The sequence below is a fragment of the Micromonospora sp. NBC_01638 genome (assembly GCF_045209745.1).
Lineage (GTDB): Bacteria > Actinomycetota > Actinomycetes > Mycobacteriales > Micromonosporaceae > Micromonospora.
The window spans coordinates 634,387-747,087 of record NZ_CP109273.1 but is presented as its reverse complement, the minus strand read 5'-3'; the positions used below and the strand labels follow the sequence as shown (position 1 = coordinate 747,087).

Genomic DNA, 112,701 nt, shown 5'->3' with positions numbered 1-112,701 from the left:
CCAGTCATGCCGACTCTCCCTTCGTGCTGACCAGCTCGACGTCAGCCGGCGCCGGCTGATCAGCCGGCTCCTCCGTCGCGGACACCTCGTCCGTCGCGGACACCTCGTTCGTCGCGGACACCTCGTCCGGGGTGGCGCTGGCCAGGGCGCTGAGCAGGGTGATCCGGGGGATCACCCCGACCAGCCGGCCCCGGTCGTCCAGGACGGCCAGCGGGTGCTGGCTCTCCGCGCAGTCGGCGAACAGGTCGGCCACCGCCGTGTCGGCGGTGACCGTGCGGACCCGCTCGGTCGAGACGTACCCGTCGAGGCTCGGCCGGCCCTCGCGCAGCGCTCGCAGCACCTCGTCCTCGGTGACCGTGCCGAGGAACTGCTTCATCGGCCCGGTCACGTAGACCACCGAGGTCTGGCTCTCGCGCAGGGCGCGGGCGGCCACCCGGGGGCCGGCGTTGACGTCCAACACGTGATGCGGCTTCTCCATCACCGACGAGGCGGTCAGGATCCGGGTCCGGTCGACGTCGGCGACGAACTGCGCCACGTAGTCGTTGGCAGGGTCGGTGAGGATCTCCTCGGCGGTGCCGATCTGGACGATCCGGCCGTCCCGCATCACCGCGATCCGGTCGCCGAGCCGCATGGCCTCGTTCAGGTCGTGGGTGATGAAGATGATGGTCTTGCCCAGCTCGCCCTGAAGTTCCAGGAGCTGGTCCTGGATCTCCCGGCGGATGAGTGGGTCCAGCGCCGAGAAGGCCTCGTCCATCAGCACGATGTCGGTGTCGGCCGCGAGGGCGCGGGCCAGCCCGACCCGCTGTCGCATGCCGCCGGAGAGCTCGTGGGGGAGCTTGTCCGACCACTCCTCCAGGCCCACCATGCGCAGGGCGTCGAGGGCACGCGCGCGCCGCTCGGCCTTGGGCAGGCCGGCGACCTCGAGGGCGTACCCGGCGTTATCCAGCACGGTCCGGTGTGGCATGAGCGCGAAGTGCTGGAAGACCATGCTGATCTTGTCCCGCCGCAGCTTGCGCAGCGCGGCGGGCTTGAGCGTGGTGAGTTCCACCCCGTCGACCTGCACGCTGCCCCGGGTGGGGCGCACCAGGCCGTTGAGCATCCGGATGAGGGTGGACTTGCCGGAGCCGGAGAGGCCCATCACGACGAAGACCTCGCCGGAGCGTACCTCGAAGTTCGCGTCGATCACGGCGGCCGTGGCCGGCAGGCCCGCCATTGCCTCGGCTCGCGAGGCGCCGCTGGCGAGGCGCCTCATCGCCTCGTCGGCTCGGTTGCCGAATATCTTGTAGAGCGACTTCACCGTGAGTGCGGGCACGGTCCCCTCTCCGATGACAACCGCTGGCGGATCGCGCCATCGGTGGCAATCTTCGTGTCTCGTCCGTGGATATCGGTCATTTTCAGCTGGCCACAGGGGCCAGGCCGAAAACCTACCGACGTCAACAGGGAAAAGCCAGTCAGGGCTGCGGGGACTGTGGATATGCCCACAAGACGGCGCGCTTCGCAGGGGCCAAATCCGGTCGTCCGTACGGACTGCGGACGTGCCTGTACCCAGGTGACGATCCGCTGGTTCGACCTCTTCTGGGGCTTTTGTTCGCTCCGACGCGGGTGCCGGCGGCGCTCGTGTCCGCTGCCGCCGTTCGTCCCGAATTTGATGACAGTGATAGGGGACTGTCATGTGTTTGTGAATGTACTGTCATCTGACTGTCAAATTACGGCCGCTCTTCCGGCCCGTCGGTGGCGCGGTTCCGCAATCGTTCCCGGACGTCGCCCTGCAGCACATCGCTGAAGTGTTCTCAACACGATTCGGTGAGGTATCGGTATTCGAGGGGCGGTGCTGTGGCGCGGGGGCCAGCGGGTCAGCGGCGGGGGCTTTCGCTGGCGATGGTCGCCGCGCGGGGCAGTGCCGCAGCCCGCAGCGCCCAGTCCAGCGCGTAGTCGGCGATCTCCTCCCAGCCGTGCTGCCCGACGGTGAAGTGCGACCGTCCCGGGAACTCCTTGTACGCGGTGAGCGCCCGGGACTTCTGGTAGAGCCCGGCGTTGGAGCGGACCACCGTCGGCGGCACCACGTGGTCGAGTTCGCCGGCCATCAGCAGCAGCGGCGCACGGTCGTCGCGCCCGACGTCGACGCGGGCGGGTGAGCGCGGGTCCAGGTTGGCGAACGAGCCCTCGAAGAGCACCCGTCCGGCGCCCGGAACGGCGTAGCGCTGCCAGGCCCGGTCGGAGTCGGCCCGGCTCATCGTGTTGCCGAAGGCGTAGTGGAATTCATCCGGGGTGAACGGGACAGCCCTGTGCCGGTTGGCGGGGCTGCGCAGGATCGAGAAGGCGGAGCGTAGCTGGCTCAGCGGCAGCTTGAGCACTCCCTTCACCGCCGCGGGGTGCACCCCCACCGCCGCCGCGCCGAGGCCCCGGTCGACCAGGATCTGGGTGATCAGCCCACCGAAGGAGTGCCCCATGATGATCGGCGGGCTGGACAGCGCCCGGATGAGTCCGTCATAGTGCTCGACGATCCCGGCGATGCTCTGCTCGGCGATCGGGGTGGGGTCGTCGCGCAACCGCTCGACCTCCCGCTCCATTCCGGGCCAAGCGGGCGTGAGCACCCGCAGGCCCCGGGCGCCGTACCGCTGCGCCCACCCCTCCCAGCTGCGCGAGGTCATCCAGAGCCCGTGGATCAGCACGACCGTGTCGATCCGGCCCGGTGGCGTGGCATCCATCGCGTCCCCCCGTGTCGCGGCGTCTGGCCCGGCGGTTACCCACTGCCGTGCGCGGAAATCCTCCGCTGTCGCCCGGCGGCGGACATGCCGGTGAGCGTGATGACTCAGCGGCATAGTTATGCCTCTGAGTCATCACGCTCGTCGCGGCGCCCGCTCGCGCGGACGTCACGCTCCGTATCGTCCCGGCCGTGCTGCCGGGACGGCCCTCAGGCGGTGGGCGGCGGGGTGGGCAGTTGGTCGACCACCAGCACGCTGCTGCCGGGGCGGACCTCGGCGAGCAGTTCCCGCTGACCGGTGCGGGTCAGCCGGATACAGCCGTTGGTGGTGTTCTCGCCCAGCTCATCGTCGTTGTGCCAGGTGTGCACCCCGATGTGTGCATCGCGCAGCCCGGCCGGCACCGACTCCGGGTCGTCGGGGATCGACCCGAGGGCATAGATGTCCACCCCGCCGTAGACCGTCTCCGGCGGTGGGGTGCGGCCCAGGATGAAGGTCCGCCCGAGCGGAGTGTCCTGCCCCGACTGGCCGAGGCTGACCTCCCAGGAGCGCACCGCCTTGCCGGCCCGGTACCAGGTGAGCCGGTGGACCTTGCGTTCCACCACGATCTGGTCGCGCAGTGGCACGGTGTCGAATCCACCGGGGGGCAACCAGGCGAGCCGCCGGTTGGCCGAGGGCAGCAGGACGGCCGTCCAGCCGACGCGCCGGTCGGCGATCGGCATGGTCAGCTCGACACCGCGGATCGTCGGTTCGAAAAAGGCTCGCGGACGACCACCGGGTGCGTCGTACGCCGCGATCCGCCTGGTCGGGTGTGCGCCCTCGGTCAGCGCCGTGGTGTCCATGGTGGCCGGATCGGCGGGGAACCCTCCGGGCGCGGGCTCGTAGTCCACCACCGGCAGCCCGGCGGGGGCGGGCGCGGCCGAGGGGACCGGCTCCTCGGGGTTCTGCTCGACACTGCTCGGGGTCGGGTCGGTCGCCACGACCCGGTCGTCGGGGGCCGTCGAGTTCGGGGTGAGGGCCTGGCCGACCAGCAGCGCGGTCACCAGCAGCGCGGATACGGCGAGGGCGGCGGCCACCCAGATGCCGCGGCGGCGGTACGGAGACTTTCGGTCAAACGACACCAAACCACTCTATGGTGGCGGATCGTTCGGGGCCCCCGGTTCGGTGATACCGCCGACCGGAGGCCCCGACCGATTCAGACCCGTGCGCCGATGTGGATGGCCACGGCGTCGTGTGCCGGCACGTTGGCCGCGAACCAGCCGCTACCGTCCACCGTGATCACCGGCCCGCTGCACGTGCCGCCCGCGTACGTGCCGTGGATGACGTCGCAGTACCGACCGGCGGGCAGCCCCGTGTAGTAGGAGCGGCCGTTCACCGCGGCATCCTCGTCGTTGACGGTGATGAAGCCCTTGCCGCTGCGGCTGAACGCGATGTGGTTGTTGCCGTTGTCGTACCAGTTGGCGACGCTGGCGCCCTCGGTGGCGTTGCGGAAGCCGACCATGTTGGCGATCACCGGCCAGCGGTGTTCGCACTCCCAGCCGGAGTAGCAGGTGGTGTTGAGCGTCTTGTTGGCGCCGTCCGACGGTGGGCCGGCGTCCCGGTTGCTGAAGGTGTAGCTGGACATGACGGTCGGGGAGCCGTACGGCCAGGCCAGCATGAAGGCGTTCGCCAGCGCGTAGATGCCCCGATCCCGGTAGGTCAGCACCCCGCCGGAGTCGCGCTGGGTGTCGTGGTTGTCGACGAAAACCGAGGCTGGGCCGGTGGCCAGGTGCCCCCAGCCCTCACCGAAGTTGCGCAGGTACGCCAACCGCTCGGAGCGGAACACCCGGGCCAGGTCCTTGCCGTAGCGGAACTCGTGCACGTCGCCGTTGCCGGTGTACTCGGTCGGCTGGACCGGCTCGCCGGCGCCGTAGATGACCTCCTGCACGATGTACGCGGAGCGGGACAGCTTGCCCCTGATCGCGGCGATGTCGGCGGCCGGCATGTGCTTGCTGGCGTCCATCCGGAAGCCGTCGACGCCGAGCGAGAGCAGGTCGTTGAGGTATGCGGCGATCTTCGTACGGACGTAGTCCGACTCGGTCTTCAGGTCCGAGAGGTTGACCAGCTCGCAGTTCTGCACCTCGTACCGGTCGTTGTAGTTGGCGATGTCGTCGCCGCCGTTGCGCCCGCAGTGGTGGAAGTCCTGGGTCTGGTAGATGCTCGGGTAGTCGTAGTGCGAGTAGGACGAGCCGGCCCAGCCGGTGCCGCCGTTGTCCTGACCGGACATGTGGTTGATCACCGCGTCGACGATCACCTTGACCCCGGCCGCGTGGCAGGTGTTCACCATCGACTGGAACTGGGCCCGGGTGCCCTTGCGGGACTCGATCCGATAGCTGACCGGCTGGTACGCCAGCCACCACTGGTTGCCCCGCACGTGCTCCTGCGGGGGCGAGACCTGCACGTAGCCGTAACCCTTCGGGCCGAGGGTGCTCTGGCACTCGCTGGCCACCGAGGGCCAGTTCCACTCGAAGAGTTGGACGATGACCTTCTTGCCGCCGGCCGGGGCGGCGACGGCCGGGGGTGCCGTCACGGTGGTGGGGACGAGCAGGCTGACGACCAGGCCGAGGGCGAGGAGCGCCGAGCCGCGTCGACGTCGGTGCATGGGGACTCCTGACGGGAGCGGGGGTGGTGGTGCGGTGGGGGAGTGCCGGGTTGCCGGAATCTTGCAACCGAGGCTGAAATTTGCTGAAAGGTTACAAGCGTGTTGCAGGGACTGTCAATGCATGGACATTCGTCACTGTCCGGACCGGCGAGCGGGAGTGGATACAACGCACGCTTGCGCCCCTCGGTTCGATTTCGGCCCAGAAATTTCCTCCGGCGGGTGATCCGCGCGCCCCGCCGGTCCGTACTGGATGGGGGAGCAGGGGTCGGCCGGTGGTACGCCGCCGCGAGACGATCGAGGAGCAGATGGCCCGGGCACAGCAGGACAAGAAGGCGGCGACCGTCCGGACCAGCGCCAGCAGTCGGGGGGTGCGCACCCCGTCCCGGTCGGCGAGCGCCCTGCTGATCGCGTCGGTGCTCGCCGCGCTCTGGGCGGCGATCATGCTGACCGGCGTCGGCCAGACGGCGTACGCGTACGGCTTCTTCTTCACCGAGTTCTTCGCCGGGGTGGTCTCCCTGGTGGCGTTGAGCCTCACCGTGATGCTCGGCCTGCTCGCCACCGACCGGCTGGTGCTGCGCATCTCGCACCGGGTGCTGATGCAGTCGGCGCACCGGGCCACCGGCGTGCTGGGCGTGGCCGGGCTCGGCTTCCACGTCCTCACCAAGATCGCCACGGGGCGGGCGGCGGCGACCGACGCGCTGGTGCCGTTCGTCGGCGGCCGAGGGCTCTACGTCGGGCTCGGCACGGTGGCCGCCCTGCTGACGGTCAGCGTGATCTGGACCGGCATCATCCGGGCCCGCTTCGCTGGCGTCGGTCCGAAGTGGCTGTGGCGCACACTGCACTCCACCGCGTACCTGGCCTGGCCGTTCGCCGTGCTGCACGGCCTCAACGCCGGCCGGGCCGCGAGCTCCTGGGTGGTGCTCAGCTACCTCGGCTGCATCCTGCTGGTGGTGCTGGCCCTGCTGGTCCGGTTCTCGGTCACCATCGGTCGGCGCAGCCGCGAGCAGCACCAGGCCGCGGTGCGCAACGCGGCGCTGGCCGGGCGGGCCAGCGAGACGAACAGTGGGCGATCGCTGCTGGCCGGGCTGAGCCGACGCAAGAACGCCGACGCGGACAAGCGTCCCGCCTGGGCGGAGACCACCACCGCCACATGGGCCGCGCCGGCCGGGCGGCGTGACCCCGAACGGTTCACCGTCCCGGTGGTGCCCGAGCCCGGTTCCCTCGTCGAGCCGACCCGTCCGAGCCGACGTCGACGGGAGGAGGAGCCGGCGGCCCGCCGCGACACCGAACGGTCCCCGCGCAGCCGGCGTGCCGAGGAGCCCACGACCAGCCGATCGGCCCGCCGCAGCGTGGCTGAGACCGGCACCCGTCGACGCGACGAGGAGGAGCGGGAGCCGCGGCGGCGCGGCTCCCGCCCCCGGGACGAGGCTGTTCCGTCCGGGCGGCGAGGCGCCGAGGAGCCGGTCGCCGAACGGTCCGGCCGCCGGTCCCGCAGCGAGGACGACGGCAGCCGCTACTCGGCGCTGCCGCAGCCGACGGTCCAGCCCGAGGAGCCGTGGGACAGCCCGCGCCGGTGGCAGGCCGCGGAACCGATCTCGGCCGGCCCGGTCTCCGCCGAGCCGATCTCCAGCAGCCCGATCTCCGCGACGCCGCGCAGTGGCAGCGGCCGGCACAGCGTCGAGGACGACCTGCCGGAGGAGCCGGACTACTGGCGCCCGCCGGCCCGGTACGTGCTGGACGAGGTGCCACCGCCCGTCGACGACACCCCGACCCTGGTCGACCTGGCGTCTCGCCGTGCCAAGCGGGCCGCCGGCGAGGGCCGGTCCGCCAAGCGCCGCAAGGCCAGCGCGGACGCGGTGGACGGGGCGTACTGGGCTGGGCTGCGGGGTGAGGCGAAGTGATGCGGACCGCCGTGCCGCCGGTCGCCTGCGTGGGCGAGCCTCGGCTCACCGCCGGTTTCGCCGAGTACGGCCGGCTCGACCTGGCCGCGCACGAGGAGGTGCACGGCCCGATCGGCCCGATGGAGCCGGCGCAACTGCTCCGGCTCGCCGAGGGCATGCAGCTCAAGGGCAAGGGCGGGGCGGGTTTCCCGTTCGCCCGCAAACTGCGCGCCGTGCTGGAGTCCTGCGAACGGCAGGACCTCGCCGCCGTGGTGGTGGTCAACGCCACCGAGGGCGAGCCGGCCAGCTGGAAGGACAAGGTGCTGCTCACCCGCGCCCCGCACCTGATCCTGGACGGGGCCGCGCTGGCCGCGTACGCGCTGGACGCCGACGAGATCGTGATCGGCGTGGCGGACGACGGGGTCGGCCGGGACTCGCTGATGGAGGCACTTGAGGAACGCCGGATGCCGGTGCAGACCACCATCGTCACTGTGCCGCACCGGTTCATCTCCGGCGAGGGCGGCGCACTGGTCAACGGGATCAACGGGCTGCCGCACATCCCGCCGGGCACCAAGAAGCGCTCCAGCGACTCCGGGGTCAGCGGCCTGCCCACCCTGCTCTCCAACGCCGAGACGTACGCCCAACTCGCCGTCGGCGCCCGACTGGGCCCGTACGAGTACGCGGCGCTCGGCACCGACGACGAGCCGGGCACCGTGCTGCTCACCGTGACCGGCGCGGCGGGCCGACCGGCCGTGGTGGAGTGCACCGCCGGCATGCCGCTGCGCGACGTCCTCGACCTGTGCGAGGTGCCGGACGTCCAGGGCATCCTGATGGGCGGCTACCACGGCAAGTGGATCACCCCGGAGGCGGCGGAGAAGGCCGAGGTGTCCCGCAAGGGCCTGGCCGCGGTCGGCGGCACCCTCGGCGCGGGCATCATCGTCCCGCTCGGTGTCGACACCTGCCCGCTCGGTGAGGCCGCCCAGGTGGTGCGCTACCTGGCCGGCGAGTCCGCCGGCCAGTGCGGACCGTGCAAGATGGGCCTACCGGACCTGGCCCGCGCGGTGGACCTGGCCGTGGCCGGCAGCCAACCGGCCGAGGTGGTGCGGGCCGCCGCTGGCGAGGTGAAGGGCCGGGGTGCGTGCAGCCACCCGGACGGCACCGCCCGGTTCGCCCTCTCCGCGATCGAGGTCTTCGCCGACGACCTGCGGCTGCACAGCACCGGCGATGGCTGTGGCCGACGGGTCAAAGGCGTGATGGGGCTGCCGGGCGCACCCGATGCGAACCCGCAGAAGCTCACCCTCGACTGGTCGCGCTGTGACGGGCACGGCCTCTGCGCGCACGTCGTACCGGACTTCATCCGGCTCGACGCGAACGGATATCCCGCCTTCCCGGCCACCCCCGTGCCGACCTGGTTGCGGGAGGGCGCGCTGAAGGCGGTCAAGGTGTGCCCGGAGCTGGCTCTCCGACTCGCCAAGGCCGAGTAGCGAAGCCTCACGTCCAGCAAGGGTCCCTTCCGGACCGGAAACGGAGAAGCGGATGCGGATCGGCATGGTGTGGACAGGGGCCGGGCAACTGCGCCGTGCCGCCACCGCCGGGGCGCTCGTCGTGGCCCTGTTCGGGACTGCTGCCTGTACCGGCACCGCGCCGGGTGGGCCCACCGCCGCCGGATCGGCCCCGGCCTCGACCGGTGCCCCGCCCACGCCGAGCGGTGCGCCGACCGACGCGGCGACCGGCGGACCACCCGCCGCCCCAGCCCAGGTCCCGGACGTGCTGCGCTTCACCGGGACCACCCTCGGCGGGGCCGCGTTCGACGCGGCGCAGTTCGCCGGCCGGCCCGTGGTGCTGTGGTTCTGGGCGCCGTGGTGCGCCACCTGCGCCAGTCAGGCGTGGACGGTGGCCGAGATCGCGCCCCAGTATCGGGACACCGTGCCGATCGTCGGCGTCGCCGGGCTGGGCGAGCGGAAGGCCATGAAGGAGTTCGTCGCCGAGTTCGACCTCGGCGGCACGCCGCAGATCGAGGACAGCAAGGGCGCGCTCTGGAAGCGGTTCAAGGTGACCGAACAGAGCATCTTCGTGATCATCGATCGGGGCGGCAAGGTGGTCCACCAGGGCTTCCTGGACGGCGAGGCGCTCACCGCCCGGGTCGCCGCCCTGGCCGGGGCGTGACCGCCGCCCTGCTGCTCGCGCTGACCGCCGGCATGCTCGGCGCGGTCAACCCGTGCGGCTTCGCGTTGCTGCCCGCGTACCTCTCGCTGTTGGTCGCCGGGGCGTCCGACGTCCGCGGCGCGGTCGGCCGCGCGCTCACCGCGGCGGCCGGGCTGACCCTGGGGTACGTGGTGGTCTTCGGCGCGTTCGGCCTGGCGCTCGCGCCGCTGGCCGGCTGGCTGCGGCCCCGGCTGCCGTGGCTGACCGTGGCGCTCGGCGTGCTGCTGGTGGTGGCCGGCTGCTGGCTGCTCGCCGGCCGGCGGCTGCCCGCCCCCGGCTGGTCCGCCCGGGCGCCCCGGCTCACGCGTTCCTGGCCGTCGATGGCGCTGTTCGGCGCGGCGTACGCGCTGGCGTCGCTCGGTTGCGCCATCGCACCGTTCCTGGCCATCGTGGTGACCAGCCTCCAGGCCGGCTCGACCGGTCAGGGGTTGGCGCTGTTCGGCGCGTACGCCCTCGGGATGGGTCTGGTGGTCGCGGTCGCCGCGCTCGGCGTGGCGCTGCTGCGCGACGGGCTGGTGGCCCGGCTGCGCGTCGCCGGCGCGCTGGTGCCCCGCCTCAGTGGCCTGGTGTTGCTGCTCGCCGGCGGTTACGTCGCCTGGTACGGCTGGTACGAGCTACGGCTCGCAGCAGGCCGCCGCGACGCCCTGAGCGACCCGGTCATCCAGGCGGCGTCCCGGCTGCAACACACCCTCGCCGACACCCTCGACGCGATCGGCCCCACGCCGCTGCTGGCCGCCCTGGCAACCCTCCTACTAGCAGCACCCCTAACCCGCCCCCGCCCCCGCCCCCGCCCCCGCCCCCGCGATCTTGCAGTCGCTGTCCCGGTAAAAGCCGCGGAGCACTCCATATCGGAGACCGAAACTGCAAGATCGGCGAGAGGTGTGGGGGGTTAGCGCGGGGTGGGGGTCAGGCGGTCGGTGCCTAGACGGTCTTGGAGGACCTTGGGGATCAGGACACTGCCGTCTGACTGCTGGTATTGCTCCAGGATGGCCGGGAAGAGCCGGCTGGTGGCCAGCGCCGAGCCGTTGAGGGTGTGCACGAAGCGCGTCTGCTTGCCGCCCGGCTCGCGGTAGCGGATGGCCGCCCGACGGGCCTGGTAGTCGCCGGCCCAGGAGACCGACGACACCTCCTTGTACTTGCCGGTGCTCGGCATCCACACCTCGATGTCGAGGGTCTTCTTCATCGAGGCGCTGGCGTCACCGGCCGAGAGCAGGGTGCGCTGGTAGTGCAGGCCCAGCCCTTCGACCAGGCTCTCGGCGTGGGCGAGCATCTCGTCCAGTGCCGCGTCGGCCTGCTCCGGCAGAGTGAACTGGAAGATCTCCACCTTGTTGAACTGGTGCCCCCGCACCGTGCCGCGCTCGTCCGAGTGCGACCCGGCCGACTCCCGCCGGTAGCACGGGGTGTACGCGAAAGCCTTCAGCGGCAGCTTCGGGGTCTCCAGGATCTCGTCCTGGTACGCGCCGAGGATCGCCGTCTCCGACGTGGGAAGCAGGAACTGCCCGCGCGGGGCGGACTCCCGGTCCAGGTGGTAGACGTCGTCGTAGAACTTGGGGAACTGACCGGCGGCGAAGCCGGCCGAGTCGAGCAGCAGGTGTGGCGGGAGCAAAAACTCGTACCCGGCCTTGATGTGCTGGTCGATGAAGTAGTTGAGCAGCGCCCACTCGAGCCGGGCACCGACGCCCGTGTAGATCCAGAAACCGGACCCACCGAGCTTGACCCCGCGCTCGTAGTCGACCAGGCCCAGCGCGCGGCTCAGCTCCACGTGATCGCGGACCTTCTCAATCACCGGAGGCTCGCCGAAGGTCTTCACCACCCGGTTGGCTTCCTTGCCGCCGGCCACGACGTCGTCGGCAGGCAGGTTGGGCAGCTCACTCATCGCCGTGCGCAGCCGCGCCTGCACCTCGTCCGACTGGGACTCCAGCTCGGCGAGCTGCTTACGCTCGGCCTCCGGTGCGGCGACCTGCGGCTCCTCGCCGGCGCGCTTCGCCTGCGCGTACGCCCGAGCCTCCGCCTTGCGGCGCTGCCGCTCGGCGTCGATCTCCGTAATCAGGGTGCGGCGTTCCTGGTCGAGCCGCTGGATCTCGTCCAGGGCCCGGGTGACCTCGGCGGGATCCAGACGCTTCGCCAGCGCGGTCGCCACCGCCTCGCGATCTTTCCGGATCAACTCCATGTCGAGCATGCTGCTCCGTACGCCTCCGTCCGGGGTCAGGTGGACCATCAGATGCTACCGTCGCGGCCTTGTTGGCCCGGGACGGGGAGCGGCGGCCCCGGTTCAGAGCCGGATCGGCATCAGCACGGAGTAGGTGTCGGCGTCGTCCGTGCGGCGTACGGCCAGCGGGGCGATCGGCCCGTCCAGCTCCAGCACCAGCTGAGGCGCGCCGGCCGCGTTCAGCGCGTCCAGCAGGTAGCCGCCGTCCACCCCGACCCGCAGCGCGTCGGTGGTCAGGTCGGCGGCGGGGAGCAGGCACAGGCCGCCCTGGTCGTCGAGGCCGAGCACGGTGACCGCCAGCGGCTTGCCGCCGTGGTCGCGGGACACCGTGGGGGCCGCCGGGTCGGCCAGCGCGGCGCTCAGCGCGGCCACGTCCACCGGGATCCGGCGAGCTGTCGGCCGGTCACCGACGGCCTCGCGCAGCAGCCGGCGGTAGTCCGGGAAGTCGGACGGCAGGGCGGTGCCGGTCAGCGTCCGGCCGGCCACCAGCACCCGCAGGTCCGCGCCCGCGACGGTCAGCCGCACCGGCCGGGTGTCGGCGGCGTCGAGCAGTGTCCGGAGCTGGTCGATGAGGGCCACGGGAACGAACACCCGCACCGGCGGACCGTCGACGTCCGCCCCGGCCCGAGCCAGCGCGAGTCGGTGCCGGTCGGTGGCGACGAGCCGGACGCCGTCCGGTTCCACGTCCAGCAGCACACCGGAGAGCATCGGCAGCTCCGGGTCGGCGCCGACGGCGAAGCGCACCGCGTCGAGCGCGGCGGCCAGGCCGGCGGGGGAGAGCAGCAGCGTGGTGGTGGCGGGCTGGGCCGGGTCCACCAGGGCCCGGAGCCGGGCGACCTCGCGGCGGGCGTCGGTGAGCCCGTCGGCCAGCCGGCGCAGGTGCGTGTCGAGCAGCAGGTGCACCGCGGCCGGCTCGGCGCGTACCGCAGCGGCGATCTCCGGCACCGGCATGCCGATCCGGCGCAGCCCGGCCACCAACCGGGCCGGGGTGATCTGCTCCTCGGTGTACCAGCGGTAACCGGTCACCGGGTCGACCAGGGCGGGCTCCAGCACCCCCGCCGAGTCGTAGAAGCGCAGTGCGCTGACGGTCAGGCCGCTGGCCCGGGCCAGCTCGCCGATGCTGTGCAGGTCACTCACGTCGGGCATCCTGCCCCCTCGACCCGGTCGAGGGTCAAGCCGAGTGCTCCAGCACCCGGAAGGTGAGGCCGGCCCGGACGAGCCGGTCGAGCAGCGCGTCACCCATCGCGGCGACCGGCGTGAGCTGGCCGGCGGTCGGCGGCAGATCGTCGAGCGCCAGGCAGAGCGCCGACTCGGCGAGCATCTTCGCCGTCTCGTCGTAGCCGGGGTCGCCTCCGGCGACCTCGGTGACCACCCGCCGCCCGCCGCCGGTGCCGACGAACCGGACCCGGAACCAGGACGCCGCCCGCTGCTGCGCGGTGGGCCCCTGCCCGGAGGCGAGCCGGCCGAGCAGCCAGCGTCGGCTCGGCGGCAGCTTCACCAGCCCGATCAGCACGCCGAGCCCGGCCGCGCCGGCCAGCACGGTGGACAGCCGCTTCACCGCGGCGAAGTGCCGGTAGCGGAAGTCCGGGCCGTACTCCGGACGGGCCGCCGCCGAGCGGCGGACCACCTGCGGGTCGATGGTCGGCAGCGGCACGGCCCAGCTGCCCAGCTCGGCCGAGTGGGCCAGCCGGCCGGGCACCGCCCGGACCCGCCGGTCGGTGGGGCGCGGCTCGACCGCCCGGCGGTCCCGGGCGGCCTGGCTGGCCTGCCCGGTCCGGGAGAACGCGGTGAGCGCGGAATGGTAGGTGCCGGCGGAGAACCGGCCACCGGCGCGCACATAACCGTCCACGGTGATCGGAACGTCGGCGGGCAGCTGCTTGACGGTGAACCAGGCGCCCAGGTCGTGCGGGATGGCGTCGAACCCGCAGGCGTGCACCAACCGAGCGCCGGTGCGGGTCGCCTCGGCGTGGTGGCGCACGTACATCAGGTCGACGAACTCCGACTCGCCGGTGATGTCCAGGTAGTCGGTGCCGGCCCGGGCGCAGGCCGCGACCAGTGGTTCCCCGTGGTGGACGTACGGCCCGACCGTGCTGGCCACCACCCGGGCGCTGTCCGCCACCGCGCGCAGCGACCCGGGGTCGGTCACGTCGGCGGTGAGCAGCGGCAGATCGGCCAACGTCGGGTCGATCGCGGCGAGCCGACCCCGTACGGCGGCGAGGCGGTCCGGGTTGCGCCCGGCCAGCGCCCAGCGCAGCCCGGCTGGCGCGTGTCGGGCCAGGTATTCAGCGGTCAGACCGCCGGTGAACCCGGTCGCCCCGAACAGCACCACGTCGTACGTTCGTTCCACGGCCATCCCCGGATTCTGTCATTTACCGCCGACGATGAGGTGGTCAGGAGTCGGGCGTCATGGCGTGAACACGACCCGTACGCAGCCGTCGGCCCGGTCCCGGAACAGCGCGTACCCCTGGGGGCCGTGCTCCAACGGCAGTCGGTGGGTGGCCAGGTGTTCGGTGCGCAGCTCGTCGCGGGCCATCCGGTCCAGCAGCATCGGCACGTCCCGCAGGTCCGGCCGACGGGCCCCGCGCAGCGTGAGTCGTCTGTCGGTCACCGCGCCCAGCGGGAACGCGTCGACGAACCCGTCCGTCCCGCCGAGCATCACCACCACACCGCTCTTGCGGCAGGCGTGCACGGCCTCACGTCCCGCGTCCGGTCGGTCGGCGGTGTGGCCACCGAACCGCTCGTGCCTCGACCGGGCCGGCGGCGTGCCAACCGCCACCACACACACGTCCGGTCCGCGCCCACCGCTGCGGTCGCGCAACTCGGCCGCGACGTCGGTACGGCGGTAGTCGATCGGCTCCGCGCCGGAGTGCCGCTCGGCCATCCGTAACCGCTCCTCGTGCCGGTCCACCACCAGCACCCGAGCGGCGCCGCGCAGCACCGCCGCCCGAGCGGTCAACTGGCCCACCGCCCCGGCGCCCCAGATCGCCACCACGTCACCGGGACGCACCGCGCCCAACTCGACCGCCAGCCAACCGGTCGGTGCCGCGTCGGCGGCGAACAGCGCCCGGTCGTCGTCGACCGCGTCCGGCACCTGGAACGCGCCCACGTCGGCGTACGGCACCCGCACATACTCGGCGTGACCGCCCGCGAAGCCGCCCGCCGCACGGGGTCGGCCGAAGCACCCGGCGTCCGGGCGGCCCCGGTCGGGGTCGGCGCTCGCCGGGTCGGCGCTGCCGTTGTCGCAGCAGGAGTGCAGGCCCTGGCGGCAGTACCAGCAGCCACCGCAGGCGACACTCGCGCCGACGACCACACGGTCACCGGGGCGGTGCCGACGGACCGCGGGGCCGACCTCGACCACCTCACCCAGGAACTCGGCGCCGAGCACGTCGCCGTCGCGCAGCAGCGGATCCTGGCCGGCCAGCAGCGGCAGATCCCCGCCGCAGGTGGCGCTGCGCCGCACCCGGACGATGACGTCACGCTCGTTGCGCAGCTCCGGGTCGGGCACCTCGCGTACCGCCAGCTCGCCGGCAGCCACCCAGCACAGCGCCCTCACCCGCGGGCCTCGGGGCGGTCCAGCGCGGACCGGTCCGCGCGCAGCACCTCGCCGGCCTCCATCCGCTGCTTGATCTGACGCAGCGTCCGGCGGACCAGCAGACCCGGGTCGTCGCCGACCAGGTGCGCGGCGAGCCCGGCGGGCGGGGTGGCGCCGGTCAGCGGTCGGGCGGCCAGCTCGGTGCCCCGGTCGCCGGGCGCCGGCCGCACCCGCACCTCGACCGCGCCGTCCAGGCGGCGCAGCGGTTCGGGCCAGCGGCCATCGGGAAGCACCTGCTCCGGCGGCCGGTCGACCGTCACCACCTCCCAGCGGGCCGGCGCGGCAGCGTCGCCGTCCGCGCCGGTCCGGTCGCGCCATCGGGGTACGCGCAGCAACCGCGCCGCCCCGCTCAGCGCCGCGCCGCCGAGGGCGGGTCCCGCCCGCGCCAGCCGTCCCATCGGTCCCACCCGTCCTCCTCCGGTTCACGTCCCCCGATCGTCGGTCGCGGCCGGGTGAAGCGTGCTCGCCCGGAAGGGGTGAACCGGCCCGCGTCGGGTAACCGCTCGCCGACGGGGGGCGCAACGCGTGGTGGGGGTGGGGCTGGGTGCCAGAACAGCAGAATCGCGTACGAGTCGACACGGCACCGGGACGCCCTGCGGAGCCACCGCTGCTGGCGTCCCGGCTGACGCCGGCTGTGCCGCCGGAGCCGGTGGTGGCCCGCCCTCGACTGCTGCGCCGGTTGGACGAGGGCAGCGCGGGACCGGTCACCCTGGTCACCGCCCCCGCTGGCTGGGGCAAGACCACGTTGCTCGCCTCATGGGTGCGGTTGGGCGGCGGCGCGGCTGACGCCGAGCCGGGCGCGGTCGTGCCCGACTCCGGCCAACTGTCCGTTGCGGCCGCGGCCGGCCCGGTCTCGGCGTGGGTGTCCGTCGAGGTCGGCGACGACGGGAACCGGCTCTGGGCACACCTCGCGGCGGCGGTGCGCTCGGCGACCGGGTTGGCGGAGGACGGCCCGGTGCCCGACCGGGCTCCCCGCACTGACCAGACGGAGCTGCTGGCCGCCACGCTCGCCGCCGCGGACCGGCCGGTGCTGCTGGTCCTGGACGACCTGCACCGGGTCGCCGACCCGGCAGCACTGACCGGCCTGGAGTTCCTGCTGCGGCATGCCGAGCAGCGGCTACACCTGGTGATCGGGGCACGGGCCGGGCTGCACCTGCCCCTGCACCGACTCCGCCTCGCCGGTGAGCTGACCGAGATCGGCCCGGACGAGCTGGCGTTCACCGACGACGAGGTGGCCGACCTGCTCACCGCGCACGGCGCCGCGCTGCCGGCGGCCGCCGTGCACCGGCTGCGAGGTCGGACCGGAGGCTGGCCGGCCCCGCTGCGCATCGCCGCGCTGGCGGTGCGCGCGCAGCCCGACCCGGAGCGCTGGGTGGGGCAGTTCGGTGGTGACCAACCGGAGGTCGCCGGATACCTGCACGAGGAGGTGCTTGCGACGCTCGACCCGGCCGTGGAGGAGTTGCTGCGCCGTACCGCCGTCGTCGAGACCGTCTGCGCTGACCTGGCCGAGGCGCTGACCGGCCGTGCCGACGCCGGGCAGCTGCTGGCCGACCTGACCGGGACCGGTGGTCTGCTGCACCGGGAAGACACCCGCCCGCCCTGGTACCGCTGCGAGGCACTGCTCGCCGACCTGCTCCGCGCCGACCTGGCCCGGCTGCCCAACGACGAACTGCGCGAGCTGCACGTACGGGCCGCCCACTGGTTCGCGGGCAACGGCCGGCCAGCCGACGGTCTGCGGCACGCGCTGGCCGCCGGCCGATGGGACCTGGCGGGCGACCTGTTCGTCGCGCACTGGCCGGAGCTGACCCGCTACGACCGCGAGCCGGTGCACGCCCCGGCGCCCATGGCCCCGCCGGCGGAGATGATCCGCGCCGACCCGGAGGTGGCGTTGGCCTGCGCCGCCGAGCGCGCGTACGTCGGCGACCTTCCGGCCGCCACCGGTCACCTGCGCGCCGCTGCCGAGCACGCCGCGGGCCTGCCGGTGCCGCGCCGGGACCGCTTCCTGCGGTTGGTCACCGCGCTGGAGTTGACCGTGGCCCGGCTCGCCGACGACCCGGCGGAGGTCCGGGCCGCCGCCGCCCGACTGCTGCGGACCCGTCCGGCGGACGCCACACCGACCCGAGTGCCCGACTTCGCGCCGACCGGGGCGACGAGTTCCGCCCCGACGGCCGGTGGAGGCGGCGCGGCCGATGACGCGGACCTGCGGGCGTTCACCGGCACCGCTCTGGGGCTGGTCGAATTGGCCGACGGCGCGCTGCCGGTCGCCCGGTTCGTTCGGGCCCGGGCGGCGGCTCGGGAGGCCGGCCGACCCCGTACCGAGCTGGTCAGCGCCAGCCGCGCCGCGCTGCTGCTCGCCGTGCGCGGTGAGCTGCGGGCGGCCGAGCAGGCGGCCCGGGGCGCGCTGGGCATGCCGGCCTGCCGGGGCTGGTCCTGTCGGCTCGACTGCGCCTACGCGTACCTGGCGTTGGCCCTGGTGGCGCTGCTGCGCGACCAGCCCGAGGAGGCGGCGGCGAACCTCGCCCTCGCCGGTCCGGCGCTCGACGGCGGCAACGACGACACGATCGGCGACGGGTGGCTGTCTGCTCCCGGCGAACCGGTGGCGGCGGCGGTCGCCGCCCTGTGCCGGGCGCAGTTGCACCGCGACGCCGGCGACCCGGCGGGCGGCCAACGGCTGCTCGTCCGAGCCCGGGAGGCGTTGGCCGACCGGCCGTCCGCCGCCGAGCTGGCCGGCCTGCTGCGGGCCGCCGAGGCCGAACTGCGTGCGGAGCGAGGCGACCTGGACACCGCCCGCGACCTGCTGACCTCAACCGCCGCCGGTGGCACCGACCCGGTGCTCGCGGTGACGTTGGCGAAGGTGGAGCTGCTCGCGGGCGACGCCGCTGCCGCTGGGCGGACCCTGCCGGCCTGGCAGGCGCCAGCGGCCACGGCCTGGCCCCTTCCGGTACGCCTCGACGCGGGCCTGCTGGACGCGGTGCTGGCCGAGCAGGCAGGGGATGGGCGTCGGGCGGGACGGATCCTGGAGCAGGTGCTGGATCTGGCCGGCCCGCAGGGCTGCCGGCGGGTCTTCACCCGCGCCGAACCGCCGGTCCGGGACCTGCTGGCCGGGCACCTCGACGCCGGCACCGCGCACTTCGCGCTGGTCAGTGATCTGGTGCGGAAGTCCGGGCAGCGCACCGCCCGCCCGGCCGCCGAGCCGAGAAGCACCCTTGACGAGCCGCTCACCGAGCGGGAGCTGACCATCCTGCGCTACCTGCAGAGCATCCTGTCCAACGTGGAGATCGCCAGTGAGCTGTCTCTCTCGGTCAACACGGTGAAGACCCACGTCCGCAACATCTACCGCAAACTCGACGCCACCCGCCGGCGCGAGGCGGTCCGGCGGGCGCGCGAGTTGCGGCTGATCTGAGCGGGATGGCAGTCAGGCGTCGGTCGCGGCGTCCGCGGCAACCAGCAGGTCCGGCAGGTCGTACCCGCCCTCGTGCCGGACGCCGTTGACGAACAGGGTGGGGGTGGCGTTCACCCCGCTGCGGATTCCACCCACGAAGTCGCGACGCACCCGGTCCGCGTGGGCATGGCTCTCCACCTCGGCGTTCAACTCCTCCGGCGGCAGCCCGACCTGCTCGACACCGAGCGACAGATGCACCGGGTCGAGCTGGTCCTGGTGCTCGTAGAGCCAGTCGTGCATCTCCCAGAACCGGCCCTGGACCGCGGCGGCCTCGGCCGTCTCGGCGGCGCGTTCGGCGTACGGGTGCAGGTTGGCGATCGGAAAGTAGCGGTAGACCAGTCGTACGGTGTCGGCCCTCTGCCGCAGCAGCTCGTGCAGGTTCGCGTACGCGGCGCCGCAGAACTGGCACTGGAAGTCGCCGTACTCGACGATGGTCACCGACGCGTCGGCCGGCCCCCGGATGTGGTCCTCGGTGGTCACCGGGTCCCGAAGTCGGGCGGTGACCTGCAGTGGCGTGGTCATCCGGTCGTCACCTTCCGATCGGCGGCGAGTTGGTCCAGCGCGTCGAAGACGCCGTCGGCACCCGGGTTGACCTCAGGCGGGGAGTCTGGTCCCCGTCCGGGTTGGCGGGCAGGGTGAAACCGGGCGCGGGGCACCCCGGTTGGATCAGCCCGTTCGGATCACTCATGCCTCCAGCCTGCGCCCGGGGTGGGTGAGGTCGGTTCACCCACCCCGGGTGGTTCCGCGCTCGCTCAGCGCAGCGCCGGGGCGACCGCGATGTGGTTCTGCACCTCCCGGATGCCCGGCGCGGACCAGACCACCTGCTCCACCTCGGCCCGCTCGGGCATCGAGTGCACCAACCCGGCGAGCACCGCGGTGTCGCCGTGCACCCGGACGCTGATCCGTTCCGCGTCGGTCGCCCCGGCTCGGGCGAGGGCGTCGACGATCCGATCAGCCAGGTTCCGGCCGTCCGGCGCGGCGGCCGGTCGAACGGTGATGCCGTTGCTCACCCCGCGTACGCCGGTCAGCCGGCCGACCGCCCGTTCGGCGGCCCGGCGCTGGTATTCCCACTCGACGTCTCCGTGCAGCGTCACCCAGGCGGCTGAGACGGTGACCTGAAGCTTCTCGATGGGCACGAACGCGTCCCATTCCAGCGCGTGGCTGGCCGCGGCGGCCAGGTCGGGGTCGGCGCGCTCAGCACCGTTCGCCAACTGCACCGCGAGGTCGTTGGCGACCGCCCGGACCCAGGCGACCCGGTGCGCGGCCCGCTCGGCGGCCCACTTCTTGGCGTAGCTGTCCACCCGGCCGGTCAGCGTGACGACACCCTCGGCGACGGTCACGCCGATCTCGTGCGGCTGCACCCGCGGTTCCCAGGTCAGCTCGTCGAGTACGGCGGACTGGATGTCCTGGTCGGTGCGGCTGATCTCCGCGATGGCCATCTGCCCCTCCTCCGGTGCGTCGGTGGCGGACCGGGTGGCGGCTGCGGCCGGAGGTCCGCCGGGGTCCGATCCTGCCGCCGCCCGGGGTGAGCCGTCCTCGCCCAGAACGGGTGACGGCACGGCCGGGCCTGGGCGGCTCTGGCGGGAAACGCGGATGAACATGAATGCGATGGGAGCGCTTCCATGGAGGGCGGGGATCGGTTACCGTAAACGCGTTCCTCAATCGCGGGAGCCGTCGCGTCGGGTGGTGGGAGCCAGGGCAGCTCCGTCCGTCCCCGTCGTCGTGCCCGTCCCCCGGGCCACGGCGGCACCACCGGGTCGACCCCGTCCCCCGGGGCTCACCCATCACCTGCGCGAGTCGCTGACCGGCTGATCCGCGCCTTAGCGGTGGTGCCCCGGATCGCTACCCGAACACCGGCCCGCCGGGCTGCCTGAGGGGTCCGACACCTGGCGGGCCGGCCCACCCCACCGCGCGTGCGCCCGCCTACGCGCCAGAAGGCCCCGCCTGACCGGGGTCGGGCGGGGCCTTTGTGTCGCTGGTGGGAGCGGTCGTTCAGACCGCGGGGGAGCTGGGGCGGTCGACGTCGACGAACTCCACGTCGTCGACGGCGCGGTCGTCCCGGCTGCCAGCGGCCCGTGCGGCGGAACCGACGGCCCAGCCGACCGCCGCGCCGACGAGCGCGGCGCCGATCAGCAGCGTCCAGGGCAGGGCCGGCTGGCGGCCGGCGAGCGCTTCGAAGGCCAGCGAGGCGCGGCGTCGCGCCTCGTCGGCGGCGGAACCCATCAGGTCACCCGCCCCGTCGGCGAGGTCAGTGCTGTTGCGACGGGCCGAGCGGGCGGTGTCCCGCACACTGTCTCCGGCGGAGCTGACAGCGGACGTCAGGTGCTCCCACGCCTGGTCCGCGATCCGCTCCGGCTTGCTGCGGCGGTCCAGCAGGTTGGTTCCGAACATCGTGGTTACCTCCTCGGGTGCCGAAGCCGCCGGCCACTTCGGACTTCGGCGTCTGTTCAGCGCGTCACGGTTCGCCTACCCCGCAGTGCCCAGAGCCGCCCGGGCGCAAACACAGCCCGGGTGGCTCGCCGGGAACTCAGCGCACCATCACCACGGCGGTACCCCAGGCAAAGTCGTCGTCGTCGAGGCCAGGTCTCTGACGCAGGCCCTGGGTGTCCTCGGTAACCGTGGTTTTGGACGGGGCCGGGTGCGCGCGGGGCGACACGCCGGTGGCGCACGGGGGCGGCGTACGTCGCGGGTCGGTTGTCGGGCGGGCCGGGTCCGGACCGCTACCCTGGTCCGGCGGCGTGTCGGTCACGACCGATCGTCGAAGGGTCAGACAACGAAAAGTATCGAGTAATCAGATGCTGAAAAGTGCGGATATGGGCGGCTTTGTCGGTCCGGATCCGCGAATTGCTCATCCTGAGGGGTGGCGACCGAGGCCGTCGGAGGAATACTCTCGGTCGCGGCCCGCGTACTGATGAGGCGCCCGGGGGACGGGCGGGTGGAGGTGCTCGCGTGAGCCTGTCGATCGTGAAGTCGGTTCTGTCCGGTGGTGTCATGGAGATCGCCCCGCGGGGTGAGATCGACGTCGACACAGCGTACGAGGTGCGCGAGGCGATCGCGGAGGTGCTGGCCAAAGGCCGTCCGCTCCGCATCGAGCTGAACATGAGGCTGGTCACCTTCATCGACTCCGTCGGCATCAGCGCCATGGTTGCCGGCTTCCAGACGGCCGAGGTCAGCGACGTCAAGCTGGTGGTCACCGAGCCGAGCCGGTTCGTGCACCGGCAGCTCTGGGTGACCGGCCTGCTCGGTCTGTTCGGTGCCCCGGAGCCCTACTTCGCCGGTGCCGCCACTCCCGAGGTGTTGCCCGGCGCCTGAGCGCCCGCCGGCTCCTGGGGTCATCTCTCCGAACCGGGTTCGTCCGGACGGCTGCCGTCGGGCGTTGCCAGCCAGACATCGGTACGGGACGATCGTGCGACCATCGACGGCGGGAGACGGTGTGCTCAGCAGCGATACCTTCAGCTACACCGTCCAGGCCCGGTGCTCAACGGCCGAGGCGGCGGCGATGCTCAGTGACCTGACCCGGCAGGGTGAGCTGCACCCCCTGATCGTCCGGGTCCGCCGACTCCCGCCACGACCCGGCGCCCAGGCCAGCTACACGATCAACGACCGGTTGGTGGCCGGCCCACTGCGCTTCCGGACCACCTACCACGCGGACGTTCTGATCAGCGAGGACGACGAGATCGTCATGGTGGCCCGCCAGTGGCCGGCCACCACGGTGCGCAACCACACCCGACTGCGCCCCGAGCCGGACGGCCTGGTCCGAATCGACGTCGAGATCACCCTGACCGCGCCGACCCCGCTGTTCCGGTACGCGTTCCGCCAGGCCCGGGCGGCTCACCTCGCCCTGGCCACCCGGATCGGCGCGGCCCTCGACCCCTCCGGCGACCCCCCGCCCCCTGCCTGACCCGCCCCGCACCCACCTCCCGCACCCCGCACCCCACGTCATGATCGTGCTCGATCGTGGATGTAGTGGCCTGTGGGCGCCAGGAGGCCACTACATCCTGGTTGCAGCGCGAGCACGGTTCGCGAGGGCGGGTCGCGCGGCGGGACGCCGGCCCCAGGGCTTGTACGTGGACAGCACCGTCGCGATGATCATCAGGCTGGTCGACACCGCGGGTGCGATCACCAGGTCGGCGCGATCCCGAGCGGGCAGCGCGGCCCCCAACGCACCGCCGTGCCGCAGATTCGGGGTGAACAGGAACAGCACCAGCCCGACCAGCACCGTGGTGAGCACCAGCTTGACCAGCACCCAGTGGTAGCGCACCAGGCCCCACGGGGTGAGCAGCGCGCTGGCGACACCGATCAGCCAGACCAGCACGCTCAGCGGCGCGAACAGCATGGTGCCGACCAGTGCCGCGACCGGGTAGACCACCGCCGGGTCGGCACCACGCTGCACGGCGATGCCGAGGGTGAGCAGCACCAGGTCGGCACCGAGCCAGCCGAGCGAGGTGACCAGGTGCAGGGTGAGCAGCCCCTTGCGGGCCGTGGGTGGGATCCGACGCATACCGCGATGCTTCCCGCCGACCCCGGCCGGGTCGTCCGACGACAGGCGACATCAGGGGTACGCCCCGCGACGTAGCCGGCCTTGCCCTGACGAAATGCCGGTGAGTCATCCTGACGACTCACCGGCATCACACCAGTGGTCAGTAAACCGACAGGTGCACGTGGTTGGTGTGGTCGGTGGACGGGGTGCCGCCCGCCCCGCTGTACGACTTCCACCCGCTGCTGGGCAGCCAGATCTGCCGGTACCAGATCACGTACAGCACAGCGAGCCGGTCGGCGTTGCGGATGAAGTACGCGGCCAGGTTGTTGCCGTACGTCTTGTCGCCGCCGGTGGCGTTCCCGCCGAAGCCGTCCTTCTGCGCCGCGAAGTCGCAGGCCCGGCCCTTCGGGTGTTCGCCGGAGCCGCTGGGGCGGTGGCAGGAGACGTACCGGGTGAACCCGGCGGCCTTGGCCTGGTTGAGCGCGTGCAGGGTACGCGGGGTGATGCAGCCGCTGGCCGGCGTGGGGTCGTTGATGCTGCACGACTCGGACGGCCAGGAGCCGTCGGAGTTGCGCGGGGCCGCCGTCGCGTTGGCGGCGGAGGTGCCCCGGTTGGAGTCGGTGTCGGCGGTGGTCTGTGGCTTGGGTGTGGTGGCCACGGTCAGTGCCCGCTCGGCCTGCTCCTTGCGCTTGGCCATCACCGCGACCTGCTTGCGCTGTTCGTTGATCTCGCCGTCCAGGGCGGCCCGGGTGCGGTTGGACTGGTCCTTCGTGGCGAGCAGATCACGCAGCACCCGGTCCTCGTTGGCGGCCACTGCGTCCAAGGCGGCGGCCCGGTCCATGAAGCCCTCCGGGGTGTTGCTGTTGAGTAGCGCCGACATCGCGCCGAGCCGGCCGGTGCGGTACGCCACGCCGGCGATCTCGCCCACCTTGCCGTTGCGCTGGGCGAGCTCGACGTCGATGGTCTTCAGTCGGGTGGCGAGCTGCTGCTGCCGCTGCACGGAGGTGTCCAGGGCGCGCTTCGCGTCCAGGTAGCCCTTGCTGGCCGCATCGAGTTGGGCGCGTAGCGCCGGGGTGCCGCCCTCTTCGTCCGAGTCGGGTGCGGCGGCGGCCCGCAGGCCGGTCGGGGGAGCGGCCGAGGCGGCGCCGGCCGGGAGCGCGACGCCGAGGGCGAACATCGCGACGATCAGGGCCGCCAGTCGGGCGGTCGGTGGTCGTGTTGGTGCCACTGCGCATGTCCTTCCGTTAGCCGCCGACCGGGTTAGCTGACGGGTTCGGGACGGAAGATCCCTACCGCTGACGCGGATGCACCCCAGGAACATGGTTCCCCGGTTCGCCCTCTCGAGCGATTAGGCGGCGACCGCCACCGGCGCCGGGAGGCGCCGCCTGGTGGAGGCCGGGACCGAGCCTACCGTTGCCGGTGGGGCCGCTGCAGTCAATGTGACGGACGGTGCGTGCGTCGTGACGATGAATTACTGCTACCACTCGATCGAGCCGCAGGCTCCGGAGGCGGCGCCGGGCTCGATCTGCAACGTCGCGTGCTCGATCCGGAAGTCGTCGTGCAGGGCCGTACGCGCGGCGGTGAGCACCGCGCCGACCTCCGCGCCGGGCGCCATGGTCAGGTGTGCGGAGGCCACGTCCATGCCCGAGGTGAGCGTCCACACGTGCAGGTCGTGCACCTCGACCACACCGGGGACTGCGGCCAACCGGTCGTGCACGGCGGTCACCTGAAGATGCTCCGGTGCGGCCTGCACCAGGATGCGGACGGCGGCACGTGCCAGCCGCCAGGTACGCGGCAGGATGAACACGCCGATGGCGACCGCGACAAGTGGGTCGGCCCACCACCAGTCGGTGACGGTGATGAGCAGCGCCGCGCCGATGACGCCGAGCGAGCCGAGCAGGTCGCCGAGGACCTCCAGGTAGGCGCCCTGGAGGTTGATGCTCTCCCGGGCGCCGGTGCGGAGCAGGGCGAAGGCGACGACGTTCGCGAGCAGGCCGAGCACGGCCACCGCGAGCATCGGGCCGGCGATGACCTCGTGCGGGTCGCCGAAGCGGCGGATCGCCTCGATCACCACGTAGATCGCGACGCCGGAGAGCAGGACGGCGTTGGCCAGCGCGGCGAGCACCTCGAGTCGGTAGAGCCCGAAGGTGCGCTGCGGGTCGGTGGTGGCCCGCCGGGTCGCGGTGATCGCGGCGAGCGCCATCCCGATGCCGAGCACGTCGGTGAACATGTGCCCGGCGTCGGAGAGCAGGGCGAGTGAGCCGGTGTGCAGCGCGGCGACCGCCTCGACCACCATCAGGGCGGCGAGCAGCCCGAAAGCCGCCCAGAGTCGGCCCCGGTGCTGGTGTGCGGCATTGGCGACCGACGCATGGTGGTGGTCATGACCTGCGCCCACGAGGTTCACCTTCCGCTGCCAGTCGGGACACGGTCAAATGTATGTTCACATCGCTATGTGTGCAAGTGTAAGGCCGAACCACCCCCCAGCCAGGCCATTTGTCGCGGATCAGCCGGTCGGGTCGATGGTGGTGAGTCGCTGAGTGGCCCGGGAGAGCGCCACGTACAGGGTGCGCACCCCGGCGCCCGGATCCGCCCGGATCTCGCTCGGAGCGACCAGCACCACCCCGTCGTACTCCATGCCCTTGGCCTCCAGGCTGGTCACCACCTGCAACCTCGATGCGCCGAGCGCGTCGAGCCAACCGGCGACCTCGTCGCGGCGGGGGACCGGCGTGATCACCCCGACGGTGCCCTCCACCTCGGTCAGCAGACCGGCGGCCGCCTCCACGGTCGCGGTCTCCAACCCCGTCGCGGGCACCACCAGCTCGACCGGATCGACCCCGGTGGAGCGGACGGCGCTCGGCAGCGGCAGGTCAGGGTAGATCCGGCGGATCTCCGCCGCCGCCACCGCGAAGATCTCCGACGAGTTGCGGTAGTTGGTGGTGAGCGTGAAATCGTGCCGCTTGCGCCGGCCCAACGCCTGGTCGCGGGCCCGGGTCAGCTCCTCCGGATCGCCGGTCCACGCGGTCTGCGCGGGGTCGCCCACCACGGTCCAGGAGGCCAGGCGGCCACGTCGACCAACCATCCGCCACTGCATCGGTGAGACGTCCTGCGCCTCGTCCACCACCACGTGCGCGTAGTCCCGGTAGTCCGCCGGGCGCTCCCGGGCCGCCGCGCGGGCGGCCCGCTGCCGGTCGCCGAAGGTGCTCAACTCGCGGACGCCGCCAGCAAGCTGGAACGGGTCGCGCCGGGCCTTGGCCGGCTGCGCCGGCTTACCGAGCAGCGCGTCCAACTCGTCCAGCAGCGCGATGTCGGCGATGGTCAGTCCGGCCGAGTCCAGGTCCTGGTACGCGGCGGTGAGCAGCCGGATCTCCGCAGAGGAGAGGACCCCACCGGCATAGCGGCGCAGCCGGTCCGGCCGGGCCAACCAGCCGAGCACGTGCCGGGGGTGCAGCCGCGGCCACCACGCCTTGAGGAACTCCCGGAACTCCGACCGCTCGGCGATCTCGCCCTCGAAGGCCCGCTGCTCTGGCAGCCGAGTGATCCCCACGGCACGGGCCTGCGCCCAGAGCGCGGCGAACACCCCGTCGAAGCCGGCCCGGCGCACCTCGTTGCGTCGGGCGCCCCGGTGCAGGGCGCGGTCCCGGATCCGGTCCAGCGCGGCCCGGTCCAGCCGCAGCAACGTGCCCCGGTAGAGCAGTCGCAACTCACCCGGGCCCCCCGGCACCGCGTCGCGAGCAGCCCGCTCCAGCACCTGCCGCATCCGCAGCGAGCCCTTCACCGCCGCGACCTCGGGTGGGTCGGTGCGGGTGGCGGTCATCCCCGGAAAGAGGGTGCCCAGCGAATGCAGCGTCGCCGCGTCCTCGCCGAGCGACGGCAGCACCGAGGCGATGTACTCGACGAAGACCGAGGACGGGCCGACCACCAGGATGCCGCCGCCCGCGTACCGGCTGCGGTCGGAGTAGAGCAGGAACGCGGCCCGGTGCAGGGCGACCGCGGTCTTGCCGGTGCCCGGGCCACCCGCGACGATCGTCACCCCGGAGCCGGGCGAGCGGATCGCCTCGTCCTGCTCCCGCTGGATGGTCGCCACGATGTCCCGCATGCCCCGGCCGGTGGCCTTGGACAGGGTGGCCAGCAACGCGCCGTCACCGACGACCGTCATCCCCTCCGGGGCGGCGGTCGGGTCCAGCAACTCGTCCTCGATCCGGGTGACCCGCTCGCCACGGGTCTGGATCGTGCGGCGGCGCACCAGATCCAGCGAATGCGCCGGGGTGGCCTGGTAGAAGGCGGCGGCGGCCGGCGCCCGCCAGTCGACGACCAGCGTGGTGGCGTCCTCGTCCCGGATTCCGAGTCGCCCGACGTGCAGCACCTGACGGTCGCGCAGGTCCATCCGACCGAAGACCAGTCCCTCGTGCTCGGCGTCCAGGGTGTGCCGCCGCTGTGCCGCGTGGAAGACCATCGCGTCGCGCTCGACCAGCGCACCGAACGTGCCCACCCGGGCCATCCGGTAGCCGTCGCGCTCGGCGCGGACCGCCGAGCGCCGCAGCTCGGCCAGTCGGGCGTACACCCGGTCGAGGTGTCGTTGCTCGACGGCAATCTCCTGCTCCAGGCCGGTCTGGTCGGTCAACGCACGCTCCTTCAGAGGTCGCTGGCAGGCGGCGGGAACCGCGCGGGCCAACCGCAGAAGGGTACGGCCCCGCGCCTGGCCCGCCGCGCCCGAGGTGCGGGAACGTGGTCAGGGACCCGTCCCGGCGGGGGTGGCGGCGCGGACGCGGGGCGGCGGTTCGGCGAGTACGCGGCGCAGCACGCCGGTCAGCGCCGCGTTGACCTCGTCCGGGCGTTCCATCATCAGCATGTGCCCGGCACCGGGGCAGACGGTCAGGTCGGTGGCCGGCAGGGCCCCGGCGATCGACTCGGCGCACGGCGGTGGGGTCAGCCGGTCCCGGTCGCCGACCAGGGCTGCGGCCGGCAGGTGGGCCAACGCGGCGAGGGTGTCCAGCCGGTGCTGGGTGCCGATGGAGGCGCGGAACCCGCCGATCGAGCGCAGTGAGGCACGAGCCACCGCCGACGTCACCAGGCGGATGTCGGCCGGCTCGCAGCGATCACCGAAGAGCATCCATCGGATGCTCGGTTGCAACGCGTTCAGCAGCGCCCGGGGTGCTCGCCACGAGCCGCACCGGGCCAGCACGCCGGCACCGGTCGTCTCGGCGAGTCGGATCAGCCGGGCGATCCGCGGCGAGAGCCCGTAGACGGTGTGCGTGTGCCCTTCGGCGGTGGTCGAGACGAAGACCAGCCCGGCCGTACGGGCGGCGAAGTGCGCGGGGTGGCGGTGGGCGTACTCCATGATCGACATTCCGCCCATCGAGTGCCCGACCAGAACCACCGGCCCGGCCGGGGCCACCGCGTCGATCACCGCGGCCAGGTCGTCGCCGAGCTGGGCCAGGGTGGCCGTGGGCAGCGCCATGCAGCTGGACCGGCCGTGCCCGCGCGCGTCGTAGGTGACCACCCGCACCGTCCCGCCGAGAGCTGCCGCGGTGAGCGCGTCGACCTGCCGGTGCCAGGCGCGCCCGTCCAGCGTCCAGCCGTGCAACAGGATGGCGGTGACCTGGGCGTCCGTCGGCCCCGTCGCCTCGACGTTGAGCCGCACGCCGTCCGGCAGACCGACCTCGAACCGCTGTGGCATCGCCACCTCCCCCAGGGTCGCCCGGCACCACCAGCTCGCCCGGCACCACCAGCACCTCCGATACCCGGTGGTAACACCGGCTACCCGCCATGGCACCTCGCCAATCGCGCCGTGGCTAAACATTCCCGACCTCGCCCGTGGCTGCTGGTGGCGGTTCAAGCTGAACGGCATGGGGTCGTCGGGAGCACCCATGAGCGGGGCATCGGGACAGGGGCGGCAGGCCGGCGGCACGCCCCGCGCGGCGCTCGCCGATCTGCTCGCCGGTAATCGGCGGTTCGTCAGCGGCCAGCCGGTGCACGGGCACGACGTCACGGAGGCCGCGGCGGCGGCCGCAGCCTCCGGCGACCAGCAGCCGTACGCCGTGGTGCTCGGCTGCATCGACTCGCGGGTGCCGCTGGAAGCGATCTTCGATCAGACCTTCGGTGCGATCTGCGTGATCCGTACCGGTGGTCACGTGCTCGATCGCGCGGTGCGTGGTTCGATCGAGTACGTGGTCGGTCAGCTCGGCGTGCCGCTGGTGCTGGTCCTTGGCCACGAGCGGTGCGGCGCGGTGGGTGCCGCGCTGGACGCGCTGCGCAGCGGAGGGCGTCCCGGGGGCTCGTTGGCGCACCTGGTGGACGAGATCGCCCCGGCGGTGACCGAGGCGGGGATCGACGATCCGGCGGTGCTCCCGCTGGCGATCCGCCGGCACGTCCGGCGCACCGTGCACACCCTGCGCGAGGATGCCCTGCTGGCCGGGCCGGTAGCCGCCGGCCGGGTGGCCGTGGTCGGCGGCCTCTACGACCTGGCCACCGGCGAGGTCGCTCTGCTCGAAGCGGGCTGAACCTGCCCGGACGCGAAACCGCCCGTCGGGTGTTCCCGGCGGGCGGTTTCAGATGATGCGGTGGGGGAGAGCTCAGCCCTCGAAGACGCCGGCCGCGACCAGGCGCTTCTCGGTGCCCTCCCAGCCGTCACCGGGGTGGGTGGCAGCCAGGTTGTTGATCTCCGCCCGGATCTTGGTGGCGTGGCCGGCGGCGGCCAGCACGCGGATCTCCTCGACGAAGGCGTCGGAGTCCGTGCGCAGGTGCACGGTCTTGCCGTTGGTCAGGTTCCGCACGTAGGCGTGCTTGCCGCCGTTGAGCGGAATGAGGTACTTGAACTCGCCCAGCACGCTGAGGGCGCCACCCTGGCCAGCCTGGCCGGCCCGGACGGACGCGCGCGCGGTCTTAGAGGTGTTGCTCGCCACGGAGGTACTCCTTGCAAGACGTACGGGAGGACTGGGACGTCCGGGGGCTGTGTGCGGGCCAGGCGCGTGACTCGGCTCGCGAAGGTGGAACGCGGCATAAGCCGCCGGTGGAACTGTACAGGACCACGACATCATGCTGGTCGTCGCGGTGTCCTGAGCGGCAACGGCGACCACCCGTCCGGCTATTCCACCCGGCGTTTTTTCCGATTCCCTGGCGCACCACGCGTCACAGGAGTCATCATGTGTTGCAGCAACCACCTGGGTGGACGAGGTCGTAGGGGAAGACGCACCTCGCTCTCCGGGAGGTCACCGTGCCAACGCGTGGCGTCGTATACGTCCACTCAACCCCGCTCGCCGTGTGCTCACACGTCGAGTGGGCGATCGCGCGCGTCCTAGCCGCGCCGGTCAATCTGCAGTGGACGGCTCAGCCCGTCGACCCCGGCGCACGCCGGGCCGAGTGCGGGTGGACCGGTCGTCCGGGAACGGGCGCCGAGCTGGCTGCTGCCCTACGGCAGTGGCCCATGATCCGTTTCGAGGTCACCGAGGAGCCGAGCCCCGGCGCCGACGGGGAGCGTTTCATGTACGTGCCCGCGCGTGGCCTGTTCCGGGCCACCGTCGGCGTGGCCGGCGACATCCAGCTCGGCGAGGACCGGCTACGGGCGCTGATGGCCGCCTCCCGGGCCCCGGAGGCGTTGGCGCATGCCCTGGACAAGGCCCTCGGCACGGCGTGGGACGCTGACCTGGAGCCCTACCGGTACGCCGGTGACGGCGCCCCGGTGACCTTGCTCACCCGGGTCGGCTGATCCGACGTGCGCGAGTTGGGCCACCTGCCCGCATGCCGACGTGGGGGTGCACGGACGGTAAGGTCAAGTTGCCCTGATAATGGGGAACTGGTGGGATAGGCGGCGTGTCGAATCGCCCGTGGCGCGCCTGCGTCGCTGTCGCAGCCCTGACCGTCCTGCTCGTCACCGGCTGCTCGGGTTCCCCGGACCGCCCCACACCGACGCCGAGCCCGTCCGGAATTTCCGCCGGCCCGAGCACTCCCGCCGCGCCGCCGGCCGCCGACCCCGCCGCCCGTGCCGCCGCGCTGGTCGCCACGCTGTCCGACGAAGACCTGGTCGGCCAGGTGCTGATGCCGTACGCCTACGGCGACTCGGCGACGAAGGTCTCCGCCGGGTCGGCGGCCGGTAACCAGGCGCTCGCCGGGGTCGACACCCCCGCCGACATGATCACCAAGTACCGGCTGGGCGGCCTGATCCTGGTCGGCTTCAGCGCCGACGACCCGACCAAGGGCAACCAGGAGACCACGAACGTCGACAATCCGAAGCAGGTGCACGAGCTCACCACCGGCCTGCGTGCCGCCGCTGGCCGGCTCGCCGCCGGCCCCGCGCCCCTCCTGATCGGCACCGACCAGGAGTACGGCGTCGTCACCCGCGTGACCGACGGGGTCACCGTCCTGCCCAGCGCCCTCGCGGCGGGCGCGGCCGGCGACCCGAAGCTCACCGAGGCCGCCTGGCGGGCCGCCGGCACCGAGCTGGCCGCGATGGGGATCAACGTCGACTTCGCCCCGGTGGCCGACGTGCTGGCCACCCGCAGCACCGTGATCGGCTCCCGGTCGTACGGCGCCGACCCGAAGCAGGCCGCCGCGCAGGTGGGCGGCGCCGTCCGTGGCCTCCAGGCGGTGGGAGTCGCGGCCACCCTGAAGCACTTCCCCGGGCACGGCCACAGCGCCGACGACTCGCACCAGGATCTGCCGGTGCTGACCCAGTCCGCCGCGGCGTTGCAGAGCGGCGCCTGGCCGCCGTTCACCGCCGGGATCGACGCCGGGGCGATGGCGGTGATGTCCGGTCACCTGGACGCGCGCGCGATCGACCCGGGCACCCCGGCGACCTTCTCGCACAAGCTGCTCACCGACGTGCTGCGCGGCCAGCTCGGCTTCAAGGGCGTGGTGATCACCGACGGGATGAACATGCCGCCCGCGAAGCGCTGGGCTCCCGGCGAGGCGGCGGTGCGCGCGCTGAACGCCGGTAACGACCTCATCCTGATGACCCCGAACGTCGGTCAGGCGTACGACGGGCTGCTCGCCGCGCTGCGCGGCGGCTCCCTGCCCCGGACCCGGCTGGTCGAGGCGGTCACCCGGGTACTGACCATGAAGTTCCGGCTCGCGGAACTTCCGCCGGCGCAGATGTCCACGCTCAACGCCCCGGCCCACCGCGCGGCAGCCGACGCGCTGGCCGCCGCCGCCGTCACCGTGCTGCGGGGCGCCTGCGGTGGCGCGGTACGTCGGCCGGTCACCGTCACCTCCTCCGCCGGTCGGGACGGCACCCGGGCCGCACTCACCGCCGCCCTGACCGCCGCCGGGGTGCCGGTCAAGCCCAGCGGCGGCACGATCGTGCACCTGGTGGGCTACGGCGACGGCACCAGCGACCTGCGCGCCGACGCGGCGGTCACGGTCGCCATGGACACCCCGTACGTGCTGAGCGGAGCGAAGTCACCGACGTTGCTGGCCACGTACTCCTCCAGCCGGGCGTCGATGACCGCACTGGCCGCCGTGCTGGCCGGCAAGGCCCGACCGGGCGGCCGGTCCCCGGTTACCGTGCCCGGCCTTCCCGCGACGACCTGCCCCAGCAGCTGACCCCGACCCACTCCGGGTGACCTCAGCCGGCCATCGCGAGCCCCTGCACCGCGAGCCGGTACGCCGGCAGCACGTCGGTCCGTTCCGTGGTCAGGCCCTCGTCGACCGTGAAGATCAGCGTCTGCCCTGCCGACTGGACGGCCAGCGCCCAGCTCCGCGACGTCTCCTCGGTCAACGAGCTGGTGGTCAGCCAGGTGATCTCCGTGGCGTCGAAGCCACCGGCCCGGACGTCCCGGAACTGCTGGCCACTGACCGTCTCGTCGGTCCCGGCGGCGAAACCCTCCAGCGCGGCGCGCGGCGCGACCGCTGGCGCATCGGCCGCCCAGATCCGCAGGAATCCGCCGCCGGCCTTCCGGCCGTCCACCTCGCAGCGCACGGTGGTGCCGCCACGCTTGGTGAGCGCCTCGCCGACGAGCTCGGCCAGCTCGCCCTTGGGAAGCTCGACCGCCGTCGCCGTCCACCCGTCGGCCAACGGAAACGACACCGGTACCGGGCAGGGCGAGCCCGTTCCACCGGTCGTGCCGCTGGGCGATGCGGAGGCCACCTCGTCGTACCAGGGCTCGCCCGTGGCCTGCGGGGCCGGGTCGCCGGCCGTGCGCCCGGCGGGGCGTCGGCATCGTCGCCGCAGCCGGCCAGCAGGCCGAGGGTGAGCGCCGCCGACACGGCAACGCGGGTACGAGTGTCCATGGTGTCGATCCCCGTCAGTCGATCTTCAGTCGGCCCATCCAAGCCGTGCGGTCGTCCCGACGTCAATCGGGATCGCGTTCACGCGGGACCAAAATCGGGTGGCCTCGCCCTCGGCCGGTCTGACAATCTTCACGGATGGGAGCGGCAAAGGGATTTCAGCACGTGGAACGGGCCGACGGCACGGTGGTGATCACCCACCACGGGCGGGTGGCCGGCACCCTGCGCGGTGCTCGGGCAGCAGAGTTCCTGGCCGAGGTCGACGACGACCCGCAGTTGGTGATGGCCCGCTGGACGGGCAACTACCGCCACGGCAACGAGCGCACCGCGAAGCAGCACCCCCGCAACCGAGCCTGAACGACAGTAGGGCCCCTCCGGAATGCGGAGCGGCCCTACTTCCAGAGCGGGATCGTCAGGCCGATGCGGCAGCCAGCGCCTGGGCGATCCTCCCGCGAGTCATCGCCGACTCTCAGGGCCGCGCGAAGACGAGAGCCACGTTGTGGCCGCCGAAGCCGAACGCGTTGTTCAACGCGGCGGGGATCTCCATGTGGCGGGCCTTGTTGGCGGCGACCTCCAGGGTGAGGCCGGGCTCCGGGTCGTCAAGGTTGATCGTCGGAGGGATGACACCGTCGCGGATGGCCAGAATGGTGGCGATCGACTCCAGCGCGCCGGCCGCACCGAGCAGGTGACCGGTCATCGACTTCGTCGCGGCCAGCACCGGGTGGTCGCCGAGCGCCTTGTGCAGCGCGCCGATCTCCAGCATGTCCCCGACCGGGGTCGAGGTGGCGTGCGCGTTGACGTGCACGATGTCCTGCTTGGCCACATCCGCGTCCGCGATCGCCTTGGCGATGGCCCGGATGGCGCCCTCGCCCTCGGCGTGCGGCTGCACGATGTCGTACGCGTCGGAGGTGATGCCGGCACCGGCGAGGCGCGCGTACACCCGGGCGCCCCGGGCTGCGGCGTGCTCGGCCCGCTCCAGCACCAGGATGCCGGCGCCCTCACCGAGGACGAAGCCGTCGCGGCCCCGGTCCCACGGGCGGGAAGCGCGCTCCGGATCGTCGTTGCGGGTCGACATGGCCCGCATCGAGCTGAAGCCGGCGATCGGCAGCGGGTGGATGACCGCCTCGGTGCCGCCGGCCACCACCACGTCGGCACGGCCGGAGCGGATGATGTCCAGGCCGAGGGCGATCGCCTCGGCGCCGGTGGCGCAGGCGCTGGCGACCGAGTGCACGCCGGCCTTGGCGCCCAGTTCCAGCCCGACCCAGGCGGCCGGACCGTTCGGCATCAGCATCGGGATGGTGTGCGGGGAGACCCGCCGCGGCCCGGACGCCTCGAGGATGTCGTCCTGGGCGAGCAGGGTGGTGGCACCGCCGATGCCGGAGCCGACGCTGACGGCCAGCCGTTCCCCGTCGAGGTCGGAGCCGGCGAGACCGGCGTCCGCCCAGGCCTGCTGCGCCGCGATGATCGCGATCGCCTCGGAACGGTCCAGTCGGCGCAGTCGGACCCGGTCCAGCACCTCGGACGGCTCCACCGCCAACTGGGCGGCGATCCGGACCGGCAGTTGCGCGGCCCACTCCTGGGTGAGGGCACTCACCCCGGAGCGGCCGGCGAGCATGGCGTCCCAGGTCGACGCGACGTCCCCGCCAAGCGGGGTCGTCGCGCCGAGCCCGGTGACGACGACGTCAGGACGACTCATGATCAGGACTGCGCCGCGATGTAACTGACAGCGTCGCCGACGGTCTTGAGGTTCTGCACCTCGTTGTCCGGGATCTTGACGCCGAACTTCTCCTCGGCAGCCACCACGACCTCCACCATGGAGAGCGAGTCGACATCGAGGTCGTCGGTGAAGGACTTCCCCTCGGCCACGTCGTCCGGGTTCACTCCGGCAACCTCTTCGAGGATCTCGGCGAGGCCGGTGGTGATCTCGTCACGGGTCATTGCGGTTGGTTCCTTTCATCGGGGGTTGTCCGACGGGCGGCGTCGCCGACCGTCACTCCTCGACGCTTTACGCGTCCGAGGGGGTCATCAGGGGCAGCGGACGACCTGACCGGCGTAGGTCAGGCCACCGCCGAAGCCGAACAGCAGCACCGGTGCGCCCGAGGGCACCTCGCGGCGCTCGACAAGCTTGGACAGGGCCAACGGCACGCTCGCGGCGGAGGTGTTGCCGGACTCGACGATGTCCTTCGCGATGATCGCGTTGGGGATGTTGAGCCGCTTGGCGATGCCGTCGATGATCCGTGCGTTGGCCTGGTGCGGCACGAACGCGGCCAGTTCCGACGGGTCGACCCCGGCGCGCTCGCAGGCCTGCAGGGCGAGCGGCGCCAGCGCGGTGGTGGCCCAGCGGAACACCGACTGCCCCTCCTGCTGGATGTACGGGCGCCAGCCCTCGATGCGGACCGCGTCGCCCTTCTCCGGCACCGAACCCCAGACCACCGGGCCGATCCCGGCCGGCTCATCGTCGGCGGTGGCGGTGACCACGGCGGCGCCGGCGCCGTCCGCGAAGATGATGCAGGTGGAGCGGTCGGTCCAGTCGGTCAGGTCGGAGAGCTTTTCCGCGCCGATGACGAGCGCGTTGCGCGACGCCCCGGCCCGGATGGCGTGGTCGACGGTGCCCAGCGCGTACGCGAAGCCCGAGCAGGCGGTGTTGACGTCGAACGCGCCCGGCGCGGTGATGCCCAGCTTGGCGGCGACCCGGCAGGCCACGTTGGGGCTGCGGTCGATGGAGGAGCAGGTGGCGACCACGACCAGGTCGATGTCGGCGGCGGTCAGGCCCGAGTTGGCCAGCGCCTTGCCGGCAGCGGCAGCAGCCATGTCGGCCACCGTCTCACTGTCGGCGATCCGCCGGCTGACGATGCCGACCCGATCCCGGATCCACTCGTCGTTGGTGTCGACGAGCTGGGCGATCTCGTCGTTGGTCACCACCCGGGAGGGCTGGTAGTGCCCCATCGAGACGATGCGACTGCCAGTCATGAGAGACCTCCGATGCGGGCGATCAGGTCCCGTGCGGCCGGCAGGTCGTCCGGGGTGTTCAGGGTGACGATCTCCGGGGCGCCGTCGCCCTTGAGTTCCCGCTTGACCAGCCCGGCGAGGGTGCCGGCCGGTGGCAGCTCGATCACGCCGGTGACCCCGAGGTCGGCCAGCGTACGCATGCACAGATCCCAGCGCACCGGCGCGGTGACCTGGCGGACGAGGCGCTGCACCAGGTCGGGGCCGTTGTCGACCGCCCTGCCGTCGAGGTTCGACAGCAGGGTTCGGACCGGGTTGGCGGGAGTGATTCCGGCGGCGGCCGCGGCGAGCGCGGTCTCGGCAGGGGCCATGTACGGGGTGTGGAACGCGCCAGCCACCTGGAGGCGGATGATCCGGGTCCTGGTGGGCGGCTCGGCGGCGAGCTTGTCGAGCCCGTCCAGCGCACCGGCGGCGACGATCTGCCCGGCGCCGTTGCGGTTGGCCGGGTACAGGTTGTGCGTCTCGATCGCGGCGAGCACCTCGTCGGGGTCGCCGCCAAGCACCGCGGCCATTCCGGTCGGCTCCAGCGCGCAGGCGGCGGCCATCTCCCGGCCGCGTACGCCGGCGAGGGTGATCGCGGCTTCGGCCGTCAGCACACCGGCCAGGGCGGCGGCGCCCAGCTCGCCGACGCTGTGCCCGGCGGCGAGCGTGACGCCGTCCAGCGGCAGGTGTTCGGCTGCGAGCAACGCCGCGGCGACCAGCAACGGCTGGGTGCGGGCGGTGTCCTTGATCTCGTCGGCGTCGGCGGCGGTGCCCAGATGCATCAGGTCGACCCCGGCCAACGCCGACCACTCGCGCAGCTGCGCCTCAGTGCCGGTCAGGTCGAGCCAGGGGGTCAGGAAGCCGGGTTTCTGAGAACCCTGGCCGGGACTAAGTACGGCGAGCACGCCTATGACTCTCCTGGATACGCGCGGGTAACGCTGTGCCGCCTCCGACCAAACCACACTAGGACCTTTGGAGGTTTCCTACAAAGATCGGTGGCGATCATCCTCGGTTTGGGTGGTTTTCCGGGCGGCCGGGGTCATTGTCTGAGTCGGGACAGGAGAGGTGAGCGGGGCGACCGGATCCAACCGACCGACGGTCAGCGCGACCTGGAGGGCGAACGCGTCCCGGGGAGACAACGGCGAGAACCCGGTCACCTCGGCGATCCGACGCAACCGGTAACGCACCGTGTTCGGGTGCACGAACAGCGCCCGGGCCGCGCTCTCCAGCGTGCCACCGGCGGCCAGGAACGCGTCCAGGGTCGCCAGTAACTCGCCGCCGGCGCGCACCAGCGTCGCGTACACGTCGTGCCGCAGCCGCCGACGGGCCTCGGCGTCGCCGGCGAGGGCACGCTCCGGCAACAGCTCCCCGGCCGGCACCGGCCGGGGAGCACTGGGCCAGGCCGGCGCCGCCCGGAAACCGGACAACGCGGCCCGCGCCGACTCGGTCGCCTCGTCCAGGCTGGGCACGGCCGGACCGACCACCACCGGGCCGTCCCCGAATGCGCTCAGCAGCTTGGCGGTGGCGGTCAGCGGGTCCGGCGCGCCACCCAGCACGATCACCAGGCGGTCGCCATGCACCCCGCCGATCACCTCCACGCCGATCCGGCGGGCCTGCCGGTAGACCACGTGCAGCACCGCGGAGACCTCCCCGCCGGGCGATCGGCCGACCGCCACCGCCACCGGCGGCGCATCCGCCCAGCCGAGCGCGGCGGCCCGACTGGCCAGCACGTCCGGCGAATCACCGCGCAACAGCGCGTCGACCAGCAGGGCCTGCAACCGGGCGTCCCACGCGCCGCGGGACTCGGCGGCCCGCGCGTACACCCGGGCGGCGGAGAACGCGATCTCCCGGGAGAAGCGCAGCACCGCCTCGCGCAGTTGCTGCTCCTCGCCCTCCGCGGCCAGGTGCGACACCTGCTCCTCGACCACGTCGATGGTCACCTTGATCAGCGCCACGGTCTGCTCGAGGGTGATCGACCGGGCCAGCGCCTGCGGGGCGGCGGCGAAGACCTCGTCCGAGACCTCCTGGGTGCTGTCCGCCGTGCCACCGCCATCATGCAGCCACTGCACCAGCGACCGGGCGCCCGCCTGTGCCACCAGCATCACCCAGGAGCGCTGGTCGGCCGGCAGTGCCCGGAACCACGGCAGCGTCTCGTCCATCCGGGCCACGCTGGAGGTGGCCAACGCCCCCGCCGAACGTTCGATCCGGCGCAGCGTGGCCGACAGCTCTCCACCGCCCGGCGTGCTCACCGTCCTAGCCTGACACGTCGTCAGCAGGGGTACGCACACCGCGTCCCGGAAGCACGAGAATGATCATCATGACTGATGTGGAAACCCCGGCCGCGCTGGGCCGAGGATGGGGCGGCCGGTCCTGACCGCAGGTACGCCGCGCGCGGCCCGTCGGTCCCGGCCAGTACCGTGACAGGGCACGTCGGGGGAGCACCGGCGGGTGAGACGAGTGTGAGGAGACCGGGGATGGCGCACGGCGAGGCCGAGCACGGCTGCGCCCAGGGTGAGCCCTGCCGCCCGGGACACCACGACCCGCAGGCGGCTGGCAAGCACCGCCGGCCGGTCGGCGGTGCGCCGTCGCACCCGGTGGAGCCGCTCGTCGGCCGGACCGACGAGGAGACCACGCTCCCGCGCCAGCGCTCCGCCGAGCCCGCAGCCCTCGGCGAGGCCGGCGCAGACGTCCCGGCTGGTTGCCTCAGCGAACTTCCCGGCTGGGCCGGGGGACACCGGCACGGCCCGGTCCGGCCGCGTCCGCGGGCCACCCGGCGGGAGCGCCCACCGCGCCGTTGGTGCTGACGACCGCCGCACCAGAGATCGATGCGCGAGGGCGGCCTGGCCGGCGCGGCTGATGCCCCATCGCCGACCTGGAGCAGGTCAGCGATGGGACAGGTCAGCGGGTGCGTCGGCGGATCAGCAGGGCGATCCCGGCGAGGCCAACCGTGATCGTCAGCATCACCCCGACGTTGAGCAGCAGCAGGCGCTGCAAGTCGCCGAGTGCCTCGTCGAGGTCCTTCGCGGGGTCGAGCGTGTCCTCCGGGAGCACTCGCTCGCCGCCGCCCACGCCGCCGCTGACGGTGTCGAACTGTCGCTCCAGCGGCACGCCGGCGGTGCGCAGGGTCTCGGACATGCTGAGCCGACCGAGGAACCAACCGGCGCTGGTCTTGCGGGCGTCCGGCTGCTTCGCCGGCCGGTAGATCCGCGGGCCACCGGCCGCCTTGGGGTAGAGGTCGTACGTCTGCTTCGGTGTCTCACCGGCGAGCACCACGACCGTGTACTTCGGACCGAGGTCGGCCGGCTTCGGGCCGGTCGGCATGCCGGTGCGCGCGAGGAAGTTGACCTGGTCGATGACCGCGCCGACGTGCGTGGGCTGTTTTTCCGCGCGTAGCCGCAGCGGCTCGGACAACCCCACGCCGGTGATGTCCACTCCGGCGGGCGCCGGCTTCGGCGCCGCCGAGGCCGTGCCGGCGGTGCCGAGCGACAGTAGTGCCGCCGCCAGCGCGCCCGCCACAACGCCGGCCAACCGCCTCATCTGTCGGACCATCCCGCCTCCTCGCCCCGTTCGATGGATGGCTTCGTTGTGACGTCCGGACCGGTCCACCGGCGCGGCGCCGACCGGATGGTCGGGGTCACTACCTACAGACTCCGCAAAACGTCGATAAGTTGCAGCTTGCCGAACAGTATTTGGAACTATCTGCGATCTCTGCTCGACTAATGAGGAGCCGTTGATCAGCGGGCGGATCGTACCTTTACGGAGGGGTTCATGGGGGGCAGGGTTACACGTGCGACTCGGGTCGTGCCAGTGGTGCTCGGCGTGGCGTTCGGTGTGTCGTTTCTGATGCCGGCGGCACCGGCAGCCGCGCACAACTCGCTGACCGGCAGCGACCCGCGCGACGGCGCCCGAGTGGCGACGGCACCCGCCCGGATCGAGCTGCGGTTCCTGGCCAAGCCGGCACCAGCTACGACGAAGATCACAATAACGGGGCCGGACAATGTGGTCGCTGGCGGTCCACCGGCATTCGACGGCAGTCGCGTGCGCGTGCCGTTCAAGCCGGCTGCGGCAGGGCTCTACATCGTCGGCTACCAGCTCGCGTCCACCGACGGGCACCCGGTGAAGGGCGAGGTGCGGTTCACCCTCACCACAGGCACCGCCGCCGACCCGTCCGCCTCGCCGTCGGCCGCTGACAGCACCGGCCCGGCAGGGGCTCCGGCAGGATCGCCCTCGGCTGGCGCGTCAGCCGTCGGCGCACCCTCCGCCGGGCCTGGGTCGACCCCACCCGACAGCCCGACGGCGTCCACGGTGCCGGCGGCGCAGGAGCAGGCCGACTCCGGCGGTCGATGGTGGCTCTGGGCGCTCGGCGGCCTGGTGCTGCTCGCCGCCGCCCTCGGAACCGGCCTCGTGTTCCGCCGCCGCTCCACCCGCGGCTGAGCGGCGGGCCTTGCGCGGTGCGCGGTGACGCACCAGCGGCTCTCATCAGGCTGTGCGGAGGGGGCGTCGGGCCTGGGCCGGCTGGACCCGGCTCCGCCTTGCCTGCGGTCAGACCAGGCGGAGCCGGGCGGCGCGCATCCGGGTCAGGGCGCGCTCGCGACCGAGCACCTCCAGCGACTCGAACAGCGGCAGGCCCACCGTACGGCCGGTGACCGCGACCCGGACCGGCGCCTGCGTCTTGCCGAGCTTGAGGCCACGCTCGGCGCCGACCGCCTCCAGCGTCGACTTCAGTGACTCGGCATCCCAGGACTCCAGCGTCTCGAACGCCGCGACGGCGGCGTCCAGCAGCTCGGCGGAGCCGTCCTTCATCGTCTTGGTCCAGGCGGCCTCGTCGATCAGCGGCGAGGCCAGGAAGAGGAAGTCGACGTTCGGCACGATCTCGCTGAGCACCGTGATCCGGGTCTGGGCCAGCGCGGCGACAGCGGCGAACGCGTCGGCGTCGAACTCCTCCGGCTGCCACGGCGGCGGCGCGATGGTCCCGGTGCCTGTCAGCCACGGCTGACAGGCGTCGATGAACTCGGCCACCGGCAGCGCGCGAATGTATTCACCGTTGAACGCGCGCAGCTTTTTCTCGTCGAAGAACGCGGGGGAGGGGTTGACCTCGTCGAGCCGGAACTCGTCCTCGATGACCGACCAGGGGACGATCTCCCGGTCCCCGGAGGGTGCCCAGCCGAGCAGCATCAGGTAGTTGCGCATCGCGCCGGCGAGGTAGCCCTCCTCGCGGTACGCCTCCAGGGCGACCTTGTCCCGGCGCTTGGAGAGCTTCTGCCGCTTCTCGTTCACCACCACCGGCACGTGGGCCCAGACCGGCGGCTTGACCCCGAGGGCGTCCCAGAGCAGCTGCTGCTTGGGAGTGTTGGGCAGGTGCTCCTCGGCCCGGATCACGTGGGTGATCCCCATGGTCATGTCGTCGACGACGTTGGCCAGCAGGAAGACCGGCGAGCCGTCGCCCCGGGCGATGACGAAGTCCTCGATCAGCCGGTTCTCGAAGGTGGGCTCCCCGCGGATCAGGTCGACCACCACGGTCGTGCCCTCGTCCGGCGTACGGAAGCGCAGCGCGTGCCCCACGCCGGGGCCGAGGTCGCGGTCGCGGTGGTAGCCGTCGTAGCCCTGGTACTGCGAGCCGGTGCGGGCCTGCACGTCCTCGCGGGTGCAGTCGCAGTAGTAGGCGCGGCCCGAGTCGTGGAGGCGGGCGGCGGCGGCCCGGTGCTCGCCGGCGTTCTCCGACTGGAAGTGCGGGCCCTCGTAGCTGCCCCGGGAGATGCCGATCCAGTCCAGCGCGGAGAGGATGCCCTCGGTCCATTCGGGCTTGTTGCGCGCCGCGTCGGTGTCCTCGATGCGCAGCACGAACACCCCGCCCTGCTGCTTGGCGTAGATCCAGTTCTGCAGTGCCGAACGGGCACCGCCGACGTGGAACATACCGGTCGGGGAAGGGGCGAAGCGCACACGTACCGTCACGTGCCCCAGCCTACGGCGACCGTCGAAGGCTTTCCGCCACCGCCCCCTGACTCAGGGGACCGAGCGGATCTTGACGACCAGGGCGCTGCCGAGCAGGGTGACCACGGCGGTGACCGCGTAGAGCGTGGGGTAACCGCCCAGGTACACCACGAGCGGGGCGGAGAGCGCCGGGCCGAGCACCTGCGGCGCCGAGTTGGCGATGTTGATGACGCCGAGGTCCTTGGCCCGGTCGGTGGCCCGGGGCAGCACCTGGGTGATCAACGCGGCGTCCACCGAGAGGTAGACGCCGTAGCCGGCGCCGAGCAGCAGCGCCGCGACGATCGCCGTCGGCCAGACCGGCGCGACCGCGAGCAGCAGCGCCGCCACCGCCATGATCAGCCCGGAGGTGATCACGTAGATCTTGCGGCGCCCGGAACGGTCCGACAGCCGGCCGGCGACCACCGCGGTCAGCATCATGCCGAGCGTGTAGAGCAGGATCAGCACCAGCAGGCCAGCCTCGGGATCGGGGTGGTGCACCCCGTCGGTGAGGAAGTACAGCAGGTAGAGGGTGCCCAGCGCGTTGCCGAGCTGGACCAGGAACCGGGTGATCCAGGCCCAGGCGAAGTCCGGGTGCCGACGCGGGCTGATCCACATCGAGGCCAGCAGCGCCCGCGTCCGCAGCGCGGGTCGGTGCGTACGCGGCAGCGGTTCGTCGGGGGTGAACAGGGCGAACGGCAGCGACAGCAGCAGGATGGCCACGGCGATGGCCAGGTAGCCGGCGGCGTTGCCGGTGACCACGGCGGTGACCAGCACCGCGCCGAGCACCAGCCCGAGCGCCTGCGGGATGCCCACCCAACCCGACACACCGCCGCGCTGGGTCACCGGGACCCGGTCCGGGATGGCGGCGGTGAGGCTGGCCAGCATCGCGTTGAAGCAGACCTGGGCGGCGACCCAGCCGAGGGCGACCCCGAGGATGGTCCGCTGTTGGGCCAGCAACACCAGGGCCGCCGCGCCGAGCAGGGCCCCGCCCGCCGTCCAGACGTGCCGGCGACCGAACTCGCGGCCGGCCACCCGCAGGCAGGTCCGATCGGAGAGCGCGCCCGTGAGCGGGTTGGCGAGCACCGCGGCCAGCGCACCAAGGCCGGTGACCACGGCCAGCATGTTCTCCTTGTCGCCGGGCGCGATCTGCTCGATCTGCTGCGGCAGCAGCACCTGGATGGGCGTGAAGAACGCCATCCAGACCCCGAGGTTGGCGGCGAAGATCAACCCGATCCAGCCGCGTCGTACCGGCACGGTCGGTTCGGCGAGCGCGGCCGGCAGCGACGCCGGCGTCGGGTCGAAAGTGGTCACCGCGCCGACCCGTCCCGGGAGGCCGCGATCACGTCCCGCAGCCAGGTGTACGAGGACTTCGGCGTACGGGTCTGGGTGGCGTAGTCGACGTGCACCAGGCCGAAGCGCTTGGTGAACCCCTCGGCCCACTCCCAGTTGTCCAGCAGCGACCAGACGAAGTATCCGCGTACGTCCACCCCGTCGTCGATGGCGTCCCGGACCGCCCGCAGGTGCCCGTCGAGGTACGCGATCCGCTCCGGATCCGCCACCTGCCCGTCCGCGTCCGGTGCGTCGTCGTACGCGCAGCCGCTCTCGGTGATCTCGATGGGCGGCAGTGCGTCCCCGTACGTTTCGCGCAGCCAGCCGAGCAGTTCGTGCAACCCGTCGGGGGCCACCGGCCAGTCGAAGGCGGTCCGCGGATAGCCGTCCAGCGGCACCAGGTCGAACGGCAGCGGCGAGCCCTCCTCGGCGGCCCGTACGCCGGTGGGGTTGTAGTAGTTGACCCCGAGCACGTCGATCGGTGCGGCGATCGTGTCGAGGTCGCCGGGGCGGACGACGCTCGGGTCGAAGCCGGGCAGCTCCGGGTAGCCGCGGCCGAGCAGCGGGTCGGTGAAGAGTCGGTTGTGCAGCGCCTGGTAGGCCTCCCCGGCGGCCCGGTCGGCGTCGCGGTCGCCGAGCACCCGCACGGGCGAGTAGTTGTTGGCGATCGCCACCGGGCTGGCGGTGTGGGCCCGCAGAGCGGCGACGGCGAGCCCGTGCCCGAGCAGTTGGTGGTGGGCGACCGGAAAGGCGTCGAAGAGCAGCATCCGGCCGGGGGCGTGCACGCCCATGCCGTAACCGAGGCTCATGTGGATGAACGGCTCGTTGAGGGTGATCCAGAGTCGGACCCGGTCGCCGAGCCGGGCGGCGGTCTTCTCGGCGTACTCGGCGAAGCGGGCGGCGGTGTCGCGGTGCAGCCAGCCGCCGGCGTCTTCGAGGGGTTGCGGCAGGTCCCAGTGGTAGAGGGTGGCCACCGGGTCGATGTCGGCGGCCAGTAACTCGTCCACCAGGCGGTCGTAGAAGGCCAGGCCGGCCGCGTTGGCCGGGCCGGCGCCGGTCGGCTGGACCCGGGGCCAGGCGATGGAGAACCGGTACGCGGAGACACCCAACCCGGCCAGCAGCGCGACGTCCTCGGTGTGCCGGTGGTAGTGGTCGCAGGCCACCTCGCCGCTGCTGCCGTCGCTGATCTGCCCGGGGGAGTGCGCGAAGGTGTCCCAGATGGACGGACCGCGCCCGTCGGCCGTGGTGGCCCCCTCGATCTGGTGGGCCGATGTGGAGACGCCCCAGCGGAAGCCGGTGGGGAACTGGGGCATCGGTGCGGTCGACATGCGCCCTCCCGGTCAACGTGAAACGTGTTCGGGACTTTAGGACGCTCTCGATGAATGCGCCATAGGCCGGCCTGGCGCAATGCGCAATGGTTGATCGGCGTGTCTTTTTCCGAACCCGTCCTGGTAAGTCCGATTTAACGCATAGAGTGCCGATATCGTGGGATGTCCTCACCGGAGGAAAGACGGAAATGATCCTCGTTGAACGCAGTGCGCACGTGGCGGCGCCAATTGAAGTGGTCTGGGATGTCGTCCAGCGGGCCGAGCAGTTGCCGGCCTGGCTGGCGGGGGTCCGCGCGGCCGAAGTGCTCTCGGGAGAGGGCTTCGGGCGGCGACAACTGGTCCAGGCGGGGCGCGGCTCGGCGCACGAGGCCGAGGTGATCGCCTACCAGGAGCCGACGCTGATCGGCTGGCGGGAACGGGCCAGGGGCGCCGGTGCCCGGGCGGAGGCGCGCACCGAGATCTACGTCCAGCTCACCTCCGACGAGGAGGAAGAGGGCGGCACCATCGTGCGGCTCATCGTGGTCCGCTGGCCGGCCGGCCCGGTCAAGGCGGCCATGCTGCGCCTCGGACTGCGTCGGGTCGGCGCCGACCTGGAGGACTCGCTGGCCCGGCTCACCGACCTGGCCGCCGTCGGCTGACGAGCGCCCATCCTCCCGGCGTCACCCGCGACGGCGGTGGCCCGGATCCCCGCCAGGGACCCGGGGCCACCGCCGCTTCCGCCCTCCCGCTCTTCGAGGGCAGGTGTGGTGTGGTGGTCGTACCGAAAAGGGCCCGGCGCGGGTGCGCCGGGCCCTTCCTCGTCGTGCTGGGGTCAGCTGTCGCCGCCGGTCTCGCCGACCGGGGCGGCGTTGACGTCGTCGATCGCGTACTTCTTGGCGGCCTCGGCCGGCACAGTGACCGCCACCGCGCCGCTGCGGGCGAGCTGCCGCAGCGTGGCCACCACGATCGACTCGGCGTCGACGTGGAAGTGCCGGCGCAGCGCGTGCCGGGTGTCCGACATGCCGAAGCCGTCGGTGCCGAGCGACGTGTAGTCGCCGGGCACCCAGCGGGCGATCAGATCAGGCACCGCCCGCATCCAGTCGCTGACCGCGACCTTCGGCCCGTCCGCATCGGCCAGCTTCTGCTGGATGTACGGAACCTTCGCCTCGGCGCCAGGGTGGAGCAGGTTGTATTCCTCGGCCTCCACCGCGTCGCGGCGCAGCTCGGTCCAGGAGGTCACCGACCAGACGTCGGCGGCCACCCCCCAGTCCTGGGCGAGCAACTCCTGGGCCTTGAGCGCCCACTGCATGCCGGTGCCGGAGGCGAGCACGTTGGCCTTCGGGCCGTCGACCTGCGGTGCCGGGGAGTAGCGGTAGATGCCCTTGAGCAGGCCCTCCACGTCCACGTCGGCCGGCTCGGCCGGCTGCAGGGTCGGCTCGTTGTAGACCGTCAGGTAGTAGAAGACGTTCTCCTGCGCGTCCCCGTACATCCGGTGCAGGCCGTTCTCCATGATGTGCGCGATCTCGAACGAGAACGCCGGGTCGTACGCGACCACCGCCGGGTTGGTGGCGGCGATCAGCATCGAGTGGCCGTCCTCGTGCTGCAGGCCCTCACCGTTGAGCGTGGTCCGCCCCGCGGTCGCGCCGAGCAGGAAGCCCCGCGCCATCTGGTCGGCGGCCGCCCACAGCCCGTCGGCGGTCCGCTGGAACCCGAACATCGAGTAGAAGATGTACATCGGGATCATCGGCTCGTCGTGGGTGGCGTACGCCGAGCCGGCCGCGGTGAACGAGGCGACCGAGCCGGCCTCGTTGATCCCCTCGTGCAGGATCTGCCCGGTCGTCGACTCCTTGTACGACAGGAACAGCTCGCGGTCGACCGAGGTGTAGCGCTGGCCGTGCGGCGAGTAGATCTTCGCGGTCGGGAAGATCGAGTCGAGACCGAAGGTACGGGCCTCGTCCGGGATGATCGGCACCCAGCGCTTGCCGAACTCCTTGTCCTTCATCACGTCCTTGAGCAGCCGGACGAAGGCCTGCGTGGTGGCCACCTTCTGCTTGCCCGAGCCGCGTTTGACGTCGGCGAACCGCTCCGGGCCGGGGATGGCCAGCCGCTTCGTGCTGGTCCGCCGGGACGGCAGGTACCCGCCGAGCTGCTCGCGCCGCTCCTTGAGGTACTGGATCTCCTCGGACTTCTCACCCGGGTTGTAGTACGGCGGCAGGTAGGGGTTCTCCTCCAGCGCCGAGTCCGGGATGTCCAGGTAGAGCCGGTCGCGGAAGGTCTTCAAGTCCTCCAGCGTCAGCTTCTTCATCTGGTGGGTCGCGTTGCGGCCCTCGAAGTGCGAGCCGAGCGTCCAGCCCTTGATCGTCTTCGCCAGGATGACGGTGGGCTGACCGGTGTGCTCGGTGGCCGCCTTGTAGGCCGCGTAGAGCTTGCGGTAGTCGTGCCCACCCCGCTTGAGGTTCCAGATCTCGTCGTCGCCGAGCGGGTCGACCATCTTGCGCGTACGCGCGTCGCGGCCGAAGAAGTGCTCCCGCACGTACGCGCCCGACTCCGCCTTGTAGGTCTGGTAGTCGCCGTCGGTCGTGGTGTTCATGAGGTTGACCAGCGCGCCGTCGGTGTCCGCGGCGAGCAGCGGGTCCCACTCGCGGCCCCAGACGACCTTGATCACGTTCCAGCCGGCACCCCGGAAGAACGACTCCATCTCCTGCATGATCTTGCCGTTGCCCCGGACCGGGCCGTCCAGCCGCTGGAGGTTGCAGTTGATCACGAAGGTGAGGTTGTCCAGCTCCTCGCGGGCGGCCACGCCGATGGCGCCGAGCGTCTCCGGCTCGTCCATCTCGCCGTCGCCCAGGAACGCCCAGACGTGCTGCTGGGAGGTGTCCTTGATGCCGCGGTGCTGCAGGTACCGGTTGAACCGGGCCTGGTAGATCGCGTTCAGACCGCCGAGGCCCATCGAGACGGTGGGGAACTCCCAGAAGTCCGGCATCAGCCGCGGGTGCGGGTACGAGGGCAGCCCACCGCCGGGGTGCGACAGCTCCTGGCGGAACCCGTCAAGCTGGTGCTCGCTGAGCCGCCCCTCCAGGAACGCCCGCGCGTACATACCGGGGGAGGCGTGACCCTGGTAGAAGATGTGGTCGCCGCCGCCCGGGTGGTTCTTGCCCCGGAAGAAGTGGTTGAAGCCCACCTCGTAGAGCGACGCCGAGCTGGCGAAGGTGGAGATATGCCCGCCGACGCCGATCTCCGGGCGCTGCGCCCGGTGCACCAGCATGGCGGCGTTCCACCGGACGTACGCCCGGATCCGCCGCTCGACGTGCTCGTCACCCGGGAACCACGGCTCGCGCTCCGGCGGGATGGTGTTGATGTAGTCGGTGGTGGTCAGGGGCGGAACGCCGACCTGGCGCTCACGGGCCCGCTCCAGCAGGCGCAGCATGACGTAACGGGCGCGTTTGGCACCGCGGTCGTCGATGACACCATCAAGCGACTCGACCCATTCGCTGGTTTCTTCAGGGTCGATGTCCGGAAGCTGGCTCGGTAGGCCGTCGCTGATCACCGGGCGCTTGCGTTCCGTAGCCACAGGCGTTCCCTCGATTGTGTGTGGGATAGGTCTCTAGCACCATCCTGCCCCCTGGTGGCACCCCTCGTCACGTCTAGGTCCCCCGGACGCGATGCTGAACACAGGTACCCGCCGGTAACTTAGCGCTACGGCTCGCCTGCGCTCTTGTTCGAGTTCCTTTCCGTGGTGCCATGAACGGGCGGACGAGTGGTTGCAGCCCCGGATCCCGCCCTGCGGCAGAATGCGACGTATGCGTAGCGACGTGATCACCGTCCAGACCGGGTCCCGCCCGACCGTCCGGGACATCACCGCAGAGGCCCAGCAGTTCGTCTCCAGTGAGGGCGACGGCCTGCTGCACGTGTTCGTGCCGCACGCCACGGCCGGCCTGGCGATCATCGAGACCGGGTCGGGCTCCGACGACGACCTGCTCAGCGCGCTGGACGACCTGCTCCCCACCACGGACCGCTGGCGGCACCGACACGGCTCGCCCGGCCACGGCCGCGACCACGTGCTGCCGGCGTTCGTCCCGCCGTACGCCACGCTGCCGGTGCTCGGCGGACGGCTGGCGCTGGGCACCTGGCAGTCGATCTGCCTGGTCGACACCAACCGCGACAACCCGACCCGCCAGGTCCGCTTCTCCTTCCTCCCGACCTGACCCGCCACCCTCCCCGCCCCCGCCCCCGCCCCCGCCCCCGCCCCCGCCCCCGCCCCCGCCCCCGCCCCGCCCCGCCCACCCTCCCCCGCTGATCTAGGGAGAGTTGCCGTCAGTCGATCTCCAATAGCGGCAATATTCCCTAGATCGACGCGTGGGGCGGGGCGCGCGTGGGGGGCGGGGCGCTCATGGGGGGCGGGGCGCGGCGGCGGGGTGGGCGGGGTGCGGCCGTTGTGCTCGTTGAGGTGAGCGACGGCGGTGGGGCGCTTGCGTACGATGTGGCCGTGACGCAGGAGGCGGGTTCCGCAGCAGGTGGACCGGGGGATCGGGTCGGTCTCGCCGCTGATGTGGTGCGCCGGATGGCGCACGTGACCGCCGCCCTGCGACACCGGCAGGGCTCCGAGTTCGCCGAGTTGGGGCTCACCCCGGCGGCGGCCCGGGCGTTGCACGAGCTGGACCCGGACCACCCCCTGCCGGCCCGCGACCTCGCCGAGCGGCTGAGCTGCGACCGGTCGAACGTGACGGTGCTGGTCGACAAGCTGGAGCAGGCCGGGCTGGTCGAGCGTCGCACCGACCCGGCGGACCGTCGGCAGAAGACGTTGGTGGTGACGGGGAAGGGCCGCGGCGTGCGGGATCGGGTGGTCGAGGTGATGTCCGACTCCCGACTCCTTTCCGGGCTGACCGACCGGGAGCTGAGCACCCTTCGTGACCTGGTCTGGAAGGTGTCCGACGGTGGCTGTCCGGAGCCCTGCGGGCCGGAGTGAGTCGACCCGTGCCGGCCGTGTCCCACTGGGCGACCATGGCTCCCGTCGGTAATGCTGTCCGACGTGACCACCCCGCAAGACCTCGACGACCGGTTCCGGGAGACGCTGGCGGCGCTGCCCGCCGCGGAGCGGCGGCGTGACCCCGCCGACCCGGTCACCGATGACGCCCCACTGACCGGCGCGCAGGTGCTGGATCTGTTCGACGCGCAGGTGACAAGCCGGCAGCTCGACCTGGCCGGCCGCTGGTTGCGCAGCTTCGGGGAGGGTTTCTACACCATCGGCTCGGCCGGGCATGAAGGCAACGCCGCGGTCGCCGCCGCGCTGCGCCCCACCGATCCGGCGCTGCTGCACTACCGCTCCGGCGCCTTCTACTGCCTCCGCGCCGCGCAGGCCGACACCGACCCGACACCGACCGCCAACGGCGAGCCGTCCGGGTCTGAGCCGCCCGATTCCGAGCCGTCCGGGTCTGAGTCGCCCGATTCCGAGTCGCCCGATTCCGAGCCGTCCGGGTCTGAGCCGTCCGATTCCGAGCCGTCCGGGTCTGAGTCGGCCCTGGCCGCGCCGACGGGCGGTGGCTTCGCGGCGTACGCGGACGCGGCCCGGGACGTGTTGCGCGGGATGGTCGCCTCCAGTCGGGAGCCAATCGCCGGGGGCCGGCACAAGGTCTTCGGCCGGGCTGACCTGGCCATCGTGCCGACCACCTCCACCATCGCCTCGCACCTGCCCCGCGCGGTCGGGTTGGGGCTGGCCGTGGAGCGGCTGCGCCGGATGGACAGCGCCGGGCGGCGTACCGGGGCCGGGATGCGGGTCGGCAGCGGGGCGGGCGCGGCGCACGCCCCGTGGCCACCGGACGCGATCGTGGTCTGCTCCTTCGGCGACGCCTCGGTCAACCACGCCTCCGCCACCGCCGCCTTCAACACCGCAGGCTGGTACGACCACGCCGGGCTGCGCATCCCGGTGCTCTTCGTCTGCGAGGACAACGGGCTGGGCATCAGCGTCCGCTCGCCGGAGGGCTGGGTCGAGGCGACCCTGCGGGCCAAGCCGGGCATCCGCTACCTGAGCGCGGACGGGGCCGACCCGGTGCAGACGTACGCGGTGGCGGCGGAGGCCGCGGCCTGGGTACGCCGGAACCGGCGGCCGGCCGTGCTGCACCTGCGCACCGTACGGCTGATGGGGCACGCCGGGGCGGACGCGGAGTCGGCGTACCGTAGCCCGGCTGAGCTGGCCGAGGACCTGGACCGGGATCCGGTGGCCGCCACCGCGCGGCTGCTCGTCGACGCCGGCGTGGCGACCGGCGAGGAGCTGCTGGCCCGGTACGACGAGACCGGCTGGCAGGTACGCCGGCTGGCCGAGGAGGTGCTGGGCGAGCCGAAGCTGACTTCCGCGGCCGACGTGGTGTCGGCGCTGGCGCCCCGCCGTCCGGTGCGGGTGGCGCGGGCGGTGGCCGACGCTGCGGCGCGGGCCACCGGGCCGGGCGCGGGTGCCCGGGCGGAGGCGTTCGGCGGCAAGCCGCCGGAGCTGGCCGGTCCGATGACCCTGGCGCAGAGCATCAACGCGGCGCTCGCCGACGGGATGCTCGACCACCCGCAGATGGCGATCTTCGGTGAGGACGTGGCCGCCAAGGGTGGCGTGTACGGGGTGACGAAGGGGCTGCGCGACCGCTTCGGGGCGGCCCGGGTCTTCGACACCCTTCTCGACGAGACGTCGGTTCTCGGGCTGGGCCTCGGCGCGGGCCTGGCCGGGATGCTGCCGGTGCCGGAGATCCAGTACCTGGCGTACCTGCACAACGCTGAGGACCAGCTGCGCGGCGAGGCGGCCACCATGCAGTTCTTCTCGCAGGGGGCGTTCCGCAACCCGATGGTGGTGCGGGTGGCCGGGCTGGCGTACCAGGAGGGGTTCGGCGGGCACTTCCACAACGACAACTCGGTGGCCGTACTCCGGGATGTGCCCGGTCTGGTGGTCGCGGTGCCGGCACGGCCGGACGACGCCGCGCCCATGCTGCGGACCTGCCTGGCCAGCGCGGCGGTGGACGGCAGCGTCTGCGTGTTCCTGGAACCGATCGCGCTCTACCACACCCGCGACCTGTACGCCGAGGGTGACGGGGAGTGGCTGGCCGGCTATCCGGAGCCGGGCGGGTGGGTGGCTGGGCACGTGCCGATCGGGCGGGCCCGGGTCTACCGGATCGGCTCGGCCGACGACCTGACCATCATCACCTTCGGTAACGGGGTGCGAATGTCGCTGCGGGCCGCCGCCGTCCTCGCCGAGGAGGGGGTGGGCACCCGGGTGGTGGACCTGCGCTGGCTGGCCCCGCTGCCGGTGGCCGACATCATCCGGGAGTCCTCGGCGACCGGCCGGGTGCTGGTCGTGGACGAGACGCGCCGCTCCGGCGGTGTCGGCGAGGGGGTGATCGCCGCGCTGGTCGACGCCGGATATGTCGGTGCCGCACGGCGAGTGGCGGGAGTTGACTCGTTTGTACCATTAGGTCCGGCAGCACGTCAGGTTCTGGTCTCCGCGCAAGCCATTACCGACGGTGCCCGTACGCTGCTGGCACGGTAAATTCCGTTCCACCCGGTGCGCCACTTGCGCGGGGACGCACAACTGTGTGGACTCTGCCTGACGGCGTCGCACCGACGCCGCGAGCAGGGACGAGATGAGGAGGCATGCGACAGTGAGCGCGACCGCTGGTCAGGCCGCAGACGGGGTACGCAGCCTGGCGGACCGGTTCGGAATGGAACCGGGGATGGTCGTCATGGAGATGGGGTACGACGACGACGTCGACCAGGATCTCCGGGACGCCCTGACCGACCGCTGTGGAGAGCTGGTTGACGAGGACACCGACGAGGTGGTCGACGCGGTGCTGGTCTGGTATCGCGACGGCGACGGTGATCTTTTCGAGCTTCTCGTCGATGCCCTCGGCCCGCTGGCCGACAACGGGGTCGTGTGGCTGCTCACCCCGAAGGCGGGGCGTGACGGGCATGTCGAGCCGAGTGAGGTCGCGGAGTCCGCGCCCACCGCCGGCCTTCAGCAGACCTCGACCGTCAACGCCGGCCGGGACTGGAGTGGCGCACGTCTGGTGCTGCGCCGAGGGGCCAAGGCCAAGAAGTAGCCCGCGCCGCTTCGCGCGCCCGGCGGTCCGCACCGCCGGGTGGCAGGCTGGTGCCGTTTCCCCGACTCGACCGAGGAGAGTTCGCATGCCGATCGAGGTTGGTGCCGAGGCGCCGGACTTCGTGCTGAAGGACCAGAACAACCAGGAGGTCCGCCTCTCGGACTTCCGGGGCAAGCGCACCGTCCTGCTGGTCTTCTACCCGCTCGCCTTCACCGGCACCTGCCAGGGCGAGCTGTGCGAGGTGCGGGACAACCTCGACGAGTACGTGAACGACGACGTCCAGGTGCTGACGGTCAGCGTCGACTCGGCCTACAGCCACAAGATCTGGGCCGACCGTGAGGGCTACCAGTTCCCCATGCTGGCCGACTTCTGGCCGCACGGAGCCGTCGCCCAGGCGTACGGGGTCTTCAACGACGTCGCCGGCTTCGCCAACCGGGGCACCTTCGTCATCGACAAGACCGGCGTGGTCCGCTTCGCCGAGATGAACGGCCCGGGTGAGGCCCGCGACCAGCAGGGCTGGCGCAGGGCCATCGCCGAAGCGACCGGCTGACCGGGGTACGCCGTGCAACCGGGCCGGTGGCGAGCAGGGTAAGCTGGCCAGCCACCGGCCCGCCGCACGGGCGATCCGGGCGCGTAGCTCAGTGGGAGAGCACCCGCCTTACAAGCGGGGGGTCGCAGGTTCGAAACCTGCCGCGCCCACCACCACCCCCTCCGACCCGGGTGAACGTCGAGGGCGTGCAGCAGGCTGGGAAAGGGATTGGACGAGATGATGCTCGGGCTTGTAGCTTGCAGTTGACCGCGACACTGCGCGAGGAGGTGAGACCCATGAACGCTGTATCGATGTGGGTGCTCCCCCTTTCTGTCACGGTCGGGCGATTGACGTAGGTGTCGTCGGGAGCGCCTCGCCAACAAGGCCCTCCCGAAAGGCAACACCTATGGACTCTCTGCAGTTCACCGCCGCGCCGTCGTCGAACGATTTGGTCGAGCGCGTGGGCGATGTCCCCGGCCTCCCAGCGCCGGCCTCCGGCACCGATCGCGCGCCCCTCATGTTCGACGTGATCATTGCCGGGTGCGGGCCAACTGGTGCGATGCTGGCCGCCGAACTGCGGCTGCACGATGTGCGGGTACTCGTCCTGGAGAAGGAAACCGAGCCCGTGTCGTTCGTCCGCATAGTCGGTCTGCATATTCGCAGTATCGAGCTGATGGCGATGCGTGGGCTGCTGGAGCGCATTCTCGAACACGGAAGGCAGCGTCCGGCCGGCGGCTTCTTCGCCGCCATCAACAAACCCGCGCCCGAGGGCCTGGATTCCGCGCACACCTATCTGCTGGGCATCCCGCAGCCGGTCATCGTTCACCTGCTCGAAGAACATGCGATCGAACTGGGGGCGCAGGTCCGGCGCGGTTGCGCGGTGGCCGATTTCGAGCAGGACGACGACGGTGTGACCGTCGAGCTGGCCGACGGGGAACAGCTGCGTACGCGCTATCTCGTCGGCTGTGACGGCGGGCGCAGCACGGTGCGCAAACTGCTCGGCGTCGGCTTCCCCGGCGAGCCCTCGCGGACCGAGACGCTGATGGGCGAGATGAAAGTGGGTGTGCCGCAGGAGGAGATCGCCGCCAAGGTGACCGAAATCCCCCAGATCAACAAGCAATTCTGGCTCAGGCCCTTCGGTGACGGGGTCTATAGCGTCGTAGTCCCGGCCGCGGGAGTCAGCGATCGCGCTGCACCGCCCACCCTTGAGGATTTCGCACAACAGTTGCGCACCATCGTCGGGACCGATTTCGGCGTGCACTCCCCGCGCTGGTTGTCCCGCTTCGGGGATGCCACCCGGCTAGCCGAACGTTATCGGGTCGGGCGGGTGCTGCTGGCCGGCGATGCGGCGCACATCCATCCACCCATCGGCGGACAGGGCCTCAATCTGGGCGTTCAGGACGCATTCAACCTTGGCTGGAAACTGGCCGCACAGATCCGCGGCTGGGCGCCGGAAACACTGCTGGACACCTACCAGTCCGAACGTCGTCCGGTCGCCGAGGACGTGCTGGACAACACCCGCGCCCAGATAGAACTGTCGTCCACCGAACCGGGCCCGCAGGCCGTGCGCAGGCTGCTCACCGAACTGATGGACTTTGACGAGGTGAACCGCTATCTGATCGAGAAGATCACCGCGATCGGCATCCGCTACGACTTTGGCGCGGGCCCCGACCTGCTCGGCCGCCGCCTGCGCGACATCGACGTGAAACAGGGCCACCTCTACGGTCTGCTGTATCGCGGCCGTGGCCTGCTGCTGGACCGCACCGAACGCCTGACCGTCGGCGGCTGGTCGGACCGGGTCGATTACCTCGGGGATCCCACTGCGGTACTGGATGTTCCGGGCGTCCTGCTACGCCCCGACGGCCACGTCGCCTGGATCGGCGACGATCAGCAGGACCTGGACGACCACCTCTGCCGCTGGTTCGGCGAGCCCGCCAACTAATCTCGCCTGCGCTGTCGGCTGCCAGGAGTTGGGAGGTCGTGCTGTCCCGCGCCGTGGACGAGGCGTACAACCTGGTGTTGTGTTGGAAGGCCCGGCGGAGGGGTGGGGGAACGGTCGACGCGGTCGATTTGTTCTCATTGTCGTCTGACGAGCGGCGGGGAGCGTGATCGTGAAACTGGCAGGTATTGGCGCGGTGCTGTTCGACATGGATGGCACCCTGGTCGACTCCGACGCCGCCGTCGAGCGGGCCTGGGAGCGGTGGGCCGCCGAGTACGCCGCCGACCCTGCTGCGGCGTTGGCGATCGCACACGGCAGGCCCGCCGACCAGACCATTCGCTGGCTGCTGCCCGCGCTCGACGACACCACGGTCGCCGCTGCGGCGGCACGGCAGCTCGCCTTGCAGTACGACGACCTCTCCGACGTGACGGCCACCCCCGGGGCGCACGAACTGCTGGCCACGCTGGCCCGGCTGGGGCTGCCCTGGGCGGTGGTGACCAGCGCCGACGCCCGGCTGGCCGAGGCCCGGCTCGGTGCCGCCGGCATCGTTGCGCCCGTGCTGGTCACGGTGGAGGACGTGAGCGTCGGCAAGCCGGACCCGGAGGGTTACCTGCGGGCCGCCGCGCTGCTGGACGTACCCGTGGCGCGGTGCCTGGTCGTCGAGGACGCCGAGGTCGGCCTGCGGGCCGGGCGCTCGGCCGGCGCGCTGACCGCCGCGCTGAAGGGGCTCGATGGCGACCTGCGCCTCGACGACCTGGCGCAGCTGGCCCGCCAGTTGGAGTCGGCGCCGACGCCACGCTGACCACCCCAGCGCGTCAACGGAGGCGGGCGGCCAGCCAGGGGAGCAGAGCGTGGGCCTGGGCCTGCTGGAACGCGCGGACGGTGGGGATGCCGGGCGGCGGCGGGCGGCGAGCGCTGTCGGCGAAGAACCCGGCCAGCCCGGCGTACACCCCGCTGAGCGCGATCGGGTCGACCTCGGCGGTGAGGGGTAGCCGGCGCAGCAGCGCCTCGGTGTCGTGCCCGCCGTGCAGCCGGACGTTGACCAGCAACAGCGCGGTGTCCAGCCAGGCCGGCCCCCGGCAGGCCCACGGCCAGTCGACGACGGTGACCGTGCCGGTCGCGTCGAGCAGCAGGTTGTCGGCCCGTACGTCCACGTGGCAGAGCGTGTCACCGGTCAGCGCGGCGAGGCCCTGGTCGGCGGCGGCACGCAGCTGGTCCAGGTGCTCCCGGGCCCAGGGGTCTAGCAGGTCCGGTGGGTCGGCGGCGATCCGGTGCCAGCCGGCGAAGTCCTGGGCCAGCAGCTCGGCGGCGGTCGGCACGTCCGTCACCGGGCTCGGGGTGAGCGCGGCGGCCATCACCTCCAGGGCATTCAGCACGCGGGTCAGTTCGTCGGCCTGCCACGGGGTGGCCGGGTGCCGACCGTCCACGTCGGAGAAGACCAGCGCCACCCACTCGCCGTCGTCGTGACAGCCCAGCAGTCGGGGCGTCGGTGCCGAGGCCGGCAGCGCGGCGGCGGTGCGGGCCTCCGCGCGGTGCATGGTGGGGCTGTCCGGGTTCTGCGCCGGGCTGATCGCCTTGACGAACGCCCGCAAGCCGGTCGCGGTGCGGACCCGGTCCGCCGTGCCTGGCGAGTAGCCGCCCGGCTGGGACACCGCCTCGACGACCCGATCGCCGATGATGTCCTGCACCGACGCCCGGACCCGCTCCGGCAGGTCCGCCCATCCGATTCGGCCCGCAGCCCGCTCCACCATCCCGTCACGGTGCCCCTGCCCCGCCCCCCGGACAATCGATTTTCCCCACCCCGCACCCCCGCCCGGGTCGGTGACACCGAGGTCGGTGGGATCTGGGTGATCGTGCCCGGGACGGCCGGCGCGACGGACACGTCCGCTCCCAGCGTGCCTGGATCCACAACATCGAGGTGCACCCGGCGCACCGGGGACGCGGACACGCACGGGCCCAGCAGATGGCGAAACGGATCGACCCGGCGGGCTGAGCCGGCGGCGCGGCCCGGAAGCGACCCCAGGACGGCCCCCGGCAGGACTGTTCACCTGCCCATCGGGAAACCGGCGCGAACCGCACCTGGGGAGGAGCGACGGATGACGCACGGCAACGGCCTGACCATTGGTGTGCTCGGCTCGTACGGTGGGCGAAACCTCGGCGACGAGGCGATCCTCACCGGCCTGCTCACCGATCTGCGTATGCAGGAACCGAATGCCCGAATCATCGTCTTCTCCCGCAACCCGGAGCACACCCGGGCCGCCCACCCGGACGTCGAGGCGGTGCCCTGGGAGGGCGTCAGCCGTACCGACTCGGCCCTGGTCCTCGCCCAGCTCGACCTGCTCATCCTCGGCGGCGGCGGCATCCTGTACGACCGGGAGGCCCGCCGCTACCTGCGGGTGGTCCGGGTCGCTCAGGAGCGTGGCCTGCCCCTGATCACGTACGCGGTGGGGGTCGGGCCGCTCAGCGACGCGGTGGACACCGGCATGGTCCGGGAGACGCTCGCCGGCGCGACCCAGGTGACCGTCCGTGACCAGGAGTCTCGGATGGTGCTGGAGGAGGCCGGCCTGCTCAACCCGATCACGGTCACCGCGGACCCGGCGTTTCTCCTGCAGCCGGAGGACTTCCCGGCCCACCTGCTGGCCGAGGAGGGTGTGCCGGTCGGTAAGCGGTTGGTCGGAATTAGCGTGCGGGAGCCGGGGCGGGCCGCCGAACGGCTCGACGTGGACGGCTACCACCGGCTGCTGGCCCAGATCGGTGACTTCCTGGTGCATCGGATCGACGCGTACGTGCTGTTCGTGCCGATGGAGCGTGACGACATCCGGCACGCCCACGGCGTGCTCTCACACATGGTCGCCGCTGAGCGGGGCCGGATCCTGCACGGCACCTACTCACCGCAGCAGGTGCTCGGGCTGATGCGCCACTTCGACCTGGCCGTCGGCATGCGCCTGCACTTCCTGATCTTCGCGGCGATGGTCGGCACACCGTTCCTGCCCCTGCCGTACGCCGGCAAGGTCTTCGACCTGGCCCAGCGCCTCGGCGTGCCGGCGCTACGGGGCGTGGAGCGGGAGGTCGAGGGGCCGCTACTGGCCGAGGTCGACCGGCTCTGGGACGAGCGGGAGCAACGCGCCGAGGCCACCGCCCGACGGGTGGCGGAGGTGTGCGATCAGGCGCGCGGCACCTCAAACGTCACCCGCGGCGTGTTGGAGAGCCTGCGCAGCCAGACCCTCACCCAGGTCTGAGCGGGCGGTCACACCGCGGGGCCGGTCCACCGGTAGCGCCATTCGCGGGCCTCTTCGTGGGCGGACTCCAACTCGTAGATCTGCGCCTCGGCCAGCCCACCTGGGCCGAGGTGATGGTGGGTCAGCGGCGGACGACCGTTGCTGTCCAGTTCGACGGTGATGCTCTGCCCGTCCGCCGTGCCACCGACGAGAAGGATCTGCACGGATGAAGCCATGCGCCCATCCTGCCCCTCGTGCCGCCCGCCCGCAGGGATAGCGGGGGCAGCGATCTCCACCGTGCCGTGCGCGCCCGGGTCATCCCGCGATCTTGCACATTCTGCCCCAACATAAGGTGCAAACCACCGCATACCTCCGACACGAACTGCAAGATCGCGCAGGGGTCGGGTCGCGGCGAGTGTTGCTCGGTGCGGCCGCCTATCCTGGGCGCGGGCGGCGACGAGGGGGAGCAGGTGCTGGTCATCCACGGGCTGTGGGAGCCCTGCGACGGCTCGGCCGGCGGCCTCGCCCTCTGGGCCGAGGACAGCGCCGCGCCGCCCGTGCCGGCCCGCTCCGGCCGGCCGCCCCGGGAACGCCCGCACCCCTTCGCCGCCGGGCACGCCGACCTGGCCGCCGTCCTCGCCGACGCCGCCGAGCCGGCCCGCCCCGCCACCGCGCTGCTCACCCTGCCCACCCGGGCCGGCGCGCCGACCGACTCGCCAGAGCTGATCCGGACCGCCGTCGCACCTGCGGCCCGCAGCCGGCTCACCCTGGCCGGGTGGCGGGTCCCCGTGCTGGTGTACGCCCCGGACGACGCGCTGTCGCTGCTGCGCGCCCTGGACGAACTCCCGGCGGCGCCCGGGGCCACCCTGCGCCACTTCGCCGAGTTGGCCGACTTCGCCGCCGACCTGGTGACCCGTGGCCGCGTACTCCCCGGCGTCCGTACGACCCCGGCGATCACGACCCCGGCCCGTGCGACTCCAGCCCACACGACCCCGGCGAGGGCGGCCGTGGCGGCGTCGGGCCCCGGCGCGCAGGTGCTGGCGCGGGCGGTCTGGCGTCCCCTGCTGACCGGCACCGACGCCGGCTGGGCGCGGTCGCTGGCGCTGGCCCTGCCACCAGCCGCCCGAGCCGTCATCGTGCCGGCCGCCGCCGTGCAGCCCACCGCGAGCACCGCGCTGGACGTGATCAGCCCACCCACCGCCGCGCCGGCGACTGACGGGTTGACCGGCACCGAACTGACCGCCGCCGAGGTGGTTGCGGATGCGCTCGACGCGCTGACCGACGCCGCCGCGCGGGCTGCTCTGGCGACCACCACGCTGGCCCGAGGGCTGCGGCCGGGTGGCCCGGCGCCGGCGTGGTTGGCCGCGCTCGCCAGCCCTCAGCGTGACTTCACCGTCGACCCGGCGGCGTTGGCCACCCTCGAAGCCGAGCTGGACGTCTGGCAGCGCGACGCTGCCGGTGGCCCGGTGCGGGCCAGTTTCCGCCTGGTGGAACCGGCTCCAGACGAGGTCACCGAACCGATCCTGGCCACCCGCCCGGTGCCGGGCGACATGTCGCCGGTGGTGGTCGAGCCGACCGGTGGCGCGCGCTGGCGGCTGGAGTTCGGGTTGCAGGCGGCCGACGAGCCCGGCCTGCACGTCGACGCCGGGCAGGTCTGGCGGGCGCCGCAGACGCTCGGCGGGCTGGCCGGCCGTACGACCAGCCCGCAGGAGACGCTGCTCGCCGAGCTGGGCCGGGCCAGCCGGCTCTGGCCGGACCTGGACGCCGCGCTGCGCACCGCCGCCCCCGAGACGATGGAACTCGACGTCGAGGGGGCTCACCGGTTCCTCAGTGCGGGTGCCCCGGTGCTGCACGCGGCCGGCTTCGGGGTGCTGCTGCCCTCCTGGTGGCAGCGCCCGTCGGCGCGGCTCGGCGCCCGGTTGCGTGCCCGCAGTCGCACCGCGCCGGGCACCGTCGCGGGCGCCGACGCCGGTGTTGGTCTGGACGCCCTGGTCGACTACCGCTGGGAAATCGCGCTCGGTGACCAGCCGCTGTCCGCCGACGAGTTGGCGGCGCTGGCCGAGTTGAAAACCCCGCTGGTGCGGCTACGCGGCCGGTGGGTGGAACTGGACCCGGGGCGGCTCGCCGCCGGTCTGCGCCTGCTCCGCTCCACCGGCGAGTTGAGTGTCGCCGACCTGCTCCGCCTGGGCCTGGCCGACGGCGAGGCCACCGGGGCGCTGCCGGTGCTGGAGGTGACCGCCGACGGGGCGCTGGGCGACCTGCTCGCCGGTGCCGTCGAGCGACGCCTCACCCCGCTCGACCCGCCGCCGGGCTTTCAGGGGACGCTACGGCCGTACCAGCAGCGCGGGTTGGCCTGGCTGGTTTTCCTGCGCTCGCTCGGCCTGGGTGGCGTGCTCGCCGACGACATGGGGCTGGGCAAGACGGTGCAACTGCTCGCGCTGCTGGCCGGGGATCCACCGGAGACCGGACCGACCCTGCTGGTCTGTCCGATGTCGCTGGTCGGCAACTGGCAGCGGGAGGCGGCGCGGTTCACCCCGGGGCTGCGTGTGCACGTACACCATGGTGCCCAGCGGGCGCGGGGCGCGGAGTTCACCGCGGCCGCGCACGGCGCGGACCTGGTCCTCACCACCTACTCGGTGGCGGCCCGCGATGCCGCTGACCTGGCCGGCATCGACTGGCACCGGGTGGTGGTCGACGAGGCGCAGGCAATCAAGAACGCGTCGACCCGGCAGGCCGAGGCGGTCCGTGCGTTGCCCGCCCGACAGCGGGTGGCGGTGACCGGTACGCCGGTGGAGAACCGGCTCGCCGACCTGTGGTCGATCATGCAGTTCGCCAATCCGGGCCTGCTCGGGCCGGCTGCGACGTTCCGTAAGCGGTTCGCCGAGCCGATCGAGCGGCACGGCGATGCCGAGGCCGCCGAGCGGCTACGCCGGATCACCGGCCCGTTCGTGTTACGCCGACTCAAGACCGATTCGTCGATCATCTCGGACCTGCCGGAAAAGCTTGAGATGGAGGTGCTCTGCAACCTCACCGCCGAGCAGGCCGCCCTGTACCGGGTGGTGGTCGACGACATGCTCGCCCGGATCGAGACCAGCGACGGCATCGAGCGACGCGGCCTGGTGCTGGCCACCATGACCCGGCTCAAGCAGGTCTGCAACCACCCCGCTCAGCTGCTGCGCGACGGCTCGCCACTGGAGGGCCGCTCCGGCAAGCTGGCCCGGCTGACCGAGATCCTGGAAGAGGTGCTGGCGGCGGGGGAGCGGGCGCTGCTGTTCACGCAGTACGCTGAGTTCGGTGCGATGCTGCGCGGTCACCTGTCGGCGCGGTTCGGCCGGGAGGTGCTGTTCCTGCACGGCGGCCTCGGCAAGGCCGAGCGGGACGCCATGGTGCAGCGCTTCCAGTCGGCGGACGGGCCGCCGCTGTTCGTCCTGTCGCTCAAGGCGGGCGGCACCGGGCTCACCCTGACCGCCGCCAATCACGTGGTGCACGTGGACCGGTGGTGGAACCCGGCGGTGGAGGACCAGGCCACCGACCGGGCGTTCCGGATCGGACAGCACCGACGGGTGCAGGTCCGCAAGTTCGTCTGCGCCGGCACGGTGGAGGAAAAGGTGGCCGCGATGATCGCGGACAAGCGCAGCCTCGCCGAGCGGGTGGTTGGCACCGGCGAGCAGTGGATCACCGAGTTGTCCACCGGCCAGTTGCGTGAGCTGTTCGCCCTGGAAGCCGGGGCGGTGGTGGAGTAGTGAGCGAGCGGAGCGAGCGAACCATCAGACACCGCAGCGTTGTGCCTCGCGTCAGCGCGGAGCGCAGCGGAGCGCTGGCGTGAGTACGGACCGGTTCGCCGACTACGGGCGCCCCCGCCGGGTCGACGGGGGTCTGCGGGCACGCAGCGCCCGGGGTGCGATCGGCCGTTCCTGGTGGTCCCGGCGTTTCCTGGAGGTGCTGGAGTCGTTCGCGCTCGGCACCCGGCTGACTCGGGGCCGCTCGTACGCACGGGCCGGTCAGGTGCTCACGCTCGGCATCACGCCCGGACGGGTCAGCGCGGTGGTGCAGGGTTCCCGGCCGCAGCCGTACCAGGTGTCCATCGCCCTGGAGCCGTTTCCGGCCGCGCTCTGGTCCCGAATCGAGGCGGAGTTGGCCGGGCAGGCGTTCTTCAGCGCCCGGCTGCTCGCCGGGGACCTTCCCGACGAGTTGGAGGAGCTGTTCGTCGCCGTCGGCGCGCCGCTTTTCCCAGCCGGCGTGAACGAGCTGACCCAGCGGTGCAACTGCCCCGACTTCGCGGTGCCGTGCAAACACCTCGCGGCGACGTTCTATCTGCTGGCCGAAGCGTTCGACGCGGACCCGTTCGAGCTGTTGCACTGGCGCGGTCGGTCCCGCGCGGAACTGCTCGACGAGCTCCGCGCCCGGCGGGTCGAGGCCACCGGCGTCGCCCTGCCACCCCAACCCGTCAACTTACCGTCCGAACCGGACGGTCCCAACTCGACTGTCGGTGTGGTGGCGCCGGTCGGCGCGGCCCGTGCCCTCGTCGGGCTGTCGGCGACACCGCTGGCGGAGGCGGCGGACCGCTTCTGGATGCCGCCGGTGCCGCTGCCCGATCGACCGCCACGTCTGGTGACCGGCCCGGACCTGCTGCTGCGCCAACTCGGGGCGCCAGCCCCGGCCATCGGCGGGCCGGGACTACTCGAACGGTTGCGCCGCGCGTACCGGGCGTTCGACCCGACCGAACGGTGAGCCGTCACGTCCAGCGGCGGCGGAACCGCCACATGATCGCGGCATTGGCCACCAGCACCACCGCGCAGATCGCGCCGGTCAGTCGGCCGGCGAACACGGCTATCGCCGGCAGCGACGCCCACAGCACGATGGTCAACAACATCAGGTAGCGGCCCCTGCGGGCTCGGACCCGGTGGTCCAGCCGGGCAAAGAAGGCCGGGTCACTCTCCCGGAGCTGACGGGTGATCTGGTCGAATCTGCGCTGATCCTCTTTGCTGAGCATGGCGCTGCCTTCCCCTCACGCGTCCAGCGGTTCGGCGGCATACCCGCTGCGGTGGGGGCTAACGCTCACCCGATGCTGCTACTTTCCTCCACGCGAGAGCACCTCATGTCCGGCTTACCGAAACCTTAAGTTTGCCTGTGGTGGTGAACAGCGCGGAACGTGTCGCGTAGGACGGCGAGGTCCGATCCGTGCCCGGCTGCCGTGCGTACGCCCTGCTGGGAAGGTCCGCGTAGATCGCCGGCCCCCGACCTGCCGCCGACGTCGCACTGAGCGCTGTCTTAAGTGCCCTCACGAGGGTGTTCAGCCCACCTTGAAGGCCCGTGGGGCCTTGGTTACCTTGCCGTAGCAACCCCCTCAGGCAACAGTCGCCGCACCTGCCGCACCTGCCCGGTCGCAGCTTCCGGCGCTCATCAGAAATCGGGATTGGTACATGGCCGACCAGAATGTGCCACCACGCCGACCGCGGGACGACCACGGTTGGGACGGACGCCAGCACCACAGCGCGGACGGCTACGGCGAACCCAACGCAGCCGCGCCCTACGGGTACGACTCGCCCAACCCCTACCAGGGCGGCTACCCGGCGCAGGCCGACCCGCGCGAGCAGCACGGCGACGGTTACGCGCACGTTGGGCAGCCCGCCCCAGCCCCGCGCGGGCCGCAGTGGGTCGGCCCGGAGGGTCTCGGCCAGTCAGCTCCGGCGCGGCCCGTCGGCACCGGACTGCCCACCTTCGACGATGACGACGAGTCGATTCGCAAGGTCGGCCGGCGCAAGGCGATGGTGGCCCTCGGCGGCACCGCCGCTGTCGTCGCCGGTGGTGCGGCACTCGCCATGACCCCGCAGATCCGCGGTCTCTTCGGGGACGGGGCGGCGGCTGGCGACGCGACCGGCAGCACGGTGACCGACGGCACCGCGGCGCGGCCCAGTGGCCAGCAGCCCAGCACGGTGCGCACCTACACCGAGCAGAACGAAAGCTACATGGGCTCCCGGGCCGGCGAGGCGCTGAAGAAGAACGCGCCGGCCGGTGGACGGACCTTCTCCGGCCCCGCTGCGGCCGCGGCGGCGACCCAGGTGACCGTGAAGACGGTGCTGGCCAAGGACCCGATCCTGCACCTGGCCCGGCGGACCACCTTCGGGGTGACGCCCGCGGTCGTCGCCGACATCAAGAATCAGGGCATCGACGCCTGGATCCGCGCCCAGCTGGCCCCGGAAAAGATCGAGCCGAGCAAGGCCGAGCTGAAGCTCGCCGAGCTGCCCACCCAGAAACTCAGCGTGCAGCAGCTGCGCGACCAGCGGGACAAGCTCAACGACCAGGGCGCCCAGCCGGAGCGGGAGATGGTCGACGCCACCATCGCCCGGCAGATCTGGTCCAAGCGCCAACTGTTCGAGGTGATGGTCGACTTCTGGAACGACTTCCTGCACGTCGCCTCCGACTTCGACGGCGGCGAGGTGTACCGCAACTCGTTCGATCAGGACGTCATTCGTCAGCACGCGCTGGGCAGCTACCCGGAGATGCTTATCGCCGCGAACAAGCATCCCGCGCTGCTGATCTACCTGAACCAGAAGGACTCCCGCAAGGACGCGATCAACGAGAACCTCGCCCGGGAAAACCTTGAGCTCTACTCGGTCGGCGTCGACGGCGGCTACAAGGAGCCGGACGTCCGGCAGGCGGCCATGCTGCAGACCGGCCGCGGCGTCGACGACAAGGGCAAGTACGTCTTCCGGCCCGAGCAGCACTACGTCGGCAAGGTGAAGATCCTCGGCTTCAGCCACGCGAACAACTCGGCCGACCCGAAGAAGGCCGAAGCGGCGATCGACGCGTACATCACCTACATCGCGCTGCACCCGTCGACCGCGAAGTACGTTGCGCAGAGCCTGGCGACCCGGTTCGTCTCGGACACCCCGCCGAAGTCCCTGGTGGACCGGCTGGCCAAGACGTACACGACCAACAAGGGCATGATCAAGCCGGTGCTGATGGCGCTGTTCTGCTCCTCGGAGTTCTGGGCCGGTGTGGGCCAGAAGGTGCGCCGGCCAATGGAGTACCTGGTCGCCACGTACCGCACCCTGGGCGTCTCGCCGGACCCGTCGCCGAAGCACGACAACGGCGACAACAAGCGCACCCCGTACGCCCGGGGCCTGCGGCAGATCCACGACAAGCTGCGCGAGCTGGGCCACTTCCCGATGGGTCAGCCCACCCCGGACGGCTACCCGGACGTCTACATCGCCTGGACCTCCGCCGGCACCATGGTCAACGGCTGGAACGAGGCGGGCGAGATCGTCGCCGGCTACCGCACCGCCTTCACGTACACGGCACCGGAGAAGCTCGTCGGCAAGCCGCCGGCCACCGCCGGGGCGTACGTGGACGCGCTCTCCCTGCGCCTGGTGGGCCAGAAGCTGAGCACGCGGGAGAAGAACCTGATCCTCGGCGTGGCCGGCGTGCCGGCGACCGCCAAGGTCGACGCCACGTTCAACGGGGCCATCACCGCCGTCGCGCGGGCGATCCTCGCTTCCCCCCAGCACCACCTCAGGTGAGGCACCCGATGGAGAAGACTGTGTACAACTCTTTCCCCCTGCACCCCGAATGCCCCGACGTGCGGCGGCTGGCCGACAACCCGGCCGAGGCGCTGCTGCGCGCCGAGGCCGACATCGTGGCCGCCGAGAACGCCGCCGAGTTCGACCGCTACCGCACTCTGGAGAACCTGGAGGAGGCGCAGCAGGACGGTCGCGGCGTCACCCGGCGCACCTTCGTCGCCGGTGCCGCGGCCACCGCCACGGCCCTCGCCACCGCCCAGTTCGTCACCACGTCGGCGTCGTTCGCGGCGACCAAGACCGGCACCCTGATCCACGTCTTCCTCTACGGCGGGCTGGACGGGCTGAGCCTGATCGCGCCGGACAACGACGCGGTGCTCAACAAGGCCCGCCCCGACCTGCTGCTCGGCAACGACTCGCTGGCCCTGGGCCGCGGCTTCAAGCTGACCAGCGCGTTCAAGCCCCTCGAGAAGTGGCTCACGGCCGGTCAGCTGGGCTTCATCCCGGCGGTCTCCGACGAGCGGCTCTCGCGCAGCCACTTCCAGGCCGCGGACGCCTGCAACCTGGGCGGGCTGCCCAACGAGACCGGTGGCCGGGGCTGGCTGGACGGCCTGGTCGACAACCTGGGCAAGGGCACCGCGTTCCGCAGCGTCGGCATCGGCAACACGCTGCCCCGCTCGCTGGTGGGCAACAACGGCGCGCTGTCGCTGAACAACGTCGGTGCGCTGCGGCTCAACGGTGACGACCGGTTCCGGGCCGCCACCGAGAAGGCCATCAAGGGGCTCTTCACCGGGATCAACCACCCGGTCGAGGACGCCGTGCAGGAGGGCATGGGCGCGTTGGCCACCGCTCAGAAGCTGGCCGCCAAGCCGTACCAGGCCGCCGAGGGCGTCAAGTACGAGGGCGTCGGCAACGCGTTCCAGCAACTCGCCCAGCTGATCAAGGGCGGTGCCAACGTCCGGGTCGCCACCGTCGGCATGGGTGGTTACGACACCCACGAGAACCAGGGCACCCGCGAGGGCGGCCAACTGCACCGCCGGTTGAACGAGCTGGCCAGCGCGATGGCCGCCTTCTTCACCGACCTCGGCCCGCAGGCCGCCGACGTGACGATCATGGTGTCCAGCGAGTTCGGCCGCCGGGTCGGCTCCAACGGCGGCGGCACCGACCACGGGCACGGCGGAGTGGTCACCCTGCTCTCCGGCAAGAAGCTGGCCGGCTCGCTGCTCGGCACCTGGAACGGCCTGGACAAGCTCGACTCCGGTGACGTGCCGGAGTACAACAACATGTTCAACGTCTACGGCGCGGTGGCTCAGGGCCGCTTCGGGCTCACCAACGCGGAGGTCGACAAGGTCTTCCCCCGCCAGAAGTACACCCCGATGAAGCTGTACGCGTGACGCATTCGCACACCCACGCCGCCGGCCGTCGTACCGGGACCTCGTCCCGGCACGGCGGCCGGTCGGCTGCGCCCGTACCCCCGCAGATCCCGGACCGGCGCGGACCCGGCGGCCGACGGCTGCTGGCCGTGCTGCTCCTGGTCGGCCTGCTCGCCAGCGTGTTGCCGTGGTGGCTGGACACGCCCGCAGGTGCGCTGCGGAGCACCGCGGCCACCGTCACCGCGGCGGGCCGGATCAGCGGTCTGGTCGCCGGCTACCTGCTGCTGGTGCAGGTGCTGATGATGAGTCGGCTGCCGGTGCTGGAGCGGTGGATCGGCGGCGAACACCTGAGCCGCTGGCACCGCGACGTCGGCGCCACCCTGCTGGTCGCCGTGCTGGCACACCTGTCGCTGATCCTCGTTGGCTACGCCGACCTGCGTAACCAGTCGATCCTCGCCGAGGTCGGCACGCTGCTCGGCGACTACGAGGACATGCTTTCGGCGTTCGTCGCCACCGCCATCATGATGCTGGTCGGCTTCAGCAGCATCCGGGCGATCCGGCGGGCGCTGCCCTACGAGTTGTGGCACCTGCTGCACCGGTCCAGCTACCTGGTGCTGCTGCTCGGCTTCGGCCACCAGTTCACCCACGGCGCGCAGCTGTACAAGCCCGGCCCGGTGCGCACCGGTTGGATCGCGCTGTATGTGCTGGTGGTCGCCGCCCTGCTCGGGGGCCGGGTGGTCGCGCCGCTGGCGTTCAACCTGCGGTACAAGCTGCGGGTCGCCGACGTCGTCGCGGAGAGCCCGGACACCATCTCCATCTACCTCACCGGCGAGCGGCTCGACCGGCTGGCGATGCTCGGCGGTCAGCACTTCCGCTGGCGCTTCCTCACCCGGGGCTGCTGGTGGCAGTCGCACCCGTTCTCCGTCTCCGCCGCCGGGAACGGTCGCTGGCTGCGGATCACCGTGAAGGTGGTCGGCACGCACACGGGGGACCTGCGTGACCTGGAACCGGGCACCCGGGTCTGTGCGGTGGGCCCGTCGGGGACCTTCACCGCCGCGCACCGGGTCCGCGAGCGCGCCCTGCTGATCGCCGGTGGCAGCGGCATCACGCCGATCCGGGCCATGCTGGAGGAGTTGCCGCCGGGCGCCGCCCTGATCTACCGGGCCCGCACCCCGGCCGACGTGCTGCTCAGCCGCGAGCTGGACTGGCTGGCCCAGGAGCGCGACACCTCCGTCTGGTACGTCATCGGCTCCCGCGACGACCCCGGCCCCCGTCAACTGATGAGCCCGGACGGGTTACGTCAACTGGTGCCCGACGTGGCCCGGCGCGACGTCTACCTGTGCGGGCCACCCGGGCTCGTGGAGCAGTCGGTGCGCGCGCTGCGCCGGGCCGGCGTACCCCGCCGGCAGATCCACCTGGCCACGTTCGAGTTGTAGGAAGGGCATCCCATGCGTCGCGCGTTGCTCGCGATCACCGGCCTCGCCGCCAGCACCACCGCACTGGTGGTGTTCAAGGGCTCCCCGGCCACCAACCAGGTCGCCCAGAACCTGCCCACCGCCCAGCCGGTCAACCCCACCCCGCAGGATGTCGACCCGGTGGACGTCGCGCCGACGCCGTCGGTGGCTCCCAACGCGTCGACGTCGCCCAAGCCGACCAAGAGCACCAGCCGCCCCTCGGGCACCCGCACCACCACGAAGGCCGCACCCCGAACCACCACCAAGCCGCCCCAGTCGACCACCCGCCGGATCACCGGGACCGGTGTGCAGAACGAGTACGGGTACGTGCAGGTGCAGATCGTGGTCTCCGGCACCCGGATCGTCGAGGCCGTCGCGCTGTCGCTGCCCAGCGGGGGTGAATCCGACATCCACAGCGGCGACGTCCGGAGGGCGTACGACGGCACCGGCGGTGAGGTGGTGACGAAGCAGAGCGCCAACCTCAACACCGTCTCCAAGGCCACCGAGACCAGCAACTCCTACAAGCAGTCCCTACGGTCCGCCATCGAGCAGGCATTCTGACGTGCCGGCCGCGATGACCCGACCCGGGCTGTGCCGGGTCGAACAGATCATGGGTACGACGATCAGCCTGGACCTCGCCGACGACCTGCCACCGGAGCGCCTGCACGAGCTGGCGGATGAGGTCTTCGCCTGGATGCGTGCGGTGGACGCGCGGTTCAGCACGTACCAGACGGACAGCGAGGTGTGCCGCTTCGACCGGGGCGAGGTGCTGCTCTCCGAGGCGTCACCGGACCTGCGGTTCGTGCTGGAGGCCTGCGCCGACCTGTGGGGTGCCACCGACGGGTTCTTCGACGCGTACGCCACCGGCCGGCTCGACCCGTCCGGGTTCGTCAAGGGCTGGGCCGCTCAGGTCGCCTCGGACCGGCTGCTCGCCGCCGGCGCGGCGAACCACTTCGTGAACGCCGGCGGCGATGTGCGGGTGCGTGGCCTCTCCCCGTCGCGAGAGCCGTGGCGGGTCGGCATCCAACACCCGTGGGACCCGATGGCGGCCTGCCTGGTGCTGGCCGGGACCGACCTGGCCGTGGCCACGTCCGGCGTCTACGAGCGGGGTCGGCACGTGGTGGACCCGCGCCGGGGCGCCCCGGCCAGCGGGTTGCGCTCGGTGACCGTGGTCGGCACCGACCTCGGGGTGGCCGATGCGTACGCCACCGCTGCCCTGGCCATGGGCGCCACCGGCCTCGGCTGGTTGGATCGCCTCGACGGCCACACCCACGCCGTGATCACCGACGACGCCCGCCAGTATTACTCCGCCGACCTTCCGCTTACGGGCTAGCGGAGCGGGCGGTGGGTGCCGGCCGGGCGGGAGCCGGTGGGGCGTGGGCGGCCGGGGCGCGAGCCGGAGGGCCGGGTGCCGGCCCAGCGGTGCCGTGGGTGGCTGCGCCGGGGCGGTTCGGTGCCGCCGGGATGAGACGCTCTGTCGTTGGTGGACATCGTTCCCCCGTTCGTGGCGCGCGTTGGCGCCGTCTCCCTGTCAACGAGGACCGGCGCCCCGGCGACGCTGCCGGGCACCGGATGGAATCGTCGACCGGGCCTGTTTCACATGCCTCGTCGGGGCAACGGCAGGTGACCGGGGAGCAGGTCGGGGGCGAGCGTCACCCCGGTGGCGCGCAGCGCCCCGATCAACGTGTTCTGCACCAGGTACGAATCCGGAAGCTGCCAGCGGGCCTGCTCGGGAGCGACCGCCCAGCGGACCGTCCCCTCTGGCAGCCGGGTGGGCGGCGCGGGGATCCACGAGCCCGGCCCGTGCCGGACCACGTGGAAGCAGTGCTCCAGCTCCGGTCGGAGCGGGTCGCCGGGTCGGACCAGGAACATCCACCGCCCGGTGGGAGTGACCAGCACCGGACCGCGTACGCCGGTGCCGGCCGGGTGGATCTGCACCGCGTCGAGCACGTGTCGGCCTAGGTGGGCCGGCACCTCCAGCACGTCGAAGGCCCGCCCGGTGGGCAGCAGCACCCCGTGTGGGCGATTCCGCCACCAGGTGGCCACCCGGGACGGGTCGGCGCTGGCAGCCAACTCCCAGTTCTCCAGGGCGGGGTGGCAGCCCACGGTGGGACAGCCGGCCCGGCCGCAGACAAAGCGGCTGCGGGCCAGACAGGCCCCCGGAGTGACCTCCCACCCGTGTGCGGCGTACCGCATGGCGACCCGGCGCAGCCGGACCCGTTCCAGCGGCGACAGTTCGGCCACGCGCGGTCCGACGTTCCCCCACATGTGTGCCATCTCCCCTCGTCGGGCCCGGCGGTCGCCAGGTCGCATGTCGAGCACCGTCACTGCCGTAACCCACAATCGTTGAGGTTGACGAACGGCTCGTGCAACTTGCACGAAAAGTACGAGGACTGGCCGTGCGGCTGACGTACATCCTGTGCGACCAGCGAAAACCTGAAGATGAACGAAGGCCGCCGCATCCGCGGACATCGCCCCAACTCGATAAGTTGCTGGCGGCAGGGGAGGGATGGGGAGATGGACGAGCTACCCATAGGGCGGCGAGTGGCCTATTGGCGGGGGCGACGCAAGATGTCGCAGCAGGTCTTCGCGGACCGGCTGGGCAAGTCGAAGAGCTGGGTGGACAAGGTCGAACGCGGCGTCCGCCGGTTGGACAAGTTCTCCGTCCTGTACGAGATCGCCGACATCCTCCAAATGGACGTGCAACTCCTCCTGGGCAGGGACCCGGAGCGCCGCACCGACGCGCTGAACTGCATCGACCAGGTCGAGGTGCAGGAGATCCGGGCAGCGCTGGAACGCTACGACTCGATGAGCGCGTACTTCGACGCGGTGCCGTACCCGCCGCCGCTGGACGACATGCGCAAGGCCGTCAACCACGCCTGGCTCACCTACCAGTACGGCCGCTACGGAATGCTCACCCGGGCGCTGCCCAAGCTGCTACGGGACGCCCAGGCGGCCGACGCCGCCTACGGCGGTGAGCAGGCCGCCGAGGCGGCCCACCTGCTCGGGCAGGTTTACCAGATCGCCTCCTCGGTGCTACGCAAGCTCGGCGAGTGCGAGCTCGCCTGGTTGGCCGCGGACCGCTCGATGGCGGTGGCCCAGCGGGCCGACGACCCGCTGCTGGCCGGCATCGCCACCACCCGGGTGTGCAACGCCCTGGTCGCGATGGGTCGGGCCCGTCCCGCGCTGGAGCTGAACGTCCAGATCGCCAACCGCCTGGCACCGGGTGGGAGTAACGAGGTTTCTCCGGCCCGGCTCTCCGTCTATGGGATGCTGCTGCTCCAGGGCGCGATGGCCGCGTCCCGCATCGGCGACTCGGCCAGCGTCGACGACCTGATCAACTGTGCGCAGGAGGCCGCCGCCCTGCTCGGCGGCGACCACAACCACTACTGGACGTCGTTCGGCCCGACCAATGTCGAACTGCACCGGGCCGCTGCCGCGGTGGAGCTGGGTGACGGGGGCCGGGCCGTCGAGGTGCACCAGCTGCGCATCGCGGAGCCCTCGTTCAACGCGCTGCTGCCCGAGCGCCGCGCCCACCACCTGCTCGACATCGCTCGCGGGTACGCCCAGCTGGGCGACGTGGCGAACGCCGGCGAGATGCTGCTGCTTGGTGATCGACTCGCCCCGTCGGAGATCCGCTGCCGGCCGATCGCGCACGAGGTGATGTCGGACATCCTTCGTCGCACACGTGGTGCGCCGCCTTCTCCGGTAGCGGAGTTGGCTGAGCACATGGGAGTAGGGGTATGAGCGCGGAGCCGGTTTGATGGCCGGTTCACCGCGCACCAGCGGGCACCGCGAGGTGCTCTACGTCATCGCCTGCGGTTCGCCGTTGGCACGGCACGTCGGCCATCTGGTCGACCTTGCCCAACAGGATGGTTGGGACGTCTGCGTGGTCACCACGCCGGACGGCGCCAAGTTCGTCGACCAGTCGGCCCTGATGCGGCAGACCGGCCACCCGGTGCGGACCCACTACAAGAATCCCGGTGACCCGGACGTGTTGCCGCCCGCCGACGCCATGATCGTCTGCCCGGCCACCGTCAACACGGTCAACAAGTGGGCGGCCGGGATCACCGACACCCTCGCGCTCGGGCTGCTGGTCGAGGCGCAGGGCAAGGGCGTCCCGATCGTGGCAGTGCCGTACACGAACACCGCGATGGCCTGTCACCCGGCGTTTCGTGCCGGGGTGGCACGGCTGGCCGAGTGGGGCATCACGGTGCTCTTCGGTGCTGACGTGATCGCTCTGCATCCGCCGGGAACGGGGGAGCAGCACCTGCACGCCTTCCCGTGGGAGATGCCGTTGGCCGCGCTGCGCGCCGTTTCCTGGAGCGCCGCCTAGCGCTCCCGGTGGGGCTTCCGCTCGACGCGGCCGGCCCGGGTGTCACCGCCCACCGACCCTCGCGCCGGTAAGCTGGCCCGCCGTGAGCACAATCGGATCCGCCCGCACGGTGACCGACGTGGTGGCCGAGCTGGAACGGCGCTATCCGCCGGTCTGGGCGGAGGAATGGGACCGGGTGGGCCTGGTGCTCGGCGAGCCGGCCGCGCCGGTCCGCCGGGTGCTCTGTGTGGTCGACGTGGTGCCCGAGACGGTCGCCGAAGCGCTGGCCGCCGACGTGGACATGATCGTTTCGCATCACCCGCTGCTGCTGCGCGGGGTCTCGTCGGTCGCACCGACGACCTTCAAGGGGCGGATCATCCACCAGCTGATCCGGGCCGGGGTGGCGCTCTACGCGGCGCACACCAACGCCGACGTGGCCTCCCCGGGTGTCTCCGACGCCCTGGCCGCCCGATTCGGGCTGACCGGGCTGCGCCCACTGCAGCGACCCGCGCCCGGCTCACCCGCTCACGGCGACGACCGGGGTTTCGGTCGGGTCGGCGAGCTGCCCCAGCCGATGACCCTCGCCGAGCTGACCCGGCACGCCGCCGCCGTGCTCCCCGTCACGTCCTGGGGAGTTCGCGCCGCGGGGGACCCCGGGCGTATGGTTCGTACCCTCGCCGTCAGCGGCGGGTCGGGGGACAGCTTCCTCGGCGCCGCGACCGCCGCCGGGGTGGACGCGTTCCTCACCGCCGACCTGCGGCACCACCCGGCCGGCGAGCACCTCGCCGCCGATGGTCCCGCCCTGATCGACGCCGCCCACTGGGCGACGGAACGACCGTGGCTGGACGACCTGGCCGCCCTCCTCCGGGAGGCGCTGGGCGTCGAGACGCTGGTGTCCGACCTGGACACCGACCCGTGGACCGTGCACGCCGCCGCACCCGTTGTGGACGACAAGGAGCCCGACCGTGAAGGCTGACCCTCAGGTGCAGCGCCGCCTGCTCGACCTCCAGGCGATCGACACCAACCTCGCACAGCTCGCCCACCGCCGGCGTTCGCTGCCCGAGCGGGCCGAGCTGGAGTCGCTGGCCCGGGAGTTGTCGTCGCTGGAGGACGAGCGGGTCCGCGCCCAGGTGGCGGTCGACGACCTGGACCGGGACATCGCCCGGTTGGACAAGGACGTCGAGCAGGTCCGGGCCCGTAAGGAGAAGGACGAAAACCGGCTGGCCGCCGGCACCGGCCCGGCCCGGGAGTTGGAGGCGCTCCAGCACGAGCTGGTCTCGCTGAACCGGCGCCAGGGCGACCTGGAGGACGCCGAGCTGGAGCTGATGGAGCAGCGGGAGACCGCGCAGGGCGTACTGGACGGCGTGGAGCAGCGGCTGGCCGACACCCGGGACAAGCGGGCCGCGACCGAGCAGCGCCGCGACGACGCGCTGGCCGAGATCGCCAAGGACGAGGAGTTCAAGCGGGGGGCCCGTCAGCCACTCGCCGCCGATCTCCCGAACGACCTGGTCACCCTCTACGACAAAATCCGCGCCGACACCGGGCTGGGCGCCGCGCTCCTCACCGCGAACCGCTGCGGCGGATGCCGGCTGGAGCTTTCCGGTGCCGACCTGGCCCGGATCCGCAAAGCCGCCCCGGACGACGTGGTCCGCTGCGAGGACTGCCGACGGATCATGGTCCGCACCAACGAGTCGGGTCTGTAGGTCGTGGCGCCGCGCGTGGTCGCCGTCGAGGCCGACGGCGGGTCCCGGGGCAACCCCGGCCCCGCCGGCTACGGCGCGGTGGTGCGCGACCCGGAAACCGGTGAGGTGCTCGCCGAGCGCGCCGAGTCGCTCGGCACGACGACCAACAACGTCGCCGAGTACCAGGCGCTGATCGCCGGGCTGACCGCCGCCGCCGAACTGGGTGCCGCCGAGGTGGACGTCCGGATGGACTCCAAGCTGGTGGTCGAGCAGATGTGCGGCCGGTGGCAGATCAAGCACCCCGGCCTGCGACCCCTCGCCGCCCAGGCCGCCGGGCTGGTGGGCCGGTTCACCGCGGTCCGGTTCACCTGGATCCCCCGCGAACAGAACCGGCACGCCGACGCGCTCGCCAACGCCGCCATGGACGCCGCCGCCGGTCGCCCTCCGGCAACACCGGCCACGGGTCAGCCCCCGGCGACGCCCGCAACCGGCAGCGACCCGGCGACCGCGCCGGCCTCGTGGGAGCCGCGGCCGAGCTTCACCGCCACCCGCCTGATCCTGGTCCGGCACGGCGAAACCGAGTACACCGAGCAGCGGCGCTACTCCGGCCGCGGCGACGTGCCGCTCTCCGAGAGTGGCCGGGCCCAGGCCCGGGCCACCGGTGCGCGGGTGGCCGCGCTGGCCCCGTCCGTCGCGGCCGTGCTCAGCTCACCGCTGTCCCGGTGTACGACCACCGCGGCGGCGATCGCCGGGGCGCTCGGTGACGTGCCGGTCCGCACCGAGGACGACCTGATCGAGTGCGACTTCGGCCAGTGGGAGGGGCGCACCTTCGCCGAGGTGCGCCAGCAGTGGCCGGGGGAGATGGACGCCTGGCTCGCCTCACCCCGGGTCGCCCCGCCGGGCGGGGAGTCGTTCACCCACGTCGCCGAACGCGCGCACCGCGTCATAGCGGGGCTCCTCGCCGCGTACCCCGGGGAGACCGTGGTGGTCGTCTCGCACGTCTCGCCGATCAAGCTGGTGCTGCGCGACGCGCTCGCCGCCGGCGACGGGTTCCTGCATCGGCTCTTCCTGGACGCGGCCGGCATCTCGGTGCTCGACATGTGGCCTGACGGCGGCGTCGCCGTCCGCACGGTCAACGACACCGCCCACCTCGCCGCGCTCTGAGCCGGCGCATCTGAGCTCACCTGCCCGGCTGGTCGGCCGCGCCGTTCGGCGCAGCCGGCCGGCCGTTCGGCGCAGCACCCTCCGCGCGGGTCGCGTGACGGTCGTCACGAAGTCGTAGCCTCCGGCCGTTACATCGAGACCCACGACTCCCCGGAGGTGTGTCAGATGGCTGCACCGGAACCGGAGGCGCCCACCACGGCGCCGACCAGGGCGAAGGACCACAGCCCCTGGAACTGGTTGCTCTTCATCCCCATCGTGGTGCCGCTGATCCCGGTCTTCTTCAATGGCGACTCGCCCCGGGTCTTCGGGTTCCCGCGCTACTACTGGCTGCAACTGGCGTACATCCTGCTCGGCGTCGCCACCACGACGCTGGTCTACCAGATGACGAAGAAGCGGGGTGGCCGCTGATGTGGCGTGACCATCTCACCGAGATCATCGTCTTCTCCGCGCTGTTCCTCCTGGTCAGCGCGATGGGGTTCGTGGCTGCCCGCTGGCGTGCCCCGAAGGACATGGGGCACCTGGACGAGTGGGGGCTGGGCGGGCGCAGCTTCGGCGGCTGGATCACCTGGTTCCTGGTCGGCGGTGACCTCTACACCGCGTACACCTTCGTGGCGGTGCCGGCGCTGATGTTCGGAGCCGGAGCGGCCGGGTTCTTCGCCGTGCCGTACACCATCGTGATCTATCCGTTGGTCTTCCTGGTGTTGGTCCGGCTCTGGTCGGTGTCACACCGGCACGGGTTCGTCACGCCGGCCGACTTCGTCCGCAAGCGCTTCGACTCGCCGGTGCTGGCACTGCTGATCGCGATCACCGGCATCGTCGCCACCATGCCGTACATCGCACTGCAGTTGATCGGCATCGAGGCGGTGCTCAAGACGATGGGGGTCACCGGCGACAACGCGCTGGCCCGGCACCTGCCGATCATCATCGCGTTCGCCATCCTGGCCGCCTACACGTACCAGTCGGGGCTGCGCGCGCCGGCGCTGATCGCGTTCGTCAAAGACAGTCTGATCTACATCGTCATCCTGGTGGCGATCATCTACCTGCCGTACAAGCTGGGCGGCTGGGGTGACATCTTCGCCGCCGCCGATGCGAAGTTCGACGCCTCGCCCAACCCGAACGACGGCATCCTGCTCAACGGCAACAACCAGCTTCAGTACGTCACGTTGGCGCTCGGTTCGGCGTTGGCGCTCTTCCTCTACCCGCACAGCATCACCGGGGTGCTGGCCAGCCGGAACCGCGACGTGATCAAGCGGAACATGTCGGCGCTGCCGGCGTACAGCCTGCTGCTCGGGCTGATCGCGCTGCTCGGCTACATGGCCATCGCGGCCGGCGTGAAGCCCCTGCCCGGGGCGTCGGCCGGCAGTGTGGACAACAACACGGTCGTTCCGCTGCTCTTCGACCAGCAGTTCCCGGACTGGTTCGCCGGTGTCGCGTACGCGGCGATCGGCATCGGCGCGCTGGTGCCCGCGGCGATCATGTCGATCGCGGCGGCGAACCTGTTCACCCGCAACATCTACAAGGAGTACCTGAAGCGGGACGCCTCCCCGGCCCAGGAGGCCACCGTCTCGAAGATCACCTCGCTGGTGGTGAAGGTCGGTGCCGTGGCCTGCATCGTCTTCCTCGACCCGCAGTTCTCCATCGACCTTCAGCTGATCGGTGGCGTGATCATCCTTCAGACGCTGCCGGCGGTGGCGCTGGGCCTCTACACCCGCTGGTTCCACCGCACCGGGTTGATCGTCGGTTGGGCGGCCGGCATGGGGCTGGGCATGTGGATGCTCTACCAGGTGGCCAGCCCGACCCGGAAGCACTTCGGTGGCTCGGCGTTCCCGCTGTCGGAGTTCGGGTTCGACACCGCCAGGACGATCTACGTCGGCATCGTGGCGGTGCTGGTCAACCTGGCCGTCGCGGCGCTGGTGACGCTCGTACTGCGGGCCGGCAAGGTGGCCGAAGGAGTCGACGGCACCACGCCGGACGACTACTTCGCCGACGAGGGTGACCCCCGTGTCACCCCCGGCACCAATCGCGAAGCCAACCCGACCCCCGAGCCAGTCGCCTAACCCGCCCCGCCCCGCCCCGCCCCGCCCCTCCGCGCCCCCCACCGCCACCCCACGCCCCGTCGATCTAGGGCAAATGGTCGCTAGTTGATCTCCATGAGCAGCGATTTGCCCTAGATCGACGCGGGTGGGGGTGGCGGTGGGGGGCGCGGGGGCGCGGGGTGGGGTGGGGGGTTAGCGGGGGCGGTTTCGGGACTCTAGGGCCTCGTTGAGACGGCGCAGCATCAGCGCGAGGGTTTCCCGGTCCTCGGCGGGCCAGTCGGCCAGCATCTCGCCGTAGAGGCGGGTCCGCGCGTGCCGCACCGCGGCCATCCGCTGCAGGCCGGCGGTGGTGGGGGAGATGACCGTCCCTCGGCCGTCGGACGGGTCCGGGGTACGGGTGATCAGGCCGTCCCGTTGTAGCGCGGACACCTGCCGGGTCACGGTCGAGCCGTCCAGGTTGAGCCGGGCGGCGAGCGCGGAGACGTTCTGCGGCCCGGCGTCGTCCAGGTGCCGCAGGATCACGTACGCCGCCCGGTCGAGCACCCGATGCTCGGCGCTGCCGGTGGCCCGCCGGGTCGCCTCGCCGAGGCGCATCAGCAGGGCCACCTCCGTTTCGATCCGGCCGAGGGTGCTCTCGTGGTCATCACTCATAGCTGTATGATACAGAATAAATACCTGCATGATGCAGCTAACTGAGGAGTCGGAGTGGATCGGCGTTCCGAACCGAACCGCAGTGCCATCTACGCCACCACGCTGGTGGCCTTCCTCGCCATCGCCGGCATCGCCGTCGTCGACCCGATCCTGCCCGCCATCGGTGCGGCGATCGGGGTCACCGCCTGGCAGGTCGAGCTGCTGTTCACCGCGTACATCGCGGTCATGGCCCTCGGCATGATCCCGGCGACGCTGGCGAGCGGCCGGTTCGGCTTCAAGCCGGTCCTCATCACCGGCGTCTCCGTGGTCGGCCTGGCCGCGATCCTCGCCTCGTTCAGCAACACCATCGTGCAGCTGTCCGTGCTGCGCGGCGTCTGGGGTCTGGGCAACGCGATGTTCTTCGCCACCGCCATGGTGATGCTGGTCAACCTGGCCGTCGACCGCGAATGGGTGGTCGGCCTCTTCGAGACCGCCCTCGGCCTGGGCTTCGCCGTCGGCCCGCTGATCGGCGGCCTGCTCGGCGAGGTCAGCTGGCGGCTGCCGTTCTTCGTCTGCGGCGTCTTCATGGTCCTCGCCCTCGGCGTGGCCTCCCGCAAGCTCCGCGAACCCACCAACCGCCAGGCCCCGGTACGCGTCGGCCAGATCTTCGCCACCTACCGCCGGCCGGCGTTCATCGCGCTCTGCGTGGTGACCGGCGCGTACAACTTCGTGTTCTTCGTGGTGCTCGGCTACACGCCGCTCTTCCTGGGCCTGGACGTCATCCCGCTCGGGCTGGCGTTCACCGGCTGGGGGCTCGGCCTGGCCGCCGGCATCCTGGTGATCGGCCACCGACTGGCCCACCGGATCGGCGCGGTGCAGACCGTCGGCGTGGCCATCGCCGGGCTGCTGGTCTGCATGGTCCTCTTCGCCACCTCCACCAGCACCGCCGAGACGCTCGTGGTGTTGGTGCTCTCCGGACTCTGCATGGGACTGGCCAACGCCAACCTCACCGACCTCGCGCTCGGCCTCGGCTCCAGCGACCGGCGCGTCGCCACCGGCGCGTTCAACCTGGTCCGCTGGGGTGCCGCCGCGCCGGCACCGATCATCTCCGGCAAGCTCGCCGAGCAGTCACTGTCGCTGCCGTTCTGGGTCGGCTTCGGGGTGCTCGCCGTCGGCGTGCTGGTCTACCTGGCCTTCGCGCACCTGATGGCCGCCGGCTACGGCGAGCGGGTGCTCTGGTCCCGCTGGAACCGAGCCGCCGCCAACACCGAGCACGAGCCGGTCGGCGAAACGTACTGATCCGTCGCTTTCAAGATCCGCGCATCTGCTGCGAAACTGCTGCCTCCATGCGTGCTGAGGCAGCAGTTTCCTGCAAGTCGTGCGGTCAGCTCAGGGCGTGCCAGAGCAGGTAGAGGCCGATCGCCGTGCCGAACACCACGATGACCGTCTTGAGCAGCACCGGCGGCAGCCGGCGGACCAGCCGGGCACCCGCGTACCCACCGATCAGCGTGGCCGGCGCGACCACCGCGACGGCCGCCCAGCTCACCGGGCCGAACAGGGCGAACACCACCAGCGTGGTGACCCCCACCACCGCGGAGAGCAGATTCTTGATCGCGCTCACCTGCGCCAGGGTCGCGTCCAGCACCAGGGCCAGTCCGGCGACCAGCATCACCCCGAGCGCCGCACCGAAGTATCCGCCGTACACCGCGCCGAGCGCGACCATCGTCTGCACCGTGACGGTCCGCCGACGTGGGGACAGGTCCCGGGGGTGACCGACCAGCCGGCGCAGCGGGTCCTGGAAGGCCAGGACCGCGGTCGCGCCGAGAACCAGAAACGGTACGACGAGCTCGAACGCGCGGGCCGGGGTGGCCAGCAGCAGCAGCGCCCCGAGGATCGTGCCGACGATGGTGGTGGGCACCAGCGTGGCCAACGCGCGCGGGCGCGGGAGGTCCGCCCGGCTGCCTGCCACGCTGGCCAGGTACCCGGGGAACACGGCGACCGAGTTGCTGACGTTCGCCGGGACCGGGGGCAACCCGACCGCGATCATCGCCGGGAAGGTGATCAGCGAACCGCCACCGGCCACCGCGTTGACCGTGCCAGCGGCGAGGCCGGCGGCGAGCAGCAGCGCGGCGTGGGAGAGATCCATGGCCCCACGAGGCTAGTCCCCGCCTCGTGCGGCGGATCCGCCGGAGTCCTCGTCCCCACCGCCCTTGAGCTGCGCGATTTTGCCCAGGCGGGGCGGCAATGCCGGCGGCGGCCCCGTCGTTAGGATGGGAGCGCGACGGACGAGTCGACCGGGCGGTCGCGTCGGCGGGCTTCGGCCCGCCGCCGAGGAACGTCCGGACTCCACAGGGCAGGGTGGTTGTTAACGGCAACCCGGGGCGACCCGCGGGACAGTGCCACAGAAAACAGACCGCCGACCCCATCGGGGACGGTAAGGGTGAAACGGTGGGGTAAGAGCCCACCAGCACCCCGGGTGACCGGGGTGGCTCGGTAAACCCCGCCCGGAGCAAGGCCAAGCAAGGGCCGTCACCGCAAGATGACGACCCGGCGCAGACGCTTGAGGGCTGCCCGCCCGATGTCTGCGGGTAGGCCGCTGGAGCCTGCCGGCAACGGCAGGCCGAGATGGATGGCCGCCGCCGGCGCAAACCCTCCGGGGTACGCGCCGCGCACAGAATCCGGCGTACAGGTCGACTCGTCCGTCGCCCCCAGCTCAGAGGTCTGATCAAGGCTCTGAGCTGGCCGTATATCGGGTGCCGTTGGTTGGCCTTGGTCATCGTTGGGTGACGTTTGACGGCCTGGCCACGGCCTGGGACGGCCTGGAGACGGCCTGAGCGGAGGCTCAGTAGACCTCGGCCTCGGCCGGCGTGCTGCCTCGTCCTGCGATCCGTGCCGGCGGCTTGGCGGGACTTCTGCGCGGTGCCGCCGGTTGTCGTGGACGCCTGCACGTCCTGGCGGTGGAGCTGGTGCCTCGACCCGGTCACACGGTGGCAAGCCAGTCCCGGGGTTGGACTGGCGCGGCAGCCGGAAGCCCGTCCACCTGATCAGGCTGCCCCGTCGGCTTCCGTCACGGCCCCACTGCACCGGGCGTCCCTCTCTGACTGGTGGGGCGGTGTCCCGGCGGCTGTCGGTGGCTTACCGCCCCGGTGCCGAAGGCGACCGGGGCGGCTTGCCGCCGGCCGGGCTTGCCGCCCCCGCACCGCGCGGAGCGCGGTGCCTTGATCCAAAACAGAGGAATTCGGCAGCACCGCACAGGCGATCGCACAGGCGATCGGTGTATGGGTTGCCAGTCGTCGCATGACGTCGGTCGAGCGCGGGCCGGTTGCTCCCTGCGTCGTTGTACGTGCGGGGATTCGAGCCCTTGCGCTAGAGCTGCGGCGTGGCGCTAGGTTGCTCACATGTCCGACTCTGAGCCCCAGGACCGCGAGGCAACCCTCGCTGCTAGCTTGGCCAGCGCCGTTCAGACGGGTGGCCTTTTCAACTCCGACCGGGGACCCGCCGAACCGTTCGACGCGAAGTGGTGGGATGCCGGTGCGACAGTCGTCAAGGCTGAAACGATTAGAGATATTGCGATAGGGAAGTTAATCGAGAAGCCAGATCCTCGCGGGCTTCGGATACTTGGAGTCAAAATTGGAGGTCGGCTAGACCTTAAGTATCTCAACGTCGCATTTCCGCTGCAATTCTGGGCTTGTTATTTCCCTGAGGGAATTGACTTGCGAGACGCTGCCTTCGCTGATGTAACTCTTGCCGGCTGCAGAATTGAATGCGCGGACAGGTCCCCACTTATGGCAGCGCGGACTAAAGTTGACGTGTTGCGCCTCACCAAATCCCGAATCACCGCAGACGTCGAGATCGGCGCAGCTCACTTACAGGGTGCGCAGATTGGCAATCTCATCGCCGATGGAATACGCATCACCAACCGCTCCGGTCCCGCCGTCAGCGCCGATGGGATGACGGTTCGGCAGGAGTTTTTCCTGCGCGACGGGGTCAAGATATCCGGTGAGGGCAAAAAAGGCGCGGTGCATATGATAGGGGCTTCCGTCGGCCACTTCGAACTAACCGGTGATAGCGAGATACGAAACCTGTCCGGGCCTGGAGTTATTGCCGACGGGATTCGTGTTGGACAAGGCCTGTTCGTCAAGCATGGGGCGGTAGTTACTGGGGCCGGGCCCCTCGCGGCGTTGAGGCTGGTTGGAGCGCACGTTGGAAGGGTGGAGCTTTCCGACAGCAGAATTTTCAACCTTTCTGGCCCTGCCCTCGATGCGGGCGGACTTCGCGCCGAACAGGGAATCTTTTTCACTGACGGGTTCGAAGCGTTTGGAGCTACCGGCGCAGGTGTTGTTCGCCTTGATCGCGCAAAGACCGACGGTGGATTCGTCTTCGAGGCAAGTAGACTAATAAACCTGACAGACGAAGGCGCCCTTATTCATGTTGATGGGCTAACTTACCCCGGACTTCCTATCGGGCAGTCGCTTTCGTGGTGGCTCAATACGTTGGACAGAAGCACGCCAAATTATGCCGCTCAGCCATACCAGCATCTTGCGGCTGCCTATAGTGCGGCCGGACATGACAGCGAGGCGAGACGCACCCGGATCGCCCAGCGCAAGAGCCAGATCCGTCGTGGAGCGCTCACTGAGCGGCGAGAGCGCGTGTGGGCGCGTTTTACTGGTCTAGCGCTTGGCTACGGATACCAGCCATGGCGAGCGCTGCTCAGCCTCTTCCTGCTTGCGCTAATCGCGATCGGAATATCTGTCTTCAGTGAAAGCGCCTACTCGCACACAAAGAGTTCTACAGAAAACAGTGCCTCCTCACGCGCAACCAGTTCGCCCAACAACGCCTACTCACACACCAGAGGTTCTCCGGGGTCAGGGGCGCCCTGTAGCGCTCTGGAGCGGGTGGGGGTTGCCTTGGACGTAAGTATTCCGTTGATCAAGACGAATGCACGCAGTTCGTGTGATCTGAATACGACGCCGACTGGACAACGGCTAACGGTGGTTCATTGGGTAATCCAGGTGCTTGCGTGGGGATTCGCCACACTCTTCGTGGCCGGCTTTACGAGCGTCGTCCGTAAGACCTAGCGGGAATTTAGCGATGTCAGCACGGCCAGTATTAGACACCTACAGCGGCCGAAGAATCTTGCTGCCTGGATCTAGCGAGACCATGTTGTGGGGGGTCTCCGTTAGCATCATCGATAGACTGCCATATTCCTCACTCGTCGCGACGATGACTTGCAGTCCGTCACTACCGTCCCTTGCGAGCCGCTGCAAGAACGTGGCGAAGTCGGTACGATGCACTTCCTGTTGCCGCGGTTCGTCGAGAACGAGGAGGCCAGGATGATTGGTGGCGTGCTTAAGACTGACCTCCGCGAATGAGAGTAGGTAGGCCCACATAGCGCGGATCATGTCGCTCGCCGACAAGTCAAACCCTAAGTCGAATCCTTCATGGACAGGCTTGTAGCTATCCTCGGAAATCGTGATGTTCTCGGGACTCACCGACCTGAATCGATAAGCGTGGAGTTGGTCCCTAAATGATTCATCGATGTGCCCAATCTTTTCCCGATCAGTAATACTGAGCGGGTCTTTGCCTAAGGTCTTGAGCTCTTCGTCGATCTGGCGCCAAGATCCCGCTCGATCAAAAAGCTCCGCAAGTACGGTTTCTAAATCGTCGGCGAATTTGCGGAGAGCGCCGATTTGCTCTTCAATTCTGATCTGCTGTGCAATAGCGGCAATCGATGGCATCGCTGAAGGCGACACCAAACTATCCTTAATCGATCGTATCTGAGACCGAATCGCGTTGGACTCTTCTCTCAGTCTGTGAACCCGCGTAGCTTGCACGTCCCGTCGGCGTAGTGCATCGCTGAGCATATTCCGGAACGTAGACAATTCTTGCTCGATGAATCTGATGTTATCGTCCGTCGACATCGGCGTACTAGTGATATCAAAGCCATCCGGTAAAAACTGGTTGCATGTTGGGCAGTGGGGTTCGTTACCCAGCAACGTCGAATGGCGCGAGCCAAGCCTGGATAGTAAGGCGGCGTCCTTGTGTCGCTGGAGGTCCTCCTCTAGAGCCCCTACCCGCTCTTGAAGGTGAGCAGCGCGTGCTTGAGCCCCGTCATAATCAGCGACGGCATCAACTATAGCCGCATTGGAAGCAGTAAGTTGGTCCTGAACGGCCGATAGCTGGACTTCCAAGTTCTGGACTGCTGGCCCAGTTTCCGGCACTATTTCGATTGACTGGAGGATCTCGCTCAGCCTGGACACCTCAGCTTCGACTGACAACCAGGTTCCGTCGGTCTGGGCCACGAGCGCCTCAGCCTGGATCGGTTCCGTTACTGCTGACGGAGCGGTAGGCAGATTGGTCAGGACAACGGATGCAGCCGCTGCCTCACCTTCTAGGGTTCGAGCACGTTGCTTCCATTCCGATTCCGCCAACGCTCGCGCATACTCGAGTCGCTGACGTCGCAACGCCAGGTTGTAAGCGTCTAGGCCGAGAATGAACTCAGCACTTCGGCGCACCACGTCCCTAATTTGAAAGTAGGCAGGAATGCGCGGCTGGACGCCCAGCCACCCTTGCTTTTGCTCAACGAAGGAATACGGGAACAGGCACTCAACGTATAGCGGAGCCTCACTGCCATCCGTCTTTGTCACGCGGGGAAGACTCCAGCCAACGAAGTCCGCCAAGAAGTGATGAAAGCCAGCACGACGCTGAGCCGATCCTGGCATCCTAACAAAATAGTCACTTCGATTTTGCCCGGCGGTTCTATCGGTAATTGCCGCGCCATGCATCACAGTGATGAGCCTGGGATCGATTCCGTCGGACTTAACCACCCTGTGCACGGTGATCACTTCACCACGAGAATTCTCGATCTCGAGCCGGACGAATGAGCGCTCCACAGGGAGAGCGACCCCGTCCACCTCAATTTCATCGGTCATTGCGTGTGGCAACGGTATATCTCGCCTTGGGCTAAGCATGCCCTCCAAGCCCAAGGCATACATCATCGCCTGCAAGCACGTCGACTTCCCGCTTGTATTGTCAGCTCTGACAATGTTCAGGCCATCCGTGAAGAAGACATCGATGCCACACAGTGGCCCTGACGTGAAAACTCTTAGCTGCACTGCCCTAATTTTGAGTCTCACTGCCACTCCAACATCTGACGGACCCTGGTCTGCGTTATGCCCTTCGGAAGGGCATTTAATGCACGCTTTTCATCTACAAGTGCACCTTCCTGGCTCCGCACAGCGGATGCAATGTCTTGCCCTTGATGGCTCAATGTTAGCGTCTGATTTCTATTCCGCTTCACGAGGCCGGTAGCGACGGCGAGTGCTATGGTCCGCGTCAGTGTTGGGTCATATCGAACGATAGGATCGTCGGGCCGACGATCACCTGCGAACCAGCGAGCAATGAGCTTTCTTCCCGCCTCAGTTCTTAAGGACCATAGAAGTAGGTGAACCTGCTCAAGGTTCGCGGTCTTGCCCCGACACTGATCGAGAACTAGCGTCAGAACGGGGAGGCGCCAGCCGAGTCGGAGGTCTCCAGGTATCGGATCTGGTCGATGCCGGAAGCGGATCGGTGTGGACACTTCACCGAACGCCTCCTCAAGTACATCCTCGTCGGCCTTCACGCGGCTTCCTCGAAGTCGAGTGGGCAACGAATCAGCCAGTCTGCGATGGCTCCCCAGGCAAGGCCGGTAATAGCCTTTTCGCCAACTGGGCCGGCATCGCGAGCAAGATCGGATCGAAGGTGTTGCACAATTTCTTTAACGAGGTTAGTGGACGGCGGGCTGCTCCCGTCAAGGTGCTCTAATTCAAGGAGGCTTTCCCTGCCGTGGATGCACGACACGACACTCTCCCATTGGTCAGGGTAGCGGGCCCGCAACTTTGTAAGAGTATTCCCGCTCTCAATGTGCTTCACCAGGAGGTGTTCTATGTATCGCTTACGCTTTTCAGGTTCGCCGAAGACGTGCCTGAGTTTGCGGTCCATCGTCTCGTACGGTTGAAGGTTCGAGTCAATCCATGCTCTAGCGTCGTCATTGTTTACTGGGCTAATGGGAACTAACTCCGGCGCGCGTGCGAGCAATTCACCGCGAGCGTCAGCGAACGCATCGTCATCAGTGATCATGATACGAAACTTCGTTCGTTCAACGAACGGTAAGTTCCAGCCTCTGACTTCGGCGGCCTTGCCGGTGGCGTGTTGGACTAACTCCTTCGAGTCCCACAATGGGAGCATCAGGAAATAGCAGTGAATTTTGACGTCACCTAGCAACTTGACGAACTCTTCCTGCCGTGCGTAAAGCTTCCCTATGTCCCTTGTCAGTTTGTCCCGCTGCTTTTCATACCGCTCTTTGGTAGATACAGGCTCTTCGACTGCGTAGCACTGAAACGCGTGGCCGTCGTGCGTGAAGGCCTCGATGCCGAGGTCGCCTTTGTGGCGGGCCGGTACCGGTTGAACCTTGTCCCTACCGTAGGTCCGCCGGACGAGCTGCATGCACCAGCTCTCCCAGTCATTCCCCTGCCAGAGCCGTACCGTCTCCAACTTGCTGCCTCCCGCGATGCCTGGCGGATGGACGATGGGGGTGACGCTCCGTCGTGCGTCCATGACAGACGATAGTGGCAACGGCGAGGTAACGGAATCCGCCAAAGGATCACTCGAGCAGCCACAGAGGACGATACGGACAAGGACGGACAGTGCCGACGACGAGGCGAGCTGGGCACGGTTATTGGACGTTGGAGCATCGGCTCGGGAGCCGACCGCAACCCCGCGGCCGCCACCAGTTCACCGAAGCTGCCGGCGCGCGCCTCCCTGCGCCGCGCGGGCTCGCGGCCGCGCGGCACGGCCGGCCGACAGCTGGTAACGGAAGGTGTGAACTGCTCTAGCGCTCTGCCGGGAGCAGCCGATAGGTTCTGACGACTGTGCGGACCGCTCCGTTTGTTCGAGCAAGGCTCTGCTGTTCCATCAGGGTCGTCCCCACCTCGACAGCGAAAAGAGCCGCTAATTCCGGGTCAGCAGCGACTCGGCGCTGTTGAGTTTCCGTCTCGAACCCCTCATCCAGCCAGTGTTCGTGCTGGCGGGAGGTTACGTAGGTGCCACGGCCGTGTTCGGTGGCCACCAAGCCTTCCTCCCGTAACGCGGCTATCGCCTGACGAACCGTGCCGCGCGCTGCGTGGAATTCGGCGGTGAGTGCACTCTCGGTCGGCAAGAGGCTTCCGGGCGGGAGGGCGCCGCTTTCGACGCGCCGCCTCAACTCTTCGGCGATAGCGCGGTAGCGGGGTTGTCCGTAGTGCGGGGCGGGCACCCGGTCACCGTACCTGGCACTTGTCTTACCAAGTGCCCACCAAGTGACCCGTTTCGACGTCTAGACAACTCGTCCACTTGTAGATACGTTTCCTGGTGTGCGGCTGGGGTGACGGCCCGTATCAGGGGTGGTTACGCGCCCGCCCTGGTCGCACCTGATGCGCGGCGTCCTGTCGGACCGGTTGCGGTAGCCGCGCCTACAAGTTGGCTCGGCGATACCCGACCCGTCCGGCGTCGGACGGTGCGCCGTGCCTTCATCCGGGCCGGTGGCCGGCCGCATTCCCCCGCGGCTGGCCACCGGTCCCCGCCTACCTGTGGAGGTGCGATGTCCGGCTCCCATCGTCGACACCATTGGCTCTCGTCCTGGTGGTCTCGGAGACGCCCATCTGCCCGGAGTGCCAGCAGCAACGGTCGGTCGAGTCCTCGCGCGGCTTCTACAACCTCCTCGCCTCGGTGGTCGACGGGCGCCACCCGTGAATTGCCTGTGCTCCGCTATGCGCCCTTGATGACGCGAGCCCAGCTTTATCGAGGCAACGGCGGGCGGTGGCCGCGATGAGTCGTCCGAACAAGCCGGCTCCCGTCACGAGCCACCCGGACTGGTGCGCCCCGGATCGCTGCGGCTACCTGGTACCGCCCGTGATGACGCACATGGCCCGCCGTCATCGCGGCCCCATGCAGCGGGCCGGCGACAGCCGGGCGGGCGGGCTCGTCGTCACGTACCTCATCAGCAGTGAGGCTCTGGGCGGTCCCATGGTCGGTGTTCATGTGACGTGCCGGGCCGGGAACGCCTGGGCGGAGTTGTCCGTGCCGCAGGCAGCCCAACTGGTCGAGCAACTTCGCGGATCGCTGGCACAGGCCACCGGGCAGCAGGGGGCCGGCGATGAGTGAGGGTGCTGCCATCCCAGAGCGACCGTCGCCGTCGTCGATCGCGCCGGTCGTGTGCCCGGTGTGGTGTCGAGGCTGTGGACCGAACGACCCGATGCACCGCGGGCTCCTCTCCACCATCGGACGGGAGCGGACCGGCTGGGTCACCGTCCAACTGGTCGTCGACCGGTTCGCCCGCCGGGACCTGGCCGTGAAGCTCGAGGCGACCCGTTACGGCGCGACGCAGACCGTGCTCCTGGCGCCCGCGCAAGTGGACCGGCTCATCGACGAGCTGGTCTACGCCCAGCTGGAGATGCTGACACCAGCAGATGGCGGCGAGCGGACCGGAGAGACGCGGTGAACGCCAACACCCGTCGGGGCTCAGCCGTTCCTCGTACTCCTGGCCTGCGCCCTGCGCGGCCACCGCGAGCAGCGGTAGCCGTACCGCCGGTTCCTGAGCGGCCCGCTGGCGGGACCACCTGGCAGACGTTGGAACGTCTAGGGGGTACGGTGACCGGTGTGCAAGGCCGGGACTGGCGCCCTCGCTACCTGCAACTCGCGGAAGAGTTGCGGGCGAAGATCGTGAGCGGCGAACTAGCCCCAGGCACGCTGATGCCCAGCGAGACCGAGTTGGCCGACACCTCGGGCCTGTCGCGCACGAGCGTCCGCAACGCCATCCGGCAGCTCCGCGAATGGGGCCTGGTCCGGGCCGAGCAGGGGCGCGGCACCTACGTACGGGCACCCCGCCAGCGGGTACGCCGTCGTAACACCGAGCGGTACCAGTGGGAGAAGAATCGCGTCCTGCTCGACGAGGACGAGCGGTTGAAGACTGGCGCCACCGAGCACGACACCGGCCTGACCGTCGATGACCTGAAGTTCCACGCCGAATACACCCGGGTGGAAGCTGATGCGGAGATGGCGGCGGCCTTGCAGGTTGAGCCGGGCACTTCGCTGCTGCGCCGGGTCTACTGGACGTCCTCGCGGCACGAGAACGCGCCGCTGACCGTGTCGTACTCCTACCTGCCGTACGACCTAGTGGCCGCGAACCCGGACCTGCTCGACGCGGGCAAGGAACCGTGGCCGGGCGGTACACAGCATCAGCTCTACACGCTGGGCGTCGAGTTGGACCGAATTGACGACGAGATCCGGGCTCGCCCGCCGTCGCCCGATGAGGCCGAGCTGTTGGACATCGACCCGGGCGTCTCCGTGCTCACCGTGCGGAAAACCTCGACCGACACCACCGGTCGGGTTGTCGAGGTCGCTGACGTGGTGATGCCGGGCGACCGCACCGAGCTTGTCTACTCCCACAAACTCCAGCGGTGGAAAACTTGACGCAGCTCGTCTCGGTCATCACCCCGGTCCACGCGCCCAGCATCGAGCACCTGCCCGGCGCCTACGAGTCGTTGGCCAAGCAGGAAATGCCTGACGGCTGGGACTGGGAATGGCTCGTCCAAGAGGACGGGCAGACCGGCGCCCTGGTCGACGCTCTGCCTGACGATCCCCGGATCAGTCTCGGCAGCGGCCGTCCCGGTGGGCCTGGTGTTGCCCGTACCCTGGCGCTTTCCCGGGTCTCCGGGCAACTCATCAAGGTCCTGGACGCCGATGACCAGCTGACCCCCGGCGCGCTCGCCCGAGACATCGCCGCGTTCGACGCGCACCCGCAGATCGGCTGGACCACCTCGCGGGTACTCGACCTCCTGCCCGACGGGTCGACCGCCGGATGGGACAAGGACCCGGCCGGTGGGCTCATCGACCGCGGCTCGGTCCTCTCGTTCTGGCAGGCCAACGACTACCGAGCATCGGTGCACCCGGCGACCCTGTGCCTGCGGCGAGATCTCGTCTTCGCCCTGGGCGGCTGGATGGCGCTGCCCGCCTCCGAGGACACCGGCCTCCTGCTCGCCGCCAACGCGGTCACAGCGGGCTACTTCACCCGGGAGTACGGCCTGCTCTACCGCAAGTGGCCCGGCCAGGTCACCAGCCAGGCCGCGCACCGGGAACCAGCCGAGTACCTGGCACGAATGAGGATCATCGAGGCCCGAGCCAACGCCCTAGCCTCGATGATCCCGAACGGCTTCGCTGGTAGCGCTACGGCGTAGCCTCGTGCCCCGGCATCCCGTGGGTACGCCGCCGCTCCTTCATCTCCGCCTCGAAGATGTGCCGCCGACCGCCGGCTAGCTTCTCCCGCGCGTCCCGCTCGATCTCCTGGAACGCGGCGTAGTAGCCGTCGTCGAACTCCTCCACGATCTGGAACGTCCACCGGCCTGGGAGCACGTTGCGCCCCAACAGCTCGTGCTCAACCCGGTCGGCCATCTCGTCGTGCCCCGCCTCGCGGAGTAGCTTCACCACCCGGTCAAGAGTGAGATCCGCACCGCCAACAAGTTGGTGCGCCGAGTACAGGTGACCTCGCACCCGATGGATCGTCTCCAGCGCTTTGCTTAACTCGCCTAAGGCCGCGACTGTTGTATCGTGCACCCCATCTGGCCGGCGGTGCAGGCTAGGGTCGGACGGAGGATTGTTGGAATGCTCCATAGGCGGTCGGTACCCGTATAACACCAGAGGTAATCCTAGGCGAATGGGATTCTCTACTTGTTGAGATGTGAAGATTTACCCGCATGGGCTGGCTTCAACGAATTCTCACGTGAGTAATACTCCTGAGCTGCCGTCAAGGCTGCCGGTCTGCACCTCTAGATCAATAGGGGACCTAGGGTCAAATCTTCGATAATCGCATCGGTCGGCCAGGTCAGCCAAATTCCAATGCCGAAACTCTTGCGCAATTAGGGGCGAGTGGCTAATTACGGCCAACTGGGCATGGCCTGCCGCTTGTTCAAAATGCTGCAACATGGCGAACTGAAAGTGGGCCTGGTACCTGTCTAGAAATCCGTCAAGAACCAGGAACGTGGGCTCAACCATTGCGTGGTGCTGAGCATGGACGGCAGCTATTTCCATAAGCACGAGGTCATTCATGGCAGGTGGATAGCCTGACTCTTCGGCAGTTGTTCGATAGGTGCGACCGTTGTAGTCAACCACATATCGGACCGAATCTTTGTCGACCTGGACTTCCTTGACCATGTTGCTTGCCTCGGGCGTCGACCCGAGAAGGCCTTTCATTGCGGTTGTGTTCACATCAAGGAAGCGAGCGAGAGAGGCTAGGCTGCCAATGGAGGTGCTGTGCCAATCTGAGAGCATTACCGTTTTATATGGCCGAGCAACGTATGGAACCGGACGGCCATCAAGGATGTGGGAGACTTCGCCGCCTCGGCCCTTCGTTGCGACTTTGTGAGTTTGCGGGTCAAACCACCGGACGGCTATATCAACGTCTCTCCTTCGCGAGATATCGGCTACGTAGTGGGGGTTTGCGACGCTGCCGATTAACCTTGCGAGCATAGTTTTGCCACTGTTATTCGGGCCTGCGATGATATTTCGCATCCCCAGTTTGAAATTGCGCCCGGAAAGAGCTGCCGGGGCCGAGTTTATGGAGATCGACTCAACAAGTCCGTAGTTGTCTAAGGCGACTCCGTGCATGTCGAACGACTTGCGCGCCTCGTGTAGCCGCTTCCATGCGCGCAGTTCAGATACCGAGAAGGAATTTCCACCATCCGAGTCGATTGCCTTGCCGTGATCGTAGCAGCACCAGATTCCATTTTCTGCCGATCTGCGCTCATTGATCGATAGGCCGCCTGTGCCGCGGGGTCCGCCCGGTGCGGCGGCATAAATATGTGCTGCCATTCCGATGTCTATGACATCCGCCGTGCCTGGCCCAGGTCCCACGGTTGGTCTTCCGCAGTTCAACACAGAGCATTGAAACCCTGCCCGCTGGGCAATTAATCGCCTTGTGGCGGCCGAAAAATCTGCGCGCTGTTCCACTTTGAGCGGCATCTCCTCGCTGACCAGGAATTACAAGGGTTCACGCTACCGGAAGGCATCGAGCCGGACGAGCGTCTCGCTGGGGTTGAAACGCAGCTCCTTAATAACAACGTGTCTCCTCATTTTAGAAACTTCGCAAATAGATCTTACCGGGCAAGTTGACACGACGATCGTGTGTAGCGACCAGTTGTTGACTTGTCTGCCAAGTGCCGTCTACCTTGGAACGCAACTTGGCAGACAAGTTAACAAGTTGGAGGTTGAGCGATGGCTCTGCGTGGCGGCACGAGGTTCGCGGTGCGGTGTGAGGACGTGTTCCCGGCGGGGTGCGCGTTGGTGCCCGAGTCCTTGGGCGAGGTCGAGGACTACGACGAGAAGACCGGTCGGCGTAGCCCGGCGAAGGACAAGCTGACCGGCCAGCGGGTGTGGCAGGTCCGGGTGATGGACCTGGATCCGGAGTTGGGCAAGCGGTCGCGGGAGACGACGGTCAAGATCTCGGCGGACTACCAGCCGGTGCCGCCGACGGGTGGCCTGTTCGAGGCGGTGGAGTTCGACGGCATGACCGTGACGCCGTACGTGGGCAACAACGGTCGGATGGCGTATTCGCTGCGGGCGACCGGGATGCGTGCCCCTGCGGGCGTGGCGACGAAGGCGGCGCAGTAGCTGCATTTGGTGGGGGCGGGGCTGTCAGGTCTTGGCGGACGGCAGCCCCGCCCTCTGTCTCTTTCCCCTGCTCTGTCGAGAGAGGTAGTGACATGTCCAAGGGTATGCCTGCCGTCCTGCGGCGGCCCACAGTGGCGGGTGCGCGATGATGCGCCGGCCGCGGGGCGAGGTCGTGATGACCACCGCCGGGGACCTGATGGTGATCCGCCCGCGCAGGTTGGAGTTGCCGGTCTGGCTGATCGCGCTCGGCCTGGTGCTGCGGTGGCTGTGGCGGGGCCTGTGGTGGTGTCTTCGCCACCCGGTCGCCGTCGGCCTGGTCGTGGTCGGGGTGAGCCTCTTCCGCGAGTTCGGCCGGGCTGGCGTGATCGTGCCCGTGGTCCTGGCCGCTGCCGTGTCGGCGCTGTGGCGGTGGCGGCATGAGTCGTCGTGGTGGACCTGGTGCGCCGGTCCGATCCTCGGCCGGTTCCGTCAGCTCTTCGTCTACCGCCGGGCCTGGCGGGAAGCGATGACCCTCTGCGGGCTGGCCAAGGTGTACGACCATCGCACGGTCCTTCCGGAGCTGCTGCGGGTCCGCTCGGATCAGGCGCTCGACGTGCTGACCATCCGCATGGTGCGCGGTCAGACGCCGGAGGAGTTCCAGAAGGCGACGGCGAACCTGGCGTACGCCTTCGGCCGGCGGCACGCCCGGGTCTACTCCGAGCGCCTAGATGACCCGCCGATCCGGTCGGGCTACTGGGCGCTGGTCCTGGGCGCGGTGGACCGGCTGAGGTTCCGGGACCGGCCGTCGGTGGTCTATCTGGTGGTGGTCCGCACGGATGCGCTGCGCACCCTGGTCGACCCGTTCGACGTCCCGTCGGTCCCGGACTTCACCGCGCTGCCGCTGGCTCGGCGGGAAGACCTGCGGCACTGGTGCCTGCACCTGCTCGCCACGCACGTACTCATCGGCGGCGCCACCCGCTCCGGGAAGGGCTCGGTGCTGTGGTCGCTGGTCCGAGTTCTGGCCGGCGGGATCTCCTCCGGGCTGGTCCGGCTCTGGGTGATCGATCCCAAGGGCGGTATGGAGTTCGCGATGGGTCGGCCGTTGTTCGCGCGGTTTGCCTGCAAGTCGTTCGAGGCCATGGCCGACCTGCTCGACGAGGCAGTGGCGGTGATGCGGGAGCGGCAGACCAGCCTTGCCGGTGCGGTGCGGGTCCACACTCCGACTCTGGCTGACCCGTTGGTCGTGGTCGTCATCGACGAGATGGCGGCGCTGACCGCGTACCTCCAGGACGTCGAGCTGCGTAAGCGCATCGCCGGGTCGCTCGGGCTGCTGCTGTCGCAGGGTGCTGGCGTCGGCGTGCTGGTGGTGGCGGCGTTGCAGGACCCCCGCAAGGAGGTGCTGCCGTTCCGGGACCTGTTCCCGACCCGAATCGCGCTCGGCCTTACCGAGGCCGCTCAGGTCGACCTCGTGTTGGGCGACGGTGCCCGCAACCGCGGTGCCCTCGCCGACCAGATGCCCCGCTGGGCCAAGGGCGTCGGCTACGTGATCCTCGACGGCACCCCCGAGCCGGCCCGGGTCCGCTTCTCCTACATTTCCGACGACCACATCCGGGAACTGGCAGCCGAATACCCGGCCCCGGCCGACGCGGCGGACATCCTCGCCCAGGTCGGCCGGGAAACCGCCACCGAGCCAACCCGGCCGCCTCTGTCCCGGCAGCGTCGCGGACCACTGCTGCCCGACTCGCTGCTCAACATCCTCGATCGGGATGCCGATGGGGGTGAGCCGCGGTGACTGCCCCGACCGACGGCCGAACCTTCTACCGACTGCGCGCGCCCGGCACCGACGGCGCCACCAGCACTGCCGTGTCCGTGCGCGTCGACCCTGCCCGTCCCGACGCGTACCCGGTCTATCTCGCGGTCGGTGGTGGCCGGCGCCGCATGTACCTGACCCCCGACGAGGCGTGGGCGCTGTGGCGCTGCCTCTCCGAAGCGGTGGCCTCCCTCGGCGAGCCACCCGACCACATCCGTACCCGCGTCGCCCCGGCCCGGAGGTAACCGATGTCCCTCAAGAGCTTCTTCCTCGGCACCCACCGCCTCAAGCCGCTGCACATCGAACTCAACGGCTCCCCGGACCGGCTCGCCGGTGCCCTGCACGGCCTGGCGCACATGGTCAACCGCCGCCGCGACCTCAACGGCCAACAGATCTGCATCACCCTGACCGTCCGCGACACCAGGGGCGGCCGATGATCCGCGAACGCGCCGAGTCCGGCGTCCGGGTGCTGATCCTGCTCGCCATCGGCACCATGGCCGGCGCCGCCGCCTTCACCCACGTCCACGACCTGACCGTCGCCCACGGCCAACCCGACTGGATCGGCTGGGCCAACGCCGTAGCCGTCGAGCTGATGGCCATCTACCTCGGCCTGGAGATCCGCGCCCGCCGCCGTGATGGTCGACCCGTCGGCCTGGTCGGCGTCCTGCTGATCGCATTCGCGCTGCTCTCCCTCGCCGCCCAGGTCGCCGAAGCCGAACCGTCCGTCTGGGGCTGGATCGTCGCGGCCGTGCCGTCGCTGGCCTTCCTCGCCCTGGTGAAGGTCGTCCTGTCCAGCGCACCCACCATCCCGCCGGCACCCGAGCCCGATAAACCGGAGGTCGACTGGAGACACGACGTCTCGGAGCAGGTCATCGAGCCTGAGCCGCAGCAACCGACTCTGCCGATCGCGCCTGTACCTCCGGTTCGCCCGACCTCGTCCGCGGTGCTGCCTCCGGTCGGCGTCGTCCAGCCCAACCGGCCCCAGGTCGTCGGGATCATCCGATGACCGCTCCGACCCTGCCCGGCCTCGAACCCGCCCCGAACCCGATTGCACCTCGGGCAGGGTCGCGGGCGGCCCGCATGGCGCTACCCCGCTCGGTCGACGTGCTCAAGGAGATCGCGGCCGAGTACGGCGTCTGCGTCCGACCGCTCGCCATGCGTCGCACGGACCTGAACACCGGGCTGACCGAGGTCATCGACCTGCCCTGTGGGGCGACCCGGGAGGACAAGTGCGCCCCGTGCGCCAAGAAGAACCGCCGGCTGCGGCAGGCGCAGATCCGGGAAGGCTGGCACCGCGACGACGAGCCGCTACCGCCGCCAGAGCCGGCGACCGAGGAACAGAAGGCACTTGTCCTGCTGCGCGGGCACCTGGAGTTCTCCCGCGATGAGGCGTCCCGGGCGAGCCAGTGGGACCAGGTCACCGACCTCGACGAGGCGATCCAAGAAGTGGAAGAGGCGATCGCGGCCGAAGGGCTCCGGGGCCGGGTCGCGCCCCCGCACTCGGCCGGCGATGAGGACCAGGGCGACGAGGACGGCGGCCGGCGCCGCAAGCGTTCCACCCGGCGGCGGCAGGATGCCCCGGACCTGCCTCGTCGCAAGGTCGAGCGCCGGACGGTCGGCAAGACCTACACCGCGCCGGACGGCTCGACCTACCGGCCGTCGATGTGGCTGACCCTCACCCTCGACTCGTACGGCCCGGTCCGCCCGGACGGCACCCCGGTCAACCCGGCCAGGTACGACTACCGCCGCGCGGCCTGGGACGCGGTGCACTTCCCTCGGCTGCTGGACCGGTTCTGGCAGAACCTGCGCCGCTGCGAGGGCTGGAACATCCAGTACGCGGGTTGCGTCGAGCCGCAACGTCGTCTCGCCCCACACGCGCACTTCGCCATCCGGGGCACCATTCCCCGCGACGTACTGCGGACCGTCGCAGCGGCGACGTACCACCAGGTGTGGTGGCCGAGCGTGGATGTGCAGCGGTACACCCTCGACCGGCTCCCGGTCTGGGACGAGCAGGCGGCGGCGTGGGTCGACCCGAACACCCGCGCGCCGTTGACCACCTGGTCGGAAGCGCTCGATGCGATCGACGAGGACCCGGACGCCGAACCGGTGCACGTGGTGCGCTTCGGCTCACAGGTCGACGCCCGTGGGGTCATGCCCGGCACTGAAGACGCCGAACGGACCATCCGGTACGTCACGAAGTACATCACCAAGCACACCGGCGACGTCCACAAGATCACCAGCGGCCGGCAGCGGGCACACCTGGACCGGCTGTGGCAGGAACTCCAGCTGACCCCGTGCACCGACCGCTGCGCGAACTGGCTGCTCTACGGCGTCCAGCCGAAGGGGGCACACGCGAAGCTCAAGCCGGGCCGCTGCAAGGGCAAGGTCCACCAGCGGGACACCCTCGGCATCGGCGGCCGGCGCATCCTCATCTCCCGCGACTGGTCCGGCAAAACGCTCAGCGACCACAAGCACGACGTACGGGCCTGGGTGCGGGCTCTGCTCGGCGTGAGCGTCGGCCTGGATGGCGTCGACGACCAGGGCGCGACCGTCGAACCGGTCCGGCACGCCTGGGAACTCGCCCGACCCGACGACCCCGACGTGCCGGCCATGGCCCACCGGCTGCTGCGGTCGATCAGCGAACGTGCCCGCTGGCGCTCCGAACTCCTGGCCGCGAAGGACCGGGCCGCGCAGCTTCCCGAGGCCGAACCGAGAACGGGAACGGACGGCACAACGGGGGAGAGGCTTTGATGGCGGCGAACGATGGGCTCTGGACGATCCAGGACGTGGCGGCGTACCTGCGGGTGCCGACCGAGACGCTCTACCGCTGGCGGAAGGTCAAGTACGGTCCGCCGGCGGCCCGGGTCGGTCGACACCTGCGGTACGAGCCGGAGACGGTTCGGTCGTGGGTACGCGCGCAGGCAGCGGCCTGATGGGACACGTAGAGGACCGCTGGCACAAGACGGTGCGTCACCCGGGAGGGCGATCGGAGCGGGTCAAGACGGGACTGTTCGGCAAGGGCCTGCGCTACCGGGTCCGGTACGTCGGGCCGGACGGCAAGGAGCGCAAGAAGTCGTTCCCGGACCGGGCCAAGCGGGAGGCTGACGCCTTCCTCGTCTCCACCGAGTCGGACAAGCTGCGTGGCACGTACGTCGACCCGTTGGCCGGTCGGATGACCTTCGCCGAGTACGCCGAGACCTGGCTCCGGACCCGCTCCTTCGACGAGTCGACCAGGGAGAGCACCGAGTATCGGGTACGCAAGCACCTGCTGCCGTTCTTCGGCTCGCGGAAGCTGGCCGAGATCAAACCGGGTCACATCCGGGAGTGGGACGCCGCGATGGTCGGCAAGCTTGCCCCGGCGACCCGGGCCGTGGTCTTCGCCCACCTGCGGACCATCCTCGGCGCGGCCGTCGACGACGAGCGGATCGCCAAGAACCCGTGTTCGGCAAAGTCGGTCAAGCCCCCGCGACCGGTTCAGCGCCGGGTGGTGCCATGGCGCTACGACCGGGTTTCGGCAATCCGCGGTGGCCTCGCCCAGCGGTACCGCGCGATGGTCGACCTGGGGGCCGGCTGCGGTCTGCGCCAGGGCGAGATCCTGGGGCTTGGTGTCGATGACATCGACCTTGACGCGGGGTGGGTGCACGTCTCGCGTCAGGTCAAACTCGTCCGCTCCCGGCTCGTTTTCGGCCTGCCCAAGAACGACCGGGACCGCCGGGTGCCGCTGCCGGACTCTGTCGCCCAGGTGCTGCGGCAGCACATCAAGGACTGCGGCCCGGTGACGCTCACGCTGCCGTGGGAGAACCCGGCGGATGACGAGCGGGTCACGGTGCCGCTGCTGTTCACCACTACGCGGCGAGGTGCGATCAACCGGCGCACCTTCGACAACAAGAGTTGGCGTCCCGCCGTGCTCGCGGCCGGCATCACGCCGACCCGGGCCACCGGGATGCACGCGCTACGCCACTTCTACGCCTCGTCGCTGCTCGACGCGGGGGAGAGCATCAAGGCGCTTGCGTCGTACCTCGGCCACGCCGACCCCGGCTTCACCCTCCGCGTTTACACGCACCTGATGCCGGCCAGCGAGGAACGCACGCGACACGCCATCGACCGCCTATTCGAGCCCGGGTCAGGAGATGCGGGGGCGCGATCGTGAGAGCGACGACGCGATTCTTGTCGCCGGCTACCGACGGCTGCCATTCTTCCCCGATGACCTTGCTTCTCATGATCGAGACTACGCCCGGTGAGTATTCTTTGCTGCTGAACGCAGGGACAACGCCGGTTGACGACCTGGTCGAAGAACTCGGTCACGAGCCCAACGGGTACTTCTGGGAAGGCGTGGCGCAGGTTCTCGTCAGCAGTGAGGCTCAGTCGCTCAATGGTCGATTCGTCTATGCCTCCGAGGGCGGCACGTTCTGCGCCCACGGCACCGACCGAGGGGCGCTGGAAGAGTTGGAAGCGCGGATGAACGCGGTCGCCACCGACGGCGAACGCATGCGGCGGCTGATCAGGGACGCCGAGGCGAGCGGCTTCGAGTTCGACGACTGAGAGTCAAGAGAGCCGGGCCTGACCCGCCCCCGCACAGCCCGGACGCCCTGGCGACGCCCTGAGCGGGTGCCAGAGGAACGAAACCCCTGCTCAGGGCGCGTCGCACGTTCATAATCCGGCGTACAGGTCGACTCGTCCGTCGCCCACCAGCTCTACAGGTGCTGGGGCATTGCCTGGCAGGTCCCCGACTGGGTGACCTGCGCAAACATCGTCGCCACTGGTCGTCGGTGTCGGCGTTGTCCGACCTCTGGCGGCCTGGCGAGGGCCTGGAAGATTCTTCTGATGCGGCTTGCATCCGATACCTAGGTACAGGCTTACCGTTGGGGGTATGAGTGATCGACGCGCCACGACGGATGACTCCTGGGTTCCCGATGCGTGCACCCTGCCGACGGCCGAAAAGCCGCTGCGCCTCGCCGAGTTCGATCAGCTTTTCCGCGCTGCGGTCCGGAGTGCCGACCGGCTGTCGCCGCAGCATCTGCGGTTGCAGCTCGACGGCGCGGAGCAGGTGGAGGAGACGGCGCGGGATCTGACGGCCCGCGAATCGTCTTGCTGCTCGTTCTTGGCATTCGACATCGCGCGACCTGGCCCGGAGTCGCTGACGCTGGACATACGGGTACCAGCGGCACACGTCGACGTGCTCGATGCCCTCGCCGAGCGAGCGACATCGGTTCAGGTCCAAACATGACCGGAACGGGGCTGCGCAGCGGCCAGCTCGCCGATGCGGCCGGGGTCAACCTGCAAACCCTGCGCTACTACGAACGCCGGGGACTGCTCACCGCACCGCAGCGGTCGCCGGGCGGACATCGGCTCTACCCGACCGACACGATCACCCTGCTGCGGATCATCAAGACCGCGCAGCGTCTCGGCTTCACTCTCAACGAGGTCGCCGACCTGCTCGACGCCGGCCGACACCAGCACACTCGACCCGACACCGGTCTCCAGGCACAGGCCAAGGAAAAGCTGGTCGAGGTGGAGCAGAAGTTGGCCGACCTGATCGTCATCCGTGACACCCTGAACGCCGCCATCTCGGCCGGCTGCGACGACCTGGTCGCGTGTGCCGGCAACTCCTGCTGCCCCCTGCCGTTTGCTGAACTCATTAGGAGCGACCGTGCCGACACCTGCTAACCGACTACGCCGCCTGCTCCCCTCCGGCATGACCGGACTCGCAGGTGTCGCCTGCGTCGCCTGCTGCCTCCTGCCGCCGCTGCTCGCCGCCGGAATCCTCGGCGGTGCTGGCTGGGCGGCAGCCAACCGTTTCATGCCCGGTGTCGCCGTCGCCCTGGCCGTATTCGCCGGGCTGTCCTGGTGGTGGACCAACAGCCGCCGCCACACCACCGGCTGCGCCGGAGGCAACTGCTCCTGCGGACAGGATGACCAGCACAACCGTGAGAAGGTCACGATACGGTCCGGCGCATGACGGTTGCCCGCTCGATCCTGCTGTTCATTCTCGCCGCGATCGCCGAGATCGGCGGCGCATGGCTGGTGTGGCAAGGCTGGCGGGAACACCGAGGACTGCTGTGGATCGCGGCCGGAGTCATCGCACTCGGGCTCTATGGCTTCGCCGCCACCTTCCAACCCGACCCGAACTTCGGGCGCATCCTCGCCGCCTACGGCGGAATCTTCGTCGCAGGCTCCCTCGCCTGGGGCGTGGTCGTCGACAAGTTCCGCCCCGACCGTTACGACATCACCGGCGCCGCCATCTGCCTCGTCGGCGTCGCCATCATCATGTACGCCCCACGCAGCAGTTAGCAGTAACTTGCCCGCTGCCGGCAGCGGATTACCGAGGTGCCTACCGCGCTGCTGCGGAGTCTGCTCACGTCCTCCCTCAGTCGCCGCCGCTGAGTTCCGTGCCGGTTCACTCGCCGTGACCACGGCTGGGTCAGCAGCGGGAGGCCCCGGGCGGGGCGGCGCCGGCGAGGGCTTCGACGGTGGTCGCCGGGGCGACCGACTCCGCCGGGGTCGGCGAGGGCGCGGTGGTGGGGGTCGGCTGGGCCGGGGGCGAGCTGCTGGGCGAAGGGGCGGCGAGGGAGGCCGTGCTGCGTTGGACCTGCTTCGCGACCATCCGGATGTTGGTGGCGGTTGCCTGTCGCCCGTACACATCGGTGACCTTGATGTTGTAGGGCCCGGGGCCGAGCCCGCCCTCGACGATCCAGTAGTTGTCGCTCTGGCGGGCCGCCTTGCGGAAGCCGCCACCCGGCCCCGTCGCCTCGACCGAGCGGAGCGGGTTGCCGTGGTTGCCGACCTGCACCGCGAACCAGTATTTCGAGGCGCCACCCTTCATCCGGAAGGTCAGCCCGCCGTCGAGCGGCGGGTTCACCACCGCCCGGTACGTCACGGATGCGATGCCCTGCGACCGGTCGGCGATTCTGGTGAACGCCTCGGTGGAAAGGTCGATCTTGCTGGTTCCGCAACCGCCGCACTGGTCCATCACCATGACCCGGACCTTGCCCTTCGGGCCGCTCACCTCCAGGTAGCTGCCGCAGGCCGCGGCCCCGGAGTATGCCGACGCGCCGAGGGCCACGTAGAGCCGGTCCGCCGGCGGGCCCGGGAAGGAGCAGTTGCCGCCCGAGCGGCCCGCGTCGTAGAAGCTGGCCTTTACCTTGTGGACGGCGTTGCCGGTCGGCGGCGCGGCGCAGGCCGGGGCAGCGCCGGAACGTACGGCGAGGGTGATGCCGAGGACGGCGGCCAGGGCGGTGACCCCGGCGCCGGCCAGCCAGTGTCTGACCCGCCGACGCGACCGGAGTGTGCCGAGCGGGGTGTCGTTGTTGCGGGCCGAGTCTGGTGCCGTCACGGCGCCTGATGTTGCCGCAGTGTGCTGCGGCAGCGCAAAATCGTCGAGCAAACCGTCACTTGCCGCACCGGTGGGGTAGCAGTCCGTTCAGGGCGGTGGGGGCGCCCACTCGGCTTCAAGGAAGGCGGGGTGTCCTGTGGCCCGGGATGGACCGGTTTCAAGGAAGCCGAGTGGATCAGTCGGTTGTCATGGGCGGGGGCGCAACCCGTCGAGGGCCGTGGTGACGACGAGGTCGGCGTACTCGGCGGTGAGCGGTCCGCTGCGCTGCAGCCATCGGCTGAACAACGGTCCCCAGATGAGGTCCACCGCCACGTCGAGGTCGATGTCGTCGGCGAGTTGCCCGGCCTTTTGGGCGCTGCGCAGGCGCTGCCGTTTGGCCTCCTTCAGCGGCCCGTCCAGGCGTTCGGCGTAGGCGGCCGCCAGCTCGGGGTCGAGCGCGATCTCGGTGGCCAGGGCGCGCATCGGTTGCTCGTACCGGGGATCGTTCATCTCCTCGACCGTGGCGCGGAGCACCAGGGTGAGGTCGGCTGCCAGGTCGCCGGTGTCCGGCAAGGTCGGCGGCCCACCCTCGGCGGCCTCGCTGAGCATGAGGAACGCGTCGAAGATGACCGCGCCCTTGGACGGCCACCAGCGGTAGATGGTCTGTTTGCCGACGCCGGCGCGCGCGGCGATGCCCTCGATGCTGACCTTCGCGTACCCGATCTCCTGGAGCAGGTCGAAGGCCGCGGTCAGGATGGCGCGCCGGGAGGTCTCTCTCCGGCGGGCCGTGTTGGGGGTCATGGGGCCCCACGATATCAGTGACGAGACGAACCGTCTCGTCTTGACGGCTGGGACAGCGCGGCCTAATCTCTCCTCGAAGACGAGACGGACCGTCTCGTCTCGCTAAAGGGATGGAGATCCGACATGCGTGCCTGGTTCATCACCGGCGCCAGCCGCGGCCTGGGCCGCGCCTTCACCGACGCGGCGCTCGACCGTGGGGACCGGGTGGTCGCCGCCGCCCGGACCATCGCCCGGGACGACTTCGACGAGCGGCACGGCGACCGGCTGCTGGCGCTGACCCTCGACGTGACCGACCGGGCTGCGGTATTCGCCGCCGTGGCCACCGCCGTCGAGCACTTCGGACGGCTCGACATCGTCGTCAACAACGCAGGGACCCTGTCCATGGGAATGGTCGAAGAGTTCACCGAGGCGGAGGCGCGAGCCCAGTTCGAGGTGAACCTCTTCGGCGCGCTGTGGGTGAGTCAGGCGGTGCTGCCGCATCTGCGGGCCCAACGATCCGGCCACATCGTGCAGGTGTCCAGCATCGCCGCGCTCGGCGGCTTTCCGAGCACCGGCATGTACAGCGCGAGCAAATTCGCCCTGGAAGGCATGAGTGAGGCGTTGGCAATGGAGGCGGCGGCCTTCGACATCAAGCTCAGCATCGTGCAGCCGGGCGGTTACTGGACCGACCTCTACACCAGTTTGAGCGCCACCACTCCGATGGAGGCGTACGCGCCGCTGCGCGCTGAACTGGAACGACAGTGGGCTGAGGGTTCGATCGACAGCGAGCCCCGGCTGGCCGCCGAGGCGTTGCTGCGCCTGGTCGACAGCGACGACCCGCCGCTGCGGCTCCTGCTCGGGAGCATGGTGTACGACCTGGCGTTCGACATCTCCCGTCGGCGGATGGACACCTGGGCGGGCTGGGAGCAGGTCAGCCGAGCCGCCGAGCACGCGGTAGCCGCCCCCGGGCAGGACCAGTGAGGGACTGCTCGTATGGCCACGAGCGCGGGGTACGGCGTTCTAGGCTCCGAGATATGGGCGGCGTGCCCATCGTGAATTGGCACATAAGCCCGGGCAGTGCCCTCATCCCATGATTCCCCTCGCGAGGCGCAAACTCAGACGGAGAGGAAGCCCGCATGGCTGTCAAGACCAAAGCACGTCCCGGCACGACGGAGATTCGACCGTTCACGGTGGAAATCCCTCAGGCTGACCTTGATGACCTGCGCCGGCGCATCGCGGCCACGCGTTGGCCGGAAAAGGAAACCGTTGACGACCAGTCGCAGGGCGTGCCACTCGCGACGATTCAGGCCGTCGCCCGCTATTGGGAGAACGAGTACGACTGGCGCAAGGTCGAGGCGCGACTGAACGCCGTACCGCAGTTCATGACCACCATCGACGGGGTGGACATCCACTTCATTGAGGTGCGCTCGAAGCACGAGGACGCGCTGCCGCTCATCGTCACCCACGGGTGGCCCGGGTCGGTCATCGAGCAGATGAAGATCATCGAGCCGCTCACCGACCCCACCGCCCACGGCGGGAGCGCGTCGGACGCCTTCCACCTGGTGATCCCATCGCTGCCGGGCCACGGCTTCTCCGGCAAGCCGACGACGTCGGGGTGGAACCCGCAGAAGATCGCAACCGCCTGGACCGAGCTGATGAAGCGTCTCGGCTACTCGCGGTTCGTCGCCCAGGGCGGCGACTGGGGTGCGGTCATCGTGGACCAGATGGGCATCCAGGCCCCTCCGGAACTGCTCGGCATCCACACCAACATGCCTGGTGCGGTCCCACCCGAGATCGACCTGTTGTTCCAGGGCGACACCACCGGCGCGAACAACGCCATGGGCTCGCTGCCCTCCGGTCTCTCCGACGACGAAATGCGTGCCGCCGAGGAAGTCAACTACGTCTGGAAGCACGTCGCGTACGCCCTCATGATGGCGACGCGTCCGCAGACGCTGACCGGGCTGGCGGACTCTCCGGTCGGCCTGGCGTCCTTCCTGCTCGACCATGACGCGAAAAGTCTGGCCCTGATCGCGCAGGTCTTCGGCGGAGCGACCGCAGGTCTCACCCGGGACGACATCCTGGACAACATCTCGCTATACTGGCTGACGAATACCGCGATTTCCGCGTCCCGTCTGTATGCGGAGAACAAGCTCTCGTTCTTCGCCACCAAGGGCGTGAACGTCCCGGTCGCCGTGAGCGTTTTTCCCGACGAGCTCTACGAGGCGCCACAGAGTTGGGCGGAGCAGGCGTACCCCAACCTCATCTACTACAACAAGCTCGACAAGGGCGGGCACTTCGCGGCCTGGGAGCAGCCGAAAATCTTCACCGAAGAGCTTCGCACCGCCTTCCGGTCGCTTCGCTAGATGGCCGTGCACCTGCCCCCGCTCGACGGGGCGACCGAGTGGCTCAACTCCGGGCCACTCGGCCCCACCGACCTGCGCGGCCGCGTCGCGGTCAGGGTCGGCGGTAACTGGGCATCCGGTGACCGGCTGGCAGACCTGCAGCCACTGCCTACCGCCGAATCTTGGACAGTTTCCGTCAGCTCGTAACGGAAACTGTCCAAGATCTGCGCGTGACCGCCGGTGGCGGGAGGTCATCGGGGGGCGGGCGGGGGCAAGTTGAACCGGCGCGTCGTCTCTCAGGTGGCGAAGATGCGCGCGTAGATGTCGTCGATGACGTCGTTCTTCGCCAGGCTGTAGGCGCGGGGCCGGTGCGCGGTGTCACGCGCGAGGCGTCGTTTGGTCGCGGCGTACAGCTCCCGGTCTTCCGGATGCGAGCGCAGCCAGTCGCGGAAGAGCCGGTGCCGCACGGGTTCCGGCGCGGCCTGCGGCCAGACGTGCAGGTTGACGTCCTCGGCGAGGCTGAGAAGCATCCGGTGCCCGTGCCACCAGGGCTCCCGGAGGACGAGTCGGTACCCGAGCCCTTCCAGGGCGGGAAGATACGTGGACTCCTCCGCTGTGTCCCCGATGATGATGTCGATATCGATGATGGGCTTGGCCGCCAGCCCTGGCACCGCGGTGGACCCGACGTGTTCCACACCGATAATCAGGGCACCCAACGCCTCGGTGAGCGACGCGCGGACGGCGGCGAACCGTTGCGCCCAGGTCGGGTCGTACTCCTCGATGACGACGGACCCCCACGTCCGTGGCGGCTCACCCACCAGGCCGGCGTCGACCTGTTCGGGGGTGCCGTGGAAGCGTTGCACGACGTCCTGCGGATACTCGGCCACGTCAACCTCCTCAAGAAGCAAAGTCCGCCAGGCTACGACACGACGATCGGTGCCGGCCCACCCGACCGATGCGGGCATCGCATGTCGGGTGCGCCACCGGCCCCGCCGCCTAGCGTGACTGCTCAGAAGGGAAGGAGGCCCGGGTGCTGGAGCGGCTCAACGAAGCCATGGCGTACATCGAGCGGCACCTCGACCAGCGGATCGAGGTCGCTGAGCTGGCGCGGATCGCGCTGACGTCGGAATACCACTTCCGGCGGCTGTTCTCCGCGCTGGCCGGCGTCCCGCTGTCGGAGTACATCCGACGGCGCCGGCTGACCGTCGCTGGCGCGGACGTGCTGGCGGGGGAGCGGACGTTGCTCGACGTCGCGGTGCACTACGGCTACGGGTCGGCGGAGGCGTTCGCCCGGGCGTTCCACGCCGTGCACGGCGTGGGGCCCGGAGAGGCCCGGCGTACGGGGGCAGCGCTGCGCGCCCAGCCCCGGATGTCCTTCCGACTCACCGTCGAAGGGAGCGGCAGCATGGAGTACCGAATCGTCAGCAAGGACGCGTTCACGCTGGTGGGGCGCAAGGCCCGGGTCCCGCTGGTGCACGAGGGGATGAACCCGGCGATCGTGGCGTTCATTCACAGCATCGGCAAGGAGACGACCGGGCGGATCGAGGCGCTCTCCGATCAGGAGCCGGCCGGGATCGTCAACGTCAGCGACAACCTCGCCGACAGCCGGGAGGAGGGCACCGAGCTGGACTACTGGCACGGGGTGGTGACCAGCGCAGCCCCGCCGGAGGACCTGGACGCGCTGCCGGTGCAGGGCGGGACGTGGGCGGTGTTCACCACCTCCGGTGCGTTCCCGCAGGCGGTGCAGTACCTGTGGCGCGACGTGTTCACCCAGTGGTTTCCGTCCAACCCGTACCGCAGCCGACCGGGACCGGAGATTTCCCGGGTCCGGGTGTCCGCGGACGGCACGGAGGCGGACGCCGAGCTGTGGATCCCCGTCGAACGGGTACCCACCCCTATGTAGTGTTCCGATACAGTGGCCGGATGCGGATGACCATTCCGGTCGCGAAGGTGCTCGCGGCGCTGCTCGCCGAACCCGACGCGCAGCGCTACGGGCTGGACCTGATGCGTTTGACGGGCCTACCCAGCGGGACCCTCTATCCGGTGCTGCACCGGCTGAGGGGGGCCGGCTGGCTGGCCGCCGACTGGGAGGCGATCGACCCCGTCGCGGCCGGCCGGCCGGCCCGCCGCTACTACCGGCTCACGGCCGTTGGGGTGGCGCAGGCCCGCCGGGCACTCGCCGAGCTGCGTGCCGCCATCCCCGACGGTCGTCCCTCGTGGGGCGGCACCGAGCCCACCGGGGCGCCAGCATGGTGACCCGCCGGGCCGCCGAGTTGCTGCTGGAGATGGCCGCGCGCCGCTGGCCGGCCGACGTCCGCGACGACCTGCGCCGCGAGTGGGCCGCCGAGTTGCACGTGCTCGCCGAGAGCGAGAGCCGAACGAAGATGCTCGGCTTCGCGGTGAGCCTCGCCGTCAGCCGGGCCGGCACCCCGCTCGTCGACCGCAGGCTGATGCATCAGCGGGCTCGCCGCACCGCGGCTGCGCTGCTGCTGTCTCCGATCGCCTGCGTCGGAATCGTGGTCGAAGGCGCGGCCGCCCTGTTCCGGATTCAGGTCTGGCAGATGGGAGCGCACTGGTCGGACCAGACGCTCACGCTGCTCTGGACGACGATCACCGTCGCGTTGGCGGTGCTGCTGGCGGTGCTTGCCGCCCGATGGGCCCGGCACAGCGCACTCGACGGTCCGCTGCGCATCGCGCTCGGCGTGGTGCTCCCCATCGGTGCGGTCGCGATTCCGCTCCTGTACGTCATCTACCCGGAAGACCTGCCCCGCGCCGTACCCGGTCTGCTGCTCTGGTTGGCCGGCCTGACGCTGGCGCTCTGGGCCGCGGCGAGCCTCGCCGCCCGCAACCGACTCCGCGCGGCCTGGTGGGTGGGCGTCCTCGGCGCGCTCGCCGCCGCCGACCTCGCGATGATTCTCGCCGTCTTCGACGCTGCTTCGGCAGGCATCGGCGCTGGCCCGGTCGCCGGTGCGACAGACATGGACAACGTCGACCGCATCTCCGCGCCGCTGTGGCTCTTCGTCGCCTGGACGGACTGGAACATCGGCCTACCCCGGCCCACCATCTCCTGGGGGATCTTCGAGATCATCACCAACCATGTGGCGATGGAACCCATGCTCTACCTGGCGTTCATGCCCTACGCCCTCGCGTACGCCATCCGGGCGGGCCGGTCCACGCCCGCCGCACCGGTCGCCCACGCACCAACTCCGATCTGATCCGCGCGGCTCAGTCGGGCACGTCGTCCCACGTCGTGCCCGGCTCCAGATAGCCGGCCACCTGGTTCTCGCGCAGCGCGTAGGCGAGGACCAGCAGAGCGTGCTTGTCCAACTCGGGCAGCCGGTCCAACGGGAACCACCCCACGGCCAACGACTCGTCGTCGTTGACCCGGGCGGTGCCGGCCACCAGTCGGCACAGGAAACCCAGGTTGAGGTATTCGCAGCGGTCCCCATTTGGGTAGGTGTGCGGGTGCGAGACGGCGCTGGACATCCGCACCGGCGCGACGTCCAGGCCCGTCTCCTCGTGGACCTCGCGGACCAGCGCGGTGGCCGGCTGCTCGCCAGGCTCGACGAAACCGCTAATCACCGACCAGCGCCCGTCGTCGGCACGCTGACCGAGCAGCAGCTCCCCGGCGTCGTTGCGGACCACCGCGCTGACGCTGGGCAGCCACAGCAGGTCGTGGCCGACGTGTTTGCGCATTCCCGCGATGTAGTCCGGTATCGCCATCCGGCGATCATAGGCCGCCGCCAGCGAGACTGACCTGCACCTCTTTCGGTGTTCCGGCCCGTCGCGCGGCATGCATATCTACTGTGGAGAGGGTCGGTGACTTGTGCGATCCGGTGGCGGCCGGTCGGTTCGCGGTGCACAGTGATTCCCATGAGCGACAGCGGACGTAGTGGGCAGTTCTACTGGTGCACCAGGCATCACCGGGTCGAGACGGAAGCCAACGTGTGCCCGGCGAAGCACGTTCTCGGCCCGTACGACTCGGCGGCCGACGCGGAAAACGCCCTGCAGCGTGTGCAGGAGCGGAACGAGGCGTGGGATGCCGAGGACGCTCGTTGGGCCGGGGAGGACAAGTAGGCGGCGCGGGACGGCCCGCGCCGAGGTATTTCGTGCTCCGCGAGGACGCACGCGAGAGCACGTCCCCAAGGAGGGAACCACGATGGCCGAGACCCAGCAGGCCACCACCCGCCCGGCCGCCCGGCGCACCACCGCGAAGAAGACCGCTGCGGCGGAGCGGAACACTGCGGCGAGCCGGACCACCCCCGTCCGCAAGTCCACCGCGGCTGCGGCTGCGGCTGCGGCGAAGGCCCCGGCCAGGAAGGCCGCCGGCGGCGCGGGGCGTGCCCCGGCCAAGAAGACCACCACGGCGGCCACGAAGGCCCCCGCGAAGAAGGCGATGACCAAGGCCACGACCAAGGCGTCCACCGCGGCCAAGAAGGCGCCGGCGAAGACCTCGACCGCCACCCGCAAGACGACCACCGCCGCTAAGCGGACCCCGGCGTCTGCGGCGAGTAAGACCACCGCCGCCGCGAAGAAGACCACCGGTACGGCGAAAAAGACAGTGAGCGCGCCCAGGAAGACCACCACCTCGGCGGCGAAGAAGACCACTGCCGCAGCGAAGGCGCCAGCGCGCAAGACCGCGACCAGGACGTCCCCCGTCAAGAAGACAGCGGTGAAGAAGACGGCCGCCAAGAAGGCACCGGCCAAGAAGGCACCGGCCAAGAAGACGACCGCCAAGAAGGCACCGGCCAAGAAGACGACGGCGAAGAAGGCCCCGGCGAAGACGACGGCGAAGAAGACGACGGCGAAGAAGACCGTCGCGGCCAAGGCCCCGGCCCGCAAGGTGACCGCCCGCAAGTCGCCGGCCCGCCCGGCCGCCGCACGAGCCACCGCCCCCCGGGGCTCGCGCAGTACCGCTCGAAAGGCGACCGGCTGAGAGGGCGGGTCACGCTGGCCCGTTGGTGGGTCGGGCGGATTTCTCGGCCGGTCACCGGAAGCGGATCACCCGCGGCACTGTCAGGATTGACCCGTGGTCATCCGACGCGTACTCGCGCCCCGCATCGACTTCGGCGCCCTGCGCCGCGAGCTCGGCCTGTCCGAGGACTTTTCGGCCGACGCCCAGCGTGAGGCCGACGAAGCGGCTGCGGCACCGCCGCAGCCGCCCGTCGACCGCACCGACGTACCGTTCGTCACGGTTGACCCGGCCAGCTCCCGCGACCTGGACCAGGCGATGCACCTGGCCCGCAGCCCAGGTGGGGGCTACCGGGTGCGATACGCGATCGCCGACGTCGCGGCACACGTGACTCCGGGCGGCGCGCTGGAGGCGGAGACCTGGCGGCGAGGGCAGACCATCTACCTGCCCGACGGGAACGTGCCGCTGCATCCCCGGACGCTCAGCGAGGGTGCGGCCAGCCTGCTCCCCGACGACGACCGGGCCGCGGTGATCTGGACCATCGACCTGGACGCCGACGGCGGCATCGTGGCCGTCGAGCTGGAACGCGCCCTGGTCCGCAGCCGGGCCAAACTCGACTACACCGGGGTGCAGGCGGCAGCCGACGCCGGGCGGCTACCCGACCCGATCGCGCTACTGCCCGAGCTCGGTGACCGGCTGACTGCCCGAGGGTTGCGGCGCGGCGCCATCAACCTGCCGCTCCCCGAGCAGGATCTGGAGCCCGACGGCGAGGGCTGGCGGCTGGTGCTGCGCGCGCCGGTGCCGATGGAGGAACACAACGCCCAGATCTCCCTGCTGACCGGGATGGCCGCCGCCGACATCATGCTGGCCGGTGGGATTGGCGTGCTGCGCACCATGCCGGCGCCGAAACCGGAGGCGGTGCAGCGACTACGGGCCGCCGCCGCGCCGCTGGGCGTGCACTGGCCCGACGATGTCGGCCCGGGTCAGGTGGTCGCCGGGTTGGACGCCGCCCAGCCGCGCGCCGCCGCGTTCATCGACCAGGCCGCCGAGCTGATGCGCGGCGCCGCGTACACCGCCTTCGACGGGACGACGCCGGAGCAACCGGAGCACGGTGGCGTGGCGGCCGCGTACGCCCACGTCACGGCGCCGTTGCGGCGCCTGGCCGACCGGTACGCCACCGAGGTCTGCCTGGCCCTGTACGCGGGCCGGCCGGTGCCCGACTGGGCCCGCTCCGCGCTGCCCCGGCTGCCCGAGGTGATGGCGAGCACCGACCGGACCGCCTCGGCTGCCGCCCGGGGTGCCGTCGAGCTGGCCGAGGCGGTGCTGCTGGCGGATCGGGTGGGCGAGACCTTCGACGCGGCCGTGCTCGACGTCGACGCCCCGCCCAACGGCCGAGCCCGCACCCGACCGCCCGGCGGCACGGTCGCGCTGGACGCCCCGCCGGTACGCGGCCGCTGCCTCGGCCAACTCCCGCTCGGCGAACGGGTCCGGGTCCGACTCGTCACCGCCGACCCGACCGCCCGCACGGTCCTGTTCGAGCTGGCCTGACCCAACGCCCGGCTCCTCGCCCGGCGCAGGCGCGGTCAGCCGGCGGCAGCGGGGATTGTCACAGCGCTCGGCGCTGCAGTCGGGCCGGGCGGTTTGCGAGGATGAACCCATGGCATACGACGCGAGCACGCTGCCCGACGTGTCCGGGCTGACGGTTGGCATCATCGGTGGCACCGGCGACCAGGGGCGGGGCCTCGCCTACCGGTTCGCGAGGGCCGGGCAGACGGTGCTGATCGGCTCCCGGTCCGCTGAGCGGGCCGCCGAGTCCGCGGCTGAGATCGCCGCCCTGCCCGGGGTGCCGGCCGACGGCAGCATCACCGGTGCGGCCAACGATGAGGTGGCCCGACGGAGCGACGTGGTGATCATCGCGGTGCCGTGGGACGGGCACGCCGCCACCGTCGCCGCTCTCGCCGAGCCGCTCGCCGGCCGGATCGTCGTCGA

The 112,701-nt window shown here is 70.6% G+C and carries 108 protein-coding genes, 1 tRNA gene, 1 other RNA gene, 4 pseudogenes and 1 riboswitch (2 of these 115 cut by a window edge); of the genes and pseudogenes, 69 read left to right on the top strand and 45 right to left on the bottom strand.

Features of this window, described 5'->3' with window-relative positions; genetic code table 11:
- From OG811_RS03330 to OG811_RS03310, 5 genes are all read right to left on the bottom strand, one after another.
- Positions 1–8, bottom strand: the start of a protein-coding gene (locus OG811_RS03330) for an ABC transporter permease (protein WP_406072032.1). Its footprint begins 886 nt before the window's first position; only the first 8 of its 894 coding nucleotides appear in the window; its start codon is at positions 6–8; its stop codon lies beyond the left edge, outside the window.
- Entirely contained in the window at positions 5–1,312 is a 1,308-nt protein-coding gene (locus OG811_RS03325) for a glycine betaine/L-proline ABC transporter ATP-binding protein (RefSeq protein WP_406072030.1), read from the bottom strand. The genes OG811_RS03330 and OG811_RS03325 overlap by 4 nt, the downstream gene beginning before the upstream one ends.
- Before the next feature lie 541 nt (positions 1,313–1,853).
- Positions 1,854–2,708 (bottom strand): alpha/beta hydrolase, encoded by an 855-nt coding sequence (locus OG811_RS03320; RefSeq protein ID WP_406072028.1) that lies wholly within the window; start codon positions 2,706–2,708, stop codon positions 1,854–1,856.
- Between the two features lie 206 nt (positions 2,709–2,914).
- Positions 2,915–3,823 (bottom strand): L,D-transpeptidase, encoded by a 909-nt coding sequence (locus OG811_RS03315; RefSeq protein ID WP_406072026.1) that lies wholly within the window; start codon positions 3,821–3,823, stop codon positions 2,915–2,917.
- A 74-nt stretch (positions 3,824–3,897) separates the two neighbouring features.
- Positions 3,898–5,343, bottom strand: a complete 1,446-nt coding sequence (locus OG811_RS03310) for an alpha-amylase family protein (RefSeq protein WP_406072024.1) — start codon at positions 5,341–5,343, stop codon at positions 3,898–3,900.
- A gap of 272 nt (positions 5,344–5,615) precedes the next feature.
- On the opposite strand from OG811_RS03310, the gene OG811_RS03305 reads away from it, so the two are divergent.
- The 4 genes from OG811_RS03305 to OG811_RS03290 are packed head-to-tail and all read left to right on the top strand — an operon-like array spanning position 5,616 to position 10,321.
- A complete protein-coding gene (locus tag OG811_RS03305) occupies positions 5,616–7,244 on the top strand; it encodes a hypothetical protein (protein WP_406072022.1) in 1,629 nt (542 codons plus the stop codon).
- Positions 7,244–8,707, top strand: a complete 1,464-nt coding sequence (locus OG811_RS03300) for an NADH-ubiquinone oxidoreductase-F iron-sulfur binding region domain-containing protein (protein ID WP_406072020.1) — start codon at positions 7,244–7,246, stop codon at positions 8,705–8,707. Before OG811_RS03305 ends, OG811_RS03300 begins: the two co-directional genes overlap by 1 nt.
- A 52-nt stretch (positions 8,708–8,759) precedes the next feature.
- The gene (locus OG811_RS03295; RefSeq protein WP_406072019.1) at positions 8,760–9,389 is read left to right on the top strand and encodes a redoxin family protein; all 630 of its coding nucleotides are present in this window, start codon (positions 8,760–8,762) and stop codon (positions 9,387–9,389) included.
- Positions 9,386–10,321, top strand: coding sequence for a cytochrome c biogenesis CcdA family protein (locus OG811_RS03290; RefSeq protein WP_406072017.1), 936 nt, complete (start codon positions 9,386–9,388; stop codon positions 10,319–10,321). Before OG811_RS03295 ends, OG811_RS03290 begins: the two co-directional genes overlap by 4 nt.
- Here OG811_RS03290 and serS read toward each other — a convergent pair.
- From serS to OG811_RS03265, 5 genes are all read right to left on the bottom strand, one after another.
- Positions 10,318–11,607 carry a serine--tRNA ligase gene (gene serS, locus OG811_RS03285; protein ID WP_406075480.1) on the bottom strand — a complete coding sequence of 430 codons (1,290 nt, stop codon included), beginning with the start codon at positions 11,605–11,607 and terminating at the stop codon, positions 10,318–10,320. The genes OG811_RS03290 and serS overlap by 4 nt on opposite strands.
- 93 nt (positions 11,608–11,700) lie before the next feature.
- The gene (locus OG811_RS03280; RefSeq protein ID WP_406072015.1) at positions 11,701–12,783 is read right to left on the bottom strand and encodes a MerR family transcriptional regulator; all 1,083 of its coding nucleotides are present in this window, start codon (positions 12,781–12,783) and stop codon (positions 11,701–11,703) included.
- Positions 12,784–12,808: 25 nt separating this feature from the next.
- Complete coding sequence (locus OG811_RS03275; RefSeq protein WP_406072013.1) at positions 12,809–13,990, bottom strand: saccharopine dehydrogenase family protein; 1,182 nt, start codon at positions 13,988–13,990, stop codon at positions 12,809–12,811.
- 51 nt (positions 13,991–14,041) lie between these two features.
- Entirely contained in the window at positions 14,042–15,190 is a 1,149-nt protein-coding gene (locus tag OG811_RS03270) for an alcohol dehydrogenase catalytic domain-containing protein (protein WP_406072012.1), read from the bottom strand.
- Positions 15,187–15,627 carry a hypothetical protein gene (locus tag OG811_RS03265; RefSeq protein WP_406075479.1) on the bottom strand — a complete coding sequence of 147 codons (441 nt, stop codon included), beginning with the start codon at positions 15,625–15,627 and terminating at the stop codon, positions 15,187–15,189. Before OG811_RS03265 ends, OG811_RS03270 begins: the two co-directional genes overlap by 4 nt.
- A 146-nt stretch (positions 15,628–15,773) precedes the next feature.
- On the opposite strand from OG811_RS03265, the gene OG811_RS03260 reads away from it, so the two are divergent.
- The gene (locus tag OG811_RS03260) at positions 15,774–18,632 is read left to right on the top strand and encodes a LuxR C-terminal-related transcriptional regulator (RefSeq protein WP_406072010.1); all 2,859 of its coding nucleotides are present in this window, start codon (positions 15,774–15,776) and stop codon (positions 18,630–18,632) included.
- A gap of 12 nt (positions 18,633–18,644) precedes the next feature.
- Here the strand turns inward: OG811_RS03260 and OG811_RS03255 are convergent, their stop codons facing one another.
- The 3 genes from OG811_RS03255 to OG811_RS03245 form a co-directional block, all read right to left on the bottom strand.
- On the bottom strand, positions 18,645–19,193 hold the full coding sequence (locus tag OG811_RS03255) for a DsbA family protein (protein ID WP_406072008.1): 549 nt from the start codon (positions 19,191–19,193) through the stop codon (positions 18,645–18,647).
- Between the two features lie 230 nt (positions 19,194–19,423).
- Entirely contained in the window at positions 19,424–20,110 is a 687-nt protein-coding gene (locus tag OG811_RS03250) for a BON domain-containing protein (protein ID WP_406075477.1), read from the bottom strand.
- A 553-nt stretch (positions 20,111–20,663) separates the two neighbouring features.
- Complete coding sequence (locus OG811_RS03245; protein WP_406072006.1) at positions 20,664–21,062, bottom strand: hypothetical protein; 399 nt, start codon at positions 21,060–21,062, stop codon at positions 20,664–20,666.
- Positions 21,063–21,620: 558 nt separating this feature from the next.
- Here OG811_RS03245 and OG811_RS03240 point away from each other — a divergent pair.
- Together OG811_RS03240 and OG811_RS03235 are read left to right on the top strand one after the other, a co-directional pair.
- Entirely contained in the window at positions 21,621–21,983 is a 363-nt protein-coding gene (locus OG811_RS03240; protein WP_406072005.1) for an STAS domain-containing protein, read from the top strand.
- 121 nt (positions 21,984–22,104) lie between these two features.
- Positions 22,105–22,572, top strand: a complete 468-nt coding sequence (locus OG811_RS03235) for an SRPBCC family protein (RefSeq protein WP_406072003.1) — start codon at positions 22,105–22,107, stop codon at positions 22,570–22,572.
- 90 nt (positions 22,573–22,662) lie between these two features.
- Here the strand turns inward: OG811_RS03235 and OG811_RS03230 are convergent, their stop codons facing one another.
- From OG811_RS03230 to OG811_RS03210, 5 genes are all read right to left on the bottom strand, one after another.
- Positions 22,663–23,172 carry a hypothetical protein gene (locus tag OG811_RS03230; protein ID WP_406072002.1) on the bottom strand — a complete coding sequence of 170 codons (510 nt, stop codon included), beginning with the start codon at positions 23,170–23,172 and terminating at the stop codon, positions 22,663–22,665.
- Between the two features lie 139 nt (positions 23,173–23,311).
- Positions 23,312–24,379, bottom strand: coding sequence for a coiled-coil domain-containing protein (locus OG811_RS03225; RefSeq protein ID WP_406072000.1), 1,068 nt, complete (start codon positions 24,377–24,379; stop codon positions 23,312–23,314).
- 5 nt (positions 24,380–24,384) lie between these two features.
- Positions 24,385–24,516, bottom strand: a riboswitch (cyclic di-AMP (ydaO/yuaA leader).
- A gap of 112 nt (positions 24,517–24,628) precedes the next feature.
- Positions 24,629–25,546, bottom strand: a complete 918-nt coding sequence (locus tag OG811_RS03220; protein ID WP_406071998.1) for a cation diffusion facilitator family transporter — start codon at positions 25,544–25,546, stop codon at positions 24,629–24,631.
- Between the two features lie 108 nt (positions 25,547–25,654).
- Complete coding sequence (locus tag OG811_RS03215) at positions 25,655–27,772, bottom strand: HelD family protein (RefSeq protein WP_406071997.1); 2,118 nt, start codon at positions 27,770–27,772, stop codon at positions 25,655–25,657.
- Between the two features lie 108 nt (positions 27,773–27,880).
- Positions 27,881–28,828, bottom strand: a complete 948-nt coding sequence (locus tag OG811_RS03210) for an alpha/beta fold hydrolase (protein ID WP_406071996.1) — start codon at positions 28,826–28,828, stop codon at positions 27,881–27,883.
- A 190-nt stretch (positions 28,829–29,018) separates the two neighbouring features.
- Between OG811_RS03210 and OG811_RS03205 the strand changes: the two genes are divergently transcribed.
- The gene (locus tag OG811_RS03205; RefSeq protein WP_406071994.1) at positions 29,019–29,651 is read left to right on the top strand and encodes a carbonic anhydrase; all 633 of its coding nucleotides are present in this window, start codon (positions 29,019–29,021) and stop codon (positions 29,649–29,651) included.
- Between the two features lie 72 nt (positions 29,652–29,723).
- On the opposite strand, the gene OG811_RS03200 is transcribed toward OG811_RS03205, so the two are convergent.
- Positions 29,724–30,053, bottom strand: coding sequence for a hypothetical protein (locus tag OG811_RS03200; RefSeq protein WP_406071993.1), 330 nt, complete (start codon positions 30,051–30,053; stop codon positions 29,724–29,726).
- 311 nt (positions 30,054–30,364) lie between these two features.
- Here OG811_RS03200 and OG811_RS03195 point away from each other — a divergent pair, with 311 nt between their 5' ends.
- A complete protein-coding gene (locus OG811_RS03195) occupies positions 30,365–30,856 on the top strand; it encodes a DUF3145 domain-containing protein (protein ID WP_091409261.1) in 492 nt (163 codons plus the stop codon).
- A gap of 95 nt (positions 30,857–30,951) precedes the next feature.
- Positions 30,952–32,688: a glycoside hydrolase family 3 protein gene (locus OG811_RS03190; protein ID WP_406075475.1), complete on the top strand. Its 1,737-nt coding sequence runs from the start codon at positions 30,952–30,954 to the stop codon at positions 32,686–32,688.
- Between the two features lie 22 nt (positions 32,689–32,710).
- Here OG811_RS03190 and OG811_RS03185 read toward each other — a convergent pair whose 3' ends face one another.
- A complete protein-coding gene (locus OG811_RS03185) occupies positions 32,711–33,232 on the bottom strand; it encodes a lipoprotein (RefSeq protein ID WP_406071991.1) in 522 nt (173 codons plus the stop codon).
- Between the two features lie 278 nt (positions 33,233–33,510).
- Here OG811_RS03185 and OG811_RS03180 point away from each other — a divergent pair, with 278 nt between their 5' ends.
- Complete coding sequence (locus OG811_RS03180; RefSeq protein WP_406071989.1) at positions 33,511–33,729, top strand: hypothetical protein; 219 nt, start codon at positions 33,511–33,513, stop codon at positions 33,727–33,729.
- Positions 33,730–33,841: 112 nt separating this feature from the next.
- Here OG811_RS03180 and fabF read toward each other — a convergent pair whose 3' ends face one another.
- The 5 genes from fabF to OG811_RS03155 form a co-directional block, all read right to left on the bottom strand.
- Positions 33,842–35,068: a beta-ketoacyl-ACP synthase II gene (gene fabF / locus OG811_RS03175; protein WP_406071988.1), complete on the bottom strand. Its 1,227-nt coding sequence runs from the start codon at positions 35,066–35,068 to the stop codon at positions 33,842–33,844.
- A gap of 2 nt (positions 35,069–35,070) precedes the next feature.
- Complete coding sequence (locus OG811_RS03170) at positions 35,071–35,310, bottom strand: acyl carrier protein (RefSeq protein ID WP_030330276.1); 240 nt, start codon at positions 35,308–35,310, stop codon at positions 35,071–35,073.
- A gap of 87 nt (positions 35,311–35,397) precedes the next feature.
- On the bottom strand, positions 35,398–36,342 hold the full coding sequence (locus OG811_RS03165; protein WP_406071986.1) for a beta-ketoacyl-ACP synthase III: 945 nt from the start codon (positions 36,340–36,342) through the stop codon (positions 35,398–35,400).
- A complete protein-coding gene (locus OG811_RS03160) occupies positions 36,339–37,265 on the bottom strand; it encodes an ACP S-malonyltransferase (RefSeq protein WP_406071985.1) in 927 nt (308 codons plus the stop codon). The genes OG811_RS03165 and OG811_RS03160 overlap by 4 nt, the downstream gene beginning before the upstream one ends.
- Positions 37,266–37,343: 78 nt before the next feature.
- Positions 37,344–38,648 carry a PucR family transcriptional regulator gene (locus OG811_RS03155; protein WP_406071984.1) on the bottom strand — a complete coding sequence of 435 codons (1,305 nt, stop codon included), beginning with the start codon at positions 38,646–38,648 and terminating at the stop codon, positions 37,344–37,346.
- A 186-nt stretch (positions 38,649–38,834) separates the two neighbouring features.
- On the opposite strand from OG811_RS03155, the gene OG811_RS03150 reads away from it, so the two are divergent.
- On the top strand, positions 38,835–39,164 hold the full coding sequence (locus tag OG811_RS03150) for a hypothetical protein (protein ID WP_406071982.1): 330 nt from the start codon (positions 38,835–38,837) through the stop codon (positions 39,162–39,164).
- Positions 39,165–39,258: 94 nt separating this feature from the next.
- On the opposite strand, the gene OG811_RS03145 is transcribed toward OG811_RS03150, so the two are convergent.
- Positions 39,259–39,909, bottom strand: a complete 651-nt coding sequence (locus tag OG811_RS03145; protein WP_406071980.1) for a hypothetical protein — start codon at positions 39,907–39,909, stop codon at positions 39,259–39,261.
- A 270-nt stretch (positions 39,910–40,179) separates the two neighbouring features.
- Here OG811_RS03145 and OG811_RS03140 point away from each other — a divergent pair, with 270 nt between their 5' ends.
- A complete protein-coding gene (locus OG811_RS03140) occupies positions 40,180–40,794 on the top strand; it encodes a copper resistance protein CopC (RefSeq protein ID WP_406071979.1) in 615 nt (204 codons plus the stop codon).
- A 108-nt stretch (positions 40,795–40,902) separates the two neighbouring features.
- On the opposite strand, the gene gltX is transcribed toward OG811_RS03140, so the two are convergent.
- The 3 genes from gltX to OG811_RS03125 are packed head-to-tail and all read right to left on the bottom strand — an operon-like array spanning position 40,903 to position 44,987.
- Positions 40,903–42,312 carry a glutamate--tRNA ligase gene (gltX, locus tag OG811_RS03135; protein ID WP_406071978.1) on the bottom strand — a complete coding sequence of 470 codons (1,410 nt, stop codon included), beginning with the start codon at positions 42,310–42,312 and terminating at the stop codon, positions 40,903–40,905.
- A gap of 51 nt (positions 42,313–42,363) precedes the next feature.
- Positions 42,364–43,641, bottom strand: a complete 1,278-nt coding sequence (locus tag OG811_RS03130) for an MFS transporter (RefSeq protein WP_406071977.1) — start codon at positions 43,639–43,641, stop codon at positions 42,364–42,366.
- Entirely contained in the window at positions 43,638–44,987 is a 1,350-nt protein-coding gene (locus tag OG811_RS03125; RefSeq protein WP_406071975.1) for a GH1 family beta-glucosidase, read from the bottom strand. The genes OG811_RS03130 and OG811_RS03125 overlap by 4 nt, the downstream gene beginning before the upstream one ends.
- Before the next feature lie 188 nt (positions 44,988–45,175).
- Between OG811_RS03125 and OG811_RS03120 the strand changes: the two genes are divergently transcribed.
- Complete coding sequence (locus tag OG811_RS03120) at positions 45,176–45,625, top strand: SRPBCC family protein (RefSeq protein ID WP_406071974.1); 450 nt, start codon at positions 45,176–45,178, stop codon at positions 45,623–45,625.
- 173 nt (positions 45,626–45,798) lie between these two features.
- On the opposite strand, the gene aceE is transcribed toward OG811_RS03120, so the two are convergent.
- Positions 45,799–48,537, bottom strand: coding sequence for a pyruvate dehydrogenase (acetyl-transferring), homodimeric type (gene aceE / locus OG811_RS03115; RefSeq protein WP_406071972.1), 2,739 nt, complete (start codon positions 48,535–48,537; stop codon positions 45,799–45,801).
- Positions 48,538–48,766: 229 nt separating this feature from the next.
- Between aceE and OG811_RS03110 the strand changes: the two genes are divergently transcribed.
- The 9 genes and pseudogenes from OG811_RS03110 to OG811_RS03070 all read left to right on the top strand — a co-directional run bounded on the left by OG811_RS03110 (position 48,767) and on the right by OG811_RS03070 (position 56,308).
- Entirely contained in the window at positions 48,767–49,171 is a 405-nt protein-coding gene (locus tag OG811_RS03110) for a YjbQ family protein (RefSeq protein WP_406071971.1), read from the top strand.
- A gap of 356 nt (positions 49,172–49,527) precedes the next feature.
- Positions 49,528–49,932 (top strand): MarR family winged helix-turn-helix transcriptional regulator, encoded by a 405-nt coding sequence (locus tag OG811_RS03105; RefSeq protein WP_406075474.1) that lies wholly within the window; start codon positions 49,528–49,530, stop codon positions 49,930–49,932.
- Between the two features lie 51 nt (positions 49,933–49,983).
- Positions 49,984–50,326 (top strand): annotated as a pseudogene (locus OG811_RS03100) (transketolase); the annotation flags it as partial.
- A gap of 161 nt (positions 50,327–50,487) precedes the next feature.
- A pseudogene (locus OG811_RS03095) lies at positions 50,488–52,488 on the top strand (thiamine pyrophosphate-dependent enzyme); the annotation flags it as partial.
- A gap of 112 nt (positions 52,489–52,600) precedes the next feature.
- The gene (locus tag OG811_RS03090) at positions 52,601–53,038 is read left to right on the top strand and encodes a DUF3052 domain-containing protein (RefSeq protein ID WP_272612865.1); all 438 of its coding nucleotides are present in this window, start codon (positions 52,601–52,603) and stop codon (positions 53,036–53,038) included.
- An 85-nt stretch (positions 53,039–53,123) separates the two neighbouring features.
- Entirely contained in the window at positions 53,124–53,588 is a 465-nt protein-coding gene (locus tag OG811_RS03085) for a peroxiredoxin (protein ID WP_406071970.1), read from the top strand.
- Between the two features lie 77 nt (positions 53,589–53,665).
- Positions 53,666–53,740: transfer RNA gene (locus OG811_RS03080), tRNA-Val, on the top strand.
- Positions 53,741–54,084: 344 nt separating this feature from the next.
- Positions 54,085–55,509: a rifampin monooxygenase gene (gene rox, locus OG811_RS03075; RefSeq protein ID WP_406075473.1), complete on the top strand. Its 1,425-nt coding sequence runs from the start codon at positions 54,085–54,087 to the stop codon at positions 55,507–55,509.
- Between the two features lie 169 nt (positions 55,510–55,678).
- Positions 55,679–56,308 (top strand): HAD-IA family hydrolase, encoded by a 630-nt coding sequence (locus OG811_RS03070; RefSeq protein ID WP_406071969.1) that lies wholly within the window; start codon positions 55,679–55,681, stop codon positions 56,306–56,308.
- Between the two features lie 13 nt (positions 56,309–56,321).
- Here OG811_RS03070 and OG811_RS03065 read toward each other — a convergent pair whose 3' ends face one another.
- On the bottom strand, positions 56,322–57,257 hold the full coding sequence (locus OG811_RS03065; protein WP_406071968.1) for a phosphotransferase: 936 nt from the start codon (positions 57,255–57,257) through the stop codon (positions 56,322–56,324).
- Between the two features lie 345 nt (positions 57,258–57,602).
- Between OG811_RS03065 and OG811_RS03060 the strand changes: the two genes are divergently transcribed.
- Positions 57,603–58,745, top strand: a complete 1,143-nt coding sequence (locus tag OG811_RS03060) for a polysaccharide pyruvyl transferase family protein (RefSeq protein WP_406071966.1) — start codon at positions 57,603–57,605, stop codon at positions 58,743–58,745.
- 8 nt (positions 58,746–58,753) lie between these two features.
- Here the strand turns inward: OG811_RS03060 and OG811_RS03055 are convergent, their stop codons facing one another.
- A complete protein-coding gene (locus OG811_RS03055; protein WP_406071965.1) occupies positions 58,754–58,960 on the bottom strand; it encodes a hypothetical protein in 207 nt (68 codons plus the stop codon).
- A gap of 234 nt (positions 58,961–59,194) precedes the next feature.
- On the opposite strand from OG811_RS03055, the pseudogene OG811_RS03050 reads away from it, so the two are divergent.
- The 3 genes and pseudogenes from OG811_RS03050 to OG811_RS03040 all read left to right on the top strand — a co-directional run.
- Positions 59,195–60,230: pseudogene (locus OG811_RS03050) on the top strand (ATP-dependent helicase); the annotation flags it as partial.
- Between the two features lie 71 nt (positions 60,231–60,301).
- A pseudogene (locus OG811_RS03045) lies at positions 60,302–62,467 on the top strand (DEAD/DEAH box helicase); the annotation flags it as partial.
- Between the two features lie 79 nt (positions 62,468–62,546).
- The gene (locus OG811_RS03040; protein WP_406071964.1) at positions 62,547–63,455 is read left to right on the top strand and encodes an SWIM zinc finger family protein; all 909 of its coding nucleotides are present in this window, start codon (positions 62,547–62,549) and stop codon (positions 63,453–63,455) included.
- A gap of 4 nt (positions 63,456–63,459) precedes the next feature.
- On the opposite strand, the gene OG811_RS03035 is transcribed toward OG811_RS03040, so the two are convergent.
- Entirely contained in the window at positions 63,460–63,717 is a 258-nt protein-coding gene (locus OG811_RS03035; protein WP_110565672.1) for a DUF3040 domain-containing protein, read from the bottom strand.
- Between the two features lie 430 nt (positions 63,718–64,147).
- On the opposite strand from OG811_RS03035, the gene OG811_RS03030 reads away from it, so the two are divergent.
- From OG811_RS03030 to OG811_RS03010, 5 genes are read left to right on the top strand one after another with little or no spacing between them, the layout of a single operon-like run.
- A complete protein-coding gene (locus tag OG811_RS03030; protein WP_406071962.1) occupies positions 64,148–66,247 on the top strand; it encodes a DUF1800 domain-containing protein in 2,100 nt (699 codons plus the stop codon).
- 8 nt (positions 66,248–66,255) lie between these two features.
- Entirely contained in the window at positions 66,256–67,638 is a 1,383-nt protein-coding gene (locus tag OG811_RS03025; protein ID WP_406071960.1) for a DUF1501 domain-containing protein, read from the top strand.
- Positions 67,635–69,053 carry a ferric reductase-like transmembrane domain-containing protein gene (locus OG811_RS03020; RefSeq protein ID WP_406071959.1) on the top strand — a complete coding sequence of 473 codons (1,419 nt, stop codon included), beginning with the start codon at positions 67,635–67,637 and terminating at the stop codon, positions 69,051–69,053. The genes OG811_RS03025 and OG811_RS03020 overlap by 4 nt, the downstream gene beginning before the upstream one ends.
- 12 nt (positions 69,054–69,065) lie before the next feature.
- Entirely contained in the window at positions 69,066–69,632 is a 567-nt protein-coding gene (locus tag OG811_RS03015; protein ID WP_406071957.1) for an FMN-binding protein, read from the top strand.
- A 49-nt stretch (positions 69,633–69,681) separates the two neighbouring features.
- Positions 69,682–70,404, top strand: a complete 723-nt coding sequence (locus tag OG811_RS03010) for an FAD:protein FMN transferase (protein WP_406075471.1) — start codon at positions 69,682–69,684, stop codon at positions 70,402–70,404.
- Positions 70,405–70,667: 263 nt separating this feature from the next.
- Here the strand turns inward: OG811_RS03010 and OG811_RS03005 are convergent, their stop codons facing one another.
- Positions 70,668–71,339 carry a bifunctional DNA primase/polymerase gene (locus tag OG811_RS03005; RefSeq protein WP_406075469.1) on the bottom strand — a complete coding sequence of 224 codons (672 nt, stop codon included), beginning with the start codon at positions 71,337–71,339 and terminating at the stop codon, positions 70,668–70,670.
- A gap of 249 nt (positions 71,340–71,588) precedes the next feature.
- Here OG811_RS03005 and OG811_RS03000 point away from each other — a divergent pair, with 249 nt between their 5' ends.
- The 7 genes from OG811_RS03000 to mctP all read left to right on the top strand — a co-directional run bounded on the left by OG811_RS03000 (position 71,589) and on the right by mctP (position 78,289).
- Positions 71,589–72,818, top strand: coding sequence for a helix-turn-helix domain-containing protein (locus tag OG811_RS03000; protein ID WP_406071955.1), 1,230 nt, complete (start codon positions 71,589–71,591; stop codon positions 72,816–72,818).
- 16 nt (positions 72,819–72,834) lie between these two features.
- On the top strand, positions 72,835–73,407 hold the full coding sequence (locus tag OG811_RS02995) for a flavoprotein (RefSeq protein WP_406071954.1): 573 nt from the start codon (positions 72,835–72,837) through the stop codon (positions 73,405–73,407).
- Between the two features lie 118 nt (positions 73,408–73,525).
- A complete protein-coding gene (locus tag OG811_RS02990) occupies positions 73,526–74,362 on the top strand; it encodes a Nif3-like dinuclear metal center hexameric protein (RefSeq protein WP_406075467.1) in 837 nt (278 codons plus the stop codon).
- Positions 74,352–75,089, top strand: coding sequence for a zinc ribbon domain-containing protein (locus tag OG811_RS02985; RefSeq protein ID WP_406071952.1), 738 nt, complete (start codon positions 74,352–74,354; stop codon positions 75,087–75,089). Before OG811_RS02990 ends, OG811_RS02985 begins: the two co-directional genes overlap by 11 nt.
- A gap of 3 nt (positions 75,090–75,092) precedes the next feature.
- Positions 75,093–76,232, top strand: coding sequence for a bifunctional RNase H/acid phosphatase (locus OG811_RS02980; RefSeq protein ID WP_406071951.1), 1,140 nt, complete (start codon positions 75,093–75,095; stop codon positions 76,230–76,232).
- Positions 76,233–76,397: 165 nt separating this feature from the next.
- Complete coding sequence (locus OG811_RS02975; protein ID WP_272612847.1) at positions 76,398–76,640, top strand: DUF3311 domain-containing protein; 243 nt, start codon at positions 76,398–76,400, stop codon at positions 76,638–76,640.
- Complete coding sequence (gene mctP / locus OG811_RS02970) at positions 76,640–78,289, top strand: monocarboxylate uptake permease MctP (protein WP_406071950.1); 1,650 nt, start codon at positions 76,640–76,642, stop codon at positions 78,287–78,289. The genes OG811_RS02975 and mctP overlap by 1 nt, the downstream gene beginning before the upstream one ends.
- Positions 78,290–78,460: 171 nt before the next feature.
- Here the strand turns inward: mctP and OG811_RS02965 are convergent, their stop codons facing one another.
- The gene (locus OG811_RS02965; protein WP_406071949.1) at positions 78,461–78,919 is read right to left on the bottom strand and encodes a MarR family winged helix-turn-helix transcriptional regulator; all 459 of its coding nucleotides are present in this window, start codon (positions 78,917–78,919) and stop codon (positions 78,461–78,463) included.
- A gap of 54 nt (positions 78,920–78,973) precedes the next feature.
- On the opposite strand from OG811_RS02965, the gene OG811_RS02960 reads away from it, so the two are divergent.
- Entirely contained in the window at positions 78,974–80,197 is a 1,224-nt protein-coding gene (locus OG811_RS02960; RefSeq protein ID WP_406071948.1) for an MFS transporter, read from the top strand.
- Between the two features lie 85 nt (positions 80,198–80,282).
- On the opposite strand, the gene OG811_RS02955 is transcribed toward OG811_RS02960, so the two are convergent.
- Positions 80,283–81,044, bottom strand: coding sequence for a sulfite exporter TauE/SafE family protein (locus OG811_RS02955; protein ID WP_406071947.1), 762 nt, complete (start codon positions 81,042–81,044; stop codon positions 80,283–80,285).
- A gap of 140 nt (positions 81,045–81,184) precedes the next feature.
- On the opposite strand from OG811_RS02955, the gene rnpB reads away from it, so the two are divergent.
- An RNA gene (gene rnpB, locus OG811_RS02950) (RNase P RNA component class A) lies at positions 81,185–81,600 on the top strand.
- A gap of 696 nt (positions 81,601–82,296) precedes the next feature.
- The gene (locus OG811_RS02945) at positions 82,297–83,976 is read left to right on the top strand and encodes a hypothetical protein (RefSeq protein ID WP_406071946.1); all 1,680 of its coding nucleotides are present in this window, start codon (positions 82,297–82,299) and stop codon (positions 83,974–83,976) included.
- Positions 83,977–84,015: 39 nt separating this feature from the next.
- On the opposite strand, the gene OG811_RS02940 is transcribed toward OG811_RS02945, so the two are convergent.
- From OG811_RS02940 to OG811_RS02930, 3 genes are all read right to left on the bottom strand, one after another.
- Complete coding sequence (locus OG811_RS02940; RefSeq protein ID WP_406071944.1) at positions 84,016–85,830, bottom strand: hypothetical protein; 1,815 nt, start codon at positions 85,828–85,830, stop codon at positions 84,016–84,018.
- Positions 85,831–86,515: 685 nt separating this feature from the next.
- A complete protein-coding gene (locus OG811_RS02935) occupies positions 86,516–87,493 on the bottom strand; it encodes a hypothetical protein (RefSeq protein WP_393352343.1) in 978 nt (325 codons plus the stop codon).
- Positions 87,494–87,767: 274 nt separating this feature from the next.
- Positions 87,768–88,190 carry a GntR family transcriptional regulator gene (locus OG811_RS02930; protein WP_406071943.1) on the bottom strand — a complete coding sequence of 141 codons (423 nt, stop codon included), beginning with the start codon at positions 88,188–88,190 and terminating at the stop codon, positions 87,768–87,770.
- 350 nt (positions 88,191–88,540) lie between these two features.
- Here OG811_RS02930 and OG811_RS02925 point away from each other — a divergent pair, with 350 nt between their 5' ends.
- The 5 genes from OG811_RS02925 to OG811_RS02905 all read left to right on the top strand — a co-directional run bounded on the left by OG811_RS02925 (position 88,541) and on the right by OG811_RS02905 (position 91,149).
- On the top strand, positions 88,541–88,666 hold the full coding sequence (locus OG811_RS02925) for a hypothetical protein (protein ID WP_393352337.1): 126 nt from the start codon (positions 88,541–88,543) through the stop codon (positions 88,664–88,666).
- A gap of 75 nt (positions 88,667–88,741) precedes the next feature.
- Positions 88,742–89,077, top strand: a complete 336-nt coding sequence (locus OG811_RS02920; protein ID WP_406071941.1) for a hypothetical protein — start codon at positions 88,742–88,744, stop codon at positions 89,075–89,077.
- Positions 89,078–89,168: 91 nt separating this feature from the next.
- The gene (locus tag OG811_RS02915; RefSeq protein WP_406071940.1) at positions 89,169–89,414 is read left to right on the top strand and encodes a precorrin-4 C11-methyltransferase; all 246 of its coding nucleotides are present in this window, start codon (positions 89,169–89,171) and stop codon (positions 89,412–89,414) included.
- A 149-nt stretch (positions 89,415–89,563) separates the two neighbouring features.
- Positions 89,564–90,385, top strand: a complete 822-nt coding sequence (locus OG811_RS02910) for a GntR family transcriptional regulator (RefSeq protein ID WP_406071939.1) — start codon at positions 89,564–89,566, stop codon at positions 90,383–90,385.
- Positions 90,373–91,149 (top strand): glycosyltransferase family 2 protein, encoded by a 777-nt coding sequence (locus OG811_RS02905; protein ID WP_406071938.1) that lies wholly within the window; start codon positions 90,373–90,375, stop codon positions 91,147–91,149. The genes OG811_RS02910 and OG811_RS02905 overlap by 13 nt, the downstream gene beginning before the upstream one ends.
- On the opposite strand, the gene OG811_RS02900 is transcribed toward OG811_RS02905, so the two are convergent.
- Both OG811_RS02900 and OG811_RS02895 read right to left on the bottom strand, forming a co-directional pair.
- Entirely contained in the window at positions 91,139–91,582 is a 444-nt protein-coding gene (locus tag OG811_RS02900; protein ID WP_406071936.1) for a hypothetical protein, read from the bottom strand. The two genes, OG811_RS02905 and OG811_RS02900, sit on opposite strands and share 11 nt — an antisense overlap.
- 105 nt (positions 91,583–91,687) lie before the next feature.
- Complete coding sequence (locus tag OG811_RS02895; protein WP_406071935.1) at positions 91,688–92,929, bottom strand: hypothetical protein; 1,242 nt, start codon at positions 92,927–92,929, stop codon at positions 91,688–91,690.
- A gap of 252 nt (positions 92,930–93,181) precedes the next feature.
- Between OG811_RS02895 and OG811_RS02890 the strand changes: the two genes are divergently transcribed.
- The 13 genes from OG811_RS02890 to OG811_RS02830 all read left to right on the top strand — a co-directional run bounded on the left by OG811_RS02890 (position 93,182) and on the right by OG811_RS02830 (position 101,657).
- Positions 93,182–93,577, top strand: coding sequence for a transcriptional regulator (locus OG811_RS02890; RefSeq protein ID WP_091402451.1), 396 nt, complete (start codon positions 93,182–93,184; stop codon positions 93,575–93,577).
- Between the two features lie 175 nt (positions 93,578–93,752).
- Positions 93,753–95,348, top strand: coding sequence for an FtsK/SpoIIIE domain-containing protein (locus OG811_RS02885; protein WP_406071933.1), 1,596 nt, complete (start codon positions 93,753–93,755; stop codon positions 95,346–95,348).
- Positions 95,345–95,611, top strand: a complete 267-nt coding sequence (locus tag OG811_RS02880) for a hypothetical protein (protein ID WP_121676974.1) — start codon at positions 95,345–95,347, stop codon at positions 95,609–95,611. The genes OG811_RS02885 and OG811_RS02880 overlap by 4 nt, the downstream gene beginning before the upstream one ends.
- A 3-nt stretch (positions 95,612–95,614) precedes the next feature.
- Positions 95,615–95,803 (top strand): hypothetical protein, encoded by a 189-nt coding sequence (locus OG811_RS02875; protein ID WP_196919828.1) that lies wholly within the window; start codon positions 95,615–95,617, stop codon positions 95,801–95,803.
- Positions 95,800–96,372: a DUF2637 domain-containing protein gene (locus OG811_RS02870; RefSeq protein WP_406071931.1), complete on the top strand. Its 573-nt coding sequence runs from the start codon at positions 95,800–95,802 to the stop codon at positions 96,370–96,372. Before OG811_RS02875 ends, OG811_RS02870 begins: the two co-directional genes overlap by 4 nt.
- Entirely contained in the window at positions 96,369–98,117 is a 1,749-nt protein-coding gene (locus OG811_RS02865) for a replication initiator (RefSeq protein WP_406071930.1), read from the top strand. Before OG811_RS02870 ends, OG811_RS02865 begins: the two co-directional genes overlap by 4 nt.
- The gene (locus tag OG811_RS02860; RefSeq protein ID WP_406071928.1) at positions 98,117–98,299 is read left to right on the top strand and encodes a helix-turn-helix domain-containing protein; all 183 of its coding nucleotides are present in this window, start codon (positions 98,117–98,119) and stop codon (positions 98,297–98,299) included. The genes OG811_RS02865 and OG811_RS02860 overlap by 1 nt, the downstream gene beginning before the upstream one ends.
- Complete coding sequence (locus OG811_RS02855) at positions 98,299–99,516, top strand: tyrosine-type recombinase/integrase (RefSeq protein ID WP_406071926.1); 1,218 nt, start codon at positions 98,299–98,301, stop codon at positions 99,514–99,516. The genes OG811_RS02860 and OG811_RS02855 overlap by 1 nt, the downstream gene beginning before the upstream one ends.
- Before the next feature lie 53 nt (positions 99,517–99,569).
- Positions 99,570–99,908: an Imm51 family immunity protein gene (locus tag OG811_RS02850; protein WP_406071924.1), complete on the top strand. Its 339-nt coding sequence runs from the start codon at positions 99,570–99,572 to the stop codon at positions 99,906–99,908.
- Between the two features lie 328 nt (positions 99,909–100,236).
- Positions 100,237–100,593, top strand: coding sequence for a hypothetical protein (locus OG811_RS02845; RefSeq protein ID WP_406071923.1), 357 nt, complete (start codon positions 100,237–100,239; stop codon positions 100,591–100,593).
- Positions 100,590–101,033, top strand: coding sequence for a MerR family transcriptional regulator (locus OG811_RS02840; protein WP_406071921.1), 444 nt, complete (start codon positions 100,590–100,592; stop codon positions 101,031–101,033). Before OG811_RS02845 ends, OG811_RS02840 begins: the two co-directional genes overlap by 4 nt.
- Positions 101,017–101,325 carry a hypothetical protein gene (locus tag OG811_RS02835; protein WP_406071920.1) on the top strand — a complete coding sequence of 103 codons (309 nt, stop codon included), beginning with the start codon at positions 101,017–101,019 and terminating at the stop codon, positions 101,323–101,325. Before OG811_RS02840 ends, OG811_RS02835 begins: the two co-directional genes overlap by 17 nt.
- The gene (locus OG811_RS02830; protein ID WP_406071918.1) at positions 101,322–101,657 is read left to right on the top strand and encodes a YnfA family protein; all 336 of its coding nucleotides are present in this window, start codon (positions 101,322–101,324) and stop codon (positions 101,655–101,657) included. Before OG811_RS02835 ends, OG811_RS02830 begins: the two co-directional genes overlap by 4 nt.
- 130 nt (positions 101,658–101,787) lie before the next feature.
- Here OG811_RS02830 and OG811_RS02825 read toward each other — a convergent pair whose 3' ends face one another.
- Entirely contained in the window at positions 101,788–102,699 is a 912-nt protein-coding gene (locus tag OG811_RS02825) for an expansin EXLX1 family cellulose-binding protein (RefSeq protein ID WP_406071916.1), read from the bottom strand.
- A gap of 186 nt (positions 102,700–102,885) precedes the next feature.
- Positions 102,886–103,479 carry a TetR/AcrR family transcriptional regulator gene (locus OG811_RS02820; protein ID WP_406071914.1) on the bottom strand — a complete coding sequence of 198 codons (594 nt, stop codon included), beginning with the start codon at positions 103,477–103,479 and terminating at the stop codon, positions 102,886–102,888.
- A gap of 123 nt (positions 103,480–103,602) precedes the next feature.
- Here OG811_RS02820 and OG811_RS02815 point away from each other — a divergent pair, with 123 nt between their 5' ends.
- Positions 103,603–104,439, top strand: coding sequence for an SDR family oxidoreductase (locus OG811_RS02815; protein ID WP_406071912.1), 837 nt, complete (start codon positions 103,603–103,605; stop codon positions 104,437–104,439).
- Between the two features lie 155 nt (positions 104,440–104,594).
- Positions 104,595–105,821, top strand: coding sequence for an epoxide hydrolase family protein (locus OG811_RS02810; protein WP_406071911.1), 1,227 nt, complete (start codon positions 104,595–104,597; stop codon positions 105,819–105,821).
- Positions 105,822–106,096: 275 nt separating this feature from the next.
- Here the strand turns inward: OG811_RS02810 and OG811_RS02805 are convergent, their stop codons facing one another.
- Positions 106,097–106,687 carry a GrpB family protein gene (locus OG811_RS02805; protein WP_406071909.1) on the bottom strand — a complete coding sequence of 197 codons (591 nt, stop codon included), beginning with the start codon at positions 106,685–106,687 and terminating at the stop codon, positions 106,097–106,099.
- A gap of 143 nt (positions 106,688–106,830) precedes the next feature.
- Here OG811_RS02805 and OG811_RS02800 point away from each other — a divergent pair, with 143 nt between their 5' ends.
- From OG811_RS02800 to OG811_RS02790, 3 genes are read left to right on the top strand one after another with little or no spacing between them, the layout of a single operon-like run.
- The gene (locus OG811_RS02800) at positions 106,831–107,703 is read left to right on the top strand and encodes a GyrI-like domain-containing protein (RefSeq protein ID WP_406071908.1); all 873 of its coding nucleotides are present in this window, start codon (positions 106,831–106,833) and stop codon (positions 107,701–107,703) included.
- 20 nt (positions 107,704–107,723) lie between these two features.
- Positions 107,724–108,056: a PadR family transcriptional regulator gene (locus tag OG811_RS02795; RefSeq protein WP_406071907.1), complete on the top strand. Its 333-nt coding sequence runs from the start codon at positions 107,724–107,726 to the stop codon at positions 108,054–108,056.
- A complete protein-coding gene (locus tag OG811_RS02790; RefSeq protein WP_406071906.1) occupies positions 108,017–109,015 on the top strand; it encodes a hypothetical protein in 999 nt (332 codons plus the stop codon). The genes OG811_RS02795 and OG811_RS02790 overlap by 40 nt, the downstream gene beginning before the upstream one ends.
- A gap of 10 nt (positions 109,016–109,025) precedes the next feature.
- Here OG811_RS02790 and OG811_RS02785 read toward each other — a convergent pair whose 3' ends face one another.
- A complete protein-coding gene (locus OG811_RS02785) occupies positions 109,026–109,523 on the bottom strand; it encodes an NUDIX hydrolase (protein WP_406071904.1) in 498 nt (165 codons plus the stop codon).
- 150 nt (positions 109,524–109,673) lie between these two features.
- Here OG811_RS02785 and OG811_RS02780 point away from each other — a divergent pair, with 150 nt between their 5' ends.
- The 4 genes from OG811_RS02780 to npdG all read left to right on the top strand — a co-directional run.
- Positions 109,674–109,877 carry a hypothetical protein gene (locus OG811_RS02780; RefSeq protein WP_406071903.1) on the top strand — a complete coding sequence of 68 codons (204 nt, stop codon included), beginning with the start codon at positions 109,674–109,676 and terminating at the stop codon, positions 109,875–109,877.
- Positions 109,878–109,959: 82 nt separating this feature from the next.
- Positions 109,960–110,736, top strand: a complete 777-nt coding sequence (locus OG811_RS02775; protein ID WP_406071902.1) for a histone — start codon at positions 109,960–109,962, stop codon at positions 110,734–110,736.
- A gap of 93 nt (positions 110,737–110,829) precedes the next feature.
- The gene (locus OG811_RS02770) at positions 110,830–112,260 is read left to right on the top strand and encodes an RNB domain-containing ribonuclease (protein WP_406071900.1); all 1,431 of its coding nucleotides are present in this window, start codon (positions 110,830–110,832) and stop codon (positions 112,258–112,260) included.
- Between the two features lie 109 nt (positions 112,261–112,369).
- Positions 112,370–112,701, top strand: partial view of an NADPH-dependent F420 reductase gene (gene npdG, locus OG811_RS02765; protein WP_406071899.1) — the beginning only. Its footprint extends 367 nt past the window's final position; the window shows 332 of its 699 coding nt (coding positions 1–332); it begins with the start codon at positions 112,370–112,372; the stop codon falls past the right edge of the window.

What these genes read in the sequence shown, in the direction of transcription:
- OG811_RS03105 (WP_406075474.1), top strand. Translation starts at nt 49,528, where the DNA reads ATGGCGCACGTGACCGCCGCCCTGCGACACCGGCAGGGCTCCGAGTTC.
- OG811_RS03280 (WP_406072015.1), bottom strand. Translation starts at nt 12,783, where the DNA reads ATGCCCGACGTGAGTGACCTGCACAGCATCGGCGAGCTGGCCCGGGCC.
- OG811_RS02885 (WP_406071933.1), top strand. Translation starts at nt 93,753, where the DNA reads ATGACCACCGCCGGGGACCTGATGGTGATCCGCCCGCGCAGGTTGGAG.
- OG811_RS02870 (WP_406071931.1), top strand. Translation starts at nt 95,800, where the DNA reads ATGATCCGCGAACGCGCCGAGTCCGGCGTCCGGGTGCTGATCCTGCTC.
- OG811_RS02810 (WP_406071911.1), top strand. Translation starts at nt 104,595, where the DNA reads ATGGCTGTCAAGACCAAAGCACGTCCCGGCACGACGGAGATTCGACCG.
- OG811_RS02965 (WP_406071949.1), bottom strand. Translation starts at nt 78,919, where the DNA reads ATGAGTGATGACCACGAGAGCACCCTCGGCCGGATCGAAACGGAGGTG.
- OG811_RS02850 (WP_406071924.1), top strand. Translation starts at nt 99,570, where the DNA reads ATGACCTTGCTTCTCATGATCGAGACTACGCCCGGTGAGTATTCTTTG.
- OG811_RS03255 (WP_406072008.1), bottom strand. Translation starts at nt 19,193, where the DNA reads ATGACCACGCCACTGCAGGTCACCGCCCGACTTCGGGACCCGGTGACC.
- OG811_RS03295 (WP_406072019.1), top strand. Translation starts at nt 8,760, where the DNA reads ATGCGGATCGGCATGGTGTGGACAGGGGCCGGGCAACTGCGCCGTGCC.
- OG811_RS03030 (WP_406071962.1), top strand. Translation starts at nt 64,148, where the DNA reads ATGGCCGACCAGAATGTGCCACCACGCCGACCGCGGGACGACCACGGT.
- OG811_RS03300 (WP_406072020.1), top strand. Translation starts at nt 7,244, where the DNA reads ATGCGGACCGCCGTGCCGCCGGTCGCCTGCGTGGGCGAGCCTCGGCTC.
- OG811_RS03250 (WP_406075477.1), bottom strand. Translation starts at nt 20,110, where the DNA reads ATGGCCATCGCGGAGATCAGCCGCACCGACCAGGACATCCAGTCCGCC.
- OG811_RS02900 (WP_406071936.1), bottom strand. Translation starts at nt 91,582, where the DNA reads ATGGAGCATTCCAACAATCCTCCGTCCGACCCTAGCCTGCACCGCCGG.
- OG811_RS03125 (WP_406071975.1), bottom strand. Translation starts at nt 44,987, where the DNA reads ATGTCGACCGCACCGATGCCCCAGTTCCCCACCGGCTTCCGCTGGGGC.
- OG811_RS02935 (WP_393352343.1), bottom strand. Translation starts at nt 87,493, where the DNA reads ATGGACGCACGACGGAGCGTCACCCCCATCGTCCATCCGCCAGGCATC.
- fabF (WP_406071988.1), bottom strand. Translation starts at nt 35,068, where the DNA reads ATGAGTCGTCCTGACGTCGTCGTCACCGGGCTCGGCGCGACGACCCCG.
- OG811_RS02865 (WP_406071930.1), top strand. Translation starts at nt 96,369, where the DNA reads ATGACCGCTCCGACCCTGCCCGGCCTCGAACCCGCCCCGAACCCGATT.
- OG811_RS02945 (WP_406071946.1), top strand. Translation starts at nt 82,297, where the DNA reads ATGTCCGACTCTGAGCCCCAGGACCGCGAGGCAACCCTCGCTGCTAGC.
- OG811_RS02855 (WP_406071926.1), top strand. Translation starts at nt 98,299, where the DNA reads ATGGGACACGTAGAGGACCGCTGGCACAAGACGGTGCGTCACCCGGGA.
- OG811_RS03055 (WP_406071965.1), bottom strand. Translation starts at nt 58,960, where the DNA reads ATGGCTTCATCCGTGCAGATCCTTCTCGTCGGTGGCACGGCGGACGGG.
- OG811_RS03170 (WP_030330276.1), bottom strand. Translation starts at nt 35,310, where the DNA reads ATGACCCGTGACGAGATCACCACCGGCCTCGCCGAGATCCTCGAAGAG.
- OG811_RS03005 (WP_406075469.1), bottom strand. Translation starts at nt 71,339, where the DNA reads ATGTGGGGGAACGTCGGACCGCGCGTGGCCGAACTGTCGCCGCTGGAA.
- OG811_RS02775 (WP_406071902.1), top strand. Translation starts at nt 109,960, where the DNA reads ATGGCCGAGACCCAGCAGGCCACCACCCGCCCGGCCGCCCGGCGCACC.
- OG811_RS03180 (WP_406071989.1), top strand. Translation starts at nt 33,511, where the DNA reads ATGGGAGCGGCAAAGGGATTTCAGCACGTGGAACGGGCCGACGGCACG.
- OG811_RS03205 (WP_406071994.1), top strand. Translation starts at nt 29,019, where the DNA reads ATGAGCGGGGCATCGGGACAGGGGCGGCAGGCCGGCGGCACGCCCCGC.
- OG811_RS02830 (WP_406071918.1), top strand. Translation starts at nt 101,322, where the DNA reads ATGACGGTTGCCCGCTCGATCCTGCTGTTCATTCTCGCCGCGATCGCC.
- OG811_RS02815 (WP_406071912.1), top strand. Translation starts at nt 103,603, where the DNA reads ATGCGTGCCTGGTTCATCACCGGCGCCAGCCGCGGCCTGGGCCGCGCC.
- OG811_RS02920 (WP_406071941.1), top strand. Translation starts at nt 88,742, where the DNA reads ATGAGTCGTCCGAACAAGCCGGCTCCCGTCACGAGCCACCCGGACTGG.
- OG811_RS03085 (WP_406071970.1), top strand. Translation starts at nt 53,124, where the DNA reads ATGCCGATCGAGGTTGGTGCCGAGGCGCCGGACTTCGTGCTGAAGGAC.
- OG811_RS02895 (WP_406071935.1), bottom strand. Translation starts at nt 92,929, where the DNA reads ATGCCGCTCAAAGTGGAACAGCGCGCAGATTTTTCGGCCGCCACAAGG.
- OG811_RS02915 (WP_406071940.1), top strand. Translation starts at nt 89,169, where the DNA reads ATGCACCGCGGGCTCCTCTCCACCATCGGACGGGAGCGGACCGGCTGG.
- OG811_RS03025 (WP_406071960.1), top strand. Translation starts at nt 66,256, where the DNA reads ATGGAGAAGACTGTGTACAACTCTTTCCCCCTGCACCCCGAATGCCCC.
- OG811_RS03120 (WP_406071974.1), top strand. Translation starts at nt 45,176, where the DNA reads ATGATCCTCGTTGAACGCAGTGCGCACGTGGCGGCGCCAATTGAAGTG.
- mctP (WP_406071950.1), top strand. Translation starts at nt 76,640, where the DNA reads ATGTGGCGTGACCATCTCACCGAGATCATCGTCTTCTCCGCGCTGTTC.
- OG811_RS02845 (WP_406071923.1), top strand. Translation starts at nt 100,237, where the DNA reads ATGAGTGATCGACGCGCCACGACGGATGACTCCTGGGTTCCCGATGCG.
- OG811_RS02780 (WP_406071903.1), top strand. Translation starts at nt 109,674, where the DNA reads ATGAGCGACAGCGGACGTAGTGGGCAGTTCTACTGGTGCACCAGGCAT.
- OG811_RS03310 (WP_406072024.1), bottom strand. Translation starts at nt 5,343, where the DNA reads ATGCACCGACGTCGACGCGGCTCGGCGCTCCTCGCCCTCGGCCTGGTC.
- OG811_RS03060 (WP_406071966.1), top strand. Translation starts at nt 57,603, where the DNA reads ATGACGCACGGCAACGGCCTGACCATTGGTGTGCTCGGCTCGTACGGT.
- OG811_RS03320 (WP_406072028.1), bottom strand. Translation starts at nt 2,708, where the DNA reads ATGGATGCCACGCCACCGGGCCGGATCGACACGGTCGTGCTGATCCAC.
- OG811_RS02860 (WP_406071928.1), top strand. Translation starts at nt 98,117, where the DNA reads ATGGCGGCGAACGATGGGCTCTGGACGATCCAGGACGTGGCGGCGTAC.
- OG811_RS03065 (WP_406071968.1), bottom strand. Translation starts at nt 57,257, where the DNA reads ATGGTGGAGCGGGCTGCGGGCCGAATCGGATGGGCGGACCTGCCGGAG.
- OG811_RS02840 (WP_406071921.1), top strand. Translation starts at nt 100,590, where the DNA reads ATGACCGGAACGGGGCTGCGCAGCGGCCAGCTCGCCGATGCGGCCGGG.
- OG811_RS02975 (WP_272612847.1), top strand. Translation starts at nt 76,398, where the DNA reads ATGGCTGCACCGGAACCGGAGGCGCCCACCACGGCGCCGACCAGGGCG.
- OG811_RS02955 (WP_406071947.1), bottom strand. Translation starts at nt 81,044, where the DNA reads ATGGATCTCTCCCACGCCGCGCTGCTGCTCGCCGCCGGCCTCGCCGCT.
- OG811_RS03145 (WP_406071980.1), bottom strand. Translation starts at nt 39,909, where the DNA reads ATGGTCCGACAGATGAGGCGGTTGGCCGGCGTTGTGGCGGGCGCGCTG.
- OG811_RS02820 (WP_406071914.1), bottom strand. Translation starts at nt 103,479, where the DNA reads ATGACCCCCAACACGGCCCGCCGGAGAGAGACCTCCCGGCGCGCCATC.
- rox (WP_406075473.1), top strand. Translation starts at nt 54,085, where the DNA reads ATGTTCGACGTGATCATTGCCGGGTGCGGGCCAACTGGTGCGATGCTG.
- OG811_RS03275 (WP_406072013.1), bottom strand. Translation starts at nt 13,990, where the DNA reads ATGGCCGTGGAACGAACGTACGACGTGGTGCTGTTCGGGGCGACCGGG.
- OG811_RS02875 (WP_196919828.1), top strand. Translation starts at nt 95,615, where the DNA reads ATGTCCCTCAAGAGCTTCTTCCTCGGCACCCACCGCCTCAAGCCGCTG.
- OG811_RS02785 (WP_406071904.1), bottom strand. Translation starts at nt 109,523, where the DNA reads ATGGCGATACCGGACTACATCGCGGGAATGCGCAAACACGTCGGCCAC.
- OG811_RS03165 (WP_406071986.1), bottom strand. Translation starts at nt 36,342, where the DNA reads ATGACTGGCAGTCGCATCGTCTCGATGGGGCACTACCAGCCCTCCCGG.
- OG811_RS03015 (WP_406071957.1), top strand. Translation starts at nt 69,066, where the DNA reads ATGCGTCGCGCGTTGCTCGCGATCACCGGCCTCGCCGCCAGCACCACC.
- OG811_RS03265 (WP_406075479.1), bottom strand. Translation starts at nt 15,627, where the DNA reads ATGGGACGGCTGGCGCGGGCGGGACCCGCCCTCGGCGGCGCGGCGCTG.
- OG811_RS02995 (WP_406071954.1), top strand. Translation starts at nt 72,835, where the DNA reads ATGGCCGGTTCACCGCGCACCAGCGGGCACCGCGAGGTGCTCTACGTC.
- serS (WP_406075480.1), bottom strand. Translation starts at nt 11,607, where the DNA reads ATGCTCGACATGGAGTTGATCCGGAAAGATCGCGAGGCGGTGGCGACC.
- OG811_RS03110 (WP_406071971.1), top strand. Translation starts at nt 48,767, where the DNA reads ATGCGTAGCGACGTGATCACCGTCCAGACCGGGTCCCGCCCGACCGTC.
- OG811_RS03000 (WP_406071955.1), top strand. Translation starts at nt 71,589, where the DNA reads ATGGACGAGCTACCCATAGGGCGGCGAGTGGCCTATTGGCGGGGGCGA.
- OG811_RS02940 (WP_406071944.1), bottom strand. Translation starts at nt 85,830, where the DNA reads ATGACCGATGAAATTGAGGTGGACGGGGTCGCTCTCCCTGTGGAGCGC.
- OG811_RS03210 (WP_406071996.1), bottom strand. Translation starts at nt 28,828, where the DNA reads ATGCCACAGCGGTTCGAGGTCGGTCTGCCGGACGGCGTGCGGCTCAAC.
- OG811_RS03035 (WP_110565672.1), bottom strand. Translation starts at nt 63,717, where the DNA reads ATGCTCAGCAAAGAGGATCAGCGCAGATTCGACCAGATCACCCGTCAG.
- OG811_RS02795 (WP_406071907.1), top strand. Translation starts at nt 107,724, where the DNA reads ATGCGGATGACCATTCCGGTCGCGAAGGTGCTCGCGGCGCTGCTCGCC.
- OG811_RS03230 (WP_406072002.1), bottom strand. Translation starts at nt 23,172, where the DNA reads ATGCGTCGGATCCCACCCACGGCCCGCAAGGGGCTGCTCACCCTGCAC.
- OG811_RS03010 (WP_406075471.1), top strand. Translation starts at nt 69,682, where the DNA reads ATGGGTACGACGATCAGCCTGGACCTCGCCGACGACCTGCCACCGGAG.
- OG811_RS03150 (WP_406071982.1), top strand. Translation starts at nt 38,835, where the DNA reads ATGGCGCACGGCGAGGCCGAGCACGGCTGCGCCCAGGGTGAGCCCTGC.
- OG811_RS03245 (WP_406072006.1), bottom strand. Translation starts at nt 21,062, where the DNA reads ATGTTCGGAACCAACCTGCTGGACCGCCGCAGCAAGCCGGAGCGGATC.
- OG811_RS02890 (WP_091402451.1), top strand. Translation starts at nt 93,182, where the DNA reads ATGGCTCTGCGTGGCGGCACGAGGTTCGCGGTGCGGTGTGAGGACGTG.